The organism is Aestuariivivens insulae (assembly GCF_022662195.1).
In the GTDB taxonomy this organism is placed as follows: Bacteria; Bacteroidota; Bacteroidia; order Flavobacteriales; family Flavobacteriaceae; genus Aestuariivivens; species Aestuariivivens insulae.
On record NZ_JAKMCS010000006.1, the window covers coordinates 1 to 115,343 of the forward strand.

Consider the following 115,343-nt stretch of genomic DNA (forward strand, 5'->3'; position numbering starts at 1 on the left):
ACAAAGTGAATGCGCCAGAGTTGCGAAGCAACTGTAAAGCGAAGCTTTAAGATTCGAGGTTTACCCTGAGCGGTGCCGAAGGGAATCCTGGTGGAGTCACAAAGTGAATGCGCCAGAGTTGCGAAGCTTTGAGATTCGGGGTCTATCCTGAGTATTTCGACTGCGCTCATTACAAGCTTTGTCGAAGGGAATCCTAGTGGAGTCACAAATTTTTACAGCGCAGTTTTTACAGCTTCGACCGTTTTTTTGGAATTGCCAATAAATATCTTGTCGTTAATGATTATTACAGGCCGACTTAAAAAAGTATAATGGTCTAAGATATAATGCTTATAGTCTTTCTCACTTAAATCTTGATTTTTTAAATCCATTTCCTTGTATAGCTTAGAGCGTTTGCTAAAAAGGGCTTCGTAACTTCCAGCAAGAGTTTTCATTACTTCTAATTGTTTTACGGTTATCGCTTGGGTTTTAATATCTTGCAATATAAATTCTGAAGGAAGGTCAAGCGCTTTTAAAATTCTAATGCAGGTACTACAGGTTTTTAAATAATATACTTTTTTCATCTGTTAATGTTTATTTGCTTTTCAAAGGGGACACTTCACTTCAACGGGGCTCAGTGACCACGACTGCGCTCAGCACAGGTATGTAGTGCCTAAGTCACCATTTGATATGGTTGGTTTATTTTGCGGAGTCGTTATACTTTTTTGGGTTGGCGTCCGAACATTTGATAAAGCATTTCATACGAAATTCAGTTTCTAAAATACAAATTAAAGCTATATTTATCGAAAAATAAAGATTATGAATTTTACGTTTGAAGTATTAAATAATACACGTCGTTTTTTTAAAAAATATATTGAAAACACCTCGCTCGAGGATTTAAATAAAATACCAGAAGGATTTAATAATAATATCATTTGGAACATAGGGCATATTGTTGTGACCGAGCAGTTATTGGCCTACAAACTATCTGGATTACCACTTATGATAAGCGATTCGCTTGTTGTAAATTATATGAAGGGAACACGGCCAGAGAGAACGGTTACACAGGCAGAAGTAGATGAAATCAAAACCCTTTTGTTTTCAACAATAGAACGAACGCAAAAAGATTATAAGGATAAGGCCTTTATAAACTTTAAAGAGTACACGGTCTCTACTACGGGAAATACATTAACAAATATTGAAGAAGCGTTACAGTTTATACTGTTTCATGAAGGCATGCATTTAGGATATGTTATGGCATTAGTGAGAGCCGTTAAAAACTAAAAGAGCATTTATTTGGGTATAGGGAATAGTAAACTCAATGATACCGCTGGAGTAAGGAGCTATTTCGTAGGTGTTATAGAGCAAAATAAGGCCATCTTCACTATAGCCTATATTTGCAGGTAAGGTAAATGTTTGGTCGCTAAACAAAAGCGTTTTGTCCTTAACGGCATTATTAAAATAGGTTTTAGCAACAGACTTAAAAGCTGCCTCGTTTTTAAATAATTGGGTGTTGGTAATGCGCTCTCCCGTTTTAGCATTAAAGTTTAATATACTAATGGTTAAATTACCATGGGCGCCACCAGTATTGGTGTAACTTGTAATAGCTATGCTTATAATGTCTTTAGATTCAAACATCACATCACCATCAATTTGAGCTTCCCATAATTGATTAGCCTCAGGAAAGTCGTTTTTAAAGGATTCAAATTCTTGGGAGAAGGCAGTAATGCTTTCTTTAATGGATGCACTGGTTATGTTATCTGGATCGCCTATATGTAGAGCTGCTATTGCGACTCGTTGAATTTCTGAGTTTATTAGGTTTGAAATGTCTTTATTTCCACTAGCATTTGGAAGGTTTACGGAAACTATAGAGTTGTTGTTTGTTGTAAAGGAAATTTCAGAAAAGGTAATATTAACTTCTTTTTTACAAGCCATAGCAATAAAAATGAAACTAATGATTAAAAGGGACTTTTTATTGTACATCATCTTTAGTCTAAATAATAGATGTACCCAACATTAAGCCATAGCAACCAATCGTTAAACTTGTTATAGTTTAGTTTGTGGTTAAAGCCATCTACCCAATCGTTAAAATAGAGCTGCCAACGCAAATCCAGTAGTAAATCCGATAGTACCCCAATTTTGTAGCGCACCCCAACACTGGTGACCATAGACCAATCGGAAATGGGACTGGTGTTAATAGGGTATTCGCGCTCACTCTCGGGAACTCCAGCAGGTAGCGGAGGTAAAAGAGATGGGTTTTCGTACCAATACGAATAGATGTTGCTGCCATTAAAAACATTGCCATCGCCATAAGTGGTACTGGCTTGGGGGTGGGATGAGGTATAATGTATGCCCAAGCTTATATAAGGTGCCAATAAATAGCTGAAAGCCTGAAAAGATCTAATACTTCTGGGGAAATATTCAATTTGTGTGCCAATATCAAAGTTTTCCGCAACACCATGGTGGGCTCTTAATTTATTGGCGTTTGCAGAGGTGTATTTGGGTTTTACCCATTCACCGTGATGGTCTAAGACTGTATAGTTCCAGGATATTTCGTTTCGCAGTTTAAAATGGTCATTAAAATAGGTATCGGTAGAATAACAATTACAATCTGCCCGATATGCAAAGTTAATATAATGCACAATACCAATACCAATACCAGAGTTGCCAAGGTTGGTAGCTTCATCAAAACGACTTCCAAAATCTGCCCTAAATTCAACAGGACCAGCAATAACGCCTATTTCATGGGAAAACCCTAATTGCGGAAATGCCGTTTTGCCGAAAACAACCAGGAAAAAAACTGTAAAAAGAAGTTTTGAGTTAAGCATAGGGTCGGCATTGCTTTTGGGGAATTATACTAACAAATATATGAAAACCCCTTTAACATTCAAATGTTTGTATAATTGTCTATGGTTTATAAATAAATCTTATTACGAAATTCAAAAAAAAACAATATAAATTTTAAAGATAATGTATATTTGTGCTCTAAAATTACATATTTTACAAACACAATTCAATTTTTAAGTAAATGAAACATCCATGACTAAAAATTTTATACACAGCAAAATGATTAAGTGGATGTTACATGTGACCATTAAAAAACAATAAATAAAAACACATGAAAGAAATAATTGAAGGGTTTATGGACCTGGTTAAAGAACGTAACGGGCACGAGCCTGAGTTCTTGCAAGCTGTTGAAGAAGTGGCTGAAACAGTAATTCCTTATATTGTTCAACACGACATTTATCATGGTAAGAACATATTGTTACGTATGGCAGAACCAGAGCGTGCTATAACGTTTAGAGTTTGTTGGGTTGATGACTCTGGTGAGATCCAGGTGAATAGGGGGTATCGAATCCAGATGAATTCTGCAATAGGGCCATATAAAGGCGGGTTGCGTTTTCACCCAACAGTTAATATGAGTATTTTAAAGTTCCTGGCTTTTGAGCAGGTTTTCAAGAATAGCTTAACCACCTTGCCAATGGGTGGGGGCAAGGGCGGAAGTGATTTCGATCCTAAAGGTAAAAGTGATAATGAGATCATGCGTTTTTGCCATGCTTTTATGAGTGAACTATTTAGGCATATAGGTCCAAATACAGACATACCAGCAGGCGATATAGGAGTTGGAGCCCGAGAAATAGGATTCCTTTTCGGTATGTACAAGAAGCTAAGAAATGAGTTTACTGGAGTTTTAACAGGAAAAGGCATGTCTTGGGGAGGGTCTTTAATTAGACCAGAAGCTACTGGGTATGGTACCGTATATTTTGCACAAAACATGTTGGAAGTAAAAGGAGATAGCTTTGAAGGTAAAAAGGTTGTTATTTCTGGTTCGGGTAACGTAGCACAATTTGCGGCCGAAAAAGCATTGCAATTAGGAGCTAAGGTGCTTACTTTATCAGATTCTTCAGGGTATATTTATGATGAAGATGGTATAGACGCAGATAAATTAAAATATGTCATGCATCTTAAAAATGAAGAAAGAGGTAGGATAAGTGAATATGTTAATGAATATCCTAATGCCAAATTCGTTAAGGGTAAAACACCTTGGGAAATAAAATGTGATATTGCCCTGCCGTGTGCTACACAAAATGAGTTGAATGAAGAAGATGCCCAAACATTGATAGACAATGGTTGTATTTGTATTAGTGAAGGCGCTAATATGCCTTCAACTAAAGAAGCGGTACATACATTCCATAAGGCAAAGATCTTATTTGCGCCAGGAAAAGCTTCTAATGCGGGTGGTGTCGCGACCTCTGGATTAGAGATGACACAAAACTCTTTAAGGTACAAATGGACCAGGGAAGAAGTGGATAATAAACTAAAAGAAATCATGGCCGATATCCATCAATCTTGTATCGAATACGGTACAGAGGAAGACGGATATATAGACTATGTTAAAGGCGCTAATATAGCTGGCTTTGTTAAAGTTGCAGATGCTATGTTGGCACAAGGAATTGTTTAATTTTAAGGTTAATTAAGTTTGAGAGCCTCCTTAATTTAAGGAGGTTTTTTTATATGATTTAAATCCATAATGCGTTATATGTAAACGTATTTCCTTAGTAAAATTTGAGTTATGTTTATAAAGCATAAAAAAATCAAGTATTTTTGACCAACGAAAAGAAATTATGTGTAGAAGAATAGTTTTACTTGTATGTATGGTAATGCCTTTTTTGGGGGCTGCTCAAGATTTTTCAAGCCTATGGGAAGGACATTTTTCATATAATAAGGTATCCCAAGTGGTAAAAGGGGGAAACAAAATATACGCTGCTACCGAAAATGCTATTTTTAGTTACGATACCCAAACCAACGAATTAGAAACCATAACAACAATAAATGGACTTTCTGGGCAAACCATTTCTACAATTAGTTATAGTGAAGCTTATGAACTCTTAATTATTGGCTATATAAATGGGCTCATTGAAATACGTTTTGATAACGACGATGAAGTCCTTTCGGTAGTCGATATTATTGAAAAGCCAACAATATTGCCGGCCAATAGAGGGGTCAACCATTTTAATATTCAAAATAATTTGGTTTATATCGCTACCGATTATGGTATATCTGTATACGACTTAGATCGTTTAGAGTTTGGCGATACCTATTTTATAGGTGATAGCGGAGAGCAGATACAAGTAAGTCAAACCGCTATTTTGGGTGATTATATCTATGCCTCTTGCTTAGGAGGATATGGTATTAGAAAAGCGTTACATGCCAATTCAAATATCATCGACTATAACAATTGGCAAACGATTACAACAGGTAATTTTGTAGCTATCGAAACAGCTTTTGACCAACTATATACCATAAGCACAAACAGACGAATTTATAGTATAACGAATGATGTTCTAACCGAACGGTTTTTATATCCTAGCCTACCGGATGACATGAAATTTAATGATGGTAATTTAATCGTTACTACAAAAGATAATGTGTTTGTTTACGACAATAACTTCAGTTCAATAGCTCAGGTTTCTCAAGATGTTACCTTTCCAACTAATTTTACATCCGCAATAACAGATTTAGATTATATATATGTTGGAACAACCGATTATGGAGTATTAAAAACCTTATTGTTAAGTCCAAATTCCTTTGAAGAAATAAGACCGGATGGGCCTTTATTGAATAGTCCTTTTGCCTTACAGGCAGAGCCAAATGGACTTTGGGTGACTTATGGGGCACATGATGTATTTTTGAACCCATTCCCTTTAAATGGTCGTGGCCTTAGTCATTTAAAAGAGGGTGAATGGATTAACACGCCTTTTAGTGAATTGTTAGGCGCTAGGGAATTGAAAGCCATTGTAATTAACCCGTCTAATAATAACCAGGTGTTTATTGGTTCTTATATTGATGGATTATTAGAAATTAATGATGAAGTTGCAACTGCTTTATATGATGAAAATAACAGTGGCTTAGACGATGCGTTTTTTCCGAGTTTGCCAGATTATACTGGGGATGTTAGATTGTCCAATGCCGTTTTTGATAATACAGGTTTGTTATGGACGCTAACCAATTTTGTAGATCCTGCCATAAAAACTTATAATCCATCAAGTAACACCTGGAAATCTTATAGTATAGAAGCGGCGGTGGAAAAGGATAACAATGGTTATACCGATTTGGTAATTGCCAATGATGGCACAAAGTGGATAGCAACATACGAATATGGTTTGGCGGCGTTTAACGAAAATAATAGTGGGCAACCCGTTAAGGCCATAAATGAAGAAGACGGCAATTTGCCCACAAATTATATTACAGCGTTGGCTTTGGATGCAAGAGGGGCCTTATGGATAGGAACCTTTAAGGGACTTCGGGTATTATATAACACGTCTGGTTTTTTTGCCGATGACTCTGTCCAAACCAACGAAATTATTATTCTAGAAGATGGTATTGCCAAGGAACTACTGTTCCAACAACAAATTACAGATATTAAAGTAGATGGCTCCAATAACAAATGGGTAGGAACCGGTAACTCAGGAGTATTTTATTTCTCTTCAGATGGCCAAGAAACCATTTTTCATTTCACAACCGATAATTCACCTTTACCATCTAATGCTATTACAGATATTTCCATAGATAATACCAATGGTATTGTTTATATGGCAACAGACAGAGGTTTGGTTGCTTTTAAGTCTGGAGGTTCAAGTCCGTTTGAAGATCTAGAAAGTGCCTATGTGTATCCAAATCCAGTAAGGCCTAAATTTGATATTGTAGAACAGAAAGTTAAAATAAAGGATATTTCAGAAAATGTAAACATTAAAATTACCGATATTGAAGGGAATTTAGTGGCCGAGGCACAATCAAGAAACAATTTGCGTTACAATGGGTACAATCTTGAAATTGATGGAGGTACAGCCTATTGGAATGGTAAAAACCTAGCTAACAATGTGGTGGCCTCTGGGGTTTATCTTATCATGCTTTCAGACTTAGATACTTTCGAAACCAAGGTTTTAAAATTAATGGTTGTTAGGTAATGCTAGTTTCTACAAAAGCCATTGTTTTATCTAAACTTAAATACCGTGACAACGATTTAATCGTTAAATGCTACACCGAAAAGTTAGGGGTTGTTAGTGTGCTTTTGCGCAATGTGTTGCGTAGTAAAAAAGGGAGTGCAAAAGTGGCTTATTTTCAGTTATTGTCCCAATTGGATATTGTAATGCAATATAAGGAAAATAGGTCGTTACAAGCTATAAATGAGGTTAAAACAAGTTACATGTATGCTTCTGTTCATGCCAATGTGTTTAAGAGTGCCATTGCGATGTTTCTTGCCGAAATTCTATCCAATGCCTTACAGGAAGAGGAGGAAAATAAAATATTGTTTAGTTATCTGGAAGCCACCTTACAATGGCTCGATACAAACTCAGAATATGCAAACTTTCACTTGCTTTTTCTATTGAAACTTACCAAGTACCTAGGCTTTTATCCAGGCGGGTATACCACAGGCTATGGGTTTTTTAATTTACAGGAAGGAAAATTTGTTTCAAGGGCAGAACATATACATACCATTTCGGGCGAAAATATAGTGCTTTTAAAACAGCTTTTAGGCACGACATTTGATGCAATAAACACAGTAAAAATTAATGCAAAGCAAAGGCAATCCTTTTTAAATATGATTTTGCGGTATTTTGAGTTACATTTGGGAAGTTTTAAACACCCCAGGTCATTACAGATTTTCAACCAAGTTTTTAGTTAAAACATGAAGTTCCATCTTAATATATTTTTCTTTTTATTAATAACTGGAGTCTTGCAAGCGCAGCAAATAAAAGTTCTCAACCAAATAACCCAAGAGCCTGTTTATGGGGTTGCCATTTATAATGCTGATAAATCAAAAAGTATTATAACCAATTTTAAGGGAGAGGCATCATTAGACCGGTTTTCCAATTCAGAATTAATCTATTTTCAGCATTTAACCCATGTGTTAAAAGTGTTGGTTAAAGGGGATATCAATAAAAGTGGTGTGGTTTATTTAGAATTGAATACCCAAGGTCTGGAAGAGATAGTGGTTTCGGCTTCTAAATTCGAGCAGAATAAGCGTGACATACCTCAAAAAATTGTTAGTATAAATGCGGAAAACGTAGCATTTGTGAATCCGCAAACCAGTGCCGATTTATTAGGTAGTACAGGACAAATATTTGTGCAAAAAAGTCAGTTGGGTGGTGGTAGTCCCATGATTAGAGGGTTTTCAACCAATAGATTGCTCATTACTGTTGATGGCGTAAGAATGAACAATGCTATTTTTAGGGGAGGGAATTTGCACAATGTTATTTCCGTAGACCCTTTTGCGGTGCAGCGTACAGAGGTGACTTTAGGGGCTGGTTCTGTTATTTACGGTAGCGATGCCATAGGGGGAGTGATGAGTTTTTATTCGGCAAAACCACAATTGTCCTATCGTGATTCACTATTGTTAAAATCTAATGCAGTTGTGAGATATGCTTCGGCCAATAATGAAAATACCGGTCACTTCGATTTTAATTTGGGCTATAAAAAATGGGCGTTTCTTACAAGTATAAGCTATACCGATTTTGATGATTTAAGAATGGGTAAGTATGGTCCCGATGAATATTTAAGGCCAGAGTTTGTGATACGGGTTAATGATGAGGACCGTATGGTGCAAAGTAGCGATCCTTTAGTTCAAAAATATACAGGGTATAACCAAATTAATGTATTACAAAAGGCACGTTTTGAAGCAACCAAAGATCTAAGCTTCGATTTAGGCCTGCATTATACATCTAGTTCTAATATTCCAAGGTACGATCGTTTAATTAGATATAGAGGCGATAACCTACGTTCTGCAGAGTGGCACTATGGCCCACAAAAATGGTTTATGTCCAATCTACAAGTGACTAAACTTAGTAGCGGTTCTAATTTTTATGATAAAATAAAGGCTACATTCGCCTATCAAAACTTTCAAGAAAGCAGGGTAGATAGAGACTTTCAATCTAGCTTAAGAAACAGAAGGGAAGAAGCTGTAGATGCCTACTCGGTCAATTTTGATTTTGAAAAAAGACTAAGTTTGAAAACAGAATTCTTTTATGGTGCAGAGTATGTATATAACAAAGTACACTCTAGCGGACGTGAAGAAAATATTGAGACCAATACATTTTCTAAGGATGTTTCTAGATACCCTAATGGAGCTACATGGCAATCGGCGGCAGTATACACTAGTTTAAAATATAAACCCAATGTTAAGTTTGTATTTCAATCTGGGTTGCGCTTTAACCATATCGTTTCCAAAGCAAACTTTAAAGAGAATAATGTCTTTCTGAATTTACCTTTCGAGTCCTCTGAAAATAAATCTGGGGCATTAACAGGTATGGCAGGTATCACTTGGATGCCAAGCTCAGTTTTAGAATGGCGTTTAAATGCCTCGTCTGCATTTAGGGCACCAAATATTGATGATATTGGGAAAGTTTTCGATTCAGAGCCAGGTGCTGTAGTGGTGCCTAACGAAAATTTAAAACCAGAATATGCCTATGGAGGGGAATTAGGTGTTAAACTGCATTTTAAAAATGTGGTTTTAGATATGAGTTCCTACTATACTTATTTGGATAATGCATTAGTGCGCAGAGGTTTTAGCTTAAATGGCGAAACCCAAATTGATTATGATGGTGAATTGAGTGATGTTCAGGCCATTCAAAATGCTTCAAAAGCCTGGATTTATGGCTTTGAAATAGGTCTTGATGCGCAATTAACGAGAACCCTTAAGTTAAAATCACAGTACAGTATTATTGGTGGTACCGAAGAGAATGATGGTGTTGAGGTGCCCGTAAGGCATGTGGTACCAAGTTTTGGTAATGCGCATTTAATTTGGGCGCCAAATAATTTTAAGGTTGATGCATTTGTAAACTACAATGGTGAATTTTCTTTTGATGAATTAACACCTTCCGAAGCTAAGAAAGATTATATCTATGCTTCAGATGCCAATGGGAATCCATATTCTCCCTCCTGGTATACATTAAATTTACGCGCTCAGTATCAGTTAAGCGATGCTTTGGTTCTAATAGCGAGTATAGAGAATATTGCAGACAAGCGTTACCGCACTTATTCTTCAGGAATAACTGCTGCTGGAAGAAATTATATACTGTCTTTAAAGTATAGTATTTAAGCATTCTGAATGTGTATGGCGGATGTTGCTAGGTGGAATTGTATCCCAGTTCAAATTCACTTGACTTTTATAATGTCATTTATATTGGTAGTGTAGCGTGGCGATAGCCGTTCTTGTCTCATCTTCCAGGTACGTTTTAAATCTTGGTTGCCCAGTTTAATTTTGTAATCGGCATATTTTTTATTTAAATGATCTATAGCTTGCATTAATGGCTTATGCTTAGGGTTTTCGCTCTGGAATAATTGTAACTGGTGGTTATTGGTAGGTACTAAGCCCATAACAATAACACCTGCACGTTTGTATTTTATGCCGGGTTTGAAAATTGCCGTAACGGCTTCAACAGCACAATGACTTATAACAAGAGAAGAATCTGTTGGGGACGGTAGGTTAACTGCTTTACTTGCTTTATGTTGCTCTACGTCTTTTTTATGTCGGTCACTACTTAGCATAACATAAACTACATGGCAACTGGAGCCTTGTTTGCGTAGTTTTTCGGCACAGCTGGAGGCAAAAGTGGAAATGCGTTCCTTTATATAATTAAGGTCACTATAGGTGTAATCGAAACTTCGGGTAGTTGCAATAGCGCGCTTTGTTTTAATTTCATCTAGCTTTAAGGTAGGAATGCCTTCTAAATCTTTTTTCAGTTTCCATTCGGTAATAGAAAAGGATTTGCGTACCCAATTATCAGGCAGTTGAACAAAATCGTAAGCTGTTTTACAGCCTTTGGCTTTCAATCTTTTATTCAAGCCATTACCTATGCCCCAAACGTCTTCAACGGCGATCCATTTTAGGGCTTTAATGCGTTTTTCTTCAGTATCAATAACATAAACGCCCTTAGTTTCCTTTGGAAATTTTCTAGCAATTTTATTGGCTACTTTACTCAGTGCTTTGGTTGGTGCAATGCCAACACAGGTGGGGATGCCCGTCCATGTTAAAATGCGTTGCCTAATTTGGGTGCCGTAATCGTTAAAGTTGTAATGGTCGAAGCCCTTAAATGCTACAAAAGCTTCATCAATGCTGTATGTTTCAACATCGGGGGTGAATTGCGTTAATATGGACATTACCCGACTGCTCATATCGCCATAAAGCGGATAGTTAGATGAGAAAACCTCGATATGGTTAGCTTTACAGAATTCTTCCCATTTAAAAATAGGGGCTCCCATTGGTAAGCCCAATGCTTTGGCTTCATCACTTCGCGAGATAACACAGCCATCATTATTGGAAAGAATAGCGATAGGCTTTCCCTGTAAATTAGGGTTAAAAGCACGCTCGCATGAAGCATAAAAATTATTACAATCTACTAGAGCAAACATAGTAGGTAAAGATACAAAGACCTTTATGGATTTTAAAGCCTTGAAGGTTTAAAAAGTTATGTCTTTTTCATATTCCAAAATATCACAAGGTTGGCAATCTAGAGCTATACAGATGGCTTCAAGTGTTGAAAATCGAATAGCTTTTGCCTTTCCTGATTTTAAAATGGAAAGGTTAGCTTCGGTTATACCAATAAGCCCCGCTAATTCTTTGCTTTTCATTTTGCGTTTGGCGAGCATTATGTCAAGATTTACAATTATTGGCATGGGTTAGATAGTTAGATCGTTTTCTTGTTTCAATTCATTAGCAGAACTTAGTACTTCACTTAATACTTGAAAGAATAAGCCAATTGCAATCCAAATAAAGTTTAATTGAAAGTTGTATTCATGCTTGTAATGATTCGTAAACCCACCGCTATGGTATGTCGTGTAATTGTAATCAATGGGGATGCAAGAAGATATAATAAATCCAAATCCAATTAAAATTAAATATTTTCCAATTTTATTAAACAAATTAATAACCATATTGTCAAAAATCTTTAACTCTAAAAAGAATAAAATGATTTTACGAAAAAGATATAGGCAATACACTAAAGCCAAATACACTAAATACTTTAAAAGATAGGAAAAGATTAGTCCAGCTCCAATGTTTGTATATTCTTTGCCTTTGTATTCAAGACCTTCAGAATTTATTGTAATTATGACGGCAAAGGCAACAATTGGTGATATAGTAATTAAAATAATATTTAAGTAATAAATGATATCAGTAATTAGTTTAAGTAACTTTAATTTTTTCATGTATAATTATTGTTTAACAATAACAAATGTATTTATAATTATTGAAAAACAATAAATAATTATTTATAAAAGATAATATTTGGTTTTCAAATTAGTCGTTTCTTGCCCTTAAGATACTAAATGTTTAAACCAATAACTTCCCAAATTTGACTATTGGAAGTGTAGTTTTTTAATGGCTTAAAACCAACCGCTTTATGTGCATTGAGAGATCTTGTGTTTTTAATGTCCACTTCGGTTATAATAGCCTTGAAGTCGTTTTTTAGTTCTTGTGCCATAAATTGATATAGGCCTCTAAAGACACCTTGGCCCCTTGCGGTTTTATCGATGCATATTTGTCCCATAATAACATAACTTAAGTGTTTAGGGATAACCGATTCAATTTCATTAAACATAGGAATTAAAACAGGAATTTTTACTTTAAAGTCTGTGGTCATACATAGTGCATATCCTATAACCTTGCCATTGTATTTAGCAATAATATGGGGGCAGGCATCATTCATTTGTTTAAGGAGTTCAAAGCTGTGTGTAACCGTAACAAAACCTTCGGTTTCCTTTTCGATATTGGCTAGGTTTTGAGGCAAGTTGCTTTGTTGCAGCTCTAAGATTTGGTTTAATTCTTGAGCAGTTTTGACCCTTTGGTATAAGATATTGGTCTTTTGCATGTACAATTGTTGTTTCTAACAAGCTAACATATTCATAAAGATAGGGATTTTATATACATTTGTTTTATGGATAAATTTCCAAAAAACCTCCAACATAAGCTTGACGAACGAAAGGTGGCCAATGCCTTAAGGCAGTTAAATAAACCATCTGGTTTGGTAGATTTTTCGTCTAATGATTATTTGGGTTTGGCGAAGTCTAAAGACCTTTTTGAACAAACACACAATTATTTAATTCATCATAATATTGCCCAAAATGGGGCTACGGGATCCCGATTGCTTTCGGGAAACCATCCGCTGTATTCTGTTTTAGAAGCGGCATTTTGTGAGTTCCATAAAAGTGAAGCCGCTTTGGTGTTCAATTCGGGTTACGATGCTAATGTGGGGCTTTTTTCAAGCGTGCCACAACGCGGTGATATTATTCTATACGATGAATACATTCATGCCTCCATTCGCGATGGTATAAAATTGTCGAATGCCCAGGCTTATAAGTTTAAGCATAACGATTTGGATGATTTAGGCCGTCACCTTAAGCGAAGGCGAGAAGTTTTAAAAGACCATACAATATATGTTGCTACAGAATCGGTTTTCTCAATGGATGGGGACACGCCCAACCTGATTAAGCTTGTTGAGCTGTGCAAAGCCTATGGAGCCTTTGTTATAGTGGATGAAGCTCATGCCGTTGGTGTTTTTGGAGCAAACGGTTGCGGAATAGTTCAAGAACTAGGACTGGAACAGGATGTTTTTGCTAGGCTCATTACATTTGGAAAAGCCCTAGGTTGTCATGGCGCAGTTATTTTAGGAAGTGAAGACCTAAAGCAATATTTGGTTAATTTTTCGCGAAGTTTTATTTATACAACCGCTTTGCCTCCGCATAGTTTGGCGACGATCCAAATGGCTTATAATATGCTTGTCAATCTGGGTAAAAAAGGTGGGGCTCAAGTTCAAAAGCTACACCAAAACATTGCGTTTTTTAAAGCTGAAATTAACAGGCTTCAATTTAACCTTTTTCCTTTAGGGAGAGTGCCCCAAGGGCAATTAGGGTTTATTGAGAGCCATTCGGCAATCCATTGCTGTGTGGTTTCAGGAAATGATACCGTAAAATTGATCGCTGCGAAACTTCAGGAACACGGATTTGATGTAAAGCCCATATTATCGCCCACAGTGCCCAAAGGAGAAGAACGTTTACGTTTTTGTTTGCATGCGTTTAATTCTGAACAGGAAATTTCGGAAGTCTTAAAAGTGTTAGCTACTTTTGTAGCGTAAAAGTCATTGCAAACGAAGTAAAAAGCAATCTGTTTTTTTGAAAAGATTGTCACGTCGCTTTGGCTCCACGCTATGATAGATAATCAATGAAACAACAAACATATTTTATTACCGGAATAGGAACCGATGTGGGCAAAACTATAGTTTCGGCCATACTAACCGAAGCCTTGGAAGCCGATTATTGGAAACCCGTACAAGCGGGGGATCTGGATCATAGCGACACCCATAAGGTGCAGGCTTTAATATCGAATAGCAAATCGGTTTTCCACCCTAATAGTTACGCGTTAAAAACGCCAATGAGTCCCCATGCGGCAGCAGAGATAGACGGTTTAACTATCGATTTAAAAACTATTAAAACTCCCGAAACTAAAAACCATTTGGTGATAGAAGGGGCTGGCGGTCTATTGGTGCCATTAAACGATTCGCAAACGGTTTTGGATATTATAAAGCCTGCTTATAAGGTTGTTGTAGTATCTCGTCATTATTTAGGAAGCATTAACCATACACTTTTAACGGTTAACTTGTTAAAGGAAAAAGGTTTTGATGTTTCCATTGTTTTTAATGGAAAAGAACACCCAACCACAGAATCTATTATTAAGAAGATGACAAAGGTCCCAGTTATAGGGCGTATAGATGAGGAACCTTATTTCGATAAAAACGTAGTAAAGGAATATGCTGAAGCTTTTAAGGAAAATCTTTAGCTATTGTTCCTGCATAGGCAGGAATCCAGATAAGGTATTTAATAATTAAAAAGATTTCTGCTTACGCAGGAATGATGAAATATGACACTAAACGAACGCGATAAAAAACACCTTTGGCACCCATTAACGCAGCATAAGCTGCACCCAGATGCCATTGCCATTACAAAAGCTAAAGGCTGTGTGTTAACCGATGAAAACGGAAATGAATATATCGATGCCATTGCGTCTTGGTACACCTGCATGTATGGGCATTGTAACGATTATATTACCAGTAGGGTGGCCACTCAAATGCAACAATTGGATCAGGTGGTTTTTAGTGGGTTTACCCACGAACCAGCAATAAAACTATCTGAAGCACTAATTAACATACTGCCAAGTAACCAAAATAAAATCTTTTTTAGCGATAATGGTTCCACCAGTGTAGAGATAGGGGTGAAGATGGCATTACAGTACCATTTTAACAATGGAGAAAAACGAAATATATTAATTGCTTTTGAAGAAGGTTTTCATGGCGATACCTTTGGGGCTATGAGCGTGTCCGGACTGTCGGTATATAATGGCCCTTTCGAAGATTTCTTTTTAGAGGTAAAACGCATTCCAACACCAAACGGAACAAATCATGATGCCATATTAAAAACTCTAAAAAATATTAAAGAAAACCATAAAGTGGCCGGGTTTGTTTATGAACCTTTGGTACAAGGTGCGGCGGCGATGAAGATGCATAATGCTGAAGGTTTAAACACTATTTTAAATTTTTGCAGGCAAAATAATATTGTTACTATTGCCGATGAGGTAATGACGGGTTTTGGAAAAACTGGACGTTATTTCGCATCAGATTATATGGAAACCAAACCAGATATTATGTGTTTGAGTAAAGCCTTAACGGGAGGTTTGTTGCCCATGGCACTAACGACATGTTCACAGCATATTTATGATGCCTTTTATAGTGACGATATTAGTAAGGGGCTTTTTCATGGGCATACCTACTCGGCCAATCCATTGGCTTGTACTGCTGCTTTGGCTGGTGTAGCGTTGTTGCAATCTAAAGACATTCAAAATAATATAAAACGCGTTATAAAAGCTCATCAAGCGTTTAATGAACGTATTAAAACGCATCCAAAAGTAAAATCTACAAGGCAGTTGGGTGTTATTTTTGCATTGGATTTAAATGTTGAAATGGAGCGGTATGGCAATTTACGAGATAAACTGTTTAAATTTTTTATGGACAAAGGGGTGTTTTTAAGACCTTTGGGAAGCACAATATACATTCAGGCTCCTTATGTGATTTCAGAAAAACAATTAGAGAAAGTCTATAAAACTATTGAAGAAGCTTTGTCAATAGTGTAAATTTGCAAGCTTAAGGTCAACCTTGAACTGTTATACTTTTTTGCTAAAGAGCTGTTTTTAGGTTACATGACAAAAACTATGCAAAAACCAATCTCAATAACCGCATTAGCATCGATTTCACCATTAGGTAAATCATTACAAGAATCTTGGGCTAGCTATCAAAATAACCGTCATTGTTTTATTGAAAAGCGAGTGCTAAAAACACCTGTTTTTGTTGCGGAGCTTACTAAAGAAGCACAACAGGATATCACATTGTTACGACAATCTGATGCCAAGTACAAATCGCTGGACGATACCGTTTTATACGCCATTTATGCATCAAGGCAAGCTGTAGAACAAGCAGGCTGGAAGGCATCTGATAATTTTGGTATAAACATTGGGTCTTCGCGAGGCGCTACGGGACTTTTTGAAACCTATCACGAAGATTTTTTAAAGAAGCATAAAGCAAAAACCTTAAGCTCCCCAACAACTACTTTAGGGAACATATCGTCTTGGGTAGCACACGATTTACAAACCCAAGGCCCAGAGATTAGTCATTCCATTACCTGTTCTACGGCATTGCACGCGGTGTTAAATGGCATTGCCTGGATAAACTCGGGAATGTGCAATCAATTTTTGGTAGGTGGTAGTGAAGCACCGTTAACACCATTTACCATTGCCCAAATGCAGGCGTTAAAGATTTATTCAAAACAGGACTCGTCAGGTCGAGCGCAGTCGAGACCTTATGGTGCCATACGAGATGACATAGACTACCCTTGCCGTGCTTTGGACTTTGGTAAAAAGCAAAACACCATGGTTTTGGGCGAAGGTGCATCTATGGCTTGTTTGGAAGCAGGTATTAAGTCCAATGCCTTGGCTGTTATTAAAGGCTATGGCTATGCGACCGAAATATTGGAACACAACATATCCATTTCCAGTGATGCCCAATGTTTTCAGCGTTCTATGGCAATGGCTATGGCCGATACACCTCCCGATGAGGTTGACGCCGTGGTTATGCATGCTCCCGGAACCATAAAAGGAGATATATCTGAGTATAACGCCATAAAAAAAGTGTTCTGTAACAAAATGCCAAGTTTAACTACTAATAAATGGAAAGTAGGTCACAGCTTTGGTGCTTCGGGACTTTTAAGTATGGAATTGGCGGTTTTAATGTTACAACACCAACAATTCATCAATGTTCCTTTTTACGCTCAAAAGCCAACCAAGCAATTGAAAAATATACTGGTTAACGCCGTAGGGTTTGGTGGTAATGCTGTTAGCATTTTACTTTCAAGAGAATGACAAGTTTATCTCTTTAGGATTTTATTTAAAATGGCTTCACACAATCGATGGGTCTCCAAAATATCTTCAATATTTTGATTGTTAAATGTATTTTCATCTAGAACGCTTAACCAATTTTCAATTAGATCCTCAAATCCTCTTTTGTATAAGGTAGGTGTCCAATTGTCAAATGTTAAATGCGTTTTGGCTTCATTGTGAAAGTGATAGCCAGCATCCAATTCGTTAATCACCCATTTATGGCCATGGGTAAAATATTCCAAGCGCTCTTCGGTAATACCATTAACGCGGTTCATAGTCCCATATAAAAGCGTGTTGCCTTGTTGCCATTGGACATTGATGCTAAGTAATTGACCTTTATCCATATGCGAAAAGACTTGTAAATTTTCAACTTTTCCATTAGCTAAAAAACGTAAGCTATCTACAACATGGATAAAATCATCCAATACAAAAACCCTGGGATCTGCAGGAAGATTAACCCTATTTTTTTGCCAATGTACCTGTAGGGGCTGCGCTTTTTTTTTCAATGCTGAAATTAACGGGGCAAACCTACGGTTAAACCCAACATAAAGCGGCGTTTGGATTTGTATAGCCAGATTTAGAAGTTCTTCGGTCTCGCTTAGAGTATAACAAATGGGCTTGTCTACAAAAACGGGTATACCGGCAATTAAAAGGGATTTTATAATGGTATAATGGCTTTCTGTAGCCGTATGAACCATAGCGGCATCGGGGAGACTTTTAATAAGTGTATCGACATTTGTATAATACTCTGCAATTCGATATTTGTTAGCCAATGTTTTTAAAACGGCCTCATTTCTGGTGCAAAGAACAGGTGTTACTTTAGCGTGGTTTGCCATGATGGGGAGGTATGCTTTTTGAGCGATACCGCCCAGACCTATTAATGCTATTCGCTTTTTTAGTGTGTTAGTCATGCTTCAAATTTAAACGTTTCATGTTAAATTAATAGTTTTTATCTTTAGCTATCTTAGGCATAATACTTACTTTTGCTAAAAATTATCTGAGCATGATCGAAACAAGACATAACTGGACCAAAGAAGAAATTCTGGAGATATACAACAAACCTTTTATGGAATTGCTTTATGATGCTGCTACAGCACACAGGTTGCACCACGACCCTAATGTGGTTCAGGTAAGCACTTTGTTGTCCATTAAAACGGGAGGGTGCTCGGAAGACTGTGGCTATTGTCCGCAAGCAGCACGTTACCATACCAATATAGAAGGTAATGATCTCATGTCTGTACAACAAGTGAAAGCCCAAGCCCTAAGAGCCAAAGAAAGCGGAAGCTCCAGAGTATGTATGGGAGCTGCCTGGCGTAATGTAAAAGATGGTGAAGAGTTCGATCAGGTACTTGAAATGGTACGTTCTATAAACAAATTGGATATGGAAGTGTGCTGTACTTTAGGCATGCTTACAGAAAATCAGGCTAAGCGTTTGGCCGAAGCTGGACTGTATGCTTACAACCATAATTTAGACTCATCGGAAGAATATTATAAAGAAGTAATTTCTACAAGGGGATTTCAAGACCGTTTGGATACTATAGATAACGTACGTAAAACAAATGTAACGGTATGTAGTGGTGGTATTATTGGAATGGGGGAGAAGGTTGAAGACCGAGCAGGGATGCTAGTGGCCTTGTCTACATTAAACCCACAGCCCGAATCGGTGCCCATTAATGCTTTGGTTGCGGTAGAAGGTACACCATTGGAAGATCAAGAACCTGTATCTATTTGGGATATGGTACGCATGGTAGCAACGACACGTATTGTGATGCCAGAAACTCAGGTACGTTTAAGTGCAGGGCGTACCCAAATGACCCGTGAAGGACAGGCCATGTGCTTTTTTGCGGGGGCCAACTCCATTTTTGCGGGTGATAAATTGCTAACCACACCTAATCCTGATGTTAATGAAGACATGAAAATGTTTGAATTGCTAGGGTTAAATCCACAAAAGCCATTTACTAAAAAGGTACAACCCCAGACGGTTGAAGCCAAAGATTCCCAATACCAAGATTTGGGTGAAAAGCCAAAGTGGACACGTCCAGACCATACTATTGAACGTAACGAAGCGGCTAAGCAAAAAGCTAAAACCCTTAAATAAGTTGTGTTTCCGCTTTTGAGGTAATGAAAGCTTGCAATTAAAATATATCGGAAAACCCGAAACATTTTGGTGGCTGAGGTTCTCGAAGTCACTAAAAGGATAACACCAAAATGCTATTTTAAGTTAAATAACCTTTTCTTAACTTTGACGATCTAAATTCTAAGGCTTGTGTCGTTAAACCTACAGGACATTCCGCGTGTTAAGACCATTACGAAGGCGGATTTTTTAAAGCACTATTTTAAACCACAAATACCTGTGGTTATTGAACGTTTTATTGAAGATTGGCCCGCCTATTCCAAGTGGAGTTTAGATTATATGAAAGCCACAGCGGGTGATAAAACGGTGCCGCTTTACGACGATAGACCAGTTGATTATAAAGATGGGTTTAACGAGCCGCATGCCAAGATGAAGATGGGAGATTATGTAGACCTGCTAAAAAGTGAGCCTACAAAATACCGGATCTTTCTTTGGAATATTTTAAAGGAAGTGCCTCAGCTTCAAAATGATTTCTCGTATCCCGATTTTGGCTTGCGGCTCATGAAAGGGTTGCCCATGTTGTTTTTTGGCGGAATGGATTCCTATACTTTCATGCATTACGATATTGATTTGGCCAATATTTTTCATTTTCATTTTGAAGGCCAAAAACAATGTATTTTGTTCGACCAAAAACAAAATGACTATTTGTATAAAATACCACATTCACTTATTACCAGGGAAGACATTGATTTTAATAACCCAGACTTTGATAAATGGCCGGCATTAAAGCAGGCCAAAGGGTGGATTTGCGAACTTAACCACGGCGAGGTGTTATACATGCCAGAAGGGTATTGGCACTACATGCGTTATGTAACGCCTGGTTTTTCAATGAGTTTGCGTGCTATTGCCAGAAATCCACAAAATTTGGGAAAGGCTATTTATAATGTGTTCATTATGCGATCTCTAGATAATGCGATGCGCAGGGTTAAAGGTCAAAAATGGATAGATTGGAAAAATGAGCAGGCTATCTTGAGAACACACAAAAGAACAGCTATTTAATAAGTTCGTTAACTTTTTCGTAAACCAAATGGGACTCCCAGCCACGGTATATTAAATAGTCGGCCAGTTTCTTTTTTTTCTTCAAAACATTGGTTTCCTTAATCGTTATAGCATGTTTTTCTGCTAAATTGTTAAAGGTTTCCAAGTAAGTCCCATCGTCTATTTCATTAATGGCAATATCGATATTGCGTTTTGATATATCCTTTTGCTTTAATTCTAAAACTAAACGCCTTTTTCCCCAATTCTTTATGCTAAATTTACCTTGGACATAAGTTTTGGCATATCGTTCTTCGTTTAAGAAGTTCTGCTCTATTAAATGAACAAGAATAACGTCTATGGCTTCTGGTATCATGCCCATATCTATTAGCTTTTGCCTAACTTCCTTATGGCAACGTTCTTGATAGGCGCAATAATGTTCTAGCTTTTTAGTGGCTTCCTCTACGGTTTGTACTTTTCTTTGATGCATAAGCCAAAAATATGAACAAATTAAGAAATATGGATCGTTTTTTAGTTAATCAATTTTTAGGTTGAAATACTTGTTTCACAGGTTAATGTGTTTATTTTATAGGATAATTAGTAAAAGTTTTGTATATTAACCCGACCTAATTGCCAAAATTTTAACCTTATTCTATGTTTAAACATAATTTCATAGCAGCGTTTTGCCTATGTTCTTTATCGATTTTTCATGGGCAAAGTATTTTCACCAACGATATAACAGGGACCAACCCCAATCAAGACAATCCATTTACTACAGGACAAACCTACGATAGTAATATTACCGTTTCTGGTATTAGTCGGGGACCTGGTATAACTGGTGTAAATACAAACGATCGTTATAATGCTGAGGATTGGGGACTTTTGTTTAACTCTAATGATTATTTTGAATTTACCTTAACTCCAAATGATTGTTATGAAATCGACTTTGTAAGCTTAGTATTTAATGGGCAAAGCTCGCTTCTGGGGCCTGATGTTATTGAGGTTAGAAGTAGTATAGATAGCTATGCTACCTATATTGGGTCAACAATAAGTTTACCATTGGGGGTTGAGACCGAATCAACAATAGATTTAACTTCATCTGAATTTCAAAATATTAGTGCTGCCATAACTTTTAGAATCTATGCGTATGGGACTCTTAGTGGTTCTACCACATTTAGCATTAATGATTTTACATTTAACGGAGTTGTTTCTCCCATAGTTACATCTACATGGGGAGGTTCGTCTTGGGATAATGGTACACCAGATAGTTCTACCACTGTTATAATTGATGGGGATTATGATACTGGAGATGATGGTAACTTTAGTGCCTGTAGCCTAACTGTCAACACTGGTTCTACACTTACTGTAAGTGGCTCCACTTATGTAGAAGTTGAAAACAATATTGTTGTAGATGGTAATATATTAGTAAGATCTCAGGGGGCTGTCGTTCAAAATAATGACCTCGCAACAGTAACGGAGAATGGAACCATTACAGTCCAAAAAGAAACGGCACCAATTAACAACTGGTATGAATATACAAATTGGAGTTCTCCGGTGTCGGGAGAAACAATAGGTTCTGCATTAAGTGATTCGCAACCCGGTAGACGATTTCTTTTTAATGCTCAAAATTATTTGGATGCGACCAAAGAAACGAACAATGATAACTCAACTGTTGCAGGGCAAGATGATGTTGACGATAATGGCAACGATTGGCAAAAGGTAACAGACGCAACAGTTATGACGCCGGGGGTTGGCTACATCAGTACACATTCAAAAATGTTGTTTGAGTCAATGATGTCATGGCCTCCTTATCGATTCACCTATGAATTTTCAGGTCCCTTTAATAATGGTAGCATATCGGTTCCTATATATAGAAATGATTCCGAATTAAATGATAATAACTGGAATTTGATAGGAAATCCATATCCTTCAGCTATTGATGCAGATTTACTCCTAGCTTCAAATAGCTCAATTGATGGAGCCATTTATATTTGGTCCCATAATTCGCCCCTATCGGCAACCAATAATGGTAATCAGTATTATAATTTTAGTATTTCAGATTACGCCGTTATAAATGAAAGCTCTGAAACAGCAGGAGGGGATGCCATTACTCCCAATCGGGTTGTACCCTCTTGTCAAAGTTTCTTTATATCCTATTCAAATTCGGGAACGGTAGTTAGTACGAATGGAAATGTCAAAGAAGGTACTGTAACCTTTACTAATAGTATGCGGATTAAAGGAACATCAGATAACAGTCAGTTTTTTAAAAGTGCCAATACAAAAAAGCAGCCAAAAAATACCCTTAAAAATAAATTATGGATTAATTTAACATCAGATAATGGGGTGTTCAGTCAAATATCTATTGGATATGTAGATGGTGCTACCAAACATGACGATGGCATGCGCTTTGATGCAGCCAAAGTTGTTGTATCTAAGGGCTCAGCAGTATTGTTTTCAACCATAAAGGGTTCGAATAAAAAATTTGCTATTCAAGGAAAAAATCCAAAGGATTTAACACCTAATGAAAAAATCCAGTTAGGATTTTCTACAGCTATTAAGGTGCCAACATTATATACCTTATCCATTCCTAAGCTTCAAGGGGCATTTTTGGAAGACAATACCATGTATTTGAAAGATAAGGAGTTAAAAATAATTCATAACCTAACGGCTTCCGGTTATACATTTACTTCAGATGTTGGGGAATTCAACAACCGATTTGAGATAGTATTTAAGTCTACGGATGATTTAGGGAAGGGCAATGAGCATCTAGTACAAATTTCAGGAATGAATAGGGATGTGGTTACCTTTTCAGCAGCTCAAGAGGTAACTATTAAATCGATATTGATTTATGATTTTTTAGGAAACCTAACCTATCATTTAAAAGGAAATAGTAGTTTGGAAACCTATAGGCTTTCTAAACTAAAGCCTAATACCATATATGTTGCTAAAATAGAATTGTCAGGAGGCATGGTAGTTGCTAAAAAAATCGTTAAGAAATAGTATGGTTTAAAACCTGTTGCTTGCTAAATTATTTTGTGTATTTTTATTGGGTTATTTTTAAGGGACAATAAATCATGCAACTATACGCATCAAAACATTTAACGTTTTTTACGCCAGAAGAGACTATTGGTTTAGGTGCGGTGTATTTAGATGCAGGTATCTCTGCTGGATTTCCTTCACCTGCCGATGACTTTAAAGAAGAGCGATTGTCTTTAGATCGCGAACTTATTAAAAATAAGGAAGCTACTTTTTTCGCCCGTGTTTCAGGACAATCCATGATCAATGCCGGACTGGATGACAATGACCTATTGGTTATAGATCGTAGTTTAGCCCCAGAACATAATAAAATAGCCGTTTGCTTTTTAGACGGCGAGTTTACGGTAAAGCGCCTAAAAGTTCAAGCCAATGGCGTTTGGTTGCAACCCGAAAACGATAACTACCACCCTATAAAAATTACCGAGGATAATCACTTTATTATTTGGGGAATCGTTACCAATGTGATTAAAAAAGTTTACTGAATTTACTTACAACTACTTCATATTTAACATTTTAGCATTGTTTTTTTTATTAAATTAACAAACATATGATAGAATCTGTTGTCTGTGTGCAAAATGCTGTTGTTTATATATTTTTTTTCTAGCGGCTGTTAAAAATTAATACTTTAAATTTTTAAAACAAACTCGAAATAAATAACTAACTCAAAATCAATATGCTTATGGTGAAAACCCTATAATTTTAAAATTCTATTAAACTTCTCAAAAGTTTAATAAACTAATTCAAGATTAAATTAACTAATTCAAAAAACAATTATGATTAAACAATTACTAAAACTCATGGTTTTTGTTTGTGCCTTGGGGATTCAAGGTGTGTTTGCGCAAACAGGGGCAACTGTAACAGGAACAGTTATGGATAACAATGGCGTTCCGCTTTTGGGAGCTAATATTATCGAGAAAGGAACATCAAATGGGGCGTCGTCCGATTTTGATGGAAACTACAGCATTACGCTTACTGGAGATAATGCCGTATTGCAGGTTTCGTATGTAGGTTATGTATCTCAGGAAGTTGCTGTAAATGGGCAGTCTACTATTAATGTAACATTACAAGAGGATGCCAGTCAATTAGATGAAGTTGTAGTGACGGCTTTGGGTATTAGCCGAGAAAGAAAATCTCTAGGTTATGCTGTTACTCAGATAGACGGGGCAGACGTGTCGTTAGCTAAAGAAGCTAACGTAGCCAGTTCATTAGCAGGTAAAGTAGCTGGTGTTGTGGTTTCTAAATCAACATCAGGGCCTGGTGGTGGAACCCGTGTTGTTATTAGAGGTAATGGCTCTCTTACAGGAAACAACCAACCATTATATGTTGTTGATGGTATTCCTATAGATAACTCGGCAAGGGTTTCTCAAGGAGCAGGTGAATTTAATGTTCCAGATTTGGGTACAGGTATTTCCGATATCAACTCAGATGATATTGAGTCTATGACTGTGTTAAAAGGGCCTAATGCTGCTGCCCTTTATGGGTCTCGAGCATCGAATGGGGTTATTATTATTACCACTAAAAAAGGAGCCTTAAAGCAAGGTTTGGGAATTACTTATACAACAAGTGCGACTTTCGATACGCCTTTAGTATTGCCAGAATATCAAAATGAATATGGGCGTGGTTCTGACGGAGATTTTCCAGATTTAACAGGGCCAGATTTATTTGATGATGTACAAACAGTAAGAGGGAATAGTTCTTGGGGGCCAAAGTTTGATGGTTCTTCTCAATTGGAGTTTAATGGAGAAATGCGTCCTTATGAAGCACAACCCAATAACGTTAAAGATTTCTTTGAAACTGGAACCAGCTTTGTGAATACTATTGCTATAAGTAATAGTACAGAAAACTCTTCTGTTCGGTTTTCGTATACCAATTCCGACATAGAATCTATTTTGCCAAACTCAAGATTGGATAGGCACAACTTTAACTTAAGAGGTTTTGCTAAACTTTCTGATAAATTAACTTTTGATGGTAAGGTTACCTACTTTCTTCAAGATGCCAAGAACAGGCCTAATCAGGGAACTGAAGGAGTCGCAGCCTATCTATATGGTATGGCCCGAAATGTGAGGATATCAGATTTAAAAGTATATCAGGATCTTACAAGTCCAATACATAATCATGACCAGGCCGATGAAATTTCACCTTATGATGAGATTGCGTCTGGAGTTGGTAACCCATATTGGAATATGTTCCAAAACCAAAATAAAGACAATAGATCGAGAATAAGTGGTTTTGCTAAATTAGATTATAGGTTTAACGATTGGTTGTCAGCCTTTATAAGAGTAGGGCACGATGCCATAAGTCACGATACTAAAAGTGTGATTCCTCAAGGTTATCACTTTTTTAGAGATGGACGAATTAACTTTAGCCAAAGGGATAATACTGAAACCAATTATGATTTTTTAGTGTCATTTAATAAAGACTTAAGTGATAAATTTGATTTGTCGGCAAGTGTAGGTGGGAATGCCAGACATACTACTAATATAAGCTCTGGTTCTGCAGGGGCTGATTTTAAAATCCCGGGGAAGTATTTCTTAAATAACACCGATGGCGATAGAATTACAGCTAGTCAATCCGATTTGATCGAAAAGAAAGTACACTCCTTATATGGACAAGCATCACTGTCTTATAATGATATGATTTATTTGGATCTTACAGGAAGAAATGATTGGTCATCTGCTTTAGCAGCCGAGAATAGGTCTTATTTTTATAGCTCGCAAAGTTTATCTTTACTATTGCATAACATTTTAGATTTTGGAGATGCTCCAATAGACTTTTTAAAATTAAGAGCGAGTACAGCTAATGTGGGTAGGGATACTGGTGCCCAGCAAATAGTTAATTTATTTAATGTTGCTGGTGATGGATACCTTGGTAATATTCAGGTAAGTAGAAGTTCAATACTATTTAGTGAAAGTTTAAAGCCAGAAGATGTTAGGTCGACAGAGTTTGGTCTAGAGTTTAAATTGTTGGGGAACAGATTGTATGGAGACTTATCGATTTATGATATCACAACTAAAGATTTGATTTTCGATGTGCCACTAGATCCAGGTACTGGGTACTCAGCAGCTAGAACTAATGTTGGGGAATTAAGCAATAAAGGAGTGGAAGTGTTAATTGGAGGTAAGCCTATACAAAATGATAACTTTAGTTGGGATATCTCGGCCAATATATCACATAACAATAATAAATTAGTAAGTTTGATTGAAGGGCAGGATAATTTTACCTTCAGTTCCAGTAATGGAGGCATTGTAGATGTACGGGCCCAAGTTGGAGGAGGTTTTGGTGATATATATACCACGACATGGAAACGTAACGATGCTGGGCAATTATTGCTTACAGAAGAAGGAAGGCCTCAGGCAACTTCAGAGCGTGAAAAGTTTGGTAATTACCAACCGGATTATTCTGGGGGTATAACCAACACCTTTAACTATAAGAATTGGTCCCTTAATGCTTTAGTTGACTTTAGAATTGGGGGCGAAGTGTTTTCTTTTACCGATGCTGCTTTAGACGCTGCTGGTGTTACCAAAAGATCACTACAGTATAGAGAAGGCGGTGTCGTTGTAGAAGGGGTATACGATGAAGGAACAACCAATGAAGGAGCTTCTAATACAACTAACATAAGTGCACAAGACTATTGGGGAGCCGTAAGCGGGATAGGTTCTGAGTATGTTTACGACCAAACCAATGCTAGGTTGAGGGAGTTAAGTTTAACATATCGTTTCCCAAAATCATTGTTAGAGAAAACATTTATTCAAAATGCATCGGTTAGTTTTACAGGGAGGAACTTATTCTTCTTGTGGAAGAAAGCTGATAATTTCGATCCAGAATCAAGTTACTCGACTAATAACTTTGGTCAAGGTGTTTTGTTTTATGCGCTGCCTACAACCAAAAGTTTTGGACTTAGTTTAAATGTTAACTTTTAAAAAAAAAATGGAACTATGAAATATATTAAATTTTTAATGATTGTTTTACTCAGTGGAGTAACGCTATCATGTACTGGAGATTTTGATGAGATCAATACCAGTAATACTGGTTTTACGGCAGATGAAGTAAGTGCAAAGTTCTTTTTAACAAGTGCTCAAGTAGGGCTTTATGCACCAAACCGTTTTCCGTATTGGAGGGCACACTTAATCCATTCCGATAGATTTGCTGGACATTTTACCTTTGGACATAATGCTTCATGGTGGTCCGATGGATTGTCGTATAATTATAGTGGTAGTTATACCGATGCTACTTATGGATGGTTAGCAGGTCATTTTGGTCAAATAAAAGGATTTGCCGATTTAACCAAAGAAGGTGGAGAATTTGAGAATCAATACATGTATGCCATGGCTTTGATTATGAAAGGGCTCTATTTTCAAATGTATACCGATACCTTTGGTATGGTACCGTTTAGTGAGGCCGGTGTAGATGGTATCTTAACTCCTAAGTACGATGCTCAAAAAGATGTTTATAAGGGTATTATTGCCGATTTAGATAATGCAATGTCAATTATTGGCTCTGCAGATCGTACAGGGGTAGGTGTTGAAGATGCGGGATCAAATGATATTTATTGCGGCGGCGATTTGCAACAATGGAAGCGATTAGCCAATACCTTAAAGTTAAGAATAGGAATGCGTGCCTTAGGAGCTCCTGGAGATGATTTTGCTAATGGCGCTATAACAGCAGCTTTAGCAGCTCCTCTTTTAGATGATCAAACTGGTAGTGTGGTAATGAAGAAGGATTTTGTGATTAGTGAATGGGCTTCGGCTTCTTATGGCGATATGTGGCATGATTTTGGTACTGGAGGAGCTGCCAACTGGACTATGGGAGCTACGCTTTTAAATATGCTAAAAGATAACAATGACCCAAGACTTTCGGCTTATGCTATTCCGGCAAGAGGAGGATCATTTGCTTTTACAGATCCAGGAGATGATCCCGATTTCCAAACTCGTTTAGATTTTGCTATGGATGCTCTAGATGCTTCAAGTGCAGATTATACAGTTACTGTTAATGGTGATGTGACGACTATTGATGTTCCTGCTGGACAATATATTGGTCAACCTACACGAACGAATGGGGATACATATCCATTTATGATATATGACATGTTTAGCTTGCCGAGTGAAACTGTAACTCACAAGAGAGGCACTCAGGTAGATGCTTATCCTGAAATTATTTTGACCAGTGCTGAATCTTATTTCTTACAGGCAGAAGCTGCTGTTAGAGGACTTACTGGGGGTGATGCACAAGCACTTTTTGAATCCGGAATAAGTGAAGCCATGAAATTATGGAAAGTTTCACAAGGTGATATAGATACTTATATTACTAATGAGTCCATGGCAGATATTTCTTCAGGGACTATGGATGAAAAGTTGGAAAAAATTGCGCTTCAACGTTGGATAGCTGGCTATACAGATGGTTTCGAAGCTTGGGCTGTAGTTCGTGATACAGGATATCCTGCGTCATTGGCAGCAGGGGTTTCAGACCCCGTTATTTATGAGCTAGGAACATTAAATGGGGCTTATCCACAGCGTCTTCGTTATGGAAGTGGCGCTCAAGCCAATCCAAATTTTGATGCTGCTATTTCTGAGCAAGGACCTGATTTACAAGGTACTAAACTTTGGTTTGCTAAGTAATACTTTGTAGTATATGGATATTTTAAAGAGGTTGATTATGTAATAATCAACCTCTTTTTTATAATCGTTCTAGATGTAAATTAAGAACATTAAATTCTGTAAATTAGAAAACAAAAGTAAAACCAATGAAGATTACCCACGGACACATTATTTTTTTGTTATTTATAGGTCTAATATCCTGTAAGGAAGAATCTGGAGAATTCTATTTGTTTGAAGCTGTTAATAGTAGGGATACCAATATTCATTTTAATAATAGTATTCCTGTTGATAAACTAACCAACTCCTTTGTCTATGAATATGTTTATAATGGAGGAGGAGTAGCTGTTGGCGATATCAATAATGATGGGTTGGATGACATTTACTTCACGTCGAATTTAGGAGATAACCAACTGTATTTAAATGAAGGAGATTTAGAGTTCAAAAATATAACCAAAGTATCCAATGCTAAAGGGAAAAGAGGATGGGCTACGGGAACCAGTATGGTTGATATTAATAATGATGGCCTTTTGGATATCTATGTTTGCAGGTCTGGCCCTTTTGCAAAACCTTCTATGTTGGCTAACGAGTTATTTATTAATAAAGGGGGTGATAGTGATGGTTTGCCTGTTTTTAAAGAAGATGCTAAGTCCTATGGCTTAGACGATACAAGCAATTCGATACAATCTGCTTTTTTAGACTTTGATATGGATGGTGATTTGGATATGTATTTAATGAATCATAACCCTCAAACATTTTCAATAAGTGGAGATACTAACATGTTCTCTCCTTATGGGGATAAGTTTTTTGTCAATGAAAATGGAAAGTTTGTTGATAAAACAGAAGAGGTTGGAATTTATTCAAATTCAATTTCTTATGGATTGGGTGTAGGTGTATCTGATTTGAATTTAGATGGCTGGCCAGATATTTATATTTCAAATGACTATGATGAACCAGATTATTTATACATCAACCAGAAGAACGGAACCTTTAAGGAGGTTATCAAAAAGGCAACCAACCATATTGCTAATTTTTCAATGGGAAATGATATAGCAGACTTTGATAATGACGGCTTTATGGATGTGATGACATTAGATATGGTTTCTGAAGATAATTATGGTATGAAAACCAGTATGGCCAGTATGAATCCCGAGAAATTTAATAAGAATGTAAAAGCAGGGAAACATTACCAATACATGTATAATGTCTTGCTAAAACATAGTACACATATTGATAGTTTAGGGGTGCCGTTTTTTTCGGATGTAGGACAAATTGCAGGAATTTCGAATACAGATTGGAGCTGGGCACCGTTGTTGGCCGACTTTGATAATGATGGGTTAAAGGACATCTTTATTACTAATGGAATAAAAAAGGACTTTAGAAATAAGGATTATTATAATATGATGAAGAAATATAGGCACGACAACCCAGATGCACTTTCTAATGAGAAAAAAATTATGTTTCTGCTAGATGAAATGCCATCAAGACCGCATAAAAACTATTTTTATAAAAATGAAGGAGGATTAGCCTTTAAGAATACCTCTGATGACTGGCTAAAGAATGCAGGTAAGACTTTGTCTAATGGTGCCGCCTATGCCGATTTAGATAATGATGGGGATTTAGATGTTATTGTCAATAATGTTGATGAAGAAGCGTTTATTTTGAAGAACAATTCGGATAAACTAAACAGTAACTATTTGGAAATTGAGTTTAAAGATTTACCTAAAAATTCTAAGGGTATAGGGACTAAAGTTGTAATTTTTACTAAAAACACAAAACAGGTATATGAAAACTATAGTGTTAGAGGCTATCAATCCTCAGTGCCACCAAGAATACATGTAGGTCTTGGATTGGAAACTAAAGTCGATTCAATGTTAGTGTATTGGCCTAATAATAAATTTCAAAAGCTAACAAATCCAGAAATTAATAAGCGTATCATAATTGGATATGAAGAAAATAATATTGCCGAAACCTTGAATTACCAACCTAAAACCGAGTACTTTTCAAAAGCCAATCTTTTAGCTCATTTAAAGCATCAAGAGAATGATTATGATGATTATAAGGAGCAGGTGCTTTTGCCCCATAAATTGTCTCAATTTGGACCAGCCATAGCTGTTGGAGACATTAATGCAGATGGTAGAGAGGATATTTATTTTGGTCAGGCATCTGGAACTGCTTCCTCAATTTTTATTCAGAATAATAAAGGAGAGTTTGTATTGCATCAGGCTTTTAATGATGATATTATTTTTGAAGATGTCGATGCCAAGTTTTTTGATTTCGATAATGATGGAGACCTGGATCTTTTTGTTGCAAGTGGAGGCAATGAATTTTTAGCAAATTCATCTAACTATGCAGATAGGCTTTACGAAAACAAATCTGGGAAGTTTATTAAGCGAATGGACTTATTGCCTAAGGGACTAAACCATAGTAGTTCTAGAATAATAATTGAAGATTATAACAAAGATGGTTATTTAGATGTGTTTGTAGGAGGAAGACATGTTCCGCATAATTACCCTTCGCCAGCAAGCAGTTATATTTTAAAAAATGAAAAAGGACTCTTTAAAGATATTACTTTAGACAGCGCTCCTTTTTTAAAGGAAATAGGATTGGTTACAGATGCCGTTTGGACAGATTTCGACAATGATAATGATTTAGATTTATGTGTGGTTGGAGAATGGATGCAGCCTACATTTTTGGAGAATAAGGATAACCAATTTCAAAAGGTAACCTTTGCGCAAATGGATAGTTTAACAGGGTGGTATTTTTCAATTAAAGCAACAGATATTGATAATGATGGAGATGATGATTATTTAGTGGGCAATATTGGAGACAACTATAAGTATAAGGCCAATGCCAGTGAACCGTTTGAAGTTTATTATCATGATTTTGATGATAATGGAAAGAAAGATATTGTGCTTAGCTACTATAATTTTGGAGAATTATTTCCTGTTAGAGGTAAATCGTGTTCAACAGAACAAATTCCTGAAATAAAGAAAATAATACCTACCTATGACCAGTTTGGTAAGTCTACAGTAGCTGATATCTATGGAGAAGAAAATCTTGAAAAGGCATTACACTTATTAAGTTATAATTTTAAAAGTGGTGTTATTAAGAATAATGGCAATGGCAATTTTGAGTTTGTTTCCTTTCCAGAGCTAGCTCAAGTATCTTCAATTAATGATATATTAACAACAGATATAGATGGAGATGGTGACGAAGATATTATTGTAGGGGGTAACCTGTTTGTTTCAGAGATAGAGACACCTCGTAATGATGCAGGTTATGGTTTGGTTTTGTTAAATGAAGGTGATTTAAATTTTAAGTCTTTAAATGCAAATAAATCAGGCTTGTTTTTGCCTTTTGATACTAAGAATTTAAATTGGGTGAATGTTAATAATGAAAAATATCTTGTATCAGGCAATAATAATTGTCAACCATCTATATTTAAATTGGAACAACCATAATTATTATGTGCAATATCAAACTATGAAGTATTTGTAATATAAGATTAAGATTAGCTCACTATGAAAACTATTTTGCAGAGCTCACTTTTTAGGCCCCTAAAAGAAAAAGTAGGAAGTACCATTCCAATACGGTATCATGTTATTTTCTGGTTGGGGTATTTTACATTTAATGTAATTAGGTGGGGAAGTTATTTTAATGATTTTTTGTATTCGATAAAGTCAAATTTAGTTGAATTCCCAATTCATATTATTGTGGTGTACTTTAATGTATACTATTTAATTCCCAATTTATTTTTAAAGAAAAAATACCTAAAATATGTAAGCTCTATTTTTATTATCTTAGTTCTGGTCTATACAGTTAGAACAAATCTTATTTATTTAATTACGGGAACGATATCGCCAGAATTAGGCCGGCCTGTTTCGTTTTTCGATTTTAACCACTTTATTGTTGTTGCTTTAGGGGAGCTTTATGTTATTACGTTTGTTACAGCAATTAAAGTTTTGGTAGATTGGAGTATTGAGAAAAAGCGTAATGAGGAGCTTTCGGAGTTACAATTAAGCACAGAATTGAAATTTTTAAGAACACAAGTTCAGCCTCATTTTTTCTTTAATACCTTAAACAACCTATATGCTTTGGCATTAAAGAAATCGGACAGTATGCCACGTTTGCTTTTAAAACTGTCGGACATGATGGAATACGTGCTTTATGATGTTCAGGATTCTAGGGCTAATTTGCTTGAAGAGATAAACCATATTAACAATTATATAGACATTGAAAACCTTAGATTTAAGGATAGGGTAGAAACCGAAATGAATATAACGGGCGACATAGAAGATGTAAAAGTACCCCCTTTATTACTTATTACATTTGTTGAAAATTGTTTTAAACATGGTTTAAAGAATAACGATAAAATTAAAATTCAAATGAGTTTTGAGATTGTAAATGGAAAGTATTTAGAATTTAGTATCTCAAATAATTTTAATCCAGAGACTGTAGATGAAGGAAAAAAAGGTATAGGGATTTCTAATTCATTAAGAAGGCTAAAGCTTTTGTTCTCTAACAACTTTATATTAAAAACCAGTTCAGAAGATGGTATTTACAGTTTGTTTTTAAAGATCCCGGTTGCCTAAAACGAACATTAATATATTTTAAAATTTAAACGTGTGAAGATTACGTGTGCTATTATAGATGATGAGCCTTTGGCTATACAAGTTATTGAAGACCATTTAAAGGAATTCGATAATATAGAGGTAACAGATACCTTTAGTAGTCCCTTAAAGGCTTTTGAGGTGCTTCAACAAAGTAAACCAGATGTTGTTTTTTTGGATATTAATATGCCACAAATGACTGGGTTTACATTTCTACAAAACTTAAATTATAAGCCTTTAATAGTCGTTACTACAGCTTATAGAGAATATGCCGTTGAGAGTTTTGAACTGGATGTAACAGATTATCTGGTTAAGCCCATTCCATTTAATAGGTTTTTAAAAACGATTAATAAAATATATCAGCTCAAACAATTAACAACGAGTACTAGTGAGTCGAACCTACATCAAGAACCACATATATTTTTAAAGGTGAATAAAAAACTGGTTAAGGTTTACCTAACCGATATTTTTTATATTGAAAGTTTAAAGGACTATATAAAAGTGATTACTAATTTAGGAGATTATGTAGTCCATAAATCGCTAACCGCTATAACAAGCGAATTGCCTTCCTCCAATTTTATTAGAGTACATAGGTCTTATACGGTGTCCATTAGTCAAGTTAAGGCATTGGATGGTAATACCATTGAAATAGCCGACAAAAAAATACCTATTGGAAGAATGTATTTAAAAGAGGCCAAAGAGCGTATTTTTAACATAAATGATGATAATAATTAAAAGAAACCACCTATCAAAATATTAAATAAACCCGTTGTGCATTTTGGGTCAAACTAATTCTGTGAATGTTAATTCGAGTGTACCGACGTTTACTGTCGGTATGTATTGAGAACGGTTTCAAAGACTAAAATTTTACCAGCTAACCAGACGGGCAGGTTGGCAGAATTGTATCAAAAAGCATAGCGAATAAATAAATAAATAAAAAGTATGGCAAAACGTATAGAGTCTGTAGACATTTTAAGAGGGTTTACCATTGCAGCTATGATTTTGGTTAACACACCTGGCACATGGGGCCATGTGTATGCGCCTTTGTTACATGCCAAGTGGCACGGTTTAACCCCTACAGATTTGATTTTTCCATTCTTTTTGTTCATAGTGGGTATATCCATCCATTTTGCCTATAAAAATAAAGCCAATGAATTTTCAACCTATAAAAAGATAACAATTAGGAGCCTTAAGCTTATAGGCTTGGGGCTATTTTTAAACGTATTTTTACCTTACTTCCCGTTTTTTAAGGAGTATGAATCAGTGCGTTTCTTAGGTGTATTACAGCGTATAGGGATTGTGTTTTTTATATCGGCTATATTGTACCTTAATTGTAATTGGAAGGGATTGTTGGCTATAAGTATCTCAATATTAATTGGCTATTGGTTGTTTCTTGGGTTTGTCCCTTTGCCTAATGGTGAATTGCCAACTTTTGATAGAGCACCTAATAATTGGGCCAATTATATCGATTTAAAGTTACTGGGAACACACATGTGGCAGCCCGATTACGACCCCGAAGGCATTCTAAGCACTTTTCCTGCTATTGTGACCTGTGTTTTAGGGATTTTAACAGGAAGGCTTTTAGGAGCTTTTAAAAGTGCTAAATTGTTATTTTTAATAGCAATAGCATTGCTTGCTATAGGGTATATTTTTAGTTGGTGGTTTCCAATAAACAAAGCCATATGGAGCAGTAGTTTTGTTTTGGTAACTAGCGGTTGGGGAACTTTAATCCTTAGTGTAATTTTTTATTTTACCGATGAAAAAGCAATTAAGCTCGGGACTATTTTTAAGTATGTGGGCATGAATGCCATTACCATATACTTCCTGTCCAGTTTTATAAGTAAGATATTTTATTTAACCAAAGTAGGAGATACAAATATCCACGCTTGGATATACAATAATGTGTTTGTCTACGATTTTATAAGCAATAAGATGTCTTCATTGCTTTATGCCCTTTGTGTGGTTTTATTTTATTTGTCTTTGGCCTATGTGCTCTATAGGAAGAAAATCATTATTAAAGTGTAATATTGAAGCATAAAAAAAGCGGAGCATTGCTCCGCTTTTTTATTATGGTTCCAAAGTTAGTCTTAATCTGCTAAAACAATAACTTTGTTGTCTTTCATTTCAATAGTTCCAGAATTGATTTTTAATAAAGTGGTGTCTTTATCGCCTTTGGTGAATTTATCCTGAACTTCTTCTTCTAATGTTATATTACCAAAAATCTTTACAACCCCTTCTTTCAACAACGATACAATAGGAGCATGATCTTTTAACATTTGGAATTCACCATTAACACCTGGTACGGCAATACTGGTTACTTCTCCACTAAATAAAGTTGCTTCTGGTGATACAATTTCTAAATACATAGTTTTTCAGTATTCAGTATTCAGCTTTTCAGTGTTCAGTTGCTTGACTGCAAACTGTTACTGCAAACTGTATACTAGTTTTACGCTTCAGCTAGCATTTTTTCTCCAGCTTCAATAGCATCTTCAATGGTTCCCTTAAGGTTAAAGGCAGCTTCTGGTAAGTGATCCAATTCACCATCCATAATCATATTAAAACCTTTAATGGTCTCCTTAATATCAACCAATACACCAGGGATACCTGTAAACTGTTCTGCAACATGGAAAGGCTGTGATAAGAAACGTTGTACACGTCTTGCACGACCTACTGCTAACTTATCGTCTTCAGAAAGTTCTTCCATACCAAGAATAGCAATAATATCCTGTAGTTCTTTATAACGTTGTAATAACTCTTTTACACGTTGTGCACAATCGTAATGCTCTTTACCTAAAATATCGGCAGTTAAAATTCTTGAAGTAGAATCTAATGGGTCTACTGCAGGATAAATACCTAGCTCGGCAATTTTACGTGATAATACAGTTGTTGCATCTAAGTGGGCAAACGTAGTCGCAGGAGCAGGGTCTGTTAAGTCATCCGCAGGTACGTAAACCGCTTGTACCGATGTAATAGAACCTTTTTTAGTTGAGGTAATACGCTCTTGCATAGCACCCATCTCTGTTGCCAAAGTTGGTTGGTAACCTACCGCAGAAGGCATACGACCAAGAAGTGCAGATACCTCAGATCCAGCTTGTGTAAAACGGAAGATGTTATCTACGAAAAACAATACGTCTTTTCCTTGTCCATCTCCAGCACCATCACGGAAATATTCTGCAATGGTTAAACCAGATAAGGCTACACGCGCACGTGCTCCAGGAGGCTCATTCATTTGTCCGAATACGAAAGTTGCTTTAGATTCTTTCATTTTAGACTTATCTACTTTAGATAAATCCCATCCACCTTCTTCCATAGAGTGCATGAAATCTTCACCGTAACGGATAATTCCAGATTCTAACATCTCTCTTAAAAGGTCATTTCCTTCACGGGTTCTTTCACCAACACCGGCAAATACAGATAAACCACCGTGACCTTTTGCAATATTGTTAATCAACTCCTGGATCAATACCGTTTTACCTACACCAGCACCACCAAATAAACCAATTTTACCACCTTTAGCGTAAGGCTCAATAAGGTCGATTACTTTAATACCTGTAAATAAAACTTCTGTAGAAGTTGATAAATCTTCAAATTTAGGAGCTTGCCTGTGGATTGGTAATCCAGCATCTCCAGCTTTAGGTAAGTCTCCAAGACCATCAATAGCATCACCAATTACATTAAAAAGACGTCCGTATACATCATCACCAATTGGCATTTGTATAGGCGCACCAGTAGCAGTAACTTCAGTTCCTCTACTTAACCCATCTGATGAATCCATAGCGATAGTACGAACAGTATCCTCACCAATGTGCGATTGTACTTCTAATACTAATACAGTGCCATCAGGCCTTTTAATTTCTAATGAATCATAAATTTTTGGAAGCTCTGAACCAGCAGCGAATTCTACATCGATAACCGGACCTACTATCTGTGCAACTTTACCTGTAACTTTAGACATTACTTTTTATGTTTTTGTTATGCTATTTAATTGATTGAAAACAGTTTCCGTTTTCGCGCTGCAAAGATATAGTTTTTAATTTAAAATAAAAGTTGTTTTTAATGCTTTTTTAAAACAAAAAACACCCTCGGTTTGAGGGTGTTTTGAAAGTATCGTTAATAATGATTTTTAGTATAGATTTTATTAATTATTTATAGTCCATGATATAAAATATTGTGAACCTATAAATGGAGAGCCAACGGCACTCTGATATTCTTTTCCTCCTAAATTGGTTCCTCCAATTTTAAATATTGATTTGATGGATGGTACAGAGTAATTGATTTGTGCATCAATAACTGTTCTTGATGGTATCATAGCATTGGCTATGGTAGCTTGCCAGAAATACTCATCACTCCATCTCGCATTGATGTTAAATCCGAAATTTTTAAACAATTCAGGATTGCCAAGAGACACTTTTACTTTATGTTCAGGAGTATTAAAACTTGCACTAAAATCAGGGTCGGTTGATTGGTCAAAGTCCAATTTAGCATAGGTATAGTTTAACCCAATGTCAAAACCATTTCCAAATTTGGTAGAGAGCCCAATTACCCCTCCATAGGAACTGACATCACCTTTGGAGTTTGTGTATACATTGAAAACTTGATAATTTCCAGTAGCGACATCTACCACACCTGAATTATCATTAACTGAACCATTTTCTGGAGTCACCACAAATTTTTGAGCCCCAAAGTTGTCATATGTATTAAGGTAAGCGTTAAAGTCAACGGTTAAAAAGCCTAGTTTCCCCCGGTAACCAATATCGTATGCGGTAACTTGTTCTTGCTCAATAAGTGGCGTTATCCCGTTGCCTCCAACTGGTTCCAAGGGAGTCGTTCCACCACTACTCCCAAAATCAAGCAAAGATGAAAATGTGTAAGAATTAAAGTAAGCATCTCTTCCTGTTAAATTGGTATTTGGCAATCTTCTATCTAAATTGTCTGGCGCTGCACCTACCAATATATAGGGACCTATATCAAAACCAATAAATAGTGATTGGGTGTCTGGATTTCTAAACCCTGTTTGAACAGAAGCTCTAAAATGGTGTTCTTTATTTTCGCCAGCTGCATAAACTAAAGAAAGCCTTGGAGAATAACTGGCATCAAAAAATTCATTTTTATCGTAACGGATTGAAGCAGTCACTTTTAAGCGGTCCTCCATTAGTTTTTTGATTCCTTGTATATAGGCTCCGTATTCGTTGTAATCGATAGACCCATCATAGTCCGTAAATATATTACCGCCAGAATTTAATGAATATTGTCTGTATTGACCACCTAACTGTAAATCTAAAGCATTATTTAATAAGTCCTTAAAATTGTAATTTCCATCGACAACATTCATTTTTGATTCGTCAACCAACCTAGAGCCCGTGGCGACATTTGGATCATTTGTCACTTTGTTAAAAAGTGCCTTAAATTCTGGAGTACCTGGTTGTAGAGTAAAATTGTCATCTGCAAAAGTCCTGGCACCTGCATGTATTTGGGATTGAGTAGCTGGATCGTTAGGGTTGCCGCCTCCAGCTAATATTTGTCCTGCTCCCTGAGCATAAGCTGCTGCATAAGCGCCAAACCATTCTGTTGCCCCTACTTTATTCATATTGATACCCGTAAAGCGCATATCATATGAGTTTCCGGCATTTTCTAAAGTTGTATAACCTCTAAGAAAAAAATTATCTCCTCTAAACTCTAATTTGTGTTGTTGTAATGTAAAATCTCTTATGGCATATCTATTTGAGCCTTGGTATATAGAAGATCCTGAACCAAATTTAGAACTCCAAATAACTTCAGTGTTGTCTCCAAAGGGTTTGTAGTTTAAAGTGAAATATGCCTTTAAGCTTTCCGCTTTATAATCTGTTAGATCTGATTCTCTATAACCTGTTCTTGCTACATTTACGGCAGGAACTAAATTGCTTGCTCCAGGAGGAAGAATTCCACCAGCCTCTAATTGTTGTGCTACTTGATTAAGGTTTAAGCCTAAGGCTCCTAAACTTACTTCGTCTCCATAAATATTTAAACCATCATGGGCAGGACCAGACCTAAAAGGATCTATGGTATCTGCTGTTCCAACCTTGCCTAGTGTATATTGATTATCATCTGATGCAAACCAATCTGTTCCCCTTAAATAAGAAAAGGTAGCTTTGGCCGCAAATTTATCACTAAATGCATGGGCCGCTCTAAATCCGAAATCATGAAAATGATTATCTCCTGCTTCGTCTTGTACTGTCAACCCCGTTTTAACATAAGCACTTACGCCCTGGTGCCTAAAAGGGTCCTTACTGGTCATAAATAAAATACCATTAAAAGCATTGGCCCCGTACAGCGCAGAAGAAGCACCTGGTAATATTTCTATACTATTTATATCAAGTTCGCTCAGTCCCAAAATATTCCCTAAAGCAAAATTTAATCCTGGCAAGGAGTTATCCATGCCATCAACCATTTGAACAAATCGTGTATTCGCAAAAGTTGCAAATCCACGTGTGTTCACTGCGTTAAACGTTAAACTTCCTTTATTAACGTCAACACCCTTTAAGTTTTCTAAGCTTGAATAGAAATCGGGGGTAGTAGCAAATTTAACATCATTTACATCAAACCTTTCAATTGTAACAGGAGATTCCCTAACACTTTCAGGTGTTCTGGAAGCAGAAATAACGACTTCGTCTAAGGAGGTGGTCCCTTCTTTTAAAATAAAGTTAAGTGTTTGGTTATTAGAAGTAACTTCAATAGTTTCTGTCTCAAACCCAACATTACTGGCTTGAACAGAGAAAGGTGGGTTTTGATTATAAGTTAATGTAAAGTTACCATCAAAATCTGTAACGGTACCTGTAGTGGTACCTACAACCAGAATGTTTGCACCTGGTAGGGGTTGGCTATTGTCATCGGTCACCGAACCACTAATTGTGGTTTGGGAAAATGTTATTGCGCTAAAGAGCAATAATAAAAAGGGGAAGATAGTTTTCATTAAGCTAGTTTTAGGTTCTCGGAATTATTTTTAGTTAAGATAAACATAAATCTAAAATAAAAAAAATTATGCACGCATAGTAAAAATTGATAAATTAAATGTTAAAATGTTGCTGTTTTTTCTATTTTAGGAGCGTTACGATGTGGATTATTGATATTTTTTGATATTTCCAAAAGTATATAATTTTACTAATAGTATTATCCGAAAAAATAGATAAAAGATAAATCTGGACATAATTTTTTGGGCAAATGGCAAGCCACCGCACTATCCGCTATAGTTTTTTAAAATTTTTGGAATTTTAAAAAAGCTGCCACTCCTATTGCTTTTGCGGGGCTTTAATTGTTAGCTCAGTACATGACAAAAAATACCTTCTGCTTTTTTTTAATAATACCCTTCCGACTTTAAACTCTTAGCTGAGTTTAAAGCCATCTTCCCTTCATTTAGACAAGCTCAATGACCGGGGAAGGAATTGTGTTTATTGATTTATTTTAACTCTCCTCCTTTTATTCAATTTCTAGCCTCCTCCAACATCTAGTTTGCCTTTTCAATCTTTTTTAATCTTAAGGATAAAATTTGTTATATAATTAGTTTATTCTACGGTAACGGACTTTGCCAGATTTCTCGGTTGATCTACATTTTTACCTAACAGTACTGCTATGTGATAAGACAACAATTGAAGCGGTATAGTGGTAATAAGTGGCGATAATAGCTCTGAGCTTTCTGGAACTTCAATAACATGATCAGCTAGTCCTCTTACTTGGGTGTCACCTTGGGTAACTACAGCGATAATTTTACCTTTTCGTGATTTAATTTCCTGGATATTGCTAACCACTTTTTCGTAATGTCCTTTTTTTGTAGCAATAACAACAACAGGCATATTTTCGTCTATTAGTGCTATGGGGCCATGCTTCATTTCGGCTGCTGGATAACCTTCGGCATGGATGTATGATATTTCCTTTAGCTTTAAAGCACCTTCCAAGGCTACCGGGAAATTGTACCCTCTGCCTAAGTACAAACAATTGCGGGAGTCTTTATAGGTGTCTGCAATCAATTTTATATGCGCATCCGATTTTAAAGCCTGTTCTACCTTATTCGGGATAAGTTCCAGTTCAAGAGCGAGTTGTCTAAAATGAGAATCGGAAACGGTGCCTTTTGCTTTTGCCAAGCGCAAGGCCATGAGCGTTAATACGGTAATTTGAGTGGTGAAGGCTTTGGTCGATGCCACACCTATTTCTGGTCCGGCATGGGTATAGGCGCCGGTATGCGTTTCCCTGGCTATTGACGAGCCAACCACATTGCATACACCATATACAAAAGCACCTTTAGACTTTGCCAGTTTGATAGCTGCTAAGGTATCGGCTGTTTCTCCAGACTGGGATATGGCAATCACAACATCTTTTTCAGTTATAATGGGGTTGCGGTATCTAAACTCCGAAGCATATTCAACCTCTACAGGTATCCTGGCGATATCTTCAAATATGTATTCGGCTACTAGTCCAGCATGCCACGAGGTGCCACAAGCTACTATAATTACCCGATTGGCATTAAGGAGCTTTTCGAGGTTATCATCAATACTAGACATTTTAATGATGCCTTGTTCTGCATTTAGGCGTCCTCGATACGTGTCTTTTATGGCTCTTGGTTGCTCATGGATTTCTTTCAACATAAAATGGTCGAAACCACCTTTTTCAATTTGCTCTAAACTTATTTGAAGTTCTTGGATATAAGGATCTACTAAAGAGTCGTCAATTATTTTTCTAACTTTTATGTCTTTGTTTAGCCTAATAATGGCCATTTCTTCATCTTCTAGGTAGATGGCATTTTTGGTATATTCTATAAAAGGAGATGCATCGCTGGCAATGAAATATTCATTATCTCCAACACCAATAGCTAAAGGGCTTCCCAATCGGGCAATAACAATTTCATTGGGTTGGGTTTTGTCGAATACCGCTATGGCATAAGCGCCTACTACTTGATTTAATGCGATTTGTACCGCTTTGCCCAGTTTAACATTTTCTTTTTGCTTAACATCTTCAATAAGGTTAACAAGAACTTCGGTATCGGTTTCAGAGGTGAAAGTATAGCCTCTGGAACTTAATTCTTTTTTTAAAGATTCGTAATTTTCTATGATTCCATTATGAATAATGGCCAAATTACCAGAATTGGAAATATGCGGGTGCGAGTTAGTGTCATTAGGGATTCCGTGTGTGGCCCATCGCGTGTGACCAATGCCAATGCAACCGCTGGGATCTATATCGAGGTTTATCTTTTGCTCTAAATCGGCAACTTTTCCCTTGGTTTTGGCAACTTTTAAGTGCTCTCCGTCAAATAGTGCAATACCTGCACTGTCATAACCACGGTATTCCAATCGTTTAAGCCCTTCAATGATAATTGGGTGAGCTGCTCTGTTTCCTAAATATCCTACAATGCCACACATAAGTATTAAATTCTGATTATTTGAGAAGGCAAATATGCAAAATAAATACCAAAAAAAAGCAAAAATAATATTAACATCAAGTAAAATACTGATTGTTAACTGTGTAAAAATAAAAACCTCCAAAGACAACTATATCTTTGGAGGTTCTAACAGTTATTGGTTATATGCTTCTAAAGTCCCTTTTATTTGGGTTCAGAATAATATATTTCCAATTTTATTTTTTTATCATCAGTGGTGTTGTTTCCGTATAAAGCTGTGCCTTTAGAGGTTAAAATTGTGGCAGCTGGAATTTTGGTAACGTCATCTGTGCTATTTAAGATGTTAACTGTATTGGTGTAATTTACATTGTTAGATATTACAAGCCCTAATTTTGTGTTTGTTGAATCCCTGAACACTAAGCTTTTTAAATGTTCGGTAATTCTTATTTTATAACCATAAGTTAACGGGCTGGTTGATAAAGTATCCCTTACGCCTAAATGGACAACTTTTGATGCAGCAGGAAATGTGGTATTTTCTGAAGTGTCAAATTCATAATCTATTAAAGGTCTGTTGTTCTTTACGTCGTAAGCGTAAAGCCTATCGTATTTATGGTCGTCACCTCCAGTTAAGGATTGGTCTTCGGTAATAACCAAAAGCGCTTCGTTTATTAACTTAGCAGGGGTCTCTCCATCTGCATCCAAAAATTCACTTCTAAAATTCTCTAAAGCGTCCGGTATGTTATTGTTGTCTGCATCTTCATTGCCAAATAAATCGATAACGGCCATGGAGCCCGCAGCGCCTTTTAAGTAGATTATTTGGTCGCCATTGGTGTTGTCGCCATCAACCAAGGGTTCTGGTGCGGTGCTATAATCGTTTATTAGTGTGTTTAATTTAATGCCAGAAAAGTTAAGAGCATAGGTTGCCTGTACTTTGGATTCACTATCAGAAGTTGAATCTTTAGAGTAATGAATGGTTATTGTGGCACCAGAGGCGGCTAAATTTAAAAGCGTCATACTGCCTTTGCCATCAATAGCTTCTGCTTTGAAGTAAAGTCCTCTAAAATAGTTTTTAAAATTGTTGGGGTTGCTTAACTCGCTACTACCTTCCTTATCCAATATGGTGGTCTTCCAGAAATCCACATTAAGTTTTGCTCTTAAGGCAGGTGCACCATAGGAAAGGGTGGCATCTTCTCCTTCACCGGTTTTTGTGACGACGGCTTTATTGCTTGGGATAAACGCAGGGTCGTTAAAAATTAACTCGCCTTTTTGAGTATCAAAATTAACTTCGCTACTTTCAGTTACCACAAAATGCTCTGTATTGCTAGGTGTATTTTCTGCATAAGAAAAATAATTTTGTGTCTCTTGATCTTGGCTATTAGGATTAAAGTTCCTTAAAAAATAATTATTGCGATAAATAGATAAGTTTATTTTGTCTTCACCATATAAGGAGTCTTGTTCGTTCATTACATACTGGGGAACATCATTTTCGGTGCCAGTTTGTCTACTAAAATAAGGGATGCTTAATACAACCGAGTCTATAACTGGGTTGTCTCCAAAATCGGGATCGAAGGAAGTTGGGGTTAACTGTGTTACAATACTAGCTGTGGTCTGACCAAAAACAGGATCGTTGTATACGCCCAATAGGTTTGTGTTTAAACCATTAACCTGAATGTTCTTTAGTTTTTTATTGTAGGCAAGCAATTCTTCTATGTTAAGTTTAGAAGTATTAAAGTTTGCATTTGCTTTGCCTAGAACATCGCTGTCTATAGAGCTAAAGTCTTTGTCGCAGGCAATGAAAGAGGTTAGGATAAATGCAAAAATAAATAAGGGCTTTAGGGCGATAAATGTCTTCTTCATATGGTTTTTACGAATTTTTTTGGATCTAGCTTACAACTTCAGTATTAAGGAATGTTGTGTAAGCATCACCAAACTCATCTCTGCTTTTGTGTTCTAGTACTGGTTTTTTTGAGTCTTTTAAGTAGGTGTCCAATGTTTCTGGAATGGTTTCAGAGCCAATTATTAATGCATCTGAATAGTCTATGGCGACTTTCATTAAGTTATTATACGATGGTTCTTCAAGCGGTTTTATAGCCTCGTCGTTAATATTATCAAATTTAATTTTATTAAACATGTCTTTGTTTAACGTATTATCAAAACTTTGATTGTATATAGAGGTTACTATTTTGCTTTCATTAAATAAAGGTTCGTCTTTGTAGTATTCCTTTAAATAAAGCGGTAACAAAGAGGCTAGCCAACCATGAACATGGATTACATCTGGCGACCAGTTTAATTTTTTCACGGTTTCAATAACGCCTTTAGCAAAGAAAATGGCACGTTCGTCATTATCGGAAAACAGTTTGCCGTCCTCGTCGGTCAATGTGGCTTTTCTTTTAAAGTATTCGTCGTTATCGATAAAGTAAACCTGAATACGCTCTTTTGGTATAGAGGCAACTTTTATAATAAGAGGCATGTCTAAATCGTTAATCACTAAATTGATACCGGAAAGCCGAATTACCTCATGCAATTGATGTCTTCGTTCATTTATGTTGCCATATCGAGGCATAAAAATGCGTATCTGCCCACCTTGCTGATTAACTAATCTAGGGGCTTCAAACGACATTGAAGAAATTTCGGTTTCGGGTAAATAGGGTACTACTTCAGATGATACATACAATATCCTCTTATCTTTCATAAATAGTTTGCTTTTGAAGATTCAAAATAAAAAACACGCAAAAGTACAAAATTTTATGCAGATTGACTGTAAAATCTTAAGTTTGCACGCGTTAATTTTTTATTAAAAGTGCAGGTTTACCAAGAAAAAAAACAAATTAAGGCCGTAATTGAGCAACTGAAAACCAAACAGCTTACACTTGGTTTTGTACCAACCATGGGTGCATTGCACCAAGGGCACTTGGCATTGGTAGAAGAGGCTTTGGCGAATAACGATAAGGTGGTGGTGAGCATTTTTGTTAACCCTACGCAATTTAATAATGCAACAGACCTAGAAAAATACCCAAGAACCTTGGATGACGATCTTGGTTTACTTAAAACTGTTAGCGAAGATAGAATCTTGATTTATGCACCAACGGTTGATGATATTTACGAAGGGCAAACAGTGTCCCAAAAGTTCGATTTTGATGGTTTGGAACACGAAATGGAAGGTCAATTTAGACCAGGACACTTTGATGGCGTAGGTACCGTGGTTAAACGGCTTTTTGAAATTGTAAGCCCAGATAACGCCTATTTTGGAGAGAAGGATTTCCAGCAGTTGGCCATTATAAAAAAGATGGTCGAAAAACACCAGATTCCAGTAACTATTGTGGGGTGCGATATACACCGCGAGGCCAATGGTTTGGCTATGAGTTCCCGCAATGCAAGGTTAAGTCCAGAACAAAAAAAGGCAGCATCTTTTATTTATAAAGTTTTAACAACTGCCAAAAAGCAATTTGGCACAAAAAGTGCTTATAAAGTGACGGAATGGGTTGAAAAACAGTTTTCTAAAAATGATGTATTGCGGTTGGAGTATTTTGTTATTGCAGATGAGGAAACCTTAAGACCAATTCAAAGAAAATCAAAGACAAAAAAATATAGAGCCTTTATAGCGGTATTCGCAGATGATATTAGACTAATTGATAATATCGCACTAAATTAATTATCTTTGCCACATGCAAATTCAAGTAGTTAAATCTAAGATTCACAGGGTTAAATGTACAGGAGCCGAGTTAAATTACATTGGTAGTATTACTATTGATGAAGACTTAATGGATGCGGCTAATATTATACAAGGTGAAAAAGTTCAAATTGTTAACAATGACAATGGGGAGCGCCTTGAAACCTATTGTATTCCAGGGCCTAGAAATTCTGGGGAAATTACTTTAAATGGAGCGGCGGCCAGAAAAGTATCGGTAGGGGATACCTTAATTTTAATAACCTACGCTTTTATGGATATTGAAACGGCCAAAACATTCAAGCCTTCGTTAGTTTTTCCAGATGAAGCGACCAACCTATTAAAATAGGTGAAGGAATCCCATAAAAGGGTTTGGTTAAATAAACAAGGATTGTCCAAAATCAATCATTATGTATGTCATCTCGGGGATTGGAATTGTTTATATTGTGGATTGCAGACATTCAGTAATAAATTAAAGCCTTTTGAAACTAAAGATTAAAAGAATATTAAAGATAACGCTCCCATTATTACTGGGAGTTTTTTTGGTCTGGTATTCGCTTTCAAAAGTTTCTATCGAAGAATTGCTCATCTATGCCAAAAAGGCAGATTACACCTATATTTTATTAGGGATGTTCCTAGGGCTGTTAAGTCACTTGTCGCGTGCTTACCGTTGGCGGTTTCAATTAGAGCCTATGGGGTATCATATTAAATTGGGTAATAGCATTATGGCGGTGTTTGCTACGTATTTAATTAACTATACCATTCCAAGAGCAGGAGAGGTGGCAAGAGCTTCCATTTTAACCAATTATGAGGATGTGCCTTTCGAAAAAGGGTTTGGTACCATAGTGGCAGAGCGTATTGCAGATATGATAATTATGTTGGGCATCATAGTTATTACGCTATTTCTTCAATTCGATTTTATCTATCAGTTTTTAATAGAAAGGTTTAACCCCTCTAAACTATTATTTATGGTTTTATTGGGTCTTGTTTTTTTTCTATTGATTTTTTGGTTTGTTAGAAAAAGTAAATCAAAAATAGCCCTAAAAATCAAAACCTTTGTAAACGGATTGGTTGAAGGGGCGCTCAGTATTTTTAAAATGAAAAAAAAATGGCCTTTCATTTTTCATACCTTGTTTATATGGGGCATGTATCTGCTCATGTTTTATATTACTACTTTTTCTATTGAAGAACTAAACAATATCCCCGTGGGCGCTGTGTTAATTGGTTTTATATCGGCTAGTTTTAGTATTGCGGCAACCAATGGCGGTATAGGTTCCTATCCAGTTGCGGTATATTTGGCTTTTTCGGTGTTTGGCATTGAAAAAGACCCTAGCATTGCCTTTGGTTGGATAATGTGGGCATCGCAAACCCTTTTAATCATTCTTTTGGGAGGGCTGTCTTTAATATATCTTCCAATTTACAATAGAACAAGGCGTTAAAGGAAGCAGGTTCAAACAAGCGAGACTACAGCGATATGTGTTTTTTGGGCAAATGGCAAGCCACCGCGCTATCCGCTATAGTTTTTTAAAATTTTGGATTTTAAAAAAGCTGTCGCTCCTATCGCTTTTGCGGGCTTTAATTCAGCTAAGAGTTTAAAGTCGGAAGGGTCTTGTTAAAACACAAAAGAAAAGGCACAAGCGGGTGTCATGAACTAAGAAATCATGAGACAACTTTAGCCTCAAACTTCCAACCGCTAGCTTCCAGCCTCTAATATCAAGTTTGCCTTTTCAATCCTCTAATCCTATAGGGTAAAAGTTGTTGCTTGCCCTGTTCAATCCAGCTTTTAGGCTAAAAAACCGAAATTCTTTTATTACCTTGCTCCTGTCAAACTCAGAGGCAGTTTAAAATTCGTTTTTGAAATTTGTTATAGGTCATTTTTTTTACCAATTAAGGCTTTAAAACCAGAGTTTAGCAGCGCTAAATGAGGATTTTCATAACGAAGAGTGGTGAAAAAAGGGGCGTAACAAAGACAAAGGATGAAATTTAAACAGTCTCTCTAATCAAATTAAAATGAGACGCTCAATTATTTATGCTCTAGTGCTTTTTATTAGTTTTTCTACTATAAGCGCACAAGTAAAATACGAAACCATAGAATCTTCGAGGTTGGGGGAGTCCCGCCAGCTTAAAATACAATTACCTCGTGGGTATAATACAAATGAAGACAAAGCCTATCCTATTTTCATAGTTTTGGATGGTGATTATTTGTTTGAAGCCGTAGCAGGGAATGTGGATTATTATTCCTATTGGGAGGATATGCCAGAAGCTATTGTGGTAGGGGTAAACCAATTGGATAAGCGTTATGACGATTGTATGTATTCCGAGCAAAACTCATTGCCAATTGAAACCGGTGCTGCTTTTTTTGAATTTATAGGCATGGAGCTTATCCCGTATATAGATAATAAATACCGCACGGTCAATTTTAGGGTTGCTATAGGTCATGGTGAAACGGCAAACTTTATAAACTATTACCTTTTAAAGCCAGAGCCTTTGTTTCAGGCTTATGTGGTGGTAAGTCCAGAATTGGCCCCAAATTTATTAGACTATGTGCCCGAGCGATTGGCTAAAATTCAATCCAAAACCTTTTATTATTTAGCAAATACCAAAAACGATTCCAAATCTATAAGAGGTATGACAGAGGCTTTAGATACTAGCATAAAAGGGATAGAGAATAAAAACGTGTTCTACAGGTTCGATAGTTTTGAACAACCATCACATTATTCGGTGCCGGCACATGCCATTCCAAGAGCTTTGGAAAGTATCTTTTTAGTGTACCAGCCTATCTCCAAAAAAGAATATCTGGAAACCATACTGAAATTGGATGAATCACCAGTAGCCTATCTTCAGGAGAAATACCAAACCATTTACGACCTGTTTGCCATAGATAAGCAAATATTAATAAACGATTTTAAGGCCATTGCAGCAGCAATAGAAAAAAATGAAGACTATAATTATTACGAAGAGTTGGGCAAAATGGCACGTAAGCATTACCCTAAAACGCTATTAGGGAATTACTATCTAGCGCGATTTTATGAAGAAACAGGAGAGTCCAAAAAAGCCATGCGTACCTATCAGTCGGCCTTTGTTCTAGATGAAATAGCAGACTTAACCAAGGATTTAATGATAGAAAAAGCCGATGCGATTAAAGCGGATTTTGGGTATTAGGGCTGGACAATAGTTATTGATAATTGAGTTATTTAGTTAGTAGTTGAGAACCATCTAAAAAAAGAAAGTGAAAAAGACCTTATACGATTTGACAAAGGATGATTGGAATACATTGTTTCCAATTCAACTAGTTGATCACAATCCTGAATGGAAAAATAGTTATGAAAAAGAAAAAGAGCGGATAATTGAAATAATAGGAAGCGAAAAAATTTTGAGAATTGAACATTTTGGGAGTTCATCAATTTCTTCAATTAAATCAAAACCCTACATTGATTTAATGATTGAAATCCCCGAAGAATTATTGTTCAATGAAAAACTAATTGACCAATTTTCTGAGTTAGGATATTCTCATTTTAAAGTACCTGCAAGAGACAATATAGAAGAATACTCTACATTTGGAAAAGGGTATAACCTAGATGGAACAAAAGAACAGGTTTTCCATATTCATATGTGTCCAAAAAACAATATTATGTGGAAACAAATTGATTTTCGAGATTTTTTAAATTCAAATTTTGACCGAGCGAAGCAATACGAAAATTTAAAAATTGAATTAGCAAAAAAATTCAAGAATGATCGAGGAGCATATGTATTAGGGAAAACTGAATTTGTCAAGGAAACCCTTGAATTAATAGAAGAAAGTTAGTTCACAATAAATAATGTATAACCACAATTTCGGTGGATTAAAATAAAGTTAGTGGTGAATGAAGATTTAAGTTTTAAACTTGAAGCCAACGATTTAAAGAATAAAAGAGAAACATCTAAAATCCCAATAACCAACTCCGATGCCTAAAGTAAAAACCGCTTTTTTTTGTCAGAACTGTGGCAACCAATATGCTAAATGGCAAGGGCAATGCAATGCCTGTAAGGCATGGAATACCATTGTTGAAGAACTCATTGAGAAACCACAAAAGAGCGATTGGAAATCGCCAACATCTGTCACTAAACGTGCATCTGTGCCTTTAAAAGTTGATGAAATAGACACTTCTAAAGAGCCACGGTTAGGAACCTTCGACGATGAATTCAACCGGGTATTGGGAGGAGGTATTGTCCCAGGGTCGTTAACCCTGTTGGGTGGCGAACCGGGAATTGGTAAAAGTACATTGCTGCTTCAAATTGCCTTGAAGTTGCCCTATAAAACCTTGTATGTTTCTGGGGAAGAAAGTCAGAAACAAATAAAAATGCGGGCAGAACGTATTAAGGCCACAACAACCAATTGTTACATTTTAACCGAAACCAAGACACAACATATTTTTAAGCAAATAGAAGCTTTGGAACCCGATATTGTGGTTATCGATTCCATCCAAACCTTGCATAGCGATTATATTGAATCGTCATCGGGAAGTATTTCGCAAATTAAGGAATGCACTACAGAACTTATAAAATTTGCCAAAGAAACAGCTACGCCGGTTTTGTTAATAGGACATATAACCAAAGATGGCAACATTGCCGGCCCAAAAATTTTAGAGCACATGGTCGATACCGTGTTGCAGTTTGAAGGCGACCGTAACCATGTATTCCGAATTTTAAGGGCCCATAAAAACCGTTTCGGATCTACTAACGAGTTGGGTATTTACGAAATGCATGGCTCGGGGTTGCGCGAGGTCTCCAACCCATCGGAACTATTAATTTCCCAAAAGGATGAAGAGCTTTCAGGTAATGCTATTGCTGCCACCTTAGAAGGTATGCGTCCACTTATGATTGAGGTGCAGGCCTTGGTGAGTACGGCTGTTTACGGTACGCCACAGCGTTCTGCAACAGGATTTAATGCCAAACGCTTGAATATGCTTCTTGCGGTCTTGGAAAAACGGGCTGGTTTCCGTTTGGGCGCTAAGGACGTGTTTTTAAACATCACAGGAGGTATTACCGTAGACGATCCCGCTATAGATTTGGCGGTTGTGGCTTCCATTTTATCTTCCAATGAAGATGTACCGCTCCAAAAAGATATTTGTTTTGCTGCCGAGGTGGGATTGTCTGGAGAAATTCGTCCCGTACAACGTGTGGAACAACGCATTTTAGAAGCTGAAAAGCTAGGTTTTTCAACCATTTTTGTATCGAAATACAATAAAATTTCATTAAAAAATACAGCAATAAAAATTCAAATGATTTCTAAGATGGAGGATCTGGTCGAGTATATCGTTTGACGTATTTAGATGTTGCCATTTGAGTTGTTTAATTTCCTTTTGAAGAGTAGAATATGGTGTTGGTTGATAGGTTAAAATAAGCTAAAGAACCAAAGTTTATGCTTATGGTGCTTTTTGCTTAAGACAACGTTAAATTATTATGCTTAGCACCTGCTATTTTAGTAAAAATCCTTAAATTCGCAACCTTACTAGAAAAAGGGTTAAAAGAGAGCGAAAACTTTCATTCTTAGTTATTTAAAGTGTGGCTAAGTTTTAATAACGAAAGTTTTCATCTGTCAATTGGATAAAATAATAAAATCGGATGAAATTTCCTGAATATAAAGGACTTGACTTGTCGAATGTAGCCAACGATATTCTAAGCTATTGGAAAGACAATAACATCTTTGAAAAAAGTGTAACCTCAAGAGAAGGGCAAGAATCGTATGTGTTTTTTGAAGGCCCGCCATCGGCAAATGGGCTTCCGGGAATACACCATGTTATGGCGCGTGCCATTAAAGATATTTTTTGCCGTTATAAAACCCAAAAAGGCTATCAGGTAAAGCGTAAAGCAGGTTGGGATACCCATGGATTGCCAATTGAGCTTGGTGTGGAAAAGGAATTGGGGATAACCAAGGAAGATATTGGTAAGACCATTTCGGTAGAAGACTATAACGCTGCTTGTCGTAAAGCTGTTATGCGTTACACAGATATCTGGAACGATTTAACCCAAAAGATGGGGTATTGGGTAGATATGGACGATCCATACATCACCTACGAACCTAAGTATATGGAAAGCGTTTGGTGGTTACTAAAGCAAATCTATGATAAAAAATTGCTTTACAAAGGGTATACCATCCAACCTTATTCTCCAAAAGCAGGAACTGGATTGAGTTCTCATGAGTTAAACCAGCCGGGAACCTATCAAGATGTTACCGATACTACCGCTGTGGCTCAGTTTAAGGCTATAACCGAAACATTACCGGACTTCTTGCAAAATGAAGGCGACATCCACTTTTTGGCTTGGACGACCACGCCTTGGACCTTGCCAAGTAATACCGCTTTAACAGTAGGGCCTAAAATTGATTATGTTTTAGTAAAAACCTTCAATCAATATACATTCGAACCTATTAATGTGGTATTGGGGAAACCTTTGGTGGCCAAACAATTTGCAGGGAAGTTTGTGCAAGTTGAAGATGCTTCAGAATTAGCAAGCTATAACGCAGGCGATAACCTGCCTTCCGGCAAGGCAGGAAAAATACCATATTACGTGGTTAAATCATGTAAAGGGAAAGATTTAGTAGGGATAAAATACGAGCAGTTATTGCCTTATGCCTTGCCATATAATAATCCGGAGAATGCCTTTAGGGTGATTTCGGGAGATTTCGTTACTACCGAAGACGGTACAGGTATCGTACATACCGCTCCAACATTTGGTGCAGACGATGCCTTGGTGGCAAAACAAGCCACTCCGGAAGTACCACCTATGTTAGTGAAAGACGAGAATGGAAACTTGGTGCCATTGGTAGATTTACAAGGTAAATTTAGACCGGAAATGGGTGAATTGGCCGGTAAGTATGTTAAGAACGAGTATTACAATGAAGGTGAAGAACCAGAACGTTCGGTAGATGTAGAATTGGCCATTAAATTAAAAGAAGAGAACAAAGCCTTTAAGGTTGAAAAATACAAGCACAGTTATCCGAACTGTTGGCGAACCGATAAGCCTATTTTATATTATCCGTTGGATTCGTGGTTTATAAAAGTAACCGATGTTAGGGATCGCATGTTCGAGCTTAACGAAACCATTAATTGGAAACCTAAAGCAACAGGAACAGGACGTTTTGGAAATTGGTTGGCCAATGCCAACGACTGGAACTTATCGCGTTCGCGTTATTGGGGTATTCCATTGCCTATTTGGAGAACCGAAGACGGTAAGGAAGAAAAGTGTATCGGTTCGGTGGAAGAGCTAAAAGCAGAAATGGAAAAAGCCGTTGCAGCAGGTGTTCTTACGAAAGATATTTTTGAAGATTTTGAAGTAGGAAACATGTCCAATGACAACTACGCCAAAATCGATTTACATAAAAACATAGTAGACCACATCGTTTTGGTTTCAGATAACGGGCAACCTATGAAGCGTGAAAGCGACTTAATAGATGTTTGGTTCGATTCTGGTTCCATGCCTTATGCACAGTGGCATTATCCTTTTGAGAATAAAGAGTTAATCGATAATGGTACAACCTATCCAGCCGATTTTATTGCTGAAGGTGTAGACCAAACTAGAGGGTGGTTCTATACGCTCCATGCTATAGGGACGATGGTGTTTGATTCTGTAGCCTATAAAAATGTGGTTTCTAATGGATTGGTGCTTGATAAGAACGGACAAAAAATGTCCAAGCGTTTAGGTAATGCTGTCGATCCTTTTGAAACCTTGGGTAATTATGGGGCCGATGCCACACGTTGGTATATGATTTCAAATGCGAATCCGTGGGATAACTTAAAATTCGATATTGAAGGGGTTGAGGAAGTAAAGCGTAAGTTCTTTGGGACCTTGTATAATACCTATTCCTTCTTTGCGCTGTATACCAATTTGGATAATTTCACCTATAGTGAAGCCGATATACCTATTGAGGAACGCCCCGAATTGGATCGCTGGATTCTTTCAGAATTGCACACGTTAATACAAAAGGTTGATGTGTTTTATGCCGATTACGAACCGACTAAGGCGGCAAGGGCCATTTCAGATTTCACCCAGGATTATTTAAGTAACTGGTACGTGCGCTTAAGTAGAAGACGTTTCTGGAAAGGCGATTATCAACAAGATAAAATTTCGGCTTACCAAACACTGTATACCTGTATGGTCACCATTGCTAAGCTTGGAGCGCCCATAGCACCGTTCTTTATGGACAGATTGTACCTGGACTTAAATGCAGTTACCAAAAAAGAAACGTTCGAAAGTGTGCATTTGGCCAATTTCCCGGTATATAATGCGTCTTATGTAGATAAGTCTTTAGAACGAAAAATGGAGAGTGCGCAAACAATATCGTCGTTGGTATTGTCGTTAAGGGCTAAAGAGAAGATTAAAGTAAGGCAGCCGCTTCAAAAAATAATGATTCCTGTTGATGGCCAACAGCAAAAGGAAGAAATAGCAGCGGTTTCAAACTTAATAAAGCATGAGGTAAATGTAAAGGAAATAGAGCTCCTTGAAGATGCTTCAGATATTTTGGTAAAACAAATAAAGCCAAACTTTAAAGTGTTGGGCCCACGTTTTGGGAAGGAAATGAAAGCCATTGCCAATGCAGTAATTAACTTTACAGCAGAAGATATTAACAAAATGGAACAAAATGGCAAATTAGATGTTGCTATTAATGGAAAAAATATTACTTTAGAACGCACCGATGTAGAAATAACCTCGCAAGACATTGAAGGTTGGTTGGTGGCAAACGAAGGGGCGCTAACAGTTGCCCTAGATGTAACCATTACAGACGATTTGCGTAAGGAAGGAATTGCTAGGGAATTGGTTAATCGCATTCAAAATTTACGTAAGGATTCAGGTTTTGAAGTGACCGATAGAATTGATGTCATGCTTCAAAAGGATGAGCATATCGTTAATGCTGTTGAGACCAATATGGATTATATCAAGACGGAAACATTAACCGAAGAATTAGAAATTAAAGATAATATGGCAGAAGGTATTGAAGTTGCTTTCGATGATGTAAATACCAGACTGTTCATTCAAAAACATTAAAAAGATGGCAGAGAGTGTAAGATATTCAGATAAAGATTTAGCCGAATTTAAGGCATTGATTCAAGAAAAAATCAATAAGGCCCAACATGATTTAGAGCTTATTAAGAGTGCTTATATGAACGACCATAACAATGGTACAGACGATACGTCGCCTACGTTTAAAGCATTTGATGAAGGTAGTGAAGTGATGAGCAAGGAATCGAATTCACAATTGGCCATTCGTCAGGAAAAATTTATTCGTGACCTTAAAAATGCGCTGATTAGAATAGAGAACAAAACCTATGGTATTTGCCGTGTTACAGGTAAGCTTATCAACAAGGAGCGATTAAAATTAGTGCCTCATGCTACATTAAGCATTGAAGCTAAAAACATGCAATAATTATATTTAAATTGATATATTTTAAAGCGTCTCTTTATTGAGGCGTTTTTTATTAACAACCTAAGTTTAATAAAAAGTCAGGAGTCAAATACTTGCATTTGTTTTAATCATAAAAATAATAATTGAAATCAGGTTAATGTCAACTCAAATATCACCATGAGCTTTTTGCTCAACTTAAGGTGAACTAAAATATAGAGGTCTTTAAATGTCGTTAAAAAAATCCATCATACTCATCATTATTATTTTATTGATAGACCAAATCAGTAAAATATATGTAAAGACCCATTTTGTGTTAGGGGAAGAACTGCCCGTTTTTAGTTGGTTTAAAATTTATTTTATTGAAAATAATGGCATGGCTTGGGGTACAAAAATTAGTGATTTTGTTTCCTTCATGTCAGAAAGAACCGCTAAAATAGCGTTAACCTTATTTCGTATAGTGGCCATATTTGGGATAGGGTATTGGCTGTATAGTGCTACAAAGAAACATAACCCAACGGTGTTAATATTGGCTATAGCTTTTATTTTTGCCGGAGCCTTAGGTAACATTATAGATTCTGTTTTTTATGGTATTTTCTTTAACGATAGCCATGGGCAAGTAGCTTCTTTTCTTCCAGAAGCAGGAGGCTACGACACCTTATTTCATGGTAAAGTGGTAGATATGCTCTATTTTCCTTTATATAAAGGCTATTTGCCAGAATGGTTGCCGTTTTATGGCGGCAAATTCTTTACCTTTTTCGATCCCGTCTTTAACATTGCCGATGTGGCCATAAGCACTGGCTTTGTAATGCTTATTGTGTTTAATAAAAAGGCGTTTGGGAAGAAGTAGGGTTATTGTTTAGAAGAGATATACTTTCTTAGGCGTCACACAATAATCAAGTTTAATATCGCCTTCGTAAACCCCTTCAATAGTCTCTTCGGCTTCAAAAAAAGAGAGTCCTATTTTTAGAGTGTCTGGTTTACAGTTAGCTAAAAAATTATCATAAAACCCTTTGCCGTAGCCTACGCGGTGGCCTTGTTGGTCAAAAGCTAAGAGGGGGACAAATACAACATCAATTTTTTTGTCTTCAATTTCAATGCCGTCAACAGGTTCTGGAATATCCCATGAATTTTTCCTAATCACGGTACTGTCGGTTAATAAGTAATTGGTGAGGGTATTCGAGTCGAAATCACTTTTGGGCACCACAATATGTTTGTCCTTTCCAGAGAGGATATTTAAAATATAATCGGTGTTAATTTCCTTATGAGCTACAATCGATAAAAAAATATGATAAAACGAAACCTCCCAAATAGGTAATGTTAAAAGCTGGTTGGCAATAGCCAAACTCAGGTCTTCAACATTATTTTCGGTTAAATTATTGCGTAGGGTTTTATATTTTTTTCTCAGTTCAGCTTTGGTCATGCCTTACTTTTTAAGTTTAGTGGTAATATGGAAAAGGGCGTCTCCTTGATACACAATAGGCGATTCGTTAACGTTAATAATATAGCCCGAATTTGCTGCTCTAACAAAGTAATTAAACTTACCGTAAGGATCGGTTATATTGCCAATGATGTCTTCCTTTTTTACTTGGGAGCCAATAGCAACCGAAGCCTTAAACATACCAGAGTATTTAGCACGTTGCCATTTGCTTTCGGTTATAAAAATACATTCCTTTTTAGGCTTTGTAGATTTAAAAACCGTTTTTAACATGCCTAAATGTTTTAAAATACGCTTTGAGCCATTTACGCCCGAGTTGGTTACGGTATCATCGATATGGAATGATTTTCCGCCTTCAAAAAGCAATATGGGCTTGCCTAATTTGTTGCACGTTGTTCTAAAGGATTTGGATAGGTTTTTAGAATACAAAACAAATGGCGCTCCAAAAACCTTTGCTAAGATATCGAGGTCTTTTTTGTCTTTCGAATACCGGAGCTGTGGCGCGTTGAATCTGCCAGACCCTCCAGTATGGAAATCTATGATTAAATCGGCATGAGGTACAACTTCTTTTGTAAGCTTATGAGCCACCCGACTGGCTAAGGATCCACTTGGGCTACCTGGAAACACACGATTTAAATCGCGACCATCCGGGAATTCGCGTTTTAAATTTATAAAGCCAAAAATGTTAATGACTGGCATGCATATTATGGTGCCTGTTTTAGGTTTGTTAATGCCTTTGGCTATAAGCTGTCTAATAATTTCAACACCATTAACTTCATCGCCATGAATGCCTGCAGTAAACAATACTGTAGGCCCTGGTTTTTTAGAACGCTCAATAATAATAGGAACACTTACAGGCGAAGAGGTATGCAGGTTGGCAACACTAAAATTAACTTCTTTGCTTTCACCAGGGAGTACGGTTTCATTAAGAATGGTTAATGTGTTGCTTGTTGCATTCATATATTAACGATGATTTCTTTCAATGTAGGTGATAATATTTTTGGCAATATTCTTACCGGTAGCGCCTTCAATACCTTCTAAGCCAGGAGTAGAGTTTACTTCCAAGAGCAATGGTCCTCGACTGGATTGTAGCATATCTACACCGCATATAGGTAGTTTTAGTGCGCGTGCTGCACTCATAGCGACCCGTAATTCAGATTCATTTAATTTTACAACTTGAGCCGTTCCACCACGGTGAAGGTTAGAGCGAAACTCACCTTCTTTACTCTGGCGTTTCATAGCGCCAACCACATGGCCATCGACCACCAAAGCCCTTAAGTCGGCACCTTTGGCTTCGGCAATATACTCCTGTACCAAAGCCCTAGCTTGCAGTCCATTAAATGCTTCCAAAACCGATTCGGCAGCATTTTTGGTTTCGGCCAATACAACACCCAGACCTTGGGTGCCTTCCAAAAGTTTAATAATTACGGGGGTGCCACCAACATGTGATAGCACTTGGTCTATATCCCGCGAATAATTGGTAAATACAGTTTTTGGCATACCAATACCTGCTTTGGAAAGCCTTTGGAAACTGCGTAGTTTGTCACGAGAGCGTATAATAGCATCTGAAGTTACCGAAGTAAAAACATTCATCATTTCAAATTGCCTAACCACGGCACAGCCAAAAAACGTTACCGATGCACCGATGCGGGGTATAATGGCATCAACATAGTCTAAATAACGGTCTTTATAATATATGGTAGGCTTTTCCTTTTCAATAATAATATCGCATTTTAAAGGATCGATAACCTCCACTAAATGCCCCCGGTTTTCACCTTCTTCTACCAAACGCTCGGTAGAATATAAGTTGGGGTTTCTAGAAAGAATGACTATGTTCATGCTGTTGTGTTAAATAAGACACGTTTTCTAAATCAACATCCACTAAAAATTTCCGTCTTAAAAATTGCCTGCCAATAAGTACAGGAAATTTCATATCGTCTCTCGTGCTTAAAGTTAAGTTAATCTTATATGTTTTTCCAAAAAATATAGCTTCAGATTTTACTTTATAGCGGTTTTCCTTGTAACCATTGCTGCTTTTTACATTGGTATTTGAAAATGAATCGAAGACAATTTCGGTTTTTCCAAAATTTTGGTGGACATCACTATTAAAAATACAACGTAAGCTATTGTGCTCTTCAATGATCTTGGAGCAGTGAATTGCTGAAGTATAGGCGCCAGTATCTATTTTTACATCGATGTTGTATAAACCTAGCTTTGGGAAGTCAATTTTATCGACCCGCCCAATAATTTTTTTGCTCATTAGCGTATAATAAAAAGTGGCGCAAGGTAACAAATTAGTCAATTCAAAAAGTATTTATTTTGAAAGATTGATAATTTAATAGTTTGCCCATTGGAAAGGTTGATTGGCTCAAGGTTTTAGTGTTCAGTGTTCAGTGTTCGGTGTTCAGTAGGCAGTGAGTAGTTGGTGATCTCTGTCAATCTTCATCAATCTTCATCAACCCTTTCAATCTCTATCAATCTCCAACCTAGGCTCATGGTTCTTTGTAGTAAAATATAATCGTAAATCGTTAGCCTTTGTCATTTGTTTTACCTGTTCAGTCAGGAGCCAAAAGTTTCGGATAATAACGATTTAATAATTACCTTTGAGATAATGGATACCCCTGCATTAGAGATACAATTAAAAACCCTACCTAACCAGCCTGGAGTTTATCAATATTTTGATAAGGAAGGCACCATTATTTACGTTGGAAAAGCCAAAAATTTAAAAAAACGGGTAAGCTCATATTTTACGAAAACCCACGATAGTGGCAAGACGAGGGTGCTGGTAAAAAAAATAGCCCGAATAAAACATATAGTAGTAGAGACTGAAACCGATGCGTTACTATTAGAAAACAATTTAATAAAAAAACATAGGCCACGTTACAATGTGATGTTGAAGGATGATAAATCCTATCCGTGGATTTGCATTAAAAACGAACGGTTTCCAAGAGTGTTTTCCACGCGTCGTGTTTTTAAAGGCGGGGGCGATTATTTTGGCCCTTATACCAGTGTTAAAACGGTACATACACTTTTAGATTTAATAAAAGGGTTGTACAGCTTACGAACATGTAATTATCAATTGTCTGAAGAGAAAATAGAAGCGGGCAAATTTAAAGTGTGTTTGGAGTATCATTTGGGGAATTGTAAAGGCGCATGCGAAGGTTTGGAGACCGAAGCAGAGTACAACAAAAATATTAAGGCCATTAAACAGATACTAAAAGGAAACTTTAAAGATTCTTTGCAGGAGTTTAAAAAACAAATGCATGGTTTTGCCGAGAATATGCAGTTTGAAGAGGCTCAAAAAATTAAGGAAAAGATTGAAATTTTAGAAAATTACCAAGCCAAATCAACCATAGTGAACCCTAAAATAAGTAATGTAGATGTGTTCTCTATAGTAAGTGACGAAAGCTATGGTTATATTAATTTTTTACAATTATCGTATGGTTCTATTATTAGGTCGCATACGTTAGAGTTAAAGAAACGATTGGATGAAACCGACCAAGTATTGTTGCAATTAGCCATTACCGAAATAAGGCAGCGGTTCCATTCCAAATCCAAGGAAATTTATGTGCCGTTTGAAGTAGATTTAGGAGAGGACATAAAAGTTACTGTACCTAAACTGGGCGATAAAAGGCATATACTGGACTTATCGCTTCGCAATGCCAAATATTTTAGAATGGAGCGATTTAAACAAATGAAAATTGTAGATCCCGATAGGCATGCCAATCGTATTATGGCACAAATGAAAGCCGATTTAAGGCTTGGCGAAGAACCAAGACATATAGAGTGTTTCGATAATAGTAATATACAGGGTACAAATCCTGTAGCAGCTTGTGTGGTGTTTAAAAATGGTAAGCCCAGCAAAAAAGATTACAGGCATTTTAACATAAAAACGGTTGAGGGGCCAGACGATTTTGCTTCAATGGAAGAGGTAGTCTATAGGCGTTATAAACGCTTACTGGATGAAGATCAACCATTGCCACAACTCATTATCATAGATGGTGGTAAAGGGCAATTATCATCTGCTTTAAAAAGTTTGGATGCGCTTCAATTAAGAGGGAAGATAGCCATTATTGGTATTGCCAAACGTTTGGAAGAATTATTTTATCCAAATGATCCAATTCCCTTATATTTAGATAAAAAAAGTGAGACCCTAAAAATTATACAACAGTTACGTAACGAAGCACATCGTTTTGGAATTGAACACCACCGAAATAAACGCAGCAAAAGTGCGTTAAACACAGAGTTGGAAACCATTAATGGCGTTGGGGAAAAAACAGTTGTGGAATTGCTCAAGCATTTTAAATCGGCAAAACGGGTAGCCAATGCCAAATTAGATGAACTGGAAGATGTGGTAGGGAAGTCCCGGGCAGAGAAAGTGTATAATTATTATCATGGAAAGTAAACGAATAATAAATTTAACTTTTTTAAAAAAAAATCTGTCAATTTGAGTTGGCTTTACGGTTTAAATGAGTAAAATTTGTACTTCGATAGACTCAGTAGAATTATCGAGAATAAGAATGTTGATTTTTAAACAGGTTCTCGATACGATTTTTTATAAAAAAGTCACTCGAATGGATCTTTAAGAGGTAATTAATCCCAATGTACAACAGGAAAAATACAAGACTAACTTGAAGCAAAAAGCCCTTATATTAACCCTATTCCTATTGGTTTTATTTTCCGCGAAAGCGCAAAATAATGACCAGGAACAATCTGCGCCTAAAGTTGGTTTGGTGTTGAGTGGCGGAGGAGCAAAAGGCTTGGCGCATATTGGCGCTTTAAAAGTTATAGATAGTCTTGGGGTTAAAATAGATTATGTGGCGGGAACCAGTATGGGAGCTATAATAGGTGCGCTTTATGCCTCGGGCTATTCAGGTAAAGCATTAGATTCCATTTTTGAACACATCAACTTTGATAAAGTTATAAATGATAAGCTACCAAGGGCCTCTAAAGATTTTTTTGAGCGAGGTAATTCTGAAAAATACGCACTTAGCTTACCCTTCGATAACTTTAAAGTGAAATTACCATCGGCTTTGTCTAGAGGCCAAAATGCATACAATGCCTTGGCAAAACTATTGTTACATGTTAGCGATATAGAGTCTTTTGATAAGCTGCCCATTCCATTTTTTTGTATAGCTACCAATATAGAAACAGGAGAGCCTGTCTTTTTAGATCGAGGCAACCTAGCACAAGCTATTATGGCCAGTGGGGCTTTGCCATCCTTATTTCAACCGGTGGTTATAGACAATCAAGTGTTGACCGATGGAGGAGTTGTAAATAACTATCCTGTTGATGAATTGCGGGACAAAGGCGTCGATGTTATTATAGGTATCGATGTTCAGGATGGCTTATTAAGTAGGGAAGAATTAGGTTCTGCGCCTAGTGTGTTGTTACAAGTAAATAACTTCAGGACCATAAAAGCAATGAAGTCTAAGTCGAAGAAAACAGATATTTATATCAAACCTAATATCAAAGATTTCTCTGTAGTTTCTTTCGATGAAGCAGATAAAATTATAAAACAAGGAGTAGATGCAGCACAGGACAAAATAAAAAATCTACAAGTTTTAGCGCAACAGCAAGGGATTAACGAAAAAATAGAGGTAAAAAAGTTTAATTACGATAGTATTTACATAAATCGCATTCAGGTTAATGGGAATAATAAGTATACTAGAGCCTATGTTTTGGGGAAGTTAAAAATTAAAAAGAATGAGCGCATAAGTTTTAAGGATTTTGAAAAAGGCATAAACAATTTAATTGCCACCGACAATTTCGATTCATTTGATTTTGATTTAGAAAAGGACCGAGAGAGTGGAGGCTATAATTTACAGGCCAATGTTAGGGAGACTAAGCCAACAACCTTTTTAAAACTTGGATTACATTTTGATGATTTATATAAAAGTGCTGCTTTAGTGAATATCACCAAAAAAAAGTTTTTATTTAATAATGACATTACGTCTTTAGATATTATTTTAGGCGATAACGTACGTTATAATTTTGAGTACTTAATAGATAAAGGGTTTTACTGGAGCATTGGTCTGCGGTCTAGGTTTAATGGATTTAATAAAAACATTAGTGCGCAATTGTTGTTTGACGAAAGTGAAATTGAGGCGATGGGAATCAATAAAATAGATGTAGAACTGGAGGACCAAACCAATCAGTTTTATTTACAAACACTTTTAAGAAAAGATTTTGCGTTGAGTTTGGGGGCAGAGCATAAGCGCTTGAAAGTGAAGTCTGAAACCTTATTGACCAAGAATCCAAATGACAAATTTATATTTGAAAATACCGACTACTTTAGTGTATTTGCAAATTTAAAACTGGACACCTACGACAATAAATATTTTCCTAAGCGAGGGGTGTATTTTAATGGAGACATACATTTGTATCTCTTTGCGTCGCATTTTCATGAGGATTTTCATGATTTTTCAATAGCCAAAGCAAACATGGGCTATGCGTTTTCTGTTTCAGATAAGATGGCAATCAACCTTCAGGCTAGTGGCGGATTTAAACTAGGAGATAAATCAACCCAAACCCTTGATTTTGCATTAGGAGGTTATGGGAACAATTTAATTAACAATTTTATTCCATTTGTGGGTTACGATTTTATCTCGCTTACAGGAAATAGTTATGTTAAGGTAGCTGCCATGGCAGATTATGAGATCCTAAAAAACCACCACATTACATTGGAAGGGAACTGGGCCAATGTCGATGACGATATTTTTGAAACAGGAGAGTGGTTTACCCTGCCCGATTATAGAGGCTATGCTTTGGGCTATGCCATAAACACCTTTGTAGGTCCTGTACAAGTAAAATATTCTTATTCTACAGAGCGAAAGCAAAGCATTTGGTTTTTTAACGTAGGATTTTGGTTTTGAAGGTTTTATTGGGGTTTATGTGTCGAAGAGATGAAAAAAATTATTTTTATTGTTTTATTAATTGGACTGTATAACTGCAGAGGAGCAAAATACATAAGGACATTCGAAAAAGGAAAGTCTCTTAATTTTAACTCGGGCAAGTGGGTATTGAATGAAATATATGAAAAAAAGAATTCTCAAATGTATAACTATGCATTAAAACATTTTGGGAAAATTATTGGTGATTCTTTGTTTGAAATACAAAATGTTCAAAATATGGGTTCTGGTCTTATGAGGGCAGAAATACCTTTTGATCTTGCAAAGGAAGTTATGGAGGAAGTTCAGGAAGGAACAGGATGTGATTACTTGATAAACATTAAAGCAACTGTGCTTAATAGTGAAATGTCGAGCTTTACAGGTTCAACACCATATGGTTATGGTTCTTCGGTAAAAAAAAATAGTGCTAAAGTAGATATTAAGATTTATGACTTAAATGAGTTAGTACTATTATCTAGCTCTAGTATTATTGGTGTAGATAAGCGTGAACTTAATGAAGAACAAGATTGGGGATTAGTAACTCAGCCTGAAACTATCAAAATAATGGGGTTATATAGATTAATGAGATATTATAAAAAGCATCGTGTTAAAAAATGAATTAATAGTGCTTTTAGAGCTAATGAGATAGGTTGAAACCCAAATTGAGTTGAATCATAAATGGGAAGAAGCCACTATTTCCTTTAGTGTCAAAATAATATTGAGGTCCAATATCAAAGAGAAACCTTATTTTTTCTTTTTTCAAAATCACTCTAACAGGAATATTTACTATGATTGTGTTCTAAAACACACAAAACGGGTAAGAGGAAATAAAAATATTTAGTATAAGTCAAATTAATTATTTGTTTTTAAGAAAACTTTTAGTTTCTAAAAAAATTGAAATAGTATAGATTCCAGATAATTTTTTCTGATATTTGTCAAGTATGCAATTATTTTGGAACGATTTATTGCAGTTTCTTCATTACCTTATCAAGAGAAATCCTGAATAAGCAAGCATTTTTTTGTATTTTTATATGTAATTGAAATTTAAGGTTTTATAGTTTAAAGCCTTTTATATCTAACCTTTAATATTAAAAAAAATGCCATTTTATCATAAATTAGGGGAGATCCCCCACAAACGCCATATACAATTTAGGAAACCAGATGGAAGCCTATACTACGAGCAATTATTTGGTACCATTGGTTTCGACGGAATGTATACCAACAGTTACCACGAACAGCGCCCTACACAGGTTAAAGCTATTAAAAAGCAATACAGTGTAGCGCCAAAAATTGCAAAGGCAAACAATATGCAGTCCTATCGCTTAAGGGGCTTTCAGGTAAAACCGGAAAACGATTTTTTAGAAAGCAGAAAGACTGTTTTGGTAAATAGCGATTGTGCTATTGTTTTAGCCGCTCCAAAGCAATCAACCAAAGATTATTTTTATAAGAATACCGATGCAGATGAACTCATCTTTATCCATAGGGGAACAGGGAAGTTACGTACCATGTTGGGAAACCTCGACTTTAAATATGGCGATTACCTGTTAATTCCTCGGGGCATTATTTATAAAATAGACTTCGATACCGAAGACAACCGACTGTTTATTGTAGAATCACACCGACCAATCTATACGCCAAAGCGTTATCGTAATTGGTTTGGGCAATTGCTGGAGCATTCGCCGTTTTGCGAACGCGACATACGTAGGCCACAAGAACTGGAGACCTATAACGAGTCGGGAGACTTTTTAATAAAAGTAAAAAAGCAAGGCGATATTATAGAAATGGTCTATGCGTCCCATCCGTTTGATGTGGTGGGCTACGATGGGTATAACTATCCGTATGCATTTTCCATTCACGATTTCGAACCCATAACAGGACGTATCCATCAACCGCCACCAGTACACCAAACTTTTGAGACCGATGCCTTTGTGGTGTGTAGTTTTGTGCCGCGCCTGTACGATTACCACCCCCAATCCATACCCGCACCCTATAATCATAGTAATATAGATAGCGATGAGGTGCTGTATTATGTAGACGGGGATTTTATGAGCAGAAACGATATAGAAGCAGGGCACATATCGTTACATCCGGCAGGTATTCCACATGGGCCACATCCTGGGGCAACCGAAAGGAGTATAGGCAAGGTAAACACGCAAGAACTGGCCGTTATGGTAGATACCTTTAAGCCATTAATGGTCACCGAGGAAGCTATGAAAATAGCCGATGAGGCGTATTATAAATCTTGGTTAGAGTAAATTAATTAGGAGCTATTTCCTGCTTTCGGTAGTCGCTTTTTATATTTCGGTGACTGAGGCTCTCGAAGTCCGAAATATAAAAGAGCTCCAACAAACTACCTCAATCAGGGCTATTTTAAAGATTAATAGAGCTAAACAATTCAACTGTTAAATGTATATATCATGAGTAAAGAAATAAAATCAGTAAACTACGGTTTAGAAAAAATATTTGAAGGGGCACAGGACTTTTTGCCGCTTTTGGGAACAGATTATGTAGAGTTTTATGTAGGCAATGCCAAACAAGCGGCCCATTTTTATAAAACGGCATTTGGTTTTCAGTCCTATGCTTATAAGGGGCTGGAAACAGGATCCAAAGAAACGGTAAGCTATGTGCTAAAACAGGACAAAATTAAGTTGGTCTTAACCACGCCGCTAACCAGTAAATCGCCAATAAACGACCATATTGTAAAACATGGCGATGGTGTAAAAGTTATAGCCCTTTGGGTTGAGGACGCTAGAAAAGCCTATCAGGAAACTACAAGCCGTGGCGCCAAATCGTATATGGGACCCGTTGTAGAACAGGATGAGCATGGCGAAGTCGTTAGAGCGGGTATTTATACCTATGGAGAAACCGTTCATATGTTTGTGGAACGTAAGAATTATAATGGAACCTTTTTGCCAGGGTTTGCAGCCTGGGAAAGCGATTATAACCCAACCCCAGTGGGCCTAAAATATATAGACCACATGGTAGGCAATGTAGGCTGGGGACAAATGAATACTTGGGTAAAATGGTATGAAGACGTTATGGGGTTCGAAAACTTCCTGTCGTTTGATGACAAACAAATCCATACCGAATATTCAGCACTTATGAGTAAGGTGATGAGTAATGGTAACGGACGTATAAAATTCCCAATTAACGAGCCAGCAGAAGGGAAAAAGAAATCCCAAATAGAAGAGTATCTCGATTTTTACGAAGGTTCAGGAGTGCAGCATATAGCCGTGGCAACAGACGATATTATTAGTACGGTTAGCCAATTAAGGGCGAGAGGCGTCGAGTTTTTATCGACACCACCAGAAGAATATTATAGAGCAGTACCAGGCCGTTTAGAGGAACACAGCCATCAGCTAAGGGAAAATATTGAAACCCTTAAAAGCTTGGGGATTATGATCGATGCAGATGATGAAGGGTACCTACTTCAAATATTTACCAAGCCAGTAGAGGATAGGCCAACACTGTTCTTTGAGATCATACAGCGCATGGGCGCTAGAGGCTTTGGAGCCGGTAATTTTAAGGCCCTTTTCGAATCTATAGAAAGGGAACAGGCCAAAAGAGGAACCTTATAAGTTGGTTATGAAATGATAAACGCCATCAATTTTATTTTTGATGGCGTTTTTTGTTTTAATCGAAAAAAAATTCCCGAATGCTTGCATTAGGGTTTCCATTGAACCTGCCTGTCGGCAGGCAGGATGTCATTCCCGTGAAATCGAAGATTCATGAATACAAAAATTTAAAAATATGTACCTATGAATAAAACGGGAATCTAAATAAAGAATTTTGGTTTTTTATCTTGAGGGACAAAAACCGAAATTCTTTATTATTTTTGGAACAGTAATTGTATTCTCTGTTGGAAAAACAATTAAAGGTTGCAATTGTTTGAAAGCTATGAAATGAGCACAAATAAATTTAATTTTTTGCTTATCCACCGAAATAATTTAATTTTTTGTGTGAAAGCGCAGCGGTTGATCGAAGGGTAAAATTTTTATTTGTTTCATTTTTAATGAAATAAAAATTTTTAAATAGATGAAAAAGAGACAGCTCATTATATTTCTTATGTTGGTAACGCAAATGGTGTTTGCGCAATCCAGTTTGTTGAAGACCAAAACCAATGAATCGGCTTTTGGAGAAGGCGAATGGTTTAAATTCAAAATGAGTTACAGTGGCTTTTTAAAAGCAGGAAATGCAACACTTACTGTAAAAGAATCGAAACATAACAATAAAGAGGCATTTCATGTTATAGGTAAAGGCTGGACTACTGGTATGATAAAGTGGTTCTTTAAGGTAAAAGACCGCTATGAGAGCTATTTTTATAAAGACAGTATTATGCCCTATAAGTTTATAAGAAATATAGATGAAGGTGGGCATACCAAGGATATTGAAATTAATTTCGATCAGAAAAACCATAAAGCTTACGTTAACGATAAAAAGCACAATAAGAAATCTGTTTTCGATACCCAGCCCAATATCCAGGATATGGTATCTACGTTTTATTACCTTAGGAATAACTTAGATACAGAAAAATTAAAAGTAGGTGAGGAGGTAAGGGTAGATATGTTTTTTGATGAAGAAAATTATGGGTTTAAATTAAAATTCTTGGGAGAAGATACTATCGAGACAGATTTTGGTATGGTTCAAGCCTTAAAATTTAGGCCTTATGTAATGGCAGGGCGTGTTTTTAAAGAAGAAGAAAGTTTAACGCTTTGGGTTTCAAAAGATAAAAATAAATTACCTTTGCGCATTAAAGCCGACTTGGCGGTAGGTTCACTAAGAGCCGATCTGGAGGCTTTTAAAGGGTTAAAACATCCTTTTAAAATTGTAGTAGATAATTAAGGCGCTTTGAGTAAAAAAGTAATCAACCAACTTGAGGAAAAATACAATAGCATTGGTCAAGATATAGATACACATCTTGAAGGGCTATTGCATAGTAAGCCCATAACGTATTGGGATTACATACAAACGGATGTTTTGCTAAACCTGCAGGTACCCCGTACATCACTTCCAGACGAGAAAGTGTTTATTATGTACCATCAGGTTACCGAGTTGTTGTTTAAAATGATACTTAGCGAAATAGAACAGGTTGCTAAGCATCCAACATTAACTGCCGAAATTTTTACTGACAAAATTATGCGGGTGAGCCGCTATTTCGATGTGCTTACCTCGTCTTTCAGTATTATGAAAGATGGTATGGATGTTGAGCAATACAATAAGTTTAGGACCACATTAACACCTGCAAGCGGATTTCAAAGTGTACAATACCGAAAAATTGAAGTGGCCTCGACCGAACTTATTAATCTTATTGATAAGCGTTTTCGGGAAACCATAGATAGAAATTCATCTTACGAAAATGCCTTTGAACATTTGTATTGGCAAGCAGCCGGGAAAGATTATAAAACAGGGAAAAAGAGTTATACTTTAACAATTTTTGAAGAACGTTATAAAGACGAATTTATTAGATTTACGCAATTTTATAACAAAAATAACCTGTGGACCAAATTTAAGGCGTTGCCGCCAGAGGTAAAAGATGATCAAGCTTTAATTAAGGCCATGCGCCACTACGATTATACAGTAAACGTTAAGTGGGTTATGGCGCATTACAATACGGCAAATCATTATTTAAATATTGGAGGTGAAACTGCCGAAGCCACCGGTGGAAGTGAGTGGGTGAAATACATGCATCCAAAATATCAAAAGCGAATATTCTTTCCAGATTTATGGACAAAAAAAGAACTAGAAGATTGGGGAACAAATATTTAATACTATCAGCATTATGTGTAGCCTTATACGGCTGCAAAGAAGACAATAAAAAACCAGAAGAAGAAGTTAAACAAGAAATAGCCAAGGTAGAAGCGCCTAAAGAAATTTTTGAATTTGGCTTTAAGCTTAACGATTATATAGTTAAACGGGATACCGTAAAATCTGGGGAAAGTTTCGGTCAGATTTTAGAACGCAATAAAATAGGATACCCTAAAATTTTTCATATTGCAGAAAAAACTAAGGAAACTTACAATATTGCGCGTTTTTTCCAGCAGGGAAAACCTTATACTATTTTATGCTCTAAGGATTCATTGGAATTACCCGAAACCTTCATTTATCAGCCCAATAAGGAAGAGTATTTAGTTATTAATTTTAAAGACTCCATACATGCTTACACAAGTCGAAAACCCATTAAATATGTTGAAAAAACAATAACGGGAATCATCACAAGCAGTATTTCTGAAACGATTGATGAACAAGGGGTAAGCCCCGTATTGACCAATAAGTTGGCCGACGAAATTTATGCGTGGACCATAGATTTTAACCGATTGCAAAAAGGAGACCGGTTTAAGGTGATTTATACCGATAAGTACATAGATGACACTATTTATGCTGGCGTTCATGATGTTAAGGCCGCTTATTTTGAACATAATAGCGAACCGTTTTATGCTTTTCGTTTTCAAACCGATTCCCTAAAAGGTATTGTTGACTATTTTAGCGAAGATGCTAAAAACTTACGTCGCGCTTTTTTAAAATCACCTATCCAATTTGGTAGAATATCCTCCCGTTATAATCTAAAACGCCGAATAGCCTATTATGGTTATAAATTAAGACCTCATAAAGGTACCGATTTTGCCGCTGCGGTAGGGACACCTATTCGGGCAACCGCCAATGGAACCGTTACTGAATCTACACGTCGTGGTGGTAACGGTAAGTACGTGAAAATAAGGCATAATGCCACTTACGAAACCCAATATTTACATATGAGCAGGCGTAATGTGAAAGTAGGGCAATTTGTAAAGCAAGGCGATGTTATTGGTTATGTAGGTATGACAGGAAACACAGGAGGGCCACATGTGTGCTACCGTTTTTGGAAAAATGGGAGGCAAGTCGATCCCCTTAGGGAAAAATTACCTGAAGCCAAACCTATTTCAGATAGTTTAAAGGCAGAATTTTTAGATTTTATTAAACCCATAAAGCATCAATTAGATAATATATTTTTTGAACCAGAAGTTACAGATGATATGGAGTTAGAAAAACCTGTAATTAAACAAGCAGAATCATAACATGGCACTACCTAATACAAACCCAACAACCACAGTAGCTTGGAAAAAGCTTGAAGAACATTTTGAAACAGTTTCAAATGTTCATATGAAAGATTTATTTGCCCAAGATGGAGAAAGAGCAGATAAATTCAATATAAAATGGGACGATTTTTATGTAGATTATTCCAAAAACAGAATAACCGAAGAAACTTTAAAACTTCTTTTAGAACTAGCCGATGAGGTAAAGCTAAAAGACGCTATTGCAAGTCAGTTTTCAGGAGAAAAAATTAACCAAACCGAAGGGCGGGCAGTACTTCACACGGCATTAAGAGCACCAAAGACAGACACCTTTTATGTAGATGGTGTTAATGTTATTCCAGAAGTTCATGAGGTTAAGGAAAAGATAAAAACATTTACAAACCAAGTTGTAGATGGTACATTAAAAGGATATACAGGAAAGGCCTTTACAGATGTGGTCAATATAGGAATTGGAGGATCGGACCTAGGCCCAGCCATGGTTGTAGATGCATTACAGTACTACAAAAACCAGTTAACGACACACTTTGTGAGTAACGTGGACGGCGATCATGTAAACGAAGTAATTAAAAAGCTTAACCCAGAAACAACACTATTTGTAGTGGTTTCTAAAACGTTTACCACGCAAGAGACTTTATCCAATGCAACAACCATAAAAGAATGGTTTTTACAGTCGGCTTCCCAAGACGATATCGCCAAGCATTTTGTGGCAGTTTCTACAAACCTTGATGCGGTAAAAAACTTTGGAATAGACCAGAACAACGTTTTCCCTATGTGGGATTGGGTTGGTGGCCGTTTCTCTTTATGGAGTGCTGTAGGCCTAAGCATTAGTTTAGCTGTAGGCTACGACCATTTTGATGGCCTGTTAAAAGGAGCCAACAAAATGGATAATCATTTTAAAAATGAAGATTTTAAAAGCAATATCCCGGTAATATTGGCATTAATAAGCGTTTGGTACAATAACTTTTTTAATGCCGAAAGCGAAGCTATTATACCCTATTCCCAATATTTAAACCAATTTGCCACCTATTTGCAACAAGGCATTATGGAGAGCAATGGGAAAAGTGTAGATAGAAATGGCAACCCTATAGATTATCAAACAGGGACCCTTATTTGGGGCGAGCCAGGTACCAATTCACAGCATGCGTTTTTTCAATTGATACACCAAGGAACAAAACTAATTCCAGCCGATTTCATAGGTTTTGTGAAGTCGTTACATGGCAACCAAGACCATCAAGATAAACTAATATCAAACTTTTTGGCGCAGACCGAAGCTTTGTTAAATGGAAAAACCAAGGCTGAGGTTGTAGCCGAAGGCACAAAGCCAGAGATTGTTCCATTTAAGATATTTGAAGGAAACAAACCAACAAATACTATTTTTATCAATAAACTAAGTCCAGAAAGTTTAGGGAAGTTAATCGCCATGTACGAACATAAAATCTTTGTACAGGGTATTATTTGGAACATATTTAGTTACGATCAATTTGGGGTCGAGCTAGGTAAACAATTGGCAACAAAAATTTTACAGGAATTTAACGGAGACGTTGTTAATAAACATGACGCATCTACCCAAAATTTATTGAATTATTACATGGGTAAATCTTAATAAAGCAAGATTATACCAGTAAATATCGCAAATAGCTGTTAATATGAAAATGTTAACAGCTTTTTTTATTTATTAACACTTGTTAAGATTCTTAACATTTACGTAATGATTTTCAGTCTATTATGAGTATTTTTATAGTGACTAATTCAAATAATTAATTATGAAAAAAACTACTCATTTTTTAATGGTGGCTGTGGTATTGCTATTTTCCACAGTTATGATGGCACAAAGTACGGTTTCAGGAACAGTAATTGATGCAGACCTTAATTCTCCATTGCCTGGTGCAAATGTGGTTGAAAAAAATACCACAAACGGAACATCTACAGATTTTGACGGGAAGTTCACCATGACTACCAAAGCAACTTCTGGGCAAATTGTTATTTCTTATGTGGGCTATGGCTCGGTAACCTTATCTTTTAATGGAAACACTAATTTAGGAACAATTAAATTGACTTCAGATAATTCTTTAGATGAAATTGTTATTATTGGTTCAGGAGTTATCGATTTAGCTGAGGATAGGCAAACACCTATAGCTGTATCTACTATTAAGGCACAACAAATTCAGGAAAAAACTGGTAATTCAGATTTACCTGAGATTTTAAAGTCAACACCTTCGGTTCAGTCCATTCAAGGTGGGGGATTTGGAGATGGTCAATTGTTTTTAAGAGGTTTCGATCAAACCAATACGGCTTTTATGTTAAATGGTCAACCAATAAATAGTCCAGAAGATGGTAGGATGTTTTGGTCTAATTGGTCTGGTGTATTAGATGTCGCCCAAGCAGTTCAAGTGCAAAGAGGGTTAGGTTCTTCTAAGTTAGCTATTTCTTCTGTAGGTGGTACGGTCAATATAGTTACAAAAACCATAGATAAAAGAGAGGGTGGTTTTGTACAGCAAATGGTTGCAAACGATAATTATACCAAAACAACGGCGGCTTATTCAACAGGGATGTTAAAAGGTGGTTGGGCTTTTACAGCCTTATTGGGACATTGGCAAGGCGATGGATGGAAAGACCATACCGATGGACAAGGGCAAACCTACTTTCTGTCTATAGGGTATAAGCCAAATGAAAATAATATTTTTAATTTAATGGTGACAGGAGCACCTCAATGGCATGCTGCAGATGGCTTTAATAGTTTACAACGTTATTTAGATAATGGTAGACGCTATAACTTTGCCTATACAGGAGTAGATAGCCCCAATTTATTAAAAGGAGGGTTTTATCCAACGGGAAGAAATATTTATCATAAACCTGTTGCTAATTTAAGCTGGGACTTAACCATTAATGATAATTCTTCGCTGTCTTCTGTTTTGTATGCTTCGGCAGGAAGAGGTGCATTTGCTTCAACCAGAAGATCTAATAATATCCCTACATATGCAAGAGGTTCAAATAACAACCACAACTGGTATGGTTTAATAAGTAATTACAGCAATCAATTAAATGAAAATTTAAGTTTAAATGTTGGTGTTGATACGAGGTTATATAATGGTATTCATTTTAGAAGTGTTAATGAATTTTTATCAGTTAATAGTGTAAGTGCATCTAGTGCATACAATGGAGGTTCGTATGAGATTACAGATGTCTTTGGTGGTATTAACCCGTGGAACGTGTTTTTTAACCCTAATGATGATCATAAACAGCGTTTACATGGTTTTGGTAACTATGATTATGAAGAGCATATTAATTATTATGGTGTTTTTGGCCAATTGGAATATGCAAATGATAGTTTTTCGGCCTTTTTCCAAGGCTCTGTTTCTACACAGTCCCATGTTAGAACTGAATATGCAAATGCTACAGCTGAGGGTAAATCAGAAGAGTCAGATAAAATCAACAATACAGGATTCAATGTTAAAGCAGGGGCATCTTATAATCTGAATGAAAATAATATTGTTTTCATAAATGCAGGGTATTATTCTCGTCAGCCTTTTCACTCCGATTTGTTTACAGATGACAGATCTTCAAATCAATTAAATCCTTTTGTTAAGGGGAACCAAAAAATTACTGGGTTTGAAGCAGGATATAAATTTTTAGGGGATCAGGTTTCAGCTAATTTGAATATATACCATACAACTTGGGATGACAAAATTGATTACAGTTCCAGAGATACCGATGACGACAATTTTGATGATGAATTTACTCAAACAAGCCCATTAAAGCAAGTGCATATGGGTGTGGAACTTGAAGTCTTTACCCGTTTTATGGATGGATTGGATATTAACGGTTTTATTTCGGTAGGAGATTGGACTTATGATGGTAATGTAACGACTAGAACTACAGACGATACAGGAGCCGTAGTCTCTCAAGGAGCCACCAGTTATATAGATGGCGCTAAAGTTGGTCAAGCTGCTCAATTTACGGCAGGTATTAGTGCCGATTATGAGATTTTGCCACGCTTTAAAGTAGGAGCCAACTGGAACCAATATGACAACTTGTATGGTAATGCCGATTTTGGAAGTGATGAATTTGAAAACCAAAGTAATAGAGGGTCTATTAAGTTACCGTCTTATGATACTGTAGATGCAGGGGTATCTTATAAATGGTTATTGGGTAAAGATGATAAAAACTCATTACAGTTTAGGGTGAACATTAACAATCTTTTTGATGAAGTTTATATTGAAAATTCAAGAGATAACATTCATGTTGATGCTGGTGATGTTACTTGGAAAGGCGTTAATGTAGATAATGGTGTTAGATTTGGCTATGGAAGAACATGGAATGTAAGTATGCGTTACAACTTCTAAAGTAACTTATGCAAATAAAGTAATTATAAACCGCTTCAGTTATGAAGCGGTTTTTTTACTTTTTATATGTACATTTGTTGGGATCATTTTAAAAAACGAATAATCCGTTATTGGTAATAATTTGCGTTCTGTCATTCAGAACAGAGCGTAGCGAAGTGAAGAATCTTTTTATTATTGAAGAGATTCCTCCTTTCGTCGGAATGACAAAACACTGTTTTTTTGTATTATGTTACATTATGGATATTCAATAAAAGAAATATATCATGTACGAGACTATCCTTAACCTTCATTCTTATTGGGCCTATTTAGTACTTTTTGTTTTAATACTAGCAGCAGGAAATGCATTGGTAAAATCTTTTTCAGGGAAAGAATACAGTCCTAAAGATTTTAGAATAGCCTTATTTACCTTAATTGTATCACATATTCAGTTATTAATAGGTTTAGTGTTATACTTTGTGTCCCCTAGGTTTGATTTGTGGAGTGAATTGGGAGGAGGCGTTATGGGTAATGCTATTGCAAGATTGTACCTTGTGGAACATCCGTTGGTAAACATCATTGCGATTGCATTGATAACTATAGGGTACTCAAAGCATAAAAAGAAGTTGACTTCTCAAGCGAAACTAAAAGTATTGGCTATTTTTTATAGTATTGCTTTGGTGCTGCTTTTATCCAGAATTCCTTGGAGTACTTGGATGGGTTAATTTTTATTGGTTTCTAAACTTTTTTTATAAGCCACTAATTCACGAATGATGGAGTCTAAAAATATTCGTGTACCTGCCTGTCGGTAGACAGCTTCGTGGCAAAAAGGAACTTACCTCACAATCTAAACTAAAAGTGTTGGCCGTTTTTTATAGTATGGCATTGATACTGCTTTTGTCTAGAATTTCATGGAGTACTTGGATATCTTAATTTTCGGTAAAGCGTAAATGGTTAGTTTCTCCCCCTTGGGGAGATGTCCGTTAGGACAGAGGAGCTCTCCTTTATCACAAAAACATAAACAGGAAAGTGGTCGCTATACCCACCAGAAAAATGGCCTTCTGCGAAACTTCTAAACGGATAGCCTTTATACCTTCCTTTTTTGTTTATTAAATAATGTTTATTGAAAATACCGGCTTTATAAAAGCGAAACGACGTATAGTCTTTTTCCAATAACGGTTTTGTTATTAGTATTTGATCAAACAAACTCCAGACATCTCTGTAAGCCGTGGTACCCAAACCATTTTTAAAGAAGCTTTCAAATGGATTGTAGATGCCTTTAAGGCCTACGCGGTTTTTATTCTTTTTGGCTTTTAAAACTGTTTTTAGACTGGCATTGGTGGGATCATCATTTAAATCACCCATAGTGAAAATTTTGGCATAGGGATCAATAGATTGTAGCGAATCTATAATATGTTTGTTCAGCTTTGCTGCTGCCACCCGTTTAGGCCGACTTTTGGCTTCACCACCACGCCTGGATGGCCAATGATTAACAATAATGTGGATAAGTTCGCCATCGAGAATCCCACTAACCAATAGTTGGTCACGGGTATAAATACGTTTTCTGGTGGTATCATCAAAAATTTTCAATTCATGTTTACTGGTATATGTTGGTGTAAAAAGTTGTTTTTGGTAGAGTAGGGCAACATCTATGCCCCGGGCATCAGGAGAATTGAAATGTACGATGCCATAATCTTTTTTAAGTAATAAGGGGTGGTTTACCAAATGTTCCAGTACTTGCCTGTTTTCAATTTCCGAAACACCTAAAATGGCTGGTGAATTATGTACGGTTTCTGTTCCAATATCTGCAATGACCTTAGCCATATTATTCAGTTTCTTTTTAAAAACTTCAGACTTATTGGTTTTTAGCTCCATGATAGGGCTTGCTTCATCAAATGTATTGGGATCGTTGATGGTGTCGAACAAGTTTTCAAGATTATAAAATGCTATAGTATGTATGGTATACTTTTTTTCTTGGGCCTTAGCATTAAAAATTAGACAGATTAATACTAGAAACAATAGGGGTTTTAATGTATTCATCAATAAAATTAATTATTATTTTGTTTGTATTTAATTACATAATTTAAAATAAATATATAATATTCTTACAAAATAATGTAAATTAGACAGCCCTAATTCTATGATGAATCTGTTAATTAAAAATTTACATGAGAATACTGTCACTTATTTTGTTATGGATATTTCCATTTTTTACACTATTTGCACAGCAAACAATTATTAAAGGGAGTATTAAAGAATCAAGATCTTTTGAGCCCATTGCAGATGTCTCTGTAACCATCGAAAAGACTAGCCTAATTACGCAAACAAATACATTGGGTGAGTTTCAATTTGCGGCCAACATCCCATTGGGCGAACAGGTCTTAAAAGTTTCCAAAGTAGGTTACATCACTAAACGATATCCTATAGTTGTGAATGAACATCAAACGGTGAACATTACCGATATGACTATGGAAGTAGATGTATCATCACGTGAGTTATTTACCATAACACTTACAGATGATGAACTTAATGACGATACTAGTGGAGCCGATAATATTTCTGGGCTATTGGCTTCATCGTTAGATGTGTTTCAAAGAACGGCCGCTTTCGAGTGGAGCTCCTCGTTTTTTAAGGTAAGAGGCTTAGGTTCTGAAAATGGTACTGTTTTAATAAATGGTATTGCAATGAATAAGCTGTATAACGGAAGACCGCAATGGAGTAACTGGGGTAGTTTAAACGATGTTATGCGTAACCAAGAATTGGCTTGGGGTTTAACACCTTCAGCTTATAGTTTTGGAGGTATTCTTGGCACTACAAATATTAATGTGAGGGCATCACAATCCAGACCGGGTGGGCGTATAACCTATTCGTCATCCAATAGAAGTTACACCAATCGTTTAATGGCTACCTATGCCTCTGGACTGTTAAAAAATAATTGGGCGTTTACGCTATCACTAGGGAGACGTTGGGGTGATGAAGGATATCAAGACGCTACATTGTACAGCGCGAATTCCTTTTTTGCTTCCGTAGAAAAGAAAATCAAAGACAAGCATAGTCTTAATTTCGTATTGATTTATGCGCCTAACAAACGTGGAAAATCCTCGCCAAATACGCAAGAAGTTTACAATCTAAAAGGCATTAAATACAATGAATATTGGGGAGATTTAAATGGCGAGAAACGCAACTCCCGTATTAAAAAAGTTGATGAGCCCATTTTAATGTTAAACCATTATTGGGACATGTCAAGTAAAACAACATTAAATACCAATGTAGGATATCAGTTTGGTAAGTTAGGGAATAGCCGATTGGATTATTCGGGAGGAGCTAACCCAAGTCCAACATATTACCAAAAGCTACCAAGTTATGCCTTGTCGGATCCCGATGGACCAGATTACGCATCGGCCTATCAACTCGAACAACGTTTTATTGAAGACGGTCAAATAAGTTGGGAACCTATTCTTGACGCTAATTTGACTAATAACATTGGCGGTTTAAATGCAGCTTATGCGTTGTATGAAGATAGAGTAGACGATAAGCAGTTGACCATTAACTCCATTTTAAGTTCAGAAATTAATGAGCACATCTTATTAAATGCCTCGATTAACTATAAAAGTCTTAGATCTGAAAATTTTGCTGAAGTATTAGATTTATTGGGCTCAAATGTAGGGCTCTTAAATGTCGATTCATTTGATAATTACCAATATGATGCCCAAAATCCAGATAGATTGGTGGGCAAAGGCGATAAATATAGATATAATTATAGCCTATATGCCGATGTTATTTCGGGTTATGCACAAGGACAATTCAACTATAATAAGATAGATTTTTACCTTTCGGCAAGTATTACCAAGACCTCATACCAAAGGGAAGGTCTTTGGGAACATAGCCGATTTGCAGGAGAACAATCTTACGGTAAAGGGAAAAAAATATCTTTTAAGGGAATAGGAACTAAAGCAGGGCTTACCTATAAAATTACAGGGAAGCATTTAATAAATATGAATGTGGGTTACGTTACGAAAGCACCGTCTTTAGGCAATACCTTTTCCAATTCCAGAGAGAACCATAGCATTGTAAAGCAAATAGGTGTAGAAAAAATAATGGCTGTAGATGCGAGCTATATTTATAGGTCGCCTACTGTAAAAGCAAAACTTACAGGTTACTATCTAACCGTTAAAGATGCCAATGAAGTGGGCTTCTATTTTGCTGATGGGTTAAGCGGAAGTGAAAATATCCAAGACAACCAAACATCGGCATTTGTACAGGAAATTTTGCAAGGTGTCAATAAAAAACACTTTGGAGCAGAATTAGGCATTGAGGTCCAAGTTACGCCAACCATTAATTTGAAGGGGGCAGCTTCGGTAGGTCAATTTACCTATAACAATAACCCTAACCTATATTTAACATCCTCCAGCTTTACCACTCCCGATGGTTCAATTTCCTATGGGCAGGCCAATTTAAAAGACTATAAAATAGCTGGTGGTCCGCAACGTGCCTATTCAGTTGGATTTGAATACAGGGACCCCGATTATTGGTGGTTTGGAGCTATGGCAAACTTTTTTACGAATACGTACTCAGATATTAATACGCTTACCCGAACAGAAAATTTTTATTTGGATGCCGATGGACTTCCTTTTAACGATTATGATCCAGAAATAGCTAGGGCATTATTAAAGCAAGAAAAGTTCGATGACTATATGGTGGTTAATATGGTTGGAGGTAAATCTTGGAGAATATTGGGAAAGTACCTGAGTGTTTTTGCTAGTATTAATAACCTTTTGAATAGGGAATATAAAACAGGAGGTTTTGAGCAAGGGCGTAACGCGAATTACAGAGCGTTGAGGGATGATAATGCAAATCCTAAACGTGTGTTTGGACCAAAGTATTGGTACGGTAGAGGTACAACCTTCTTTGTTAATGTAAACCTTAGATTTTAAAAAAATAATATCAACTAATTATGAGAATCAATACATTTTTAACAGGGCTATTGGCATCCATGCTTTCGTTAACGTCTTGTGTACAGGATAACGATTATGCCATTCCCGAAAGTTTAGGAAAAGAAGAACACACTAAGCTGAATGAATTGTTGGGCAAAATTGAATCTAATGAAGTTCAATTGAAAGCAATAGATGAGGTAAAAGCCCTTTTTGTTAATGGCGAGGCAAGATTTTTGGAATCTGAAATTGCAGTGAAGGGCTATGTCTCTTCAAGTGACAGAACAGGAAATTTTTATAAAGAATTTTTTATCCAAGACAGTCCAGAAAATCCAACAGCAGCCCTTAAGGTAGTTATAAACCAATCCAATACCTACAATCAGTTTAATGTAGGTAGGGAAGTTTACTTGTATTTAAAGGGATTGTACATAGGAGAGACCAATGCCAGTACAAGTAATAGGCAAATAGATGTAATTACCATAGGAGGTAAATATGACGATTCTAATGGTGATATTTTAGGGATTACCCAAAATCAAATAGGAGACCATGTGTTTAGATCTTCTGAAACAAAGGAATTGGTGCCTTTGGAGTTAAGCATCACAGATGTAGAAGAGTCCCATGTGGGGATGTTTGTTAAATTGGTAGATGTTCAATTTTCCTTAGAGTTAGAAGGGGAGCCTTATGTAGACCCAACAGACGATTTCGATTCACAGAGAACCATTACAAGTTGCACAGACACTTCAAGTTTTATAATGGAAACAAGTTCTTTTGCCAGTTTTAGAGATATAACACTTCCAACAAGTGGTAAAGGTTCAATTTCGGGTATTATAAATTCAACTTACAACGGGTATAACTTAGTGATTAATATTAACAATCCTGATGATGTTATTATGGATGGTAATCGCTGCGACCCATTATTCTTCGATACGTTCAACCAAGGCAATTTAGATAATTGGACGGTTTACAGTGTTACGGGTGAAGAGACATGGTATTACAACTCCTTTGGAAATCCAACTGATAGCGCGACCATGTCTGGATTTAATGGAGAAAGTAGAGCTAACGAAGATTGGTTGATTTCTAAAGCTATAGATTTATCCAATTATACCACGGCAACATTTGCTTTTCAATCGGTTGTTAGGTACAGTGGCCCAGTTTTGGAAGTTTACATGTCAACAGACTATAATGGAGGTAATCCAACCACAGATGGTACATGGGAGGCTTTGGAAGTAACATTAGATGCCAATACGGGCAGTTGGTCGTCCTGGACTAACTCAGGTGAGGTAGATGTGTCTGCAGCAGCAGGGGGCAATTTGTATATTGCATTTAAATATACGTCCACAACAACTTCATCTGCAACTTATGAAATTGACAATGTAGAAGTTAAAGGGGAATAGGTTGCCCAATGTATTTTATAACGTGAATCTTGGATAAAGACATACATAAGTTAAGTTATTTCTTAAAAATAGCATACACAGGAAAATGGTCGCTATAGCCGCCCTTATATTTTTTTCCGAGATAGGTTCTAAAGGGAGACCCTTTATAAGGCCCATGAAAGAGTTTTAAAAAGTCTTCATCAAAAATGTCGGCCTTAAAAAATTCATAGTTTTGGTTAGAGCTTTTTAAAAAGTTAATGGTAAAGAAAATTTGATCGAACAGGCTCCACTTTCTGTTATGGTATACAGAGCCCCTACTATAGGAGCGTAAGGTTTCCATGGGATTGAATAAGTTGAAATTATGGACTATTTGTTTAACGCTTATATTATTGGGTTCATCATTAAAATCGCCAATAACAATTATTTTAGGGTCTTCAAACTGCAATTGCAGTGTTTTTATAATGTCGCTAACTTTATTCGAGGAAGCCAAACGCTTAGTTTCGGTTTCTTTTTCGCCTTCCCGCCTGGAGGACCAGTGGTTTACAATAATATGGATTTGCTCACCATCAAGTAATCCGGTTACCAATAAAATATCCCTTGTATAATCGGGTAAGCCATTGTCGTTTGTTAGTTGTATGGTGTAGGGTTCAGAATCAAGGACTTCAAAAGCGGTGGTATCATATAATAAAGCGACATCAATACCACGTTCATCTGGTGAATCGTAATGTACGTAGTTGTAATTGCAGTCTTCCAAATGCTTGGAGCTAATAAGATCTTCAATAACCTTGGCATTTTCAACTTCAGCTAAGCCCACAAGTGTTGGATGTTTCCCTGTTTCATGTTTCCCAATATTGGAAATGGCAAAACCCAATTTCCTTAGCTTGTTTTCATAGCGTTTAGGAGTCCATTTTTTAGCTGATATCGGTAGAAAATCATTGTCGTTGGTATACTTATCATCAACTAAATCGAATAAGTTTTCAAGGTTGTAAAATGCAATGGTTTGCATGTTGTGATGCACTTGGAGCTGTTCTTGGTAATCTGTCATAAATCAAAATTATCCCTAAAAATATAAAAATTAAAGTGGCTACAATTATGTAACTTTGTGCATTATTTTTTTATATGATTGAGAAGAAGGACATTGAGCTAGAAAAAACAGTATTAATAGGTATTATTACTAAAGATCAAGACGAAGATAAATCTAAGGAATATTTAGATGAACTGGAGTTTTTAACCTATACGGCAGGCGGTGAAGTGGTGAGACGTTTTACCCAAAAGATGGATAAGCCAGATCCTAGGACTTTTATTGGTTCTGGGAAAATGGAGGATGTGCGCCAGTTTATTGAAGACCATGAGGTTGGCACTGCTATTTTCGATGACGAACTCTCTGCAGCTCAGGAACGCAATATTAGCAAGATTCTTAATGTGAAGGTATTGGACAGGACCAATTTAATCCTCGATATTTTCGCCCAACGCGCCCAAACCAGTTATGCCAGAACACAAGTGGAATTGGCACAATGCGAATATTTGCTACCACGTTTAAGAGGGATGTGGACCCACCTTGAACGCCAAAAAGGAGGGATAGGAATGCGTGGTCCTGGGGAAACCGAAATAGAAACCGATAGACGTATTGTTCGCGATAAAATAGCCTTGCTTAAAGAGCGTATTAAAACCATAGATAAACAAATGGCGGTACAGCGTGGCAATCGAGGCAAAATGGTTCGTGTGGCTTTGGTAGGATATACCAATGTTGGGAAGTCTACCTTAATGAACGTGATTAGTAAAAGTGAAGTCTTCGCAGAAAACAAGTTGTTTGCAACGCTCGATACTACGGTAAGAAAAGTGGTTATTCAAAACCTGCCCTTTTTGTTAAGTGACACGGTAGGGTTTATTCGCAAATTACCTACCCAATTGGTCGAAAGCTTTAAAAGTACTTTAGATGAGGTTAGGGAAGCCGATTTATTATTGCACGTGGTAGATATTTCACATCCTAATTTTGAAGAGCATATAGAGTCTGTAAACAAAATTTTAGGTGAGATTGACAGTAGCGATAAACCAACGATTATGGTGTTCAACAAAATAGATGCTTATAAAGCGGAGCCTTTTGATGATACCGACTTAGAAATCGAAAAAACGGAGCGGCATTATACCTTAGAAGAATGGAAAAGTACCTGGATGAGTAAAGTGGGGAACAATGCTTTGTTTATTTCTGCGTTAAATAAGAAAAACTTAGAAGATTTTAAGAAGCGGGTTTACGATGAGGTTCGTGAAATTCACGTTACGCGTTTTCCATACAACCACTTTTTGTATCCAGACTATAATGAGGAAACAGGAGAGCTTTAAACTTACCTAAACTTAATATTCCAGGATAAGCCAATGTCGAAAATCCAGAAATAGTTACCGGGATCAAAACTAATTTCTTGATGCACCACACCAGAACGGATGCCCCAAGCATTTTTATCATTTTTGGAAGTGAAAAAATAGCCTAAGTTTAGTTTTTGGGATTTTAGGTTGATAATGGCGTTTTCGTTGTCTTCGAATGCGAATCTGTAAACTTCTGGAGAAAACCCAATGCCACCATCAATGCTAAAATAGTTATTGGCATCTTTTCTGTACTTTCTGTAGTTTAAAGTTCCAGATAAACTCGAGCCAGAATCGCTAGGCGTAAGGTATGAACGGAAAGACCAGTAACTATTACCCGTGTACCATCCAACAGATCCAGTATAAATAGTAGTGGTTTCACTGTATTGCAATGCTCTAAAACCTAAAGAAGCTTCAAAGCTTTTGGGGAGTGATTTGTAAAGCTCGGCACCGTATCGAATATCTGGATATAAAAATGAATTTGACACCCCGAAATTAGCATAGGCATATAAGCCTTTTGTGATTTTTGGGTATAGGTCGATTTCAAATTGAACGCCATTTTCAGAAAAGCGTCTGCTAAAATTTACTTTTGCATTTAAGCTTCCGTATTTTGTTTGTCGGCCATATTGTACTAAATAATATTGCATGGGATCAAAGACTTCAGAATATATTTCTACTGAAGATCGTATTCCAATAGAGTTGCGACTTAATTTAAGAGTTAAACTGTTATTGTAGTTTTTGGCCTTTTCATGGGTTGGGTGTTTCGATAGTAAATAGGTTATGGTTTCCAATGCCGTTTCGGGTTTACCCAGATCTTCTTCTGCACTGGCTTTTAAGTATAATAAATCTGGGTTATCGGGAAAATGCTTTAAAGCTTCATTTGCCATTTTTAGGGCATCGAAAGGCGCATCGTCATACAACTCGTTTTTAATGGCTGCTTCCCAAGTATCTTTACGGTCTGGGTCGTTTTTTAATACATATTCGAACGCTTCTCTGGCATTTTTGTAATCGCCGTCCCAGGAATAGGTGCTTGCTAAAAATGAACGGATATCATGGTAATTGGGATACTTTGTTAATATTAACCTTAAGGTGTCCTGTGCTTGTTTCCGTTGTTTGTTAAAAGCGAGCTCTCGGGCAACCTTAAAAGCAGCATCAGGGTCGCCATTAAATGTTTTTTGTTGACCGTAAAAACAAAAAGTAGTTACAAAAAATAATATAAATAGGAGTTTATTCATCTTGGCTAGGAGCCTTTACTATAAGGCTTTTTTAAATGTTAAGTATTCAGAATGGTTTGGGTGTGTTTTAATAAGGCTATCTATAACGATGTTAGCTCGTTTAGCATTTTCCAAGCGTTTATAGGCATGGGCCATTTTAAAACCTAAAGCAGGGTTTGCAATGTTGTTTTTTAAGGCTTGAGTATAAATTGCTTCCGACTTTTCTTCTTGTTCAGACCACCAGTATAGATCCAACAACGCGAGATAACTGTCGTAGTAATAAGGTGTTCGTTTAATAACATTCAATAATTCTGTTTCAGCATTAGCATAATCGCCATCCCAAGCCAATGTGCGACCTTTTAAGGTTCTGGCATCCGAATGGTTGGGCAGTTCGTTCAAAATGTAATCGCATAATAATCGGGCCGTATCCCGTTCTTTTTTAAACGCTTTGTCCCGGGCAATTTCAAATGTTTGATCGAAGTTTAGACCATTGGTTAACGTATTGATCATGGCAAGTTGTTCTTGCGAAAAATCAATGCTTGGTTTTACATAAATATTAAGTGAATCTGGAAAAATTTTATTACGCTGTGTTACGTAGACATTCATTTTTTTAAAAGCCATTAAAGAGTCGGCCATAGATTTTATAATGGCCTCTTCTGTAACTTTATAGGTTCCAAAGTTTTCATTGACTTTATAGAGTTCCCCATCAGAATATAAGTAGTCTTTATACATAAAGTCATTAATACTGCCCTTGTAACGCATTAGCGGTATTTTGTGGATGTTTCTAAAGGTTTTGGAGGTATCTAAACCATCGCCCATCCAGGCAGTCTCTCCTATATCGTTAAATTTATAGTTCGTTTTTAAAAACGAAAGTAAGCTGGGTGCTACATCCCAATGTGATGACACCGATTTGAATTTTTCCGGGTGCTTCAACATAGGGCTATAGATGTACAAAGGCACATGAAATCGACATAGCTTGTCCTTTTGAGCTATGGGAATGAGTCTGTGGTCGCCGGTAATTATAAAAATAGTATTGCTGAAATCTTCCCTTTTAGCATAGGCATTCATAAAATCCTTGATACTGTTGTCGGTGTAAAACAAGCTAGTGTAAATGTCCTTGTGCGCTATAATATCTTCTTTAGGAAGGTTTAAATTAGCGGTTGAATTTAAGATATTGTCCACCTTTGTTTCGTAAAAAGGTTTGTTGGGAAAATTAAAAGGCTCGTGGTTAGATAGTGTCATAATAATATCTAACCTTGGTTGCTTATTCCCATCTAATGAAGCCAGGGTTTTTTTGAATATTTCTGCATCTGGATAACCCCAGGAGAAGCCTCCGGAATTGGCTTCCGTTTTTATGTATTCCGGGCCATATTTGTTTTCATCAATAACATGGTCAATGTCATTATATTCAAAAAAGTTAATCTTTTTATCGAAGCTGGATTGGTCCCCCGAATAATAGGAGGTTGTATAACCATTAGCTTTTAGTGCGCTAATAAGGGATATATGGGATGGCGTTTTGGGCAGTTCTAAAAAGCCTGTCTCTCCAAAAGGCAAGGATCCCAATAAGGAGGGTATAACACCAAATGTACGCCCTGTTGTGCTTAAAAAATTCTCCCAATACAACGATTTTGAAATTAGGCCGTCTAAATAGGGGGTAAAGCCACTATAAGTTTGGTCTCCTATAAATTCACTTCCAAGACCTTCTACTATTATGATGACTATGTTTGGCTTTTCCTCTTTAATGTTGAAAAATGGCGTCAACACATCTTTTGTGTCATTAAATGGCTTTAGTAAAGGGTAGTCGTTTCTGTTTGAAAGATTATAGGCATTTAATTGTCTTTTTTCGGTTTGAAATTTTATAATATCCTGTGTTAAAAAGGCGATTTTGTTTTGAAACTTTGCTTCAGATGTATTGGGAAGTACTAATTTCAAACTTCCGGAGATCAAAATTAAAAGTGCTCCGGTTGCAATCAGCGCTCTATTGTTGGCGTACTTATTAATTATTTTAAATATGAAAAAGAATAGTGCAGGGAATAGTATAAAAGGAATAAAGTAAGTGATAGAGAACGATTCTGAAGCTGAAACGGTATTAAAAATATCGTCAATTGAATAGCCCAACAAATCGGCTCCCAAATTTATTAAGGTGGTAAGGCTGTATTTTACCAATGCAAACTGGATTATTACAATACAAGTAAATAATATCTTGATGATGGTGTAAGACCATGTTTTAGCGAGATCATTAATGAGGATGTATAAGGGGGCAAATAGAACGCTTATGATAAGGCCACACCAAAAGTCGTTAACTAATTTTATTAGTAACGCTAATAAAATATTGGTATAAGTTGTATTGGAAACAATAAGCTCATACAAACTAGAAAACCATAGAGCAGCGATAAGGGCGAAGCTTAATTGGAGGTATTTGTAAATGTCTTTGGTTTGAAAACTAAATGTCATGAATTAATTTTTTTGAAAGCAACTTTGATTAAACGGTTACCAGTCCTTTTCTTACCATACTTCCCCATTTCTTTTTCTTATTGAAGAAGTAATCGAAATTCCCGCGAATTGCGGCGTATAATATAAATGGATGTAGCAAGAAAGGTTCTAAAGCACTTAGTAGTACCAGTTTAATACCGGTGCCTTTCTTTTTGTATTGATGAAAGGTTAACTCTTCCGAATAAATAGCGATAATAGAAAACAATACAGAGAACATGTAGGACAGGACTAAAAATGCTAATGCGTATTCCCATTTCACTTCTTGTAGAACAATTAAAATAGCAAAGTAAATAAGACCAATAACTTCTATAATTGGAGCCAGACGTTCAAAAATGAGCCAATAGGGATAGCTTAGCATGCCAAAGGATCCATATTTGGGGTTAAATCCAATTTTCCTATGCTTTTTTAAAGTTTCTATCGTGCCCCTAGTCCATCGGTTACGTTGGGAAATAAATATTTTATAACTGTCTGGAGCTTCTGTCCAGCACAAAGGATCAGGAATATAAGAAACCCTGTATTTTTCATTTTTCTCCTCCATATAGCGCCGCATACGAACAATAATTTCCATGTCCTCACCAACGGTATTAGTGTCGTATCCGCCCACTGCAATAGCTATTTCCTTATCAAATATCCCGAAAGCTCCAGAGATAACCAATAATCCATTTAATCGGCTCCATGCCATACGCCCCAGTAAAAAGGCTCTTAAATATTCTAAGATCTGTGACTGTACCAGTAAATTCTTCGGTAAATTAACATCTATTAGTTTACCACCACGAATAATGCATGAATTGGCAATTCTAATAACACCACCGGCAGCAATGACCCTAGTGTTTGTTTCATCTAGAAAAGGTTTTATCATTTTTTGCAGAGCGTCTTCCAGTAATAAGCAATCCACATCTATACAAGCAACATATTTACTTTTGCTAATGTTCAATCCCATGTTTAGGGCATCTGCTTTACCCCCATTTTCTTTATCCACTACCATAAGTTTTTCGAAAGCAGGGTTTTTGGATTTGAAAACCCCGGCACGCAGCGGTTTGGTTTTTATTTTCTCATTAACGATATAGTCTATTTTTTCTAAGTCGTAAGCTTCAATGAGTTTTTCTAAACTATCATCCTTACTACCATCGTTTACTATAATAACATTGTAGTTTACATAGTGGTTGGATAAAAGCGACCTCACATTTTCAACCACGTTAAGACTTTCGTTATAGGCAGGGGCAATAATAGTTATGGAAGGCGACATGGCAGAGGATAAAATATCCTTATAATGAACAAAACTGTTTTTTTTAAGGTATTCGAGTGTTTCCTTTCCTGAAATTATCGATAATATAATATAGGAGACAATAGCTAGGAAAGCATATCCAAAAAACAAGTAATGCAGTATTTGTAAAATGATTTTTACGGTACTAGTATCCATAGTTATAAGGTGTTTACTAATTTTATCATGGACGAGTCTTTCTCGGTTGTGGTTGTTTCGCTCAATCCCATATATTTATCAATATTGATGGATTTCAATATTTTAAGGGCTAAAAGCTGGATTTCAAAGTTTTTATGGAACAGGTATTTTTCAACAAAAGGCTCGTCTGAAGGCATTACTAATTTCTCCAGCATACCAAAGAAACAAATTTGCTCTTCTAAACTCAGGTCATTAAAGTTAGCCTTTAATAGTTCTTTGGCTTCAACGCCATATAGATGTGTTAATACCTGAATGGCAGATATTCTAATTTGTTTTTTGGGATGCGCCAACAATTCCATTAGGGTGTCCTGGACTTCAAATTGATTATAGATTTGGGCTAATTTTAAGGCAAAGAGAACAACGGAATCATTGGTTGATTTTAACCAAGGTCTTATATCGCATATCTGTTGGTCGTCAAATTTCTGTAGGGTTTCCAATAATTGTATTTGGGCCCATTCCGAAAGCGGAGTTGTTAAATTGTTTAAAAAGGAAAGCCCTTCAAATCTAAACAAACTCACTAAATACAGCTGTGTTTCTTTGCGTACTTCACTTCTTGGGTGGTTTACAAATTTTGAAACTTTATGGTGCGCTTCATCAATTTTAAACCGTGTTAGTTCACCAATACCTTTGGCAATGATGTGCCAGCGTTTGCTTTCCAAGCGTTTTAGGGCATAATTTATTAGTCCGGTATTGTAATACAATTGTTTGATGGAGACAGACATTTCGCCTGACACTTCATTCATTAAGTTGTATAAAACGGATATAATTATTTTTCGTTTGGACTTTATAGAAACAGATGCTTTTAACTTTTGAATGATGCTGTCTTGTAGTTCGTTAATTTTACCTGTTGTATCGCCAGAATAAAGGTATTCTATAAGGTATGCTTCGTACTCGTTTTTAAATTGTGCATTGTCCTTATCCTTTTTTCTAAGGTGGAAACGCATTATTTTAAGATATATAGAAAGTAAAATAATGACAGATAGTAAGACACAACTTGCAATCCAAGCGACTTGAATTAACAAAGGAGATTCGTTAAAATTGGCTGAGAGGGGAAGGTTGTCTATCATGAGGTGTGAGAGATGAAGAATTGATTTAACTTATTGGTATTACTGTAAGTAACCGTTTTACTCTGATGACGAGTTCATTTGGGCTAAAGGGTTTGCCCATAAAATCATTAGCTCCCAAGTTGAAGGCTTTAAGCACCATTTCTTCTTGTCCTGCAGCCGAAAAAACAATAATGGGGGTGTCCATGTCAAGTTTAATCCTTACGTGGCTAATCACTTCAAGGCCACTTATAAAGGGCATCATGATATCGGTTATAATAAGATCTGGTTCGTGTGTTTCAATAAGATCTAAGGCATCTTTGCCATCTTTGGCCATGAATAATTCATAGCCTTCTTTTTCCAATCGAAACTTTAATAATAAGGAAAGTGTGGTATTGTCTTCGGCTAAAACAATTTTTTTCATACTCGTAGGTGTTAGTTAGTTCAAGCGATTTGGTTTCTAAAAATTAATGGTTGTTAATTCTTAGGGTTGGTTTGGTTCACGCCTTAAATCGGGTTAAAGATATAAAAAAATCGATGAAATGCAAATATTTTAGTTAAAATGCATTAATAATTATGAAGAACTCTGAAGTGATGCGTGTTTACCAGTCCAAATTTTTACATGCTGTGGCGTGTATTTCTTTAAGAAGATGGGGTGATAAAAGCTATTTGGTCTGAAGGATTCGGATAAGCTATTGGTTAATATAAACTAATGAAGGTTAACGTTATTGAGTAGGGAAATTATTTGGTGGTCTTAATGGAGGTAACAATGGGTTGGGGTAAAAGAAAAAAAATCCCAGGGTGTTATATCTCCCTGGGATTTGAGCTTGGTTTATCTTAACTTAAGGCTTTATTGCGTTACAATAAAGTTATTATTCTCGAACCAATTTATGGGTCTCAACAGTAGTGTTGCCTATTAGCTTAAGGAAATAAATACCTTTGCTGTTTAAGGATTTAGGTGTTAAAGCAAATTCCTTTTTACCGTTAATATCCTTTTTGAATATGATGCGCCCAGAAACATCAAATAGAACAGCTTCCTTAAACTCTTGTAATAGCTTAACCGTTATTTGTGATGAAAACGGATTGGGTGTAATTACTGTCTTAGATAATATAGTATTATCTTGATTGTTAACCGCTACGGCCTCTGTTTTTGTATTGGAACCACTTCCTTTAGCTTGATTTCCAGATCCAGTGTAGGTTGTCCAGTTAATGTTGTCATAAGTGATGGTATTGGTCTCGGTGTTGGGAGAAATATTTCTAAATGTTAAAATAAAATCACCTGTAACAGGGGTAGCAAGGCTATACGTAATGGTGTATTTTACACCATTTTTAGTGGACCGCTTTTCATCAAAAGAATCACTTTGCAGAACAGTTCCATTAGAATCACTAACAATAATTTCCATGGTTCTTGTGTTTTTTGAACCCCACTTTTTCATACAATCTATGGTGATTTCACTAACACCGCCAGATATAACAGAAGAGGTGATTTCCCCTCCAATGCCATTATTTGTCGATTTGCCTCCCATATACAGGCATTTTCCTGTGCCAAAATAAGAGGCACTCGTTTTCTTAACACCCTGTGAAAGCGTCCATGTAACATTATTGTCGCCAACAAAAGAATCAGGGCCCCAAGTATCATCGGCTGGAGAGTTTTCAAAGGTTTCAGTATATGTGGTTACTGATGGCGCTTCGGTTACTGTTACATTAGTAACATCTGTATAATTACCATCGTTCGTGGTTACTGTAATTACAGCAGTCCCCACGGCTATTGCCGTAACCACCCCATTACTGTCTACCGTTGCTATGCTAATATCTGAGGAAGACCATGATACCGTTTTATTGGTCGCATGTAATGGGAAAACCGTTTCCGTCAAGTCCTGTGTGCTCCCTACTACTAAGGATGCCGTAGTTGGCGATACACTTACACCTGTTGCAGGTACATTCGCTCCTCCGGTTACCCAATCAGGTAATCCCCCTTGTAAGCGATAAGCCAATTGTGCTTCATATAATGATTCTTCATCAACATGGCTGCCTGGCGATTCATTTTCTTGATATTGATTAACTTCGGAAGACATGGTAAACCCTTTTAATCCGGAAATGATGGGCGTTATAACCTTACCATAATTTGTTTCTGTATTAGGTCGCCATGATTTCACGTCCGTACTTTTGTAAGACACACCTTCAAAGTTCCAAAGCACCAGATACTTTAAATGATTGGGCAAAGCAGCGGTAGAGCCTCCCATGTTAAGAAAGAACCCGCCTTTGCAAACATCAAATAAATTGACCCTAGGCTGGCTCGCATGGGAATCCATACCAGAATTCCCGTTCTGTGGAGACTCATTCCTCCATAGCACATTGCCTATTGAAACGGAATTGAGTCCACACCCATGCCAAATGCCTGTAGTAGCATCTATATTTCTTCCTACAAGGCACCTTGTTGCCGAATTGGTGCTAATATAATTATGCCCTGGGTTATTAACATACCTATTGTCCAACGCAGAACAGTAGGCCGAAAATTTAAATTGGGCCACTTGTGACATATCTGAAAATTCTACATTGGTGATCCAACCATTCACCACATGGTTAAACTGGATACCGCTCCACCCCGAGGAACTTAAATAGGCATGTGGGCCACTTTTACTCTCATTAGGATACAATTCCTGTGGGGCCTGATGGTGCAAATGTTTCCATATAAAGCCCCCTGTATATTTTAAATCCTGTATCCCGACTTCTTCAAGGGCCTTAAAATTATTGATTTTCCAATTGTAAGTTGCATTAATTGCCCTATGGATGGGATCCTTAAATATAATGGTGTTGCCATTTATAGCAGCCACTTTATGGATTTCCCTTACTTCAACCCCATCGTTAACCATCTTTAGGTTTTGGGGCTGATAAAGGTCGGCCGTAGTATAAGGGTACAATTCTTCATCGACAAAATTAGTATTTGTATTTTTAACATACAGTTCCACCCACTGCCCTACACTAATTCCTGAAGCGTCTGCCACCTCTACTGAATAGGTTTCCCTTTCGGCATCGCCAGTTACATCGGTAATATAATTATTTACGGAATCCTCGCCGTTCCAGAACAAAAATAAATAAGGACACACCCAATCATTGGTTGCCATATTGGGATGTGTGGTATTATCCTTTTGGTACAATTCGGTACCGTCAGATCCAGAGCCACTGCCCTTAATTACAATATTGCTTTTTGATATCCGTATCACCTCTGCTGGGTCGTCAACACTTGCGTCATTTACAATAAAACGCCCAGGGGGAAAAAAAACAATACCGCCATTGGGATTGGCCTCTGCTGCTGCAATGGCCAATTTTATGGCTTCTTTGTCTGAAATTCCGTCATTGGCCACGGCTCCATAGGCTGCATCCGTAACATCATAAACCTGTTGCGTAAACGACGAAGGCAAACCAACCTCTCCATGTTGATATCCTGCAAAACTAAAATCGGGCAGCGTTGGTGTGTAGTCATTATTAGGATCGCTATCCTTTAAATTATCTTGTGCCGTTTTCCAGTTTTGATATAAAGCACTAGGGTTTTGGGCTTTTCCTTGGGTAAAAGCCAAGCTTAATAGCACAATAACAAGGTATTGTGCGATGGTAGTTTTTTTCATGATTTTTAGTTTAGTTATACAAATGGTTAAATTTTTGTCGTTTAAAGATTGGAACTCAAAATTATTTTGGAGAGGGGTAAGCTGTTCATGTTCAGGGGGTAAATAGATCGGGTCTTTTTAACTCCTTTATTTTACTGGCCTAAATCGCTATTAAAGGATTTGGAAAAAAAGTAAAAAACATCGTTTATCGGACTAAATGAAAGTTGTCTTAAAGATTTAATCAACAATTTTAGCAGGGGTTAACTGTATAATTAGGTTAGTAAAGGCTATTGGTTATAGGAATAGGGAATAAAATACTCAGGGCGTTTTTAACGCCCTGAGTTTTGAGTTTAGTTATATTTTTATAAGCAATGATATAACTGTATTGTTATAAAAAGCAATTATTTGTGAATCAATTTATGGGTCTCAACAGTATTAGCTCCTATAAGCTGAAGGAAATACATCCCTTTACTGTTTAAGGATTTTGGTGTTAGAACAAATTCCTTTTCACCGCTAATGTTTTGTTTGAATACGGTACGTCCAGCCACATCAAAAAGAACAGCTTCATTGAATTCCTGGGATAACTTAACTATAATATATGTTGAGAATGGATTTGGCGCAACGATTGTCTTAGACAAAGCGACAGGGTTTTGGTCGTTAATTGCTTTATGTGTCTTCGAACCACTTCCTTTAGCCGACGACCCTGACGTGTAAGTAGTCCAGGAAATATTGTCTATGCCTACCGGGGCGCCTACAGACGTAACGGGAGATATGTTCCTAATGGTAATGGTATAATCGCCGCTAATGTTCAACACACTTGAGGGAACCGTAACCGTATACAGTACATTCTGGGTACTATTAACTGGTGAAGTATACTTTAAGTTTCCATTAATTAATACCTCAATCTGCCTGCCTTCTGTTTCATATAGGTTCTTACAGTCGAACGATAGGGCGCTTATGCCATCTGACAATGTTGAGGACGTAATTTCACCCCCAATGCCACCGTTTGCCTTTTTTCCTTGTACGTATATAAACTTTCCATCCATATAGTTCAAATTTGATTGCTTTACTCCATCGGATGATGTCCAAGTCAGACCATTCATATAGCCTGTTATCGTCGCTGGGCCCCAAGCTTCAGATCCAGCAGAATTAACAAAGGTCTCATTATAGGTTTTTTCGCTAACAATTACCGTGCGAGCTACCTGGGTAGCTGCATTGCCCGAAATGTCACTTACATTATAGGTTACCGTATAAGTGCCTGCTTTGTTGGTATCTACGGGGTTTACCGTAACAATTTCAGTTGTAATATCTCCATCCAGATTATCATCGGCAGTGGCTCCGGCATCACTGTAGGTGTCTCCTATTGTTAAGTTTACTGTTTGAGAGCCCAATAAGGTGATTTCTGGAGGTGTAAGGTCTTTTGGAGTCCACGCAATATTATCAATGGCTATTGAGTTACCTGCTGTATCATCCGAAATATTTCTAATGGTTATGGTAAAATCGCCAGTAATATCTAATGTAGGTACAACAACTGCATAAATATTACCATGAGTACTAGGAGTACTTGTATGTACAGAGGTTCCATTAATAAGTACTTCGATGATCCTATCAACATTATTGGGCCATAGATTCTTACATTCTATGGATAAACCAATTATCCCCCCATGTATGGTAGAGGAAGTGATTTCTGCACCAATACCGTTATTTTTTCTTTTGCCCTCCATGTATATGTTCTTACCACTATTTAGATATATTCCACTTGTTTGTTTAACGCCTTCAGATGTGTTCCATGTAACATTATTGTCTCCAACGAAAGAATCAGGCCCCCAAGAAGTATCGGCTAGGGAATTTTCAAAAGTTTCTATCTTTCCCGCTTCCAATGTTACAGCTGTTACAGAAGCAGCATCAGATACAGTCCCTGAATATATTGTCTTTACATAAAAGGTATGGCTAGTCTCTGGCACTAGGGCATTTGGTGTAAAGGTTGTCTCCGAAAAATTGGAATCTGTTAGTAGCGTAGTACCGTCAAACACTTGGTATTTTGTTTCATTGCCAATGGAGGCATCCCACGTTAGTTTTACTGAGGTTGGGGTTATTTCGCTTGCTGTTAAATTTGTTGGAGTAGCAACCCAACTAGGTAATGTCCCCAAACGATAATTTAATTGGGTTTCATATAAAGATTCTTCATCAACATGAGTGCCTGGGGATTCGTTTACTTGATACTGGTTAGCTTCAGTAGACATGGTAAACCCCTTTAATCCAGAAATGATGGGCATTATAACCTTGCCATATTTTGTGTCGTTATTAGGGCGCCACGATCTCACATCCGTACTTTGGTAAGACGTACCTTCAAAGTTCCAAAGCACCAGATACTTTAAATGATTGGGCAAAGCTTTAACATTGCCTCCCATGTTAATAAAGAATCCGCCTTTGCAAGCATCATATAAATTGGCCCTGGGCTGGCTTGCATGGGAATCCATACCGGAATTCCCATTCTGTGGATTCTCATTTCTCCATAGTACATTGCCTATTGAAATGGCAGAGAGCCCGCAGCCATGCCATATACCATCGGTGGTACTATCTATATTCCTGCCAATAAGACATCCTGTAGACGAATTAGCATTAAAAAAAGTATGTCCTGCATTCCCTGTATATTTATTATTCAACGCAGAACAGTAGGCCGAAAATTTAAAGTCTGCCACCTGCGACATATCTGAAAATTCTACATTGGTAATCCAGCCATTCACTACATGGTCAAACTGGATACCGCTCCACCCCGAGGAACTTAAATAGGCATGTGGCCCACTTTTAGCCTCGCCAGGATACAATTCCTGTGGCGCCCGATGGTGCAAATGTTTCCATATAAAGCCCCCTGTATATTTTAAATCCTGTACCCCTACTTCTTCAAGCGCCTTAAAATTATTGATTTGCCAATTATAAGTCGCCTTAATAGCTCTATGAATAGGTTCCTTAAATGTAATTGTATTGCCGTTTATAGCAACCACCTTATGGATTTCCCTTACTTCAACCCCTTTATTTACAATATCTAAATTTGTGGGACCATAAAGGCTATCTTTAGTGTAAGGTGACAATTCCTCATTTACGAAGGTAGTATCCGTGTTCTTAACATACAGTTCTATCCACTGCCCTACGGTAATTCCTGAAGCGCTTGCCACCTCTACTGAGTATGTTTCCCTTTCGGCATCGCCAGTTACATCGGTGATTTTAGTATTTGCGGAATCCTCGCCGTTCCAAAACAAAAACAAGTAAGGGCACACCCAATCCTTGGTTGCCATATCTGCATGTGTGGTATTGTGCTTTTGGTACAATTCTGTACCTCCTTCTCCAGAGCCACTGCCCTTAATTACAATATTGCTCTTTGAAATTCTTATCGCCTCACTGAGGTTATCTACAAGGCTGTCATTAACCACAAAACGTCCTGGAGGAAAGAAAACAATACCGCCATTGGAATTGGCCTCTGCAGCGGCAATAGCCTTTTTTATGGCTGCTTTATCTGAAATGGTGTCATTAGCGACGGCACCATAGGCTGGATCGGTAACATCATAAACGTCTTGCGTAAACGACGATGGTAAGGCATCCTCTCCATGATGGTATCCTGCAAAACTGAAGTCGGGCAGTGTTGGGGTATAATCGTTATTGGGGTCACTGTCCTTTAAATTATCTTGTGCCGTTTTCCAGTTTTGATATAATGCACTGGGGTTTTGGGCTTTTATCTGGCTAAAAGCTAAGCTTAGTAACACAATAATAGCATATTGCGCGTAGATAGTTTTTTTCATGATTTTGAGAGTTTAATTAAATGAGAGTATAGTTTTTGATATCTGCAAGTTAGGAACTCAAGATTGTTTTACAGGGTGGTAATCTGTTCATCTACAAGGGGTAAACAGGTCTAGGGTTTAAAACTCCTTATTTTTTGTGGACTAAAAAATCACTTCAATCAAAAAAAGAAAAGAAAAACTATCGTTTATTGGACCAAATGAAAGTTGTGCTTAGAATACAAAGAGCAATTGTTGATTGGGATTAAAATACCATTTGGATATGAAAGGTCATTTGGGCTTGGTTATTAAAGATTAAAAACCTTTTTTGTTATTCGTAATGAGGGTAAGTAGAAAGTTAATATGAGAAAGGGAAAACCTTGGGTGTAATCAATAGACGTTTACGAGAAATTTTAATTTCGAAGTAATCTCTATAATGGATTGTGTAAACTTAAAAAACCTGTCTATGGGGCAGACAGATAGTAGGAATCCATAATGAAAAATTAGATGCTACATTTAAATTAACTGCCTTTTGCCAATAGATTGCCACGTTGCCATGCTCCTCGTATTGACGATCATTAAAGTATCTTCTTATTTGGGTAAGTTTTCTTAGAATTTGTAACTTAAACCAATAGTGTAATAGCTTTGTAATTTGTTGTCTATATTATCAAACGTCGGTTCGGTTTGTGCTGGGACTGCTAAAGGATCGTATTGTCCTAATGCAAAGTCCAGTGCTTCTTGTTTATTGCTTCGCAATCCAAAATCGAAACCAACACCTATCATTTTCCATAGGGTATAGCTAAAGGAGTTGGACCAGGTCCAGTTGGAATAGTTGCTACTTTTGTAGCTAACAAAAGCCGATACATTGGATTTAAAATTAATGGCGCCAATTTTACGGGTATAATCGGCTACAATTTTAGTACCCATAGACGATTCAAAAATGGTTTCTCCAGAACTAAATACAAAATTGTAGTTTAGGGGGTGAATCACCACTATTAAATTTGAAATTGGCGTCCAGGTACCCCCCACACCAACATCTAAATAACCAGGATCGTTAAAGTTATCGAGCAAGGTGGTTCTGTATTCCATTAAGCCAGATACAGCAAAGGTTTTGCTTAGGTTTCGTCCATAAAGAGACGATAGGTTAAACACATCGGTTGTAGGTCTAAAACTATCATCATCATTGGGGTCGTCTTTATCATCGAGTTTTACCCAATTAAGTTTAATGGTTAAGGCATTTCTCCAGAAGTATTTCTCTTCGATTAAATTGGCATGCCCATTAAAGGTAATGCCAAAATTCCCCGAAGCATTATTAGGAGTGCCTTGGGCGTACCAATTTTTAAAATTGGATAAACTTCCTCCTATGATTCCAAAAGCATTCACATGCCAACCAGGGAGTTCATCAAGTTGTTTCTGCAATGCATTAACTTCTTTTTTGACGGCATCCAGTTCGGCTTGTTTTTCGGCTTTTTTAGCTTGTAATTCTTCTTTGGTTTGTGCAGTAATGGAAACCATGCTTATAAAGAAAATAGGCAATAACAATAGTTTTCTCATAGGTTTACGGATAATAAAGTTTCTGCAAATATATAATTTAGATGAATTAGATTACAAAATATGGGCTAAAATTATTTCCTTTTGAAGAGGGGTACAGAAGAGCAAGCCTCACCATACATAATAGATTTAGCTATGGGTTTAAGCTTATTGGCAAGCATGATGTAAGCATTTTGGGGGACAGGTTTATTAGAGCACCCTTTTATAATAATGGGTTTGTCCTCAAACTCTGAAGTATCCAGATGGGTTATAATATCTTGGTAGATGACCGTTTCTAGACCTTCTAAGTCACCAACAATAACTTTTTTGGCAATTGGCTCTAAATAAATACCCAAAAGCATATAGGCCCACCCCGGAATAATGGCATCGCTACTGCAGGTTAAGGCAACATACGCATCTTGGTATTGTGACCAATCGTGGTCTAGGGCTTGTGTTCTAAAGTCTTTTTCACGTAGTACCAAACCTTCTAACAGCCAATCTTTGATATCAAACAAAATACGATTGCCTTTAGGATAATAATCCTCAAGGTCTAAGGTTACCAATTTACTGTTCGCAACGCGATTTACAATTTCGTCTTTCACAAGTGTATACTGCTAATTTATTTTTGCAATTAAGCACGAATTTTGATACTGCCAATTGCCACTGAATACTGTAAACTAATTTTATAGCATTCCCAATTCCAACTTGGCTTCTTCGCTCATTAGTTCTTGGGTCCAAGGCGGGTCGAAAGTAATCTCTACTTCGGCACTTTTAACATCGTCCAACGATTTTATTTTTTCTTCTACTTCTAGTGGTAATGTTTCAGCCACAGGACAATTAGGTGTGGTTAGGGTCATCAAGATTTTTACATCATAATCTTCATTAACGAAGACATCATAAATTAGTCCTAATTCGTAAATGTCTACGGGTATTTCCGGATCGTAAATGGTTTTTAAAACGTTTACTATTTTTTCGCCCAATGCTGTAGTATCTATAGTATCACTCATTTTTTTACTTTTTAATTGTTAAGCCATGTATATCTGTCGATAACAAGCAGTTAAACTAACTAAGTTGTGTTTGGTATGCTATGGCATACATTTTAAGTTGTTTTATCATACTCACTAACCCATTGGCACGGGTAGGAGATAAGTGTTCTTTTAATCCAATGCGATCAATAAAATCGGTGTCAGCATCAATGATGTCTTTTGGGTGCTGATTGGAAAACACGCGAATTAAAATAGCAATAATACCTTTGGTGATAATCGCATCGCTATCGGCAGTAAATATTATTTTATCGTCCGTCATTTCGGCATGTACCCATACTTTACTTTGGCAACCTTTAATGATATTGCTCTCGGTTTTATACAGATCGTCTATTAGGGGCAATTCTTTTCCCAGATCTATCATATATTGGTAACGCTCTTCCCAGTCGTCGAACATTGAGAACTCGTCTATAATTTCATGTTGTATGGCTTCAATAGTCACAATAATAAATTTAAGTTTGTCGCCTCAAGTGCAGTCGGGAGGTTATTGATTAATATTTAGGACCAATTGGTCTCGACTGCTCTCGACCAGACAGTTAATTTTAGTTTACAAAAATACAACATCAAAAGTTGCTATTCAATGTTTTCTGAAATTGATAAGATTTCTTTAACAAGTTCGGCAATTGTTTTGGGTGGGTTGCCATGGTCGAAAGCTTGGGTTTCGTAGGTTTTACCGTTTTGGGTTATTCTTAGACGGGCTATAGCGGCACCATCAAATTGATGATCTTTAGAAGGAGGTTCCAATGCTGAAATCGTTTCGACCTCAATAGGTTTTAAGGCTTTGGTTATGCGTTCCCAATGGGCTGGGCTACAATTTTTGGTGATAGTGTCGCCCTTTAATTTATTTACGGTTGAAATCGTCTCTTTGGTAATTATGATTTGTTTTCGAAACCCTCTTGATGAGGCTGAATATTCTATTTTGATATCATCTGAAGCTATTTCTTTGGTCGCATATAACAATAGTTTTTTGTCGTTGAAAAACGAAATGCCATTTTGGGAGAAGAGTACAAGGTTTGCTTTTTGAAATGTTTTAAAAAGTTTTTCTTCAATGCGATTGGCATTATCGTTACAAAGCATCTTAGTGCTCCCCAAGGCACTAAATGTTATATCATTGTTGTTTAATGAAAAAGACCCGAAAAAGCGATTACAGCCAGAAAAACCAAAAACCTGTTTGGTGTTATTGTTGAAGGTCATGTTGAGGTTAAAAGAAGAGACATCTTCTTTTTCTAAATCCTTTATTAAGTAATTACCGTTAAGTTCTTTTGGAGCGTTATGCTCTTGCTGTAATTTCATCATCAAGGTATAATCAGAAGGTCCTCCCCAACAGCATCTCAAAGCTATGATGCAGCATGTTATTAAAGTCAATTTCATGAAGCTATTTTATATTTATTTTTAAGGTACAAAAAAGACGCCAAAGTAGGCGTCTTTTAAATTATCTTTTGGGATTAAGAATTAGTTTCCAATCATTGAAGCTCTTGCCCCACCAGTTTGGAAAATAGCACGCATTCTATTGCGCTGTCCGTCTGTGAACATGTACATGCAGGCATCGTAAGTGTAGTCCATATAATTCATGGTCATATCTGCCGATTTACAACTAACTGATGGATAGGAAGGACATCCTCCATTTGAGGAACGGGCAGAAGGCGTGTCTAAAACAAAATCGTCATAACGACATGGCCCATCACCCCAAATATGACGCAGGTTAAAGTAGTGGCCAACTTCGTGTGTTGCTGTTCTACCTAAGCCATAGACACCACTAGTATTTCCAAAGTAGCTACCGCCTAAAACCACACCGTCTGTGCTTGATGAACCACCTGGGAATTGTGCGTATCCTAAGATACCACCGCCAATATTGCAAACCCAAATATTTAAATGGGTCTCTGGTGTCTTTGGCGGGTATGCATATTTTACAGAATCGTTGGTGCCCCAAGATGAGGTTGGATCGTTATGTCTGTAAACGCCAGATAAAGAGAAGCTAAAGCCTGCATCGGTAGCATCGTTTGCAAAGGTAGTCCCAGAAGGTAATTGGTCTACATTCGTATCTCTAAAATCGGCATTTAAAGTCGCCATTTGGGTATCTATTTGATTTTGGGTAATAACACTGGCATCTGGGTAAACGATGTGAATGTAAACAGGTATGTTAATGATGCCCATGCCATCTTCTACTGGAGATACATCTACATCTGTTTCTCCAGTATTTCCACCAGGCTTGCCTCCGCCTCCTGTTGGTTTTCCTTTAGTAGCAATAAATTTTCTGGTATGATATTCAATATCATACATTTTTTTCTCCAAGGCTGGGTTTTCATTTAACAAGCGGTTTAGATTGTCCATGGTGTAGCAAGATTTCTTGTTGCTTTTTCCATTGGCTAGTTTTGAAGTAGCGTCATCGTCGGCACCAGTGTAAACATAAAAATCACTCATGTCAATTTGTTGCTCTTGAATAGGGGCTTGTATATCCTCATTACAAGCTGTGAAAAATAAGGCTATAGTAGCCATACTTAAGAAAGCTTTTTTCATTATTAAATGGTTTTTGAATTAGTTGATGTTGAAGATAATTTTTTTTGGGAAATAAATTAAATATTTCACACTGAAAGCATTAAATAATCGATAAAGAGGATTTAGGTTTTGAAAAATTAAGGTTTATAACTAGGTAGACATAAACACTTTAAGAAAGCATCATTTTTGCTTTTTTAACGCCTTCAACCAGTGCATCAATCTCTGCTTTGGTATTGTAAAAAGCGAAAGAAGCTCTTACTGTGCCCGGAATTTTGTAAAAGTCCATAATGGGCTGTGCGCAGTGATGACCAGTTCGAACAGCAATACCCAGTTTGTCTAATATGGTGCCTACATCGTAGGGGTGTATGCCTTCTAAATTAAAGGATATGACCGAAGTTTTCTGTTTTGATGTCCCGTAGATTTTTAGGCCGTCTATGTCTAAAAGTTTTTTGGTGGCATATTGCAACAGATCGTTTTCGTAAGTAGCAATAGTATCGAAACCAACCGTGTTCATATAATCCAATGCAGCGCCAAAGGCAATACCGCCACAAATATTCGGGGTGCCTGCTTCGAACTTATGGGGCAAATCGGCATAAGTGGTTTTTTCAAAGGTTACTTCGGCAATCATTTCACCACCACCTTGATAAGGCGGTAGTTTATTTAGCCATTCTTCTTTGCCATAGAGCATGCCAACCCCTGTTGGGCCACACATTTTATGGGCCGAGGCCACGTAAAAATCGACATCCAATTCTTGTACGTCTGGTTTTATATGTGGACAGGCCTGTGCACCATCTATTAAAACGGCGGCACCAATGTTGTGCGCCTTTTCTATAATGTATTTTATTGGGTTGATAGTCCCTAGTGCGTTAGAAATATGGTTTACAAAAATCAGTTTTGTTTTTTCTGATAGGAGTTTATCGAATTCAGATATGATCAACTCGCCATCGGTATTCATGGGAATGACCTTTAATTTGGCTCCAGTACGTTCGCATAACATTTGCCAAGGCACAATATTGCTATGGTGCTCTAGAGCAGATACAATGATCTCGTCGTCTTGCTTTAATAACGAAGAAAAGCCATTGGCGACCAAGTTTATCCCATGGGTGGTGCCTGAGGTGAAAATAATTTCATGGGAAAATTTAGCATTAAAGTGAGCTTGAATTTTCTTGCGTGCCTGTTCATATTTATCGGTAGCTTCCTGACTTAAACTATGTACACCACGATGGATATTGGCATTGTAGTTTGAGTAATAATCTATAATGGAGTCTATAACCTGTTGTGGCGTTTGTGAGGTGGCCGCATTATCGAAATAGACCAAAGGCTTACCGTTTATTTTACGGGAAAGTATGGGAAAGTCTTTTCTGATGTCTTCTACTTTAAACATAGTCTTTGGTTTAGCCCCGATAGAAGCGGCATCCTTTTTTGAGATACGAGAAAAAGATACAGCGGATAGCGGGAAATAGCTTCAAAAAAAAATTTAATAGATACTGACACAAGTTCAGTACTAAAGGTCGAACCCAATATTCACGCCCAATTTGTTGGCTATAATTTTGGTGATGCGTTGTTTTAATTCGGGGATTTTAACCGAGCTTAATACATTGTTGCTAAAGGCGTACATTAAAAGGGCTTTGGCTTCTTTTTCTGGAATACCTCGAGAACGTAAGTAGAACAAGGCACTTTCGTCTAACTGGCCAATAGTACAACCGTGTGAACATTTTACATCGTCTGCAAATATTTCCAACTGGGGCTTGGTGTTTATGGTTGCTTTATCGCTTACCAAAATATTGTTGTTGGCCTGAAATGCATTGGTTTTTTGGGCTTCTTTTTCTACAATAACTTTACCGTTGAAAACGCCTGTTGCATTGTCGCCAAAAATACCTTTATAATCTTGGTGGCTCTCACAATTGGGCTCTATATGATGTACCAACGTGTTGTGGTCTACATGTTGTTTGTCTCCAATTATGGTTACGCCTTTTAGAGTAGAGTCGATACGCTCACCTTCTTGATAGAAGTTGAGGTTGTTTCGTGTTAAGTTACCACCAAACGAGAAGGTATGTACTGAAGCAATACTTTCTTGTTTTTGTTTGATAAAAGTATTGTCTATTAACGACGCATTTAAGTTATCGTTTTGAATTTTGTAATAGTCTACAATAGCACGTTTGCTAGCAAATACTTCGGTAACGCTATTGGTCAATACTGGGTTGTCCGTTAGGCTTTGATGGCGTTCTATAATTTGAACGTGTGAATTCTCTCCCACAACCACTAAATTCCTGGGCTGAAGCATTACTGCCGATTCGTTTCCAGTTGAAAAATGAATGATTTGAATGGGCCTTTGAACCAACTTGTTTTTTGGGATATAAATGTAAGCCCCTTCATTTGAAAACGCCGTGTTTAAAGAAGTCAAACTGTCGTTGTTTGCGGCTTTATTGAAATAGTTTTCTATAACCAAACGGTACTTTGGTTTTGAAAATGCGGCCGACATTAAACAAACATCTATGCCTTCGTGTGTGGTTTGGGATAAATGGGATGAATACTTACCATCGATAAAAACAATTTTATAAGAGTCTATATCGTGGATTAAATATTTTTTTATGTCCCTATATTCTATCGAATTTTCCTGTTTAGGAAACACACTGTAGTCTTCTTTTAAAATTTTATTTAAAGAAGTATACTTCCAGGCTTCTTCTTTTTTTGAAGGGAAGCCTTTTTCTTCGAATATTTTTATGGCATCATTTCTTACGTCTTGAACATAAGCGTCGTTATCGACTCTGTCCTCGAAAATCATAAATGATGATAATAACTTGTCTTTTAAATCCATTTTACTGTCATTCCTGCGAAGGCAGGAATCTTTATTAATTGTGGTTTAATGCTATTATTGTGGATTCCTGCCTTCGCAGGAATGACAAAACAATTAATTATATGTTTACCTCTTCTTTAATCCAATCGTATCCTTTTTCTTCGAGTTCGTGGGCTAACTCTTTGGTGCCGGACTTTACTATTTTACCATTATGTAAAACATGTACATAGTCTGGTACAATATAGTCTAACAAACGTTGGTAATGGGTAATAACAACCACAGCATTGTCTTTGCTTTTTAATTTGTTAACACCATTGGCAACAATACGAAGCGCATCGATATCCAAACCAGAATCGGTTTCATCCAAAATAGCCAGCTTGGGGTCTAACATAGCCATTTGAAAGATTTCATTTCTCTTTTTTTCACCACCAGAGAATCCTTCGTTTAACGAGCGTGACAGAAATTTTCTGTCGATTTCCAGTAAATCGGCTTTTTCACGAATAAGCTTAAGCATATCCTTAGCAGGCATTTCCTCTAGGCCTTGTGCTTTTCTCGATTCGTTAATTGCTGTTTTTATAAAATTGGTAACAGATACACCTGGAATTTCTACAGGGTACTGAAACGACAAAAATATACCTTTATGTGCTCGTTCTTCAGCTCCTAAATCTTCTATATCTTCGGTGTTAAAAGTAATGCTGCCTTTGGTTACTTCGTACTCTTCTTTACCTGCTATCACAGAGGCCAATGTACTTTTTCCCGAACCGTTAGGGCCCATAATGGCGTGTACTTCGCCTGGCTTTACTTCAAGGTTAATACCCTTTAAAATACTTTTGTCTTCAACACTTGCGTGTAAATTTTCAATTTTTAACATATGATTATTTTAAATCTCAGTAATTAGCTACCTAATTCTACAACGTTATTATCTTCTTTTTTGGGTTCAAAAACATTAAGGATTTCCTTAATTTCTACTTTATGTTCCCAAAGGATTTTGTCATCTTTTTTATCGGTAATCCTTCCTCTAATCTCAACAGGGATCATATCGGTTGGAGCCGTTTTGTATTGTTGGACGAGCTTGTTTAACTCATGCATCTTATCGGTAATAAAAACGCCATAAATATCGGCGTGGGTTTGTAGCACTGCTGCCCCGTCGTAATACACAAATTCACCTTTTAATAGCGTTAGTCCATCGCCTTGTTTTGCAGTGCGTTCGGTGACATTGGCAGACGTATTATCTTCTAATGGGTTAGATTTGGCTTCATTTTTACAGTTTGAAAATGCTACTGAAATCAATGCTATTAAAAGTGTTTTTTTCATTTTTTAGAATTTGATTTTTAACCAACAGATCCTTCTAAACTTATTTCCAATAATTTTTGGGCTTCAACAGCAAACTCCATAGGGAGCTTGTTTAATACCTCTTTACTAAAACCATTTACAATTAATGCAATGGCCTTTTCGGTATCTATACCACGTTGGTTACAGTAAAAAATTTGATCCTCGCCAATTTTACTGGTCGTGGCTTCGTGCTCTATTTTAGCCGATTTGTTTTTAGCTTCTATATAAGGGAAGGTATGTGCACCACATTCGTTGCCCATTAACAAACTATCACACTGCGAAAAATTACGTGCGTTTTCTGCCCTTGAATTAATTTGCACCAATCCACGGTAACTGTTTTGTGACTTTCCTGCCGAAATACCTTTTGAAATGATAGTAGACTTGGTGTTTTTTCCCAAGTGAATCATTTTAGTGCCGGTATCGGCCTGTTGGTAATTATTGGTTACGGCAATGGAATAAAACTCACCAACCGAATTATCGCCTTTAAGTACACAGCTTGGATATTTCCAGGTTACTGCAGAGCCTGTTTCAACCTGGGTCCAGGAAATTTTAGCATTGGTTTCGCATAACCCCCTTTTGGTTACAAAGTTGAAAACGCCACCTTTACCTTCGGCATTACCGGGATACCAGTTTTGTACGGTACTGTATTTTATTTCGGCATTATCGAGGGCAATAAGTTCTACTACAGCAGCATGTAGTTGGTTTTCGTCCCTACTTGGTGCGGTGCAACCTTCAAGGTAGCTTACGTAGCTGCCTTCATCGGCAATTACCAAAGTACGCTCAAACTGTCCGGTTCCTGCTTGGTTAATCCTAAAATAAGTGGATAGCTCCATAGGACATTTTACCCCTTTAGGAATGTAGCAAAAACTACCGTCACTAAATACTGCGCTGTTTAGGGCCGCATAAAAATTATCTCTTTTAGGAACTACAGTGCCTATATATTTTTTTACAAGTTCTGGATGCTCTTTAATGGCTTCAGAAATGCTCATAAAAATAATGCCTTGTTCCGCCAAGGTTTTTTTGAAGGTAGTAGCCACCGAAACCGAGTCGACTACAACATCCATGGCAACTCCAGCCAATTTTTTCTGCTCGTCCAATGAAATGCCTAACTTCTCGAAGGTGGCCAATAATTCTGGATCTACTTCGTCTAAACTGTCGTATTTTGGTTTTTTATTAGGTGCAGAATAGTATGATATGGCCTGAAAATCTGGCTTTTCATATTTAACGTTTGCCCATTCTGGCTCGATCATATCTTGCCAAATTCTAAACGCTTCCAGACGCCATTCGGTCATCCATTCAGGTTCTTCTTTTTTTACTGAAATGGCTCTAACGATATCTTCGTTTAACCCATTAGGAAAGGTATCCGATTCAATATCGGTATAAAAACCGTATTCGTATTCTTTGGTTTTTAATTCTTCTCTTAAATCGTCTTCGGTGTATTTACTCATGTCTCGAGTTTAATTTTTAAAGTCTTCCTGTTATTGAAGATTTTAGATAGGATTAGAGTGAAAAGGATTCTCCACAGCCACAGGTACGATTGGCATTAGGGTTATTAAAAACAAACCCCGTACCATTTAACCCGCCTGAATATTCTAACGTAGTTCCTATAAGGTATAAAAAACTTTTTTTGTCTACGATAATTTTCACGCCGTTATCTTCAAACATTTTGTCTTCTTCCTGTTGTTCTTTATCGAACTTTAAATCATAGGATAGCCCAGAGCAACCACCACTTTTAACACCAACTCTAATATAGTCGGTTGAAGGGTTGTAGCCGTCTTCGGTCATAAGTTCAATGACTTTCTTCTTAGCTGTTTCAGAAACTTTTATCATATCCTTAATTAGATTATTTCTAAATAGAGTGCAAATATACAATATAAGTCCCGCAAAACCATATAACCTAACATTATATTGGTATATGGTTTCATAGTTTTTTGTTATTCTTTTTTAAAGTTGGGATTATTGTTTAATTCGTAATATGAAAGCGAAAAAAGAAAAGCTTTTAAAAAGGGATTGTTATGGGCAGATGGTTGCATGCCAAATTTTTTCACTTTATTTGGAATGTGCTTAGGCTTACAACGTTAGTGTTACGAACCACTTTTTCTAACAACAAATAGGCCGCGATTAATATCGCTTATAATAATATTTCCACTTGGGAAATAAGGGTAGACACTCCAAGCACCATCAAAATTAGTAGTGTTGTTTTCGGGGTATGTGTCGAAAAAACCTAGCTCGGTTATCGTTTTGTTGGAAATGTTAGTGAGGTCCAGTACTCGCATTCCTGCCCTATAGTTGGCCTGAAAAAAATAATCGTCTTGTACATACCCATTATGGTCAATGGCGGTAGAGGGGCCTAGGTAATCCATATGGTATACTGGGTTGTCTAAATCGGTGAAATCAAAAACAATGGTTCTGGTATTGTTGCCAAAACTTATTTCGTCTTCCTCGTCTCCAACAATAAAGTACTTCATATTCTTAGTAAACCACCCTTGGTGGGCATACCCAAAGTTATTATAGCTAATCTTGGATATAAATTGGGGGGTTGTTTTATCTGAAACATCAACGATTACAACTTCATTTTCATTACTGCCCACAAAAATTTCTTTTCCTTGGTAGGATACGTCCGGTCCATTATAGGTAACAACTTGAGCATCGTGGGTATAGCCTAAATCGGCATATCCTCCTAATTCAACAGGGTTTTGAGGGTTTGAAATGTCAATAAAAATGGGGCCTCCACCATATGAATCGCAACCAACCAAATAAGCGACGCCATTATTTTCATTAACAATAACATTGTGGCAACTGCCAACATTAGTATAAACATTATTTACAGTAAATATTTCTGGAGGGTTACTTACGTTGCGTAATTGTGTGAGATCGAAAACCTGCATGCCATAATCGCCAGCATTATCGGCCACAATATAAGCGTGATTGTTGTATACTTTAACATCGCGCCAATCATTGTTTATGGTTTCGGTAGGCAGTTTGCCCAAATAGATGGGGGCCTTTGTGTTAGAGATATCTATAAAAGCGGTACCGTTGTTAAGGCATATTAGGGCATATTCTTTACCTGTTGAAGCATCTGTCCAGCCCCAACAATCACTTCCAGAACTAGCATTAAGAGTAGCTAGCGGTATGTGGGCCATTAAATCAAAACCGTTACATGGGTAAATATCGGCAAAACCATTTTCACAAGGGTACATGGAGGCTGTAGGTTCTTCTGTTACTGGATCTACAGATTCTTTGTGGCAAGACTGAAGGCAAACTAAGGCAACAAGAAACAAACCTAAAGATAGTACTGTGATTTTCTTTTGGCTGAATTTCATAAGCAGTATTTTCTATCAAATTTAATCGATATTTATTAATAAGCCTTGCGCTTCATCGATTTTAACGGAATAACTTATTGAGAAGCCTTGCTTTAATGTTATTATACTTTAACAAATGAGTGCTTTATAAAAAATAGCTTCTTATTTTTGCAACATGATTGAAGATAAAAACCAACAAAGAACATCATTAAGCGAATTAGGTGAGTTTGGATTGATAGATCACCTTACCAAGCATTTTGAAATTAAGCAGTCGTCAACTGTAAAGGGTATTGGTGATGATGCCGCTGTGCTTGATTTTAAGAATAAAAATATTGTTGTTACTACCGATTTTCTGGTTGAAGGAGTGCATTTCGACTTAAGTTATATGCCATTAAAGCATTTAGGTTATAAGGCTGTAATGGTCAATTTGTCGGATGTTTATGCCATGAATGCCAAAGCAACCCAGGTTACGGTCTCTATAGCTGTGTCCAATAGATTTCCAGTTGAAGCTTTAGAAGAGTTGTATGCAGGTATCGAGACTGCTGCCAAAATATATAATATAGATGTAATAGGAGGAGATACGACGTCTTCTACATCTGGATTGTTAATATCTGTTACTGCCCTTGGCGAGTTGGAAGAAGGGAAAGCTGTTTATCGATCTGGAGCAAAGCCTAACGATTTGTTAGTGGTTACAGGAGATTTAGGGGGTGCTTATATGGGGCTTCAGGTTTTGGAACGTGAAAAAGAAGTGTATAAAGTTAATCCTAACAATCAACCCGATTTGGAGCCTTATACCTATATTGTTGAACGGCAATTAAAGCCAGAGGCTAGAAAGGATGTTGTTAAATTGCTTGAGGATTTAGATGTGCGGCCAACAGCAATGATTGATATAAGCGATGGTCTGTCTTCTGAAATTTTACATTTGTGCAAGCACAGTAATGTGGGGTGCGATTTGTATGAAAATAAAATACCCTTAGATCCACAAGTGATATCTGTTTGTGAAGAGTTTAATATAGATAGTACGACGGTAGCTTTAAACGGTGGCGAGGATTATGAGCTTTTGTTCACCATTTCACAGGACGATTTTCCTAAAATAAAAGCGAATCCAAATTTCACTGTAATTGGTCATATGACCGAAAAAGAAAAGGGGGCACATTTAGTGACCAGAGCGGAAACCAAAATTGCTTTAAAGGCACAAGGTTGGAAAAACTTTAATGGTTAGTGCGGCTGTAAGCTTTTCCGTTTTAGTTTTTTATGGTGAATTTTTTCTAAAACAGAATTAATTTCTCTGTGTTTTGGAGTAAGCGTTGTGATGTTTCCAGATTGATCTGTTGTAAAGTGTTTGTTACAGTATCTGCATTTAAATTCTTTTACGTGACGTGTAACATGCTTGGTTATTTGGAATTCATGGCCAAATAAGGAGCAATAAATGTGTTTCATGGGTTTTGCTATTAACTCGTTCTTTTAAAGGGAGTTAAAGGTAGAAAAAAATATGAAACTTACAAAGGGTGTTTTAAGCGGCGTTTGTTCTGTACGTTTTTTGCCTTATCCTGCTAATTTTTCTGCTGTACATAAAGGCTAGTACATCATTAATTTCTTTAAAAGTAGCAGTGAGCTCGGTAAGTTTGCCGTTGCTATTTGTGGTTAATTCTTTTTTGCAATGGCAACATCTGTATTCTTTAACATGATGGGTAACTTTTTTAGTTACTTGATAATCATGCCCAAAAACGTTACAATACATTTTTGAGAAAAACGTAGGTTTGTTAGTAGTTTTTTTCATGATTCTAAATTTAAGGCATGATAAACTTAGAAAAAAAATCAGATAAATCGTCAAAACATCATTATTTTTCGATGAAATGCATTAAATTGAGAAAGAAAAAAGCTTCATTTTCTATAAAACTCATATGTCCATCAGGAAATTCTACTATTTCAAGTTTAGCTGTTTTAGCTTCCTTTATAAGTGATTTATAGTCTAATACTGGATCTTTTTCACTTATAAAGATTACTTTTTTACAGTTAAAATGTTTAAGGATTTTGGTTCGGTCTGGTCTTATTTTCATGCCTTCTAGGGCTGCAACAATACCTTGTAAGGGAGTTTTTAAAGCTTCATGTGTGATTTGTTCTATAGCTTTAGAGAACTGGGTTTTGTTTTCTGGGTTAAATAGATTGGCAATGGCAATGCGTATAAAGGTCCTATGGTCGTGCTTTACAGCTGCTATGGCTCTATCCCTGTTTTGTTTTCTTTCTTTGCTATCTTTTTGAGAAGTAGAGTTAACCAATAGTAAACCGTTAACATTATTTGGATACTTTTCGGTTAAAGCTAAGGCCACATAGCCTCCCATGGAATGACCAATAACCGTACAGGCTTTAATGTTAAGATGGGTTAGCACGGCATGAACCGCTTCGGCCATCATTTCCATGGTATGGATATAGCCCATGCACTCTGTTTGGCCATGACCTAATAAATCAATGCATAGTATTCTGTGTTTTTTGGACAAATCATTTATAAATGGATCCCAGATGGTTGAGTTTTCTAAAAAGCCATGTAATAAAACAATAGCCTCTCCGTGACCCTCATCGGTATAGAAAATAGAAGTGTTTTTATGTTGGAGGTTCATCTATTTATAATTTTGCAATTGCTTTTGGGGCAGTTACTTATTTGTAATAGTATTGAATAATGCCTGCAATATCCTAATTATTGGCTTTTACAATTTAACTTTCTTAATGGCGCTAAAGGCTTTGTCTACATAATCGTCCTCTACTAAAATGGTAAATTCGTTGGTTGTTGAAAGCACCTCATAAAGAACGACACCTTCCCAAGCTAAACGTTTAAAAAAGTGATAATACAATCCTGCAATTTTTGAATTGTCCTCTGGTAAATTAATGCTTATGGCTGTTAATCCATCTTGAACAGCTAAAAATGTCTCTTTTTTAAAGTGGTCTAAAACAAAGTCTTTTAAACTACTGGAAATAATAATATTGCTTTCATGGATACCACGGGTAAAAGTATAAAATAGCTTAGACTCTTGATTAATACGGTCTAAAACCTTAGCGTGGTTGTCAATTAAAGTGTCGGAATTTTTTACTGTAAAATCGGTTAAATTCGATCTCACCGTAATATCTCCCAAGTTTTGGATAACCCGTTTCATTTTAACCGAATTGGATAAAGCTGGTGGCGGACTGTAACGCCGTAAAGCCATCATAATGGCACCAGGCTTCACTTCCTTTTTTAGCATTTTACTTATGGGTTCGGTCAATTCAATGGCCAAGGCACTAAAGTTGATAATGTTTCTTGATAGGGCCTCTTCCAAATAGGGTTGAGAGATTAGGATGTCTTCAACACAATTAGATACGGTTTTCATGAGTCAATATTAGGCGTGTTAACTATTTAACAATATGTGTAAATATAAACTTTTTTTTTAATAAATTCTAGTTATGTGAATCTGACTTTTAATTTTGCTCCAAATTGGTGGTAATGAAACATCTATAAAAGATAATGGTTTTAGATGTAGTATAAGCCAATTAGTAAATAATAAAACACATGAAAGTATTAAAGTTTGGTGGTACCTCTGTAGGATCTGTTGAAAATATGCAACATGTTAAGGGTATTATTACAGATGGAACAAAGAAAATAGTAGTGTTGTCAGCTATGTCTGGAACCACCAATACACTGGTGTCTATTGCCAGTGCTATTTTAAATGAAATTCCTAATCAAGCTATAGATACCATTAATAAGTTGCATGAGTCGTACTTTGCAACCATAGATGAGCTTCTTGTTGATAATTCATTAAATAGTGATACTAAAACATACGTTACCGAAATTTTTAATTTTTTATTAGAAGCTACATATTCTGAGTATTCAAAAACATTGGAAAATAAAATTTTGGCCCAGGGCGAATTGCTTTCAACTTATATGTTTAATGCGTACTTAAAACAAGAAGGTATTCGTTCCGAATTATTGCCAGCATTGGATTTTATGCGAATTAATAACGCAAAAGAGCCAGATTTAGCATACATAAAAAAGGAGTTTAAATCGACTTTTGATGCTACTCCAGAATCAGACATATATATTACCCAAGGATTCATTTGTTTAGACGATAACGGTGCGGTGTCTAATTTGCAACGCGGCGGAAGTGATTATACAGCAACCATTATAGGGGCTGTAATTAATGCTGAAGAGGTACAGATTTGGACAGATATAGACGGGATGCACAATAACGATCCCAGATATGTTGAAAACACACATCCCATTTCAAATTTATCCTTCGATGAAGCAGCTGAATTAGCTTATTTTGGAGCTAAAATATTGCACCCCCAAACGGTATTGCCTGTTCGGGAAGACGGGATACCGGTACGATTAAAAAACACCATGGATCCAGAGGCTTATGGAACTTTAATTTCAAGTGATACTTCCGAAAATGGAATTAAGGCCATTGCTGCAAAAGATAATATCATCGCTATAAAAATTAAGTCTGGGCGTATGTTGCAAGCTCATGGTTTTTTAAAGAAAGTCTTTGAGGTTTTTGAAACTTACGGGACGTCCATAGATATGATTACTACTTCTGAAGTAGCGGTATCACTTACTATAGATGACGATAGGAATTTAGATAAAATTGTTGCAGAATTGGAGCAGTTTGCTTCTATTGAAGTTGATAAAGACCAA

Annotated in this window: 88 protein-coding genes (1 of these 88 running past the window's edge); 44 read left to right on the plus strand and 44 right to left on the minus strand. The window is 36.7% G+C overall.

All coding sequences use genetic code 11. The features are described 5' to 3' along the window. Positions 1 to 212 precede the first annotated feature (212 nt). Positions 213 to 560 carry an arsenate reductase family protein gene (locus MR062_RS08770; protein WP_242203777.1) on the minus strand — a complete coding sequence of 116 codons (348 nt, stop codon included), beginning with the start codon at positions 558 to 560 and terminating at the stop codon, positions 213 to 215. 235 nt (positions 561 to 795) lie between these two features. On the opposite strand from MR062_RS08770, the gene MR062_RS08775 reads away from it, so the two are divergent. After that, complete coding sequence (locus MR062_RS08775) at positions 796 to 1,260, plus strand: DinB family protein (RefSeq protein ID WP_242203778.1); 465 nt, start codon at positions 796 to 798, stop codon at positions 1,258 to 1,260. On the opposite strand, the gene MR062_RS08780 is transcribed toward MR062_RS08775, so the two are convergent. Next, positions 1,237 to 1,962, minus strand: coding sequence for a DUF3298 and DUF4163 domain-containing protein (locus MR062_RS08780; protein ID WP_242203779.1), 726 nt, complete (start codon positions 1,960 to 1,962; stop codon positions 1,237 to 1,239). The genes MR062_RS08775 and MR062_RS08780 overlap by 24 nt on opposite strands. Positions 1,963 to 1,964: 2 nt before the next feature. Continuing rightward, entirely contained in the window at positions 1,965 to 2,804 is an 840-nt protein-coding gene (locus tag MR062_RS08785) for a THC0290_0291 family protein (RefSeq protein ID WP_242203780.1), read from the minus strand. Between the two features lie 290 nt (positions 2,805 to 3,094). On the opposite strand from MR062_RS08785, the gene gdhA reads away from it, so the two are divergent. From gdhA to MR062_RS08805, 4 genes are all read left to right on the plus strand, one after another. After that, entirely contained in the window at positions 3,095 to 4,438 is a 1,344-nt protein-coding gene (gene gdhA, locus MR062_RS08790) for an NADP-specific glutamate dehydrogenase (RefSeq protein ID WP_242203781.1), read from the plus strand. 163 nt (positions 4,439 to 4,601) lie between these two features. Then, positions 4,602 to 6,944: a type IX secretion system anionic LPS delivery protein PorZ gene (gene porZ / locus MR062_RS08795; protein WP_242203782.1), complete on the plus strand. Its 2,343-nt coding sequence runs from the start codon at positions 4,602 to 4,604 to the stop codon at positions 6,942 to 6,944. Continuing rightward, positions 6,944 to 7,663 (plus strand): DNA repair protein RecO, encoded by a 720-nt coding sequence (gene recO / locus MR062_RS08800; RefSeq protein ID WP_242203783.1) that lies wholly within the window; start codon positions 6,944 to 6,946, stop codon positions 7,661 to 7,663. The genes porZ and recO overlap by 1 nt, the downstream gene beginning before the upstream one ends. 3 nt (positions 7,664 to 7,666) lie before the next feature. After that, on the plus strand, positions 7,667 to 10,075 hold the full coding sequence (locus MR062_RS08805) for a TonB-dependent receptor (RefSeq protein WP_242203784.1): 2,409 nt from the start codon (positions 7,667 to 7,669) through the stop codon (positions 10,073 to 10,075). A 56-nt stretch (positions 10,076 to 10,131) separates the two neighbouring features. Here MR062_RS08805 and MR062_RS08810 read toward each other — a convergent pair whose 3' ends face one another. The 4 genes from MR062_RS08810 to MR062_RS08825 form a co-directional block, all read right to left on the minus strand. After that, a complete protein-coding gene (locus MR062_RS08810; RefSeq protein WP_242203785.1) occupies positions 10,132 to 11,388 on the minus strand; it encodes a Y-family DNA polymerase in 1,257 nt (418 codons plus the stop codon). A gap of 48 nt (positions 11,389 to 11,436) precedes the next feature. After that, positions 11,437 to 11,652, minus strand: a complete 216-nt coding sequence (locus MR062_RS08815) for a helix-turn-helix domain-containing protein (RefSeq protein ID WP_242203786.1) — start codon at positions 11,650 to 11,652, stop codon at positions 11,437 to 11,439. 3 nt (positions 11,653 to 11,655) lie between these two features. Next, the gene (locus MR062_RS08820; RefSeq protein WP_242203787.1) at positions 11,656 to 12,183 is read right to left on the minus strand and encodes a DUF2975 domain-containing protein; all 528 of its coding nucleotides are present in this window, start codon (positions 12,181 to 12,183) and stop codon (positions 11,656 to 11,658) included. A 116-nt stretch (positions 12,184 to 12,299) separates the two neighbouring features. Continuing rightward, positions 12,300 to 12,845: a GNAT family N-acetyltransferase gene (locus MR062_RS08825; RefSeq protein WP_242203788.1), complete on the minus strand. Its 546-nt coding sequence runs from the start codon at positions 12,843 to 12,845 to the stop codon at positions 12,300 to 12,302. A 66-nt stretch (positions 12,846 to 12,911) separates the two neighbouring features. Between MR062_RS08825 and MR062_RS08830 the strand changes: the two genes are divergently transcribed. The 4 genes from MR062_RS08830 (at position 12,912) to MR062_RS08845 (ending at position 17,437) form a co-directional block, all read left to right on the plus strand. Further along, positions 12,912 to 14,108 (plus strand): aminotransferase class I/II-fold pyridoxal phosphate-dependent enzyme, encoded by a 1,197-nt coding sequence (locus MR062_RS08830; RefSeq protein WP_242203789.1) that lies wholly within the window; start codon positions 12,912 to 12,914, stop codon positions 14,106 to 14,108. Between the two features lie 86 nt (positions 14,109 to 14,194). After that, positions 14,195 to 14,809: a dethiobiotin synthase gene (gene bioD, locus MR062_RS08835; RefSeq protein WP_242203790.1), complete on the plus strand. Its 615-nt coding sequence runs from the start codon at positions 14,195 to 14,197 to the stop codon at positions 14,807 to 14,809. A gap of 81 nt (positions 14,810 to 14,890) precedes the next feature. Further along, complete coding sequence (gene bioA, locus MR062_RS08840; protein WP_242203791.1) at positions 14,891 to 16,156, plus strand: adenosylmethionine--8-amino-7-oxononanoate transaminase; 1,266 nt, start codon at positions 14,891 to 14,893, stop codon at positions 16,154 to 16,156. A 78-nt stretch (positions 16,157 to 16,234) separates the two neighbouring features. Next, the gene (locus tag MR062_RS08845; RefSeq protein WP_242203792.1) at positions 16,235 to 17,437 is read left to right on the plus strand and encodes a beta-ketoacyl synthase N-terminal-like domain-containing protein; all 1,203 of its coding nucleotides are present in this window, start codon (positions 16,235 to 16,237) and stop codon (positions 17,435 to 17,437) included. Positions 17,438 to 17,442: 5 nt separating this feature from the next. Here the strand turns inward: MR062_RS08845 and MR062_RS08850 are convergent, their stop codons facing one another. Then, complete coding sequence (locus MR062_RS08850; protein WP_242203793.1) at positions 17,443 to 18,366, minus strand: Gfo/Idh/MocA family protein; 924 nt, start codon at positions 18,364 to 18,366, stop codon at positions 17,443 to 17,445. 92 nt (positions 18,367 to 18,458) lie between these two features. Between MR062_RS08850 and bioB the strand changes: the two genes are divergently transcribed. Together bioB and MR062_RS08860 are read left to right on the plus strand one after the other, a co-directional pair. After that, positions 18,459 to 19,553: a biotin synthase BioB gene (gene bioB, locus MR062_RS08855; RefSeq protein WP_242203794.1), complete on the plus strand. Its 1,095-nt coding sequence runs from the start codon at positions 18,459 to 18,461 to the stop codon at positions 19,551 to 19,553. Between the two features lie 168 nt (positions 19,554 to 19,721). Further along, positions 19,722 to 20,588 (plus strand): cupin-like domain-containing protein, encoded by an 867-nt coding sequence (locus MR062_RS08860; RefSeq protein ID WP_242203795.1) that lies wholly within the window; start codon positions 19,722 to 19,724, stop codon positions 20,586 to 20,588. Here the strand turns inward: MR062_RS08860 and MR062_RS08865 are convergent. Beyond that, positions 20,581 to 21,054, minus strand: coding sequence for a regulatory protein RecX (locus tag MR062_RS08865; protein ID WP_242203796.1), 474 nt, complete (start codon positions 21,052 to 21,054; stop codon positions 20,581 to 20,583). The genes MR062_RS08860 and MR062_RS08865 overlap by 8 nt on opposite strands. 164 nt (positions 21,055 to 21,218) lie before the next feature. On the opposite strand from MR062_RS08865, the gene MR062_RS08870 reads away from it, so the two are divergent. From MR062_RS08870 to MR062_RS08905, 8 genes are all read left to right on the plus strand, one after another. Beyond that, a complete protein-coding gene (locus MR062_RS08870) occupies positions 21,219 to 23,564 on the plus strand; it encodes a hypothetical protein (RefSeq protein WP_242203797.1) in 2,346 nt (781 codons plus the stop codon). Between the two features lie 74 nt (positions 23,565 to 23,638). Next, positions 23,639 to 24,082, plus strand: coding sequence for a LexA family protein (locus tag MR062_RS08875; RefSeq protein WP_242203798.1), 444 nt, complete (start codon positions 23,639 to 23,641; stop codon positions 24,080 to 24,082). Between the two features lie 291 nt (positions 24,083 to 24,373). After that, entirely contained in the window at positions 24,374 to 27,520 is a 3,147-nt protein-coding gene (locus MR062_RS08880) for a SusC/RagA family TonB-linked outer membrane protein (protein ID WP_242203799.1), read from the plus strand. A gap of 15 nt (positions 27,521 to 27,535) precedes the next feature. Next, positions 27,536 to 29,215 carry a SusD/RagB family nutrient-binding outer membrane lipoprotein gene (locus MR062_RS08885; RefSeq protein WP_242203800.1) on the plus strand — a complete coding sequence of 560 codons (1,680 nt, stop codon included), beginning with the start codon at positions 27,536 to 27,538 and terminating at the stop codon, positions 29,213 to 29,215. A 125-nt stretch (positions 29,216 to 29,340) separates the two neighbouring features. Further along, positions 29,341 to 32,655 (plus strand): VCBS repeat-containing protein, encoded by a 3,315-nt coding sequence (locus MR062_RS08890; protein ID WP_242203801.1) that lies wholly within the window; start codon positions 29,341 to 29,343, stop codon positions 32,653 to 32,655. Positions 32,656 to 32,715: 60 nt separating this feature from the next. Continuing rightward, positions 32,716 to 33,786, plus strand: a complete 1,071-nt coding sequence (locus MR062_RS08895) for a sensor histidine kinase (protein ID WP_242203802.1) — start codon at positions 32,716 to 32,718, stop codon at positions 33,784 to 33,786. Between the two features lie 33 nt (positions 33,787 to 33,819). Then, positions 33,820 to 34,539, plus strand: coding sequence for a LytR/AlgR family response regulator transcription factor (locus MR062_RS08900; RefSeq protein ID WP_242203803.1), 720 nt, complete (start codon positions 33,820 to 33,822; stop codon positions 34,537 to 34,539). Positions 34,540 to 34,746: 207 nt separating this feature from the next. After that, positions 34,747 to 35,829, plus strand: coding sequence for an acyltransferase family protein (locus tag MR062_RS08905; RefSeq protein ID WP_242203804.1), 1,083 nt, complete (start codon positions 34,747 to 34,749; stop codon positions 35,827 to 35,829). A 62-nt stretch (positions 35,830 to 35,891) separates the two neighbouring features. Here MR062_RS08905 and MR062_RS08910 read toward each other — a convergent pair whose 3' ends face one another. The 6 genes from MR062_RS08910 to MR062_RS08935 form a co-directional block, all read right to left on the minus strand. Beyond that, complete coding sequence (locus MR062_RS08910) at positions 35,892 to 36,170, minus strand: F0F1 ATP synthase subunit epsilon (protein WP_242203805.1); 279 nt, start codon at positions 36,168 to 36,170, stop codon at positions 35,892 to 35,894. Between the two features lie 80 nt (positions 36,171 to 36,250). After that, complete coding sequence (atpD, locus tag MR062_RS08915) at positions 36,251 to 37,759, minus strand: F0F1 ATP synthase subunit beta (RefSeq protein WP_242203806.1); 1,509 nt, start codon at positions 37,757 to 37,759, stop codon at positions 36,251 to 36,253. A 183-nt stretch (positions 37,760 to 37,942) separates the two neighbouring features. Continuing rightward, a complete protein-coding gene (locus MR062_RS08920) occupies positions 37,943 to 40,753 on the minus strand; it encodes a TonB-dependent receptor (RefSeq protein WP_242203807.1) in 2,811 nt (936 codons plus the stop codon). A gap of 589 nt (positions 40,754 to 41,342) precedes the next feature. Beyond that, complete coding sequence (gene glmS, locus MR062_RS08925; RefSeq protein ID WP_242203808.1) at positions 41,343 to 43,190, minus strand: glutamine--fructose-6-phosphate transaminase (isomerizing); 1,848 nt, start codon at positions 43,188 to 43,190, stop codon at positions 41,343 to 41,345. 182 nt (positions 43,191 to 43,372) lie between these two features. Further along, positions 43,373 to 45,025 carry a DUF4270 domain-containing protein gene (locus MR062_RS08930; RefSeq protein WP_242203809.1) on the minus strand — a complete coding sequence of 551 codons (1,653 nt, stop codon included), beginning with the start codon at positions 45,023 to 45,025 and terminating at the stop codon, positions 43,373 to 43,375. Between the two features lie 25 nt (positions 45,026 to 45,050). Further along, a complete protein-coding gene (locus MR062_RS08935; RefSeq protein WP_242203810.1) occupies positions 45,051 to 45,860 on the minus strand; it encodes a glycogen/starch synthase in 810 nt (269 codons plus the stop codon). Between the two features lie 108 nt (positions 45,861 to 45,968). Here MR062_RS08935 and panC point away from each other — a divergent pair, with 108 nt between their 5' ends. From panC to MR062_RS08980, 9 genes are all read left to right on the plus strand, one after another. After that, entirely contained in the window at positions 45,969 to 46,820 is an 852-nt protein-coding gene (panC, locus tag MR062_RS08940; RefSeq protein WP_242203811.1) for a pantoate--beta-alanine ligase, read from the plus strand. 13 nt (positions 46,821 to 46,833) lie between these two features. After that, on the plus strand, positions 46,834 to 47,184 hold the full coding sequence (panD, locus tag MR062_RS08945; RefSeq protein WP_242203812.1) for an aspartate 1-decarboxylase: 351 nt from the start codon (positions 46,834 to 46,836) through the stop codon (positions 47,182 to 47,184). A 133-nt stretch (positions 47,185 to 47,317) separates the two neighbouring features. Continuing rightward, positions 47,318 to 48,274, plus strand: a complete 957-nt coding sequence (locus MR062_RS08950) for a lysylphosphatidylglycerol synthase transmembrane domain-containing protein (RefSeq protein ID WP_242203813.1) — start codon at positions 47,318 to 47,320, stop codon at positions 48,272 to 48,274. Positions 48,275 to 48,845: 571 nt separating this feature from the next. After that, positions 48,846 to 49,997: an alpha/beta hydrolase gene (locus MR062_RS08955; RefSeq protein ID WP_242203814.1), complete on the plus strand. Its 1,152-nt coding sequence runs from the start codon at positions 48,846 to 48,848 to the stop codon at positions 49,995 to 49,997. A 67-nt stretch (positions 49,998 to 50,064) separates the two neighbouring features. After that, positions 50,065 to 50,640, plus strand: coding sequence for a GrpB family protein (locus tag MR062_RS08960; RefSeq protein WP_242203815.1), 576 nt, complete (start codon positions 50,065 to 50,067; stop codon positions 50,638 to 50,640). Positions 50,641 to 50,779: 139 nt separating this feature from the next. Further along, a complete protein-coding gene (gene radA, locus MR062_RS08965) occupies positions 50,780 to 52,138 on the plus strand; it encodes a DNA repair protein RadA (RefSeq protein WP_242203816.1) in 1,359 nt (452 codons plus the stop codon). Positions 52,139 to 52,439: 301 nt separating this feature from the next. Next, positions 52,440 to 55,859: an isoleucine--tRNA ligase gene (ileS, locus tag MR062_RS08970; protein WP_242203817.1), complete on the plus strand. Its 3,420-nt coding sequence runs from the start codon at positions 52,440 to 52,442 to the stop codon at positions 55,857 to 55,859. A 4-nt stretch (positions 55,860 to 55,863) separates the two neighbouring features. Further along, a complete protein-coding gene (locus MR062_RS08975; RefSeq protein ID WP_242203818.1) occupies positions 55,864 to 56,238 on the plus strand; it encodes a TraR/DksA family transcriptional regulator in 375 nt (124 codons plus the stop codon). A gap of 205 nt (positions 56,239 to 56,443) precedes the next feature. Continuing rightward, on the plus strand, positions 56,444 to 57,064 hold the full coding sequence (locus tag MR062_RS08980; protein ID WP_242203819.1) for a lipoprotein signal peptidase: 621 nt from the start codon (positions 56,444 to 56,446) through the stop codon (positions 57,062 to 57,064). A 9-nt stretch (positions 57,065 to 57,073) separates the two neighbouring features. Here the strand turns inward: MR062_RS08980 and MR062_RS08985 are convergent, their stop codons facing one another. From MR062_RS08985 to MR062_RS09000, 4 genes are read right to left on the minus strand one after another with little or no spacing between them, the layout of a single operon-like run. After that, positions 57,074 to 57,637: a 5-formyltetrahydrofolate cyclo-ligase gene (locus MR062_RS08985; protein WP_242203820.1), complete on the minus strand. Its 564-nt coding sequence runs from the start codon at positions 57,635 to 57,637 to the stop codon at positions 57,074 to 57,076. A gap of 3 nt (positions 57,638 to 57,640) precedes the next feature. Next, positions 57,641 to 58,612 carry a succinylglutamate desuccinylase/aspartoacylase family protein gene (locus MR062_RS08990; protein ID WP_242203821.1) on the minus strand — a complete coding sequence of 324 codons (972 nt, stop codon included), beginning with the start codon at positions 58,610 to 58,612 and terminating at the stop codon, positions 57,641 to 57,643. A 3-nt stretch (positions 58,613 to 58,615) separates the two neighbouring features. Then, positions 58,616 to 59,491 (minus strand): 30S ribosomal protein S6--L-glutamate ligase, encoded by an 876-nt coding sequence (gene rimK / locus MR062_RS08995; RefSeq protein ID WP_242203822.1) that lies wholly within the window; start codon positions 59,489 to 59,491, stop codon positions 58,616 to 58,618. Next, the gene (locus MR062_RS09000) at positions 59,469 to 59,912 is read right to left on the minus strand and encodes an ATP-dependent zinc protease family protein (protein ID WP_242203823.1); all 444 of its coding nucleotides are present in this window, start codon (positions 59,910 to 59,912) and stop codon (positions 59,469 to 59,471) included. Before MR062_RS09000 ends, rimK begins: the two co-directional genes overlap by 23 nt. A 351-nt stretch (positions 59,913 to 60,263) precedes the next feature. On the opposite strand from MR062_RS09000, the gene uvrC reads away from it, so the two are divergent. From uvrC to MR062_RS09055, 11 genes are all read left to right on the plus strand, one after another. Beyond that, positions 60,264 to 62,057 carry an excinuclease ABC subunit UvrC gene (uvrC, locus tag MR062_RS09005; RefSeq protein WP_242203824.1) on the plus strand — a complete coding sequence of 598 codons (1,794 nt, stop codon included), beginning with the start codon at positions 60,264 to 60,266 and terminating at the stop codon, positions 62,055 to 62,057. Positions 62,058 to 62,319: 262 nt separating this feature from the next. Beyond that, complete coding sequence (locus tag MR062_RS09010) at positions 62,320 to 64,527, plus strand: patatin-like phospholipase family protein (protein ID WP_242203825.1); 2,208 nt, start codon at positions 62,320 to 62,322, stop codon at positions 64,525 to 64,527. A 30-nt stretch (positions 64,528 to 64,557) separates the two neighbouring features. Beyond that, complete coding sequence (locus tag MR062_RS09015; protein ID WP_242203826.1) at positions 64,558 to 65,160, plus strand: hypothetical protein; 603 nt, start codon at positions 64,558 to 64,560, stop codon at positions 65,158 to 65,160. A gap of 479 nt (positions 65,161 to 65,639) precedes the next feature. Beyond that, positions 65,640 to 66,797, plus strand: coding sequence for a homogentisate 1,2-dioxygenase (locus tag MR062_RS09020; RefSeq protein ID WP_242203827.1), 1,158 nt, complete (start codon positions 65,640 to 65,642; stop codon positions 66,795 to 66,797). A 162-nt stretch (positions 66,798 to 66,959) separates the two neighbouring features. Further along, positions 66,960 to 68,120, plus strand: coding sequence for a 4-hydroxyphenylpyruvate dioxygenase (hppD, locus tag MR062_RS09025; protein ID WP_242203828.1), 1,161 nt, complete (start codon positions 66,960 to 66,962; stop codon positions 68,118 to 68,120). Between the two features lie 457 nt (positions 68,121 to 68,577). Continuing rightward, positions 68,578 to 69,384: a DUF3108 domain-containing protein gene (locus tag MR062_RS09030; RefSeq protein ID WP_242203829.1), complete on the plus strand. Its 807-nt coding sequence runs from the start codon at positions 68,578 to 68,580 to the stop codon at positions 69,382 to 69,384. A 6-nt stretch (positions 69,385 to 69,390) separates the two neighbouring features. Further along, on the plus strand, positions 69,391 to 70,308 hold the full coding sequence (locus MR062_RS09035) for a tryptophan 2,3-dioxygenase family protein (RefSeq protein ID WP_242203830.1): 918 nt from the start codon (positions 69,391 to 69,393) through the stop codon (positions 70,306 to 70,308). Then, entirely contained in the window at positions 70,266 to 71,594 is a 1,329-nt protein-coding gene (locus MR062_RS09040) for a M23 family metallopeptidase (protein WP_242203831.1), read from the plus strand. The genes MR062_RS09035 and MR062_RS09040 overlap by 43 nt, the downstream gene beginning before the upstream one ends. A 1-nt stretch (position 71,595) precedes the next feature. Then, complete coding sequence (gene pgi / locus MR062_RS09045; RefSeq protein ID WP_242203832.1) at positions 71,596 to 73,215, plus strand: glucose-6-phosphate isomerase; 1,620 nt, start codon at positions 71,596 to 71,598, stop codon at positions 73,213 to 73,215. 160 nt (positions 73,216 to 73,375) lie between these two features. Then, a complete protein-coding gene (locus tag MR062_RS09050) occupies positions 73,376 to 75,955 on the plus strand; it encodes a TonB-dependent receptor (protein ID WP_242203833.1) in 2,580 nt (859 codons plus the stop codon). A 263-nt stretch (positions 75,956 to 76,218) separates the two neighbouring features. Beyond that, entirely contained in the window at positions 76,219 to 76,656 is a 438-nt protein-coding gene (locus MR062_RS09055) for a hypothetical protein (RefSeq protein WP_242203834.1), read from the plus strand. A 229-nt stretch (positions 76,657 to 76,885) separates the two neighbouring features. Here the strand turns inward: MR062_RS09055 and MR062_RS09060 are convergent, their stop codons facing one another. After that, positions 76,886 to 77,971, minus strand: a complete 1,086-nt coding sequence (locus MR062_RS09060) for an endonuclease/exonuclease/phosphatase family protein (RefSeq protein ID WP_242203835.1) — start codon at positions 77,969 to 77,971, stop codon at positions 76,886 to 76,888. 128 nt (positions 77,972 to 78,099) lie between these two features. On the opposite strand from MR062_RS09060, the gene MR062_RS09065 reads away from it, so the two are divergent. Together MR062_RS09065 and MR062_RS09070 are read left to right on the plus strand one after the other, a co-directional pair. Continuing rightward, positions 78,100 to 80,865, plus strand: coding sequence for a carboxypeptidase-like regulatory domain-containing protein (locus MR062_RS09065; protein WP_242203836.1), 2,766 nt, complete (start codon positions 78,100 to 78,102; stop codon positions 80,863 to 80,865). A gap of 20 nt (positions 80,866 to 80,885) precedes the next feature. Beyond that, positions 80,886 to 82,256 (plus strand): DUF5689 domain-containing protein, encoded by a 1,371-nt coding sequence (locus tag MR062_RS09070; RefSeq protein ID WP_242203837.1) that lies wholly within the window; start codon positions 80,886 to 80,888, stop codon positions 82,254 to 82,256. Positions 82,257 to 82,311: 55 nt separating this feature from the next. Here MR062_RS09070 and MR062_RS09075 read toward each other — a convergent pair whose 3' ends face one another. Then, positions 82,312 to 83,280: an endonuclease/exonuclease/phosphatase family protein gene (locus MR062_RS09075; RefSeq protein ID WP_242203838.1), complete on the minus strand. Its 969-nt coding sequence runs from the start codon at positions 83,278 to 83,280 to the stop codon at positions 82,312 to 82,314. A 74-nt stretch (positions 83,281 to 83,354) separates the two neighbouring features. Between MR062_RS09075 and hflX the strand changes: the two genes are divergently transcribed. Beyond that, positions 83,355 to 84,575 carry a GTPase HflX gene (hflX, locus tag MR062_RS09080; RefSeq protein WP_242203839.1) on the plus strand — a complete coding sequence of 407 codons (1,221 nt, stop codon included), beginning with the start codon at positions 83,355 to 83,357 and terminating at the stop codon, positions 84,573 to 84,575. A gap of 2 nt (positions 84,576 to 84,577) precedes the next feature. Here the strand turns inward: hflX and MR062_RS09085 are convergent, their stop codons facing one another. The 20 genes from MR062_RS09085 to MR062_RS09180 form a co-directional block, all read right to left on the minus strand. After that, positions 84,578 to 85,828: a YaiO family outer membrane beta-barrel protein gene (locus MR062_RS09085; protein WP_242203840.1), complete on the minus strand. Its 1,251-nt coding sequence runs from the start codon at positions 85,826 to 85,828 to the stop codon at positions 84,578 to 84,580. Between the two features lie 18 nt (positions 85,829 to 85,846). Continuing rightward, complete coding sequence (locus tag MR062_RS09090) at positions 85,847 to 88,261, minus strand: LTA synthase family protein (protein WP_242203841.1); 2,415 nt, start codon at positions 88,259 to 88,261, stop codon at positions 85,847 to 85,849. 28 nt (positions 88,262 to 88,289) lie between these two features. Beyond that, a complete protein-coding gene (locus MR062_RS09095; RefSeq protein ID WP_242203842.1) occupies positions 88,290 to 89,720 on the minus strand; it encodes a glycosyltransferase family 2 protein in 1,431 nt (476 codons plus the stop codon). 2 nt (positions 89,721 to 89,722) lie between these two features. Further along, complete coding sequence (locus MR062_RS09100; RefSeq protein ID WP_242203843.1) at positions 89,723 to 90,703, minus strand: HEAT repeat domain-containing protein; 981 nt, start codon at positions 90,701 to 90,703, stop codon at positions 89,723 to 89,725. A gap of 148 nt (positions 90,704 to 90,851) precedes the next feature. Then, on the minus strand, positions 90,852 to 91,226 hold the full coding sequence (locus MR062_RS09105) for a response regulator transcription factor (RefSeq protein WP_242203844.1): 375 nt from the start codon (positions 91,224 to 91,226) through the stop codon (positions 90,852 to 90,854). A gap of 448 nt (positions 91,227 to 91,674) precedes the next feature. Beyond that, the gene (locus MR062_RS09110) at positions 91,675 to 94,428 is read right to left on the minus strand and encodes a DUF4955 domain-containing protein (RefSeq protein ID WP_242203845.1); all 2,754 of its coding nucleotides are present in this window, start codon (positions 94,426 to 94,428) and stop codon (positions 91,675 to 91,677) included. Between the two features lie 380 nt (positions 94,429 to 94,808). Then, the gene (locus tag MR062_RS09115) at positions 94,809 to 98,204 is read right to left on the minus strand and encodes a DUF4955 domain-containing protein (protein WP_242203846.1); all 3,396 of its coding nucleotides are present in this window, start codon (positions 98,202 to 98,204) and stop codon (positions 94,809 to 94,811) included. 585 nt (positions 98,205 to 98,789) lie between these two features. Next, positions 98,790 to 99,734 carry a DUF3078 domain-containing protein gene (locus MR062_RS09120; protein ID WP_242203847.1) on the minus strand — a complete coding sequence of 315 codons (945 nt, stop codon included), beginning with the start codon at positions 99,732 to 99,734 and terminating at the stop codon, positions 98,790 to 98,792. Positions 99,735 to 99,805: 71 nt separating this feature from the next. Beyond that, positions 99,806 to 100,312 (minus strand): DUF2480 family protein, encoded by a 507-nt coding sequence (locus MR062_RS09125; RefSeq protein ID WP_242203848.1) that lies wholly within the window; start codon positions 100,310 to 100,312, stop codon positions 99,806 to 99,808. 81 nt (positions 100,313 to 100,393) lie between these two features. Further along, a complete protein-coding gene (locus tag MR062_RS09130) occupies positions 100,394 to 100,717 on the minus strand; it encodes an SUF system Fe-S cluster assembly protein (protein ID WP_242203849.1) in 324 nt (107 codons plus the stop codon). A 55-nt stretch (positions 100,718 to 100,772) separates the two neighbouring features. Beyond that, positions 100,773 to 101,195, minus strand: a complete 423-nt coding sequence (locus tag MR062_RS09135) for a SufE family protein (protein WP_242203850.1) — start codon at positions 101,193 to 101,195, stop codon at positions 100,773 to 100,775. Positions 101,196 to 101,326: 131 nt separating this feature from the next. After that, complete coding sequence (locus MR062_RS09140; RefSeq protein ID WP_242203851.1) at positions 101,327 to 102,124, minus strand: META domain-containing protein; 798 nt, start codon at positions 102,122 to 102,124, stop codon at positions 101,327 to 101,329. An 81-nt stretch (positions 102,125 to 102,205) separates the two neighbouring features. Then, positions 102,206 to 103,270: a zinc metalloprotease gene (locus MR062_RS09145; RefSeq protein WP_242203852.1), complete on the minus strand. Its 1,065-nt coding sequence runs from the start codon at positions 103,268 to 103,270 to the stop codon at positions 102,206 to 102,208. 148 nt (positions 103,271 to 103,418) lie between these two features. Further along, the gene (locus tag MR062_RS09150) at positions 103,419 to 104,633 is read right to left on the minus strand and encodes an aminotransferase class V-fold PLP-dependent enzyme (protein WP_242203853.1); all 1,215 of its coding nucleotides are present in this window, start codon (positions 104,631 to 104,633) and stop codon (positions 103,419 to 103,421) included. 120 nt (positions 104,634 to 104,753) lie between these two features. Further along, positions 104,754 to 106,067, minus strand: coding sequence for a Fe-S cluster assembly protein SufD (sufD, locus tag MR062_RS09155; protein ID WP_242203854.1), 1,314 nt, complete (start codon positions 106,065 to 106,067; stop codon positions 104,754 to 104,756). Between the two features lie 97 nt (positions 106,068 to 106,164). After that, a complete protein-coding gene (sufC, locus tag MR062_RS09160; RefSeq protein WP_242203855.1) occupies positions 106,165 to 106,917 on the minus strand; it encodes a Fe-S cluster assembly ATPase SufC in 753 nt (250 codons plus the stop codon). 23 nt (positions 106,918 to 106,940) lie between these two features. After that, the gene (locus tag MR062_RS09165; RefSeq protein WP_242203856.1) at positions 106,941 to 107,360 is read right to left on the minus strand and encodes a hypothetical protein; all 420 of its coding nucleotides are present in this window, start codon (positions 107,358 to 107,360) and stop codon (positions 106,941 to 106,943) included. A gap of 17 nt (positions 107,361 to 107,377) precedes the next feature. Beyond that, positions 107,378 to 108,826 (minus strand): Fe-S cluster assembly protein SufB, encoded by a 1,449-nt coding sequence (gene sufB, locus MR062_RS09170; protein ID WP_242203857.1) that lies wholly within the window; start codon positions 108,824 to 108,826, stop codon positions 107,378 to 107,380. A 52-nt stretch (positions 108,827 to 108,878) separates the two neighbouring features. Next, entirely contained in the window at positions 108,879 to 109,208 is a 330-nt protein-coding gene (locus tag MR062_RS09175; protein WP_242203858.1) for a HesB/IscA family protein, read from the minus strand. Between the two features lie 254 nt (positions 109,209 to 109,462). After that, the gene (locus MR062_RS09180; RefSeq protein ID WP_242203859.1) at positions 109,463 to 110,701 is read right to left on the minus strand and encodes a choice-of-anchor B family protein; all 1,239 of its coding nucleotides are present in this window, start codon (positions 110,699 to 110,701) and stop codon (positions 109,463 to 109,465) included. A 154-nt stretch (positions 110,702 to 110,855) separates the two neighbouring features. Between MR062_RS09180 and thiL the strand changes: the two genes are divergently transcribed. Beyond that, on the plus strand, positions 110,856 to 111,902 hold the full coding sequence (thiL, locus tag MR062_RS09185) for a thiamine-phosphate kinase (protein ID WP_242203860.1): 1,047 nt from the start codon (positions 110,856 to 110,858) through the stop codon (positions 111,900 to 111,902). 291 nt (positions 111,903 to 112,193) lie between these two features. Here the strand turns inward: thiL and MR062_RS09195 are convergent, their stop codons facing one another. From MR062_RS09195 to MR062_RS09205, 3 genes are all read right to left on the minus strand, one after another. Further along, on the minus strand, positions 112,194 to 112,460 hold the full coding sequence (locus tag MR062_RS09195; RefSeq protein ID WP_242203862.1) for a hypothetical protein: 267 nt from the start codon (positions 112,458 to 112,460) through the stop codon (positions 112,194 to 112,196). 61 nt (positions 112,461 to 112,521) lie between these two features. Next, positions 112,522 to 113,298, minus strand: a complete 777-nt coding sequence (locus tag MR062_RS09200; RefSeq protein ID WP_242203863.1) for an alpha/beta fold hydrolase — start codon at positions 113,296 to 113,298, stop codon at positions 112,522 to 112,524. Positions 113,299 to 113,385: 87 nt separating this feature from the next. Further along, positions 113,386 to 114,042, minus strand: a complete 657-nt coding sequence (locus tag MR062_RS09205; protein WP_242203864.1) for a hypothetical protein — start codon at positions 114,040 to 114,042, stop codon at positions 113,386 to 113,388. A gap of 179 nt (positions 114,043 to 114,221) precedes the next feature. Here MR062_RS09205 and MR062_RS09210 point away from each other — a divergent pair, with 179 nt between their 5' ends. Beyond that, positions 114,222 to 115,343 carry the 5' portion of an aspartate kinase gene (locus MR062_RS09210; RefSeq protein WP_242203865.1) on the plus strand. Its footprint extends 201 nt past the window's final position, so 1,122 of the gene's 1,323 nt are visible here — the first part of the coding sequence; it begins with the start codon at positions 114,222 to 114,224; its stop codon lies off the right edge, out of view.

Excerpts from the sequence above, each read along its gene's own strand:
- rimK (WP_242203822.1), bottom strand. The coding sequence starts at position 59,491 with ATGAACATAGTCATTCTTTCTAGAAACCCCAACTTATATTCTACCGAG.
- MR062_RS09105 (WP_242203844.1), bottom strand. The coding sequence starts at position 91,226 with ATGAAAAAAATTGTTTTAGCCGAAGACAATACCACACTTTCCTTATTA.
- MR062_RS09205 (WP_242203864.1), bottom strand. The coding sequence starts at position 114,042 with ATGAAAACCGTATCTAATTGTGTTGAAGACATCCTAATCTCTCAACCC.
- MR062_RS08870 (WP_242203797.1), top strand. The coding sequence starts at position 21,219 with ATGTTTAAACATAATTTCATAGCAGCGTTTTGCCTATGTTCTTTATCG.
- MR062_RS08975 (WP_242203818.1), top strand. The coding sequence starts at position 55,864 with ATGGCAGAGAGTGTAAGATATTCAGATAAAGATTTAGCCGAATTTAAG.
- MR062_RS08770 (WP_242203777.1), bottom strand. The coding sequence starts at position 560 with ATGAAAAAAGTATATTATTTAAAAACCTGTAGTACCTGCATTAGAATT.
- MR062_RS08830 (WP_242203789.1), top strand. The coding sequence starts at position 12,912 with ATGGATAAATTTCCAAAAAACCTCCAACATAAGCTTGACGAACGAAAG.
- atpD (WP_242203806.1), bottom strand. The coding sequence starts at position 37,759 with ATGTCTAAAGTTACAGGTAAAGTTGCACAGATAGTAGGTCCGGTTATC.
- MR062_RS09040 (WP_242203831.1), top strand. The coding sequence starts at position 70,266 with ATGGACAAAAAAAGAACTAGAAGATTGGGGAACAAATATTTAATACTA.
- MR062_RS08785 (WP_242203780.1), bottom strand. The coding sequence starts at position 2,804 with ATGCTTAACTCAAAACTTCTTTTTACAGTTTTTTTCCTGGTTGTTTTC.
- MR062_RS09150 (WP_242203853.1), bottom strand. The coding sequence starts at position 104,633 with ATGTTTAAAGTAGAAGACATCAGAAAAGACTTTCCCATACTTTCCCGT.
- MR062_RS08820 (WP_242203787.1), bottom strand. The coding sequence starts at position 12,183 with ATGAAAAAATTAAAGTTACTTAAACTAATTACTGATATCATTTATTAC.
- MR062_RS09195 (WP_242203862.1), bottom strand. The coding sequence starts at position 112,460 with ATGAAAAAAACTACTAACAAACCTACGTTTTTCTCAAAAATGTATTGT.
- porZ (WP_242203782.1), top strand. The coding sequence starts at position 4,602 with ATGTGTAGAAGAATAGTTTTACTTGTATGTATGGTAATGCCTTTTTTG.
- MR062_RS08980 (WP_242203819.1), top strand. The coding sequence starts at position 56,444 with ATGTCGTTAAAAAAATCCATCATACTCATCATTATTATTTTATTGATA.
- MR062_RS09015 (WP_242203826.1), top strand. The coding sequence starts at position 64,558 with ATGAAAAAAATTATTTTTATTGTTTTATTAATTGGACTGTATAACTGC.
- glmS (WP_242203808.1), bottom strand. The coding sequence starts at position 43,190 with ATGTGTGGCATTGTAGGATATTTAGGAAACAGAGCAGCTCACCCAATT.
- hppD (WP_242203828.1), top strand. The coding sequence starts at position 66,960 with ATGAGTAAAGAAATAAAATCAGTAAACTACGGTTTAGAAAAAATATTT.
- radA (WP_242203816.1), top strand. The coding sequence starts at position 50,780 with ATGCCTAAAGTAAAAACCGCTTTTTTTTGTCAGAACTGTGGCAACCAA.
- MR062_RS09030 (WP_242203829.1), top strand. The coding sequence starts at position 68,578 with ATGAAAAAGAGACAGCTCATTATATTTCTTATGTTGGTAACGCAAATG.
- MR062_RS09055 (WP_242203834.1), top strand. The coding sequence starts at position 76,219 with ATGTACGAGACTATCCTTAACCTTCATTCTTATTGGGCCTATTTAGTA.
- MR062_RS09050 (WP_242203833.1), top strand. The coding sequence starts at position 73,376 with ATGAAAAAAACTACTCATTTTTTAATGGTGGCTGTGGTATTGCTATTT.
- MR062_RS08890 (WP_242203801.1), top strand. The coding sequence starts at position 29,341 with ATGAAGATTACCCACGGACACATTATTTTTTTGTTATTTATAGGTCTA.
- sufC (WP_242203855.1), bottom strand. The coding sequence starts at position 106,917 with ATGTTAAAAATTGAAAATTTACACGCAAGTGTTGAAGACAAAAGTATT.
- MR062_RS08845 (WP_242203792.1), top strand. The coding sequence starts at position 16,235 with ATGCAAAAACCAATCTCAATAACCGCATTAGCATCGATTTCACCATTA.
- MR062_RS08935 (WP_242203810.1), bottom strand. The coding sequence starts at position 45,860 with ATGAAAGATAAGAGGATATTGTATGTATCATCTGAAGTAGTACCCTAT.
- sufD (WP_242203854.1), bottom strand. The coding sequence starts at position 106,067 with ATGGATTTAAAAGACAAGTTATTATCATCATTTATGATTTTCGAGGAC.
- MR062_RS08895 (WP_242203802.1), top strand. The coding sequence starts at position 32,716 with ATGAAAACTATTTTGCAGAGCTCACTTTTTAGGCCCCTAAAAGAAAAA.
- MR062_RS08880 (WP_242203799.1), top strand. The coding sequence starts at position 24,374 with ATGATTAAACAATTACTAAAACTCATGGTTTTTGTTTGTGCCTTGGGG.
- panD (WP_242203812.1), top strand. The coding sequence starts at position 46,834 with ATGCAAATTCAAGTAGTTAAATCTAAGATTCACAGGGTTAAATGTACA.
- MR062_RS09120 (WP_242203847.1), bottom strand. The coding sequence starts at position 99,734 with ATGAGAAAACTATTGTTATTGCCTATTTTCTTTATAAGCATGGTTTCC.
- MR062_RS09165 (WP_242203856.1), bottom strand. The coding sequence starts at position 107,360 with ATGAAAAAAACACTTTTAATAGCATTGATTTCAGTAGCATTTTCAAAC.
- MR062_RS08905 (WP_242203804.1), top strand. The coding sequence starts at position 34,747 with ATGGCAAAACGTATAGAGTCTGTAGACATTTTAAGAGGGTTTACCATT.
- MR062_RS09175 (WP_242203858.1), bottom strand. The coding sequence starts at position 109,208 with ATGATAAAAGTTTCTGAAACAGCTAAGAAGAAAGTCATTGAACTTATG.
- MR062_RS09075 (WP_242203838.1), bottom strand. The coding sequence starts at position 83,280 with ATGACAGATTACCAAGAACAGCTCCAAGTGCATCACAACATGCAAACC.
- bioD (WP_242203790.1), top strand. The coding sequence starts at position 14,195 with ATGAAACAACAAACATATTTTATTACCGGAATAGGAACCGATGTGGGC.
- MR062_RS08920 (WP_242203807.1), bottom strand. The coding sequence starts at position 40,753 with ATGAAAACTATCTTCCCCTTTTTATTATTGCTCTTTAGCGCAATAACA.
- MR062_RS08825 (WP_242203788.1), bottom strand. The coding sequence starts at position 12,845 with ATGCAAAAGACCAATATCTTATACCAAAGGGTCAAAACTGCTCAAGAA.
- pgi (WP_242203832.1), top strand. The coding sequence starts at position 71,596 with ATGGCACTACCTAATACAAACCCAACAACCACAGTAGCTTGGAAAAAG.
- MR062_RS09140 (WP_242203851.1), bottom strand. The coding sequence starts at position 102,124 with ATGAAATTGACTTTAATAACATGCTGCATCATAGCTTTGAGATGCTGT.
- uvrC (WP_242203824.1), top strand. The coding sequence starts at position 60,264 with ATGGATACCCCTGCATTAGAGATACAATTAAAAACCCTACCTAACCAG.
- MR062_RS08865 (WP_242203796.1), bottom strand. The coding sequence starts at position 21,054 with ATGCATCAAAGAAAAGTACAAACCGTAGAGGAAGCCACTAAAAAGCTA.
- MR062_RS09065 (WP_242203836.1), top strand. The coding sequence starts at position 78,100 with ATGAGAATACTGTCACTTATTTTGTTATGGATATTTCCATTTTTTACA.
- MR062_RS09200 (WP_242203863.1), bottom strand. The coding sequence starts at position 113,298 with ATGAACCTCCAACATAAAAACACTTCTATTTTCTATACCGATGAGGGT.
- MR062_RS08930 (WP_242203809.1), bottom strand. The coding sequence starts at position 45,025 with ATGAAGAAGACATTTATCGCCCTAAAGCCCTTATTTATTTTTGCATTT.
- MR062_RS08780 (WP_242203779.1), bottom strand. The coding sequence starts at position 1,962 with ATGATGTACAATAAAAAGTCCCTTTTAATCATTAGTTTCATTTTTATT.
- MR062_RS08990 (WP_242203821.1), bottom strand. The coding sequence starts at position 58,612 with ATGAATGCAACAAGCAACACATTAACCATTCTTAATGAAACCGTACTC.
- bioA (WP_242203791.1), top strand. The coding sequence starts at position 14,891 with ATGACACTAAACGAACGCGATAAAAAACACCTTTGGCACCCATTAACG.
- MR062_RS08985 (WP_242203820.1), bottom strand. The coding sequence starts at position 57,637 with ATGACCAAAGCTGAACTGAGAAAAAAATATAAAACCCTACGCAATAAT.
- MR062_RS09100 (WP_242203843.1), bottom strand. The coding sequence starts at position 90,703 with ATGCGTTTCCACCTTAGAAAAAAGGATAAGGACAATGCACAATTTAAA.
- MR062_RS09130 (WP_242203849.1), bottom strand. The coding sequence starts at position 100,717 with ATGAGTGATACTATAGATACTACAGCATTGGGCGAAAAAATAGTAAAC.
- recO (WP_242203783.1), top strand. The coding sequence starts at position 6,944 with ATGCTAGTTTCTACAAAAGCCATTGTTTTATCTAAACTTAAATACCGT.
- MR062_RS08885 (WP_242203800.1), top strand. The coding sequence starts at position 27,536 with ATGAAATATATTAAATTTTTAATGATTGTTTTACTCAGTGGAGTAACG.
- MR062_RS09070 (WP_242203837.1), top strand. The coding sequence starts at position 80,886 with ATGAGAATCAATACATTTTTAACAGGGCTATTGGCATCCATGCTTTCG.
- MR062_RS08850 (WP_242203793.1), bottom strand. The coding sequence starts at position 18,366 with ATGACTAACACACTAAAAAAGCGAATAGCATTAATAGGTCTGGGCGGT.
- sufB (WP_242203857.1), bottom strand. The coding sequence starts at position 108,826 with ATGAGTAAATACACCGAAGACGATTTAAGAGAAGAATTAAAAACCAAA.
- MR062_RS08805 (WP_242203784.1), top strand. The coding sequence starts at position 7,667 with ATGAAGTTCCATCTTAATATATTTTTCTTTTTATTAATAACTGGAGTC.
- MR062_RS08775 (WP_242203778.1), top strand. The coding sequence starts at position 796 with ATGAATTTTACGTTTGAAGTATTAAATAATACACGTCGTTTTTTTAAA.
- MR062_RS09180 (WP_242203859.1), bottom strand. The coding sequence starts at position 110,701 with ATGAAATTCAGCCAAAAGAAAATCACAGTACTATCTTTAGGTTTGTTT.
- hflX (WP_242203839.1), top strand. The coding sequence starts at position 83,355 with ATGATTGAGAAGAAGGACATTGAGCTAGAAAAAACAGTATTAATAGGT.
- MR062_RS08810 (WP_242203785.1), bottom strand. The coding sequence starts at position 11,388 with ATGTTTGCTCTAGTAGATTGTAATAATTTTTATGCTTCATGCGAGCGT.
- MR062_RS09020 (WP_242203827.1), top strand. The coding sequence starts at position 65,640 with ATGCCATTTTATCATAAATTAGGGGAGATCCCCCACAAACGCCATATA.
- MR062_RS09085 (WP_242203840.1), bottom strand. The coding sequence starts at position 85,828 with ATGAATAAACTCCTATTTATATTATTTTTTGTAACTACTTTTTGTTTT.
- MR062_RS09145 (WP_242203852.1), bottom strand. The coding sequence starts at position 103,270 with ATGAAAAAAGCTTTCTTAAGTATGGCTACTATAGCCTTATTTTTCACA.
- thiL (WP_242203860.1), top strand. The coding sequence starts at position 110,856 with ATGATTGAAGATAAAAACCAACAAAGAACATCATTAAGCGAATTAGGT.
- MR062_RS08815 (WP_242203786.1), bottom strand. The coding sequence starts at position 11,652 with ATGCCAATAATTGTAAATCTTGACATAATGCTCGCCAAACGCAAAATG.
- gdhA (WP_242203781.1), top strand. The coding sequence starts at position 3,095 with ATGAAAGAAATAATTGAAGGGTTTATGGACCTGGTTAAAGAACGTAAC.
- MR062_RS08955 (WP_242203814.1), top strand. The coding sequence starts at position 48,846 with ATGAGACGCTCAATTATTTATGCTCTAGTGCTTTTTATTAGTTTTTCT.
- MR062_RS08910 (WP_242203805.1), bottom strand. The coding sequence starts at position 36,170 with ATGTATTTAGAAATTGTATCACCAGAAGCAACTTTATTTAGTGGAGAA.
- MR062_RS09090 (WP_242203841.1), bottom strand. The coding sequence starts at position 88,261 with ATGACATTTAGTTTTCAAACCAAAGACATTTACAAATACCTCCAATTA.
- MR062_RS09110 (WP_242203845.1), bottom strand. The coding sequence starts at position 94,428 with ATGAAAAAAACTACCATCGCACAATACCTTGTTATTGTGCTATTAAGC.
- MR062_RS09115 (WP_242203846.1), bottom strand. The coding sequence starts at position 98,204 with ATGAAAAAAACTATCTACGCGCAATATGCTATTATTGTGTTACTAAGC.
- MR062_RS08875 (WP_242203798.1), top strand. The coding sequence starts at position 23,639 with ATGCAACTATACGCATCAAAACATTTAACGTTTTTTACGCCAGAAGAG.
- bioB (WP_242203794.1), top strand. The coding sequence starts at position 18,459 with ATGATCGAAACAAGACATAACTGGACCAAAGAAGAAATTCTGGAGATA.
- MR062_RS09060 (WP_242203835.1), bottom strand. The coding sequence starts at position 77,971 with ATGAATACATTAAAACCCCTATTGTTTCTAGTATTAATCTGTCTAATT.
- MR062_RS09095 (WP_242203842.1), bottom strand. The coding sequence starts at position 89,720 with ATGGATACTAGTACCGTAAAAATCATTTTACAAATACTGCATTACTTG.
- MR062_RS09000 (WP_242203823.1), bottom strand. The coding sequence starts at position 59,912 with ATGAGCAAAAAAATTATTGGGCGGGTCGATAAAATTGACTTCCCAAAG.
- ileS (WP_242203817.1), top strand. The coding sequence starts at position 52,440 with ATGAAATTTCCTGAATATAAAGGACTTGACTTGTCGAATGTAGCCAAC.